This window comes from Nocardia arthritidis NBRC 100137 (genome assembly GCF_001612765.1).
GTDB lineage: Bacteria > Actinomycetota > Actinomycetes > Mycobacteriales > Mycobacteriaceae > Nocardia > Nocardia arthritidis.
Genome location: NZ_BDBB01000008.1, coordinates 57,672 through 173,014, shown reverse-complemented (window position 1 = coordinate 173,014; position 115,343 = coordinate 57,672). Strand labels below are relative to the sequence as shown.

Here is a 115,343-nt window from a genome sequence, read left to right as displayed (position 1 = left end):
GGATACTAGGAGAAAGTCACCCATGTCAGTGGAAGTCCCGCCCGCGGGCGCGGAGGCTGCCGCGCAACAGCCGTCGGTGAAGTGCCCGACCGCGTTCCGGTACTGGGAAGCGCGCCGGTCCCCCAAAGTTCAGCTCCTCGAGCGTCTGTTCGTGCGAGTCACCGGGAAGGAGCTGTTTCCCACCGACGCGCAAGCAGTCGCGTTGTGCGAGGACTTGTTCACCGGCGATCCGGTCGCGGAACGGTTCGTCGCGGAGGTGATGCATGGTGCGGCCGGCCCCCGGGCCGGACGACGGATGCTGGAAACCGCCCTCGCCGCCGGCATCGACGCCCTACCGGACGCGCCGGAATCGATGCGCGCGCTGTTCGAGGAATTCGAGACGGTGCCCGAGTGGGTGGTGCCCGAACTGGTCGAGCAAGGCGCGGCGATCTGGCGACGGTGGGGCACGATGCTGTTCAGCTTCGCCGGCGCGGAAACACTGGAGATGTACACCGAGGCCGCTGTCGCGACCCCGTTGTCGCTGGCCGGCGGCTACGCCGGGGACAGCGCACTGCGCCGCTTCCTGGAGACCACCCGCTTCTGGATCGATGTCTCCGAGCCCCGCGCACTGCTGACTCCGGGCTCGGCGGGACGTGCCACGGCACTGAAGGTGCGCATCATGCACGTCTCGATCCGCGCGAAGGTCGCGGGTCATCCGGAATGGGACATGGACAGGTGGGGCCTGCCGATCAGCCAGACCTACCAGATGCTGACGCTCCTGGGCGGCAGCGTCACCCCCGGCCTCGGATTGTGGGCACTCGGCTATCAGACCACACCTTCGGAAATCCGCGCGCTGCTGCATTTCCAGAAGTACATGGGATACCTGCTCGGTGTGCGGCTGCGCTGGTACCCCGAAACGGTCCTCGACTCGCTGCGTGTTCTCGCCATGACCATCGCGTCCCGCTCCTACGACGCCGGTAAGCACGGCGCGGAGTTGATCGAGTCCTACCCGGTGGCGTTCGCGCCGCGCGACGGCCACCGCGGGCTCACGCGACTGCGTGAGGCGTACAACTTTCGCATCAACTCCGTGTACTCCGCGATGTACATGGCTCCTTGGACCCGGCGCCGGTACACCATGCCCCCGGCGTTCCCGTACATCGCCATCCCACTTCTGCGTTTCCCCCTCATCACGGTGATGGAGATCCTGCGCAGAACATTCCCGCCCTTCGCACGGGCGCACGAGAAGCTCATGCTCTGGCACCGCGAGAACTGGTATCGCGCCCAGATGCAGGGCCGCGAAGCGGCTTTCGACGCCAGCGGGGCGCTACGCCGATGACCCTCGCGCTGCGCGCCGCCGCGGCCGCGCCGATCCCGGACCCGATGCGCCACCGTCGTGTCCACCGACACCGAAAGCAGTCATGAGCACCGCAGAAATCGTCGAAGTGTGGAATGGGCCCGGCCGCCGCGACGGGGTGCTGACTTCCGTTGAGCCCCAGCACAACGGGCTTCACCCGTCGCCGAGCAGACTGGCGTTCGAGCACTGGTACTTCGACGCTCACCTCGACACCGGGCACGTGGTAATCGGATTCCTGACCAAACGGCGACCGGAGGATCTGCCCAACGCCAGACCATGGGTGGAGATGATGGTGTACGCCCCGGACGGCACCCGCCGCCAGGTGTCGCGGCGGTACCCGCGGGCGGCCGCGACGTTCTCCGCCGACACCTGCGACGTGCGCATCGGCGCCAATCACGCGCACACCGAGTACCCGGCGGACGGGCTGCCGATTCACCACCTGCACATGGCCGAGGACGGCTTGGTCTTCGACCTGCGATTCCACAACGAGACTCCCAGTTGGATGCCGGGCAAGGGCGAGACCCGATTCGGGACGCGGGATTCGTTCGGGTGGGTGGTCGCGGCGCCGCGCGCCCGGGTGAGCGGCGCCATCGAACTCGACGGCATCCGCCACGAAGTCACCGGGCGTGGATATCACGACCACAACTGGGGCGTCGGTGATATGAAGAAGATCATCGACCGCTGGCATTGGGGGCGGCTCTACGTCGAGGACTATTCGCTGCTCTATGCCTCGGTGCTGACCCAGCGACGGCAGGGCGGGCACGAGATCGGTCCGCTGATGCTCGCCCATCACGGCGACATCGTGTTGTCCACCGGCGAGACGGTGCTCACCGAAGGTCCGGCGCGATTCCACCCGGTCGCCGGTCGCACCTATCCGGAATGGATCGAACTGCGCGTGCCGGGAAGCGTGGATCTGCGCCTGGTCGTCGAGAAGGTCATCCATGCCCACGATTTGCTCGATGACGTCCCCGTCGCTCGATCACGACTGATCAAACCGCTGGTGCATCGGCTGGTCGGCCATCCCGGCTACTTCCGGTTCGAGTCGTCGTTCGAACTGATCGTCCACACCGGGACCGGCATCGAGACGCGCACCGGCTCCACATTGCACGAACTGGTCGCCCTGGCCTGATCCGGCCGGGTTCGATGTGGCAGACCTCGGCCGTCGCGCGCTCCACCGTCGGTGACGCCTGGGGGTCACCTCCGATCGAATCTGCCCATCCGCGCGGTGACCGAGGGTTGCGATTGACCGGCCCAGCTATCCGTTTCGTGTGCGATCACCTCGTTGACTCGGTAGGAGAAGTCCCGCAGCAGTCCCATCCGGCGGTCTATCTCACCATTGGAATTGGCGGCAGCCCGGGAGACAGATGCCCATTCCAGTTGGAAGTCGCACAGCATCGCGTTGATCGACTGCGCGCTGCGGAGGTCGCGCATCCACGCGGTGGAGACGCCGAAGAAGCGGTCGAATCCGGCGCCTCCGGCGGCGCAAGCGAGCAGGACGTATCCCCAGCTCGGGTCGATGGCGTGAACTCCGGCGGTCGTCAGTAACGGCACCAATATTCCGAGTAGGCCCAGAACGAGCGTGGTCGCGGTGAGGGCCAGGCTGGTTCGCCGCTTCGTTAGGCTGTCCCTCGAGTACCAATCGCGCGCGTCTATGGCATACGCCTCGACACGTTGGAACAGCCGGGCAAGGGTCTCATCGGAACTCGACCAGTCGGCGGATCGGAGGTCCAGCGAAGGCGGCACTCCGAGGTCCTGCGAGCGATCCCCGCCGATGGGCGATCGGTGCTCTGTCACGGCCGTACTGTATCTCCCCTACCTCTTCGGAATCATCTTTCGGCTGTTCGTCCGGCCGATCGATCGGCGTTGCGGCCTCCGGCGAGTCGCCGACCTTCTCGACCGCAGGTGGGCCGCTGCGCCGCAACGGGTTTCAGTTCTTCCTCGACTCCGGACGGTCCAGGTCCACTGCGCGGTCGGACATGAAACGTTATCGACACTCCAAAAAGAGTGCCTCGCCGGTGCTTTCGATTCGCAACGCGCGTGTGAGTGCGCAGATATGCACGGGCGCGGAGCTTTTGGGATGGAGTCGATGAAACGAGCCCCGTAGGGTCGGTCCGTCGCGCACCGGCCGGAATTGTCGATATGTCTCTGTCCGCCCGGCGGGTCCGCCACGGCCGTGTCTCGACGACGGGCGCGGCATGCCGGTGCCGGACATCGGATCGCGCTGATCGCAATCATTCACCGAAGGTACTGCGCCTCCTACTGTTCGGATACCCCGTCTGCCGAATCGTACGTCCGGACGACAGCGGTCGGGGACTGCCATATCCGCCTCGGTTCTCGATACCGATCCATCTTGATTTCGGAGCGAAGTGCAGCCAACCCCGTGGTCAGCGAGAGACACTCGGCTCGAACGAGTACCGAGCACTGTGCCGGGACGACTCGCCGGTTTCCGCGCGGACCTGTCGGCGTTTCACGGCCACTGGGGCTATCTGAGCGCCGTGGGAGGCAGCGCCGTCACGCTGATCCTGCTGTTCCAGCCGTGGCTCAGGGCCGCCGGCGCCGACGGCAAGGCCAGCGCCAATGCCTTCGGCCGGATCACCGCGACCACCTCGTACCTGAACACCTGGTCGTCCGCGCAACCGCCCACGGCGCGTATCAGTGGCACCCTGGCGATACTTTCCGCCGGCGCGATCGTCCTCACGGTCTGCTTGGTGGCGGCGAATCTGCGGCTTCGCACCGACACCCTGTCGCACGCGGCGACGGTCTCCACGGTGACCACCGCCGCCCTCGTCCTGCTCACGGTGCTCTACATCAACAGCAAGGCTCCCGAGTTGCGCGCCATGCTCGCCCGCAGCACCGACCTCGGTGGGCAGATCGGAATGGTGACGAGCTGGGCGTTCGGCACCGGCAGTCTTATCGCACCGGGAATCCGGCAGGTCTCCTACGACACCGCCGGACTCACCCATTGGCCGTTGCTCGCGGGCATCACCTCGCTCGGCTCGGCCGTCACCGCCGTCGCTCAATGGGTATACAACCGCCCGGTCACATCTCCGCAATTGCCGTGGGGTGGCGCCGGGAACGGACCGGCCCGGCGCGTGGTCATGTGCGCGAGGGTGTCCAGCAGTGCGCGCCGCCTCGCCGAGGAGATCCGATCGGTAACCGGCAGCCGGTCGGTGGTGACCTATGTCGACGGCGCGATCGATGATCCGAAGCGGCGCTGTACGGACATCACGCTGGCCCGGCGGGCACTGGGCTGGGCGCCATCGGTCGGTAGAGCGGAGGGACTGCGCCGCACGATCGACTGGTTCGCCGGGCGCGCGAACGAGTCAGCCGAGAAGTCGCTGCAACGATAGCCGACGCGCATGAATCGGTTTAGTGGTGACTTCAGCGGGTAGCGCCACCCGTATGTCGGCGGGCAGACCGACAGGTCCCGCGTCTCCAATAGAAAGGCGGCCCGTGCGCATTCTCGGAATCAACACGGTATTCCACGACCCCGCTGCCGCCCTGATCGTGGACGGAGAAATCGTCGCGGCGGCCGAGGAAGAGCGGTTCACCCAGCGCAGACACGGCAAGCGACCGGTGCCGTTCTCCGCGTGGGAGCTGCCCGAACAAGCAGCCGCATGGTGCCTGGAGCGAGCGAGATTACGTCCCGATCAGCTCGACGCGGTGGGGTATTCCTATGACCCGAATCTGGTCGATCATTCGCTCGGCGGTCTCGATCTGAACAGCGAACTGACTCGGACGGATTACGCGTTCCGCGCGCCCGCATTCCTCGCCGCCGCGTTGCCCGGCCTGGATCCCTCGATCGTGCGCTTCGTGCGTCATCATCTGGCCCATGCCGCGTCCGCGGCTCTCGCGGCCCCTTTCGGCGACTCCGCGGTCCTCGTGGCCGACGGCCGCGGCGAAAGCCATTCCTATCTCGCCGGAGAATATCGGGACGGCAAATTCGTCGAGTTGGCGTCACAGCGGCTGCCGCACTCACTCGGGCTGATGTACGAGGACCTCACCCAACATCTCGGGTTCACCCGGTCGAGCAACGAATACAAGGTGATGGCTCTCGCCTCCTACGGCACGCCCCGGTTCCTCGACCGATTCCGCGAACTGCTGTATTCCGTCCGGGACGGCGGTTTCCACACCGAACCGGTGGACTGGGAGGAATTCGCTCCCGCCGTGACCGGCGGCGGGCTCGGCCGGGACCATGCCGACCTCGCCGCGAGTGTCCAGCGGCGACTCGAGGACGTGTTGCTGGAGCTGAGCGCCTGGCTGCATCGCCAGACCGGACAGCAGAACCTCACGCTGGCCGGTGACATCGCACTGAACTGCGTGGCCAACAGCCGGCTGCACGCCGAGGGCCCCTACCAACGGATCTGGGTGCAGCCGGCAGCCGGTGACGCGGGCACCGCGCTGGGCGCCGCGCTGCAATTGGCGACCGAGTTCGGTGAGCGCGCCACCCCGATGCAGGGGGCCGCCCTCGGCCGTGAGTGGACCGACCCGGAACTGGAGGCCATTCTCCGCGCGGCGAAGGTCAAATACACCAGATCCGAGGACGTCGCGGCCGAAGTGGCGCAAGCGCTCGCGGACGACCACGTGGTGGCCTGGTTCCAGGGCCGGGCCGAATTCGGCCCGCGCGCCCTCGGGCACCGTTCGCTGCTGGCGCATCCCGGCCGGTCGGCGAATCTCGAACGCCTCAACGAGGTGAAGGGCCGCGAACAGTTCCGGCCGCTCGCACCGATGGTGCTCGCCGACCGAGCGGCCGAGATCTTTGGGCGCGGGCCGTTGCCGAGCCCTTACATGCTTTTCGTCCACGACGTCGATCCCGCGTGGCGGGAGCGGATCCCCGCCGTGACACATGTGGACGGCACCGCCCGGGCGCAAACCGTCGATCCCGCGGACAACCCGGTCTTGGCGAAGATGTTGTCGGAGTTCGACAAGCGCACGGGTTTGCCCGTGGTGATCAACACGAGCTTGAACACCGCGGGCAGGCCGATGGTCGACTCGCCACGCGACGCTCTCGAGTGCTTCGGTTCCGCCCCGATCGATCTGCTCGCCCTCGGCTCGTTCGTGGTCCGCCGCTCATGAACGGCCACACCGTGGACTACAGCATCGTGATCCCGACTACCGGCCGGGAAAGCCTTCGACTGCTGCCGAGTCGCTGGCCGCCGCGTCGGGTCCGAAGCCGCGAGAGATCATCGTGGTGGACGATCGGCCACGGGGCGGGGAGCTGACCGGATGACGGTGACCAGCGCGCTCATCCCACCGGCCGCCTGCTGGCACCGACTGCGCGGCGAGCTGCGCCGCCGGAACGCCCGGCGGCCACCCCCGGCCTCGACGGCGTTCGGGTGGTGGACGACCCGTATCTGGTGGCCAAGGACGCCGGTGCGCTCGTAATCCTCACCGAGTGGCCGGCAGTCGAAGTCAATCCAGCCAATGCCCGGGCGTATTTCTTGCTGGGCGAATCGGCTATCGCGGCAAGCGAATACAACGACGCCATCCGGTACATGACAGAGGCGACGCGCCTCGATCCATCATTCGCCCCGGCCTGGCGGGAACTCGGTGTCGCGCAAAGCCGAAACGGGGCGCTCGACATCGCAGTCGATTCCGTCCGTCAGGCTGTCACCTTGGACCGCGAAGACGCGGAAGCTCATTCGATTCTCGGGGGCATCTACCGCCGGAAGGCGCGCGAACTCGCACGAGGGCTTCCGTAGGTTCGAGGAACCACACCGGACATCGGCCGGCACGGCAGCGGCGGCACCACTGCAGGACATTCTGAACTCCACTCCATTGCCTGCTGACATCAACTCGGCCGTCCGCGCGCTGATTGCGTCATATCGCACGGCCTCGATGTGACACAGAGGAACATGGGACGCCCGCGGTCGCCGCGTCACCCGGGCAGCCTGATCGGAGTGCGGCGTAGCTCAGGCCGTCGCCGTTCGCTCCCGCCCGGTCCGAAATCGTCCGATCCGGCGAGTTCCTCCGCCGCGCCAGATATCGGTCCGGTAACCCTTGTGGGTCCGAGCACTGCCGGACAAGCAGCAGGCCGCTCCGCGAGGGACATAGCTTCTCCGCGCTCACGCCCCCATTCCGACGCCAGGTCACGTTTTGATCACGCGCGGCCACTCCTGGTCGTAGAAGAAAACCGGCCTTTCCTCCTTCTGGGATTACCGCCACACTATCGGTAACTGATAGTTAGCCTCATGAACGTCGTGGAGCGGCGGTAGTGCCGCCTCCTCCGACGCCTCGCTAGCCGGGCAACGGCGACCGAGGTTCGCGTCCTATTGCACATTCAATCGCTACCTCGGTCGATCGGAGCGTCGGCCCGGAGAACGTTATGGCTATCCCAGCGTCCATGCCCAGCTCGTTCGATAAGGCCGGTACCGGTGTTCCCCCTGCCGCCCGTTCGAGCCGGAGTGCCACTGCGGACCCGGCGCGGTCCCCGCGCGGCTTCGACGAGCAACTCGCGCCGCTGAGAATCCCTGCGCTGGTGGTGGGCACGCTGATGATCTGCCTGGGCCTCGTGGCGTTGCTGCCGTTACGCGCATGGCTGCACGACTACGGCCCGTGGCTGGTGATCGCCGCCTACCTGCAATACCTGGGCATTGCGGCGGCCTTGGCGATCTGGGGTCTGCGCATGACCGCGAGAGGCGGCCGCGCCAGATGACACGCGGCGAGGCGAGCGCGGCCCGAGGCCGTTCGAGCGGCGGGCTTCACACTACGGCCGGGTCCGCATCGGCGACGACGATTCCACCGCGCCAGGACTTGCCTTGACGCCGGCGGCAAGGTTTACCGTTGCGACGCTGGTGTGGTGCGGTAAGAGGAAGCGACCGCACGTGACCGCGCTGCCCTCTGTCCGAAGGTCTTTACGGGTTAGACGTCGTGAGGGCCGGCCGCCTGACCGATCGATTCGGGCACGTGACGACCCCGGCTCGGCCGAGCGAGCTACCGGTGCAAATTGCGGTCGAACAGGGCCAGCAGTTCGCGGTAATGCCGTTCGGCCGCCTCGGCGTCGTAGGCGGAAGTATCGGCCTGAGTGTAGCCGTGCTGGGCCCCCGCGTAGACCTCGGTGCGGTGGCGGACGCCGGCGGCATCGAGCGCCTTGTCGAACTGGGCGATGTGTTCCGGCGTCATGTGCTGATCCTCGCCTGCGTGGGCGAAATACAGCTCCGCCGTGATGTTTCCGACGGTCAGGTGCGGGCTGTCCGGGCCGTCGGTGACGAGCGGTCCGCCGTGGAATCCGGCCACCGCCGCGACCCGATCGGGGAACATAGCGGCGGCCAGCACCGCCAGCCGCGCACCCATGCAGTAACCGGTGAGGCCGACCTTCCCCTCCGCGACCCGCGGCGACATCGCCAGCCACTCGAGGTAGGCGCCGGTATCGGAGCGCAGGAGCTCCGGCGTCAGCTCGCGGATCATCGGGAAGACTTGCTGGAAGATCTCCGGACGCTCCGCCGGGTCGATGAAGTCCGGCAGCTCGATCACCGGCGCACGCCCGTGCCGGTAGTAGGCGTTCGGCATCAGAACGGTGTAGCCGTGGGCGGCGATACGATCGGCCAGCGATCGCAGACTGGGCCGCAGTCCGAACCCGTCCTGAATCACCAGTACTCCCGGATGGGCGGCGCCATCGTCGGGGCAGGCGACATACGCGTCAGCGACACCATCGGGCGTCCGAACGTCGACCGAACTTCCCCGCACCGCAGCCATTAATTCTCCTGTCGTGTCGACCGTTTCGAACATACCCGAAACTGTGTCGCCGACGCGTCGCACGCCCGCGGCACAGCGCTTCGTGACCGGATCCGCCGCGCGTCACCAGCGCTCAGCCCACTTTCACCCGGCGACAGCGAGTTCGCCCCGCGCCGACCGCGACGGTGGTGCGTCCGCCATCGACGTCGACGACGATTCCGTGCACGAAGGCCGCGTCGTCGGAGGCCAGGTAAACGGCCGCGGCGGCGATGGCGTCAGGATGGCCCGCACGTCCGGCCGGCGTACCGCGCATGAGCATCTCAGCCGGGAAGTCGAGAGCGGCCTCCCGGTCCAGCACGGCGGCAAAGGCGCCACAGTGGACGCGGCCGCCGTACGGCCGAAGAATCGGTTGCATGAGCAACACAGTCGACGACGAGGACTTCGCAGACATCCTCGCCCAGGTCAAACGGTTCGTCCGCACCGTGGTCGTGCCCCGGGAAACCGAGATCATGGCGGCCGACCGGATGCCCGACGACATCCGCGACGCGGCCGCGCGGATGGGCTTGTACGGATACGCGATCCCCGCCGAATGGGGCGGCCTCGGCCTGAACCTGAGCCAGGACGTCGAGCTGGCGATGGAGTTCGGCTACACCACGCTGGCCTTGCGGTCGATGTTCGGCACCAACAACGGCATCGCCGGTCAGGTGCTGGTCAACTACGGCACGGACGCGCAGAAGAAGGAGTGGCTCGAGCGGATCGCCTCCGGCGAGGTGGTGGCCTCGTTCGCCCTCACCGAGCCCGGCGCGGGCTCCAACCCGGCGGGCCTGCGCACTCACGCGCGCCGGGACGGCCACGACTGGGTGATCGACGGCCAGAAGCGGTTCATCACCAATGCCCCGCTCGCGAACCTGTTCGTCACCTTCGCCCGTACCCGTGAGGCGACCAAGGGTCACCCCGGCATCGCCGTGTTCCTCGTGCCCGCCGACACGCAGGGGGTCACCGTCGGCCCCAAGGACGCGAAAATGGGCCAGGAGGGCGCGTGGACCGCCGACGTCCACTTCGACGGTGTGCGGGTGCCGAATTCGGCGCTCGTCGGCGGCGCCGAGGAGGTCGGCTACAAGGCGGCGATGGTGTCGCTCGTGCGCGGCCGCGTGCACATCGCGGCGCTTGCCGTAGGCCAGGCGCAGCGCGCACTCGACGAATCGGTCGCCTACGCTGCCGCCAACACCCAGGGCGGCGTCCCGATCGGAGACCATCAGCTGGTGCAGGCGATGCTCGCCGAGCAGTACACGGGCGTGTCGGCGGGCCGCGCGCTGGTCAGGGACGCCGCCGCCAAGTACGTCTCCGGTGCGGACCGCCGTCTGGCCCCGTCGGCCGCGAAATTGTTCTGCACCGAGATGGCGGGCAAGGTCGCCGATCTCGCGGTGCAGGTCCACGGCGGCACCGGGTACATGCGGGAAGTCCCCGTCGAACGCATCTACCGCGACGTCCGGCTGCTGCGCCTCTACGAAGGCACCAGCGAGATCCAGAAGCTCATCATCGGTGGCAACCTGCTGCGTGACGCGCGCGCATGAACACGGACCCCCACCCGTCGGCCGGGTTCAGAGAGAGGTTCCGCCCACACTCGTGATGTCGTCATCTGCGAACCCATCGAAGGGGACGTCGAGGCCGTGCGGTGATGCTCGCCATGCGAATTCGTAGACGTTGGTGGGGCTCAGTGGCGGCTCGCGGCGTGGCGGCTCGGTGATCGAAACATCAGGTCCGGGGAGGCGGTTGTGAGTGCTGGGGCGGGGTGACGGCCGGGCCGGTGGAGGAGGCGACTCGACCGAGATCAGCCGGTGACCCGCCGCATACCCGATCGGTGCCGCAGGCCGGGCCACGAAGCGGACATTCCGGCTACCATCTGGCAAATGCACGTTCAGCGATGGTTTCCAGCCGGTGATCCGCATCCCTCGACCTGGTCGGCAGCGGCCCGGAGCCGGCAGGCCGCCCCCGTCACTCGCACAAGTCGTCAGGACCGGTTTTCCCAGACCTGACAAGTTCGGCTCTCCGGAGCCGCTGTGGCGCGACCTACGATGATCTTCCCGATCCGGGCACGGTGGGCCGCAAACGCGGAGGGAACGAATGCTCTCGACGACGAACGAATCGGAATTCTTCGGTCATCGAACCCGGAGAGGTAGGAGGGATGCGGGTGGGCTCGGCAGCGCGATCTGGGAAGCAGCGGGTTGTTCGTGGTCGGCTGAGAAAAACCGGCGCTGTCATGGCGACAGCCGTGCTCATGTCGTCGATCGGGGCGACCGTGGCAACGGCCGCGCCGATCCATGCACCGATAGCGCGCGCACCGGTAGGCGGATACACGGAGCTATCCGTGCCATCCAGCATGGGGCCGATCAAAGTCCAGGTCCAATGGGCGGCCCGCGGCGGGAGCGCGGCGCTCTATGTCCTCGACGGCTTACGTGCCCCGGCCGACCACAGTCAGTGGACGACCGATACCGACGCCCTGCGCCAGTTCGCGGACGACAACGTCACAGTGGTGTTCCCGGTCGGTGGCCACTCGAGCTTCTACACCGACTGGTACCGATCCAGTAGCACCAACGGTCAAGCGACGACGTACAAATGGGAAACCTTCCTCACCAAGGAATTGCCCGCCTATCTGGCGGGGTACGGAGTATCGCGCACCAACAACGCCATCGTCGGGGCGTCCATGGGCGGCAACGCCGCCCTGACGCTGGCCGCCTTCCACCGCAATCAGTTCAAGTTCGCCGGATCCTTCTCCGGATTCCTGCACCCGACGTTCCCGCTCTGGAACGAAGCGATGCGCGCCGCCATGTGGGACGAGGGCAACTTCAACGTCGACGACATGTGGGGCCCGGCCGGGGATCCCGCCTGGAGCCGCAACGATGCCACCGAGCAGGCGGAATTGCTGCGCGGACTGCCGATCTACGTCTCGAGCGGCAATGGCCTGCCCGGCCCGCTCGATGTGCCGTTCGGACTCGGGAACACCGTCAACGCGATGGGGCTCGAGACGATGACGATCACTTCCGCCCAGATGTTCCGTGATCGGATCGCCGAACTCGGCATCGACGCCCGCATCGACATCATCGACGGAACACATACGTGGCCCTATTGGCAGCAGGCGCTCGCGACTGCGCGTCCGATGATCCTCGATACGCTCGGCGCGCACTGAAGGCGGCGATCATCCAGTCGCGCAGCGGGACAACGGTCCGGAAGTAGCACCACCACGGTGGCGGCCGCGCGGTTTGCCGTCACCGTGGCGCACGGGCCTGGCGCGATGTCCCGCCCGCCCTCACCTGAGGGCGCTGTGAGTCAGCGGCGCGTTGGTGGACACTGCGGGGTTCTACACGAGCCGGGGCTCGAGGACCGCCTCTGCGGTGTGCAGCGGGGTGCGAGAACGCGATCAGGGTGCCACCGCTGCCGCAGCATCGTGCGCTGCCCCGCTCCACCGACGCCCCGAGACCGTTTCGATGCCGGAAGACGGGGTAGATGCCGGGAGTGGGAAACATGCCGCCTAACGGTGTCGATGAGGCAGCGGTCGCCGCCGCGCGACAGGTGATCGAGCAGGCGAAGGGTGCGGTGATGCTGGTCTACAGCGTCGACGCCGACCACGCTTTCGCGATCCTGCGAGCCGCCTCCCAGGACACCAACGTCAAACTCCGCGACATCGCGGCCGCGGTGGTCGAGGAACTCCCCGAGATCGGCGCACCCCAAGACATGGAAGCGCTACGAGAATCCTTGGATCGCGTGCTGTTCAAAGCCACCACCCACCCGCCGCACCACTGACGACCATCCCGTCCACGTGCCGTCGGCGTTCGGTAGCCGCCGAATTCGAGCCGGCCCGGCTCAACGAGCAGCATGTGAGGACTCGCACCAGCCGACGCTGCCGCCGGGCAGGGGGAAAGTGCTTGGTCCGGCGGCAGCGCGCGTATCCGACAGCGGGCACCGGCCACCCCCAGTGGTGACCAAAACATCTGTACCCGTCTGTTATTCGGCACCGCAGCGCCCAGCGTTACAAGACGGCGCCATCTCCTGGGTGTGACGCTCGTCGCACGTTGCCGCCGCGCCTCCGCCGGCCGCTGTCACTCCGATCGAGATCCGATCTCGAAGGCCGCGCCGAACCGATCCGATGACGGGCACCGCGAAGGTGTCCCAGGGCCTCATCTGGTCGAGGCACGACCAGCGCCGACGAATCAGGCGCCCGCGTGCCTCTCGCCGTGTCCGGACCGGAGGCGCTCGGCGCTGGTCAGGCGACACTGACCGTCGACGCAGGAACGTTGCAGCCGGCCCCGCGAGACGGTTTGCATCAGACCGATCGCCCAGCAGGCCGGGCACCCGCGCAGTGCGAGCAGACCGACCGGTGCGAGCAGCAAGCCGAACATCCCGAATACGGGCAGCAACGCGATCGCGCCGATCAACGCGCCGAATCCCGCGACGCCGCGGACCAGGTGCCGGGGCACCGAGGCGCTGGCGAAGTTCTGCTCATCAGTCATTCTGTCCGCTCATTTCCGGAGTTGGGTGCGGTGTATTCCGCAGCTGGTGCTGCACCGTTGCCCGGGCGCGGTGCAGCCGAGACTTCATCGCCGCGACACTCAGGCCGAGCATGCCCGCGACCATCCGGCCGCTGTACCCCTGAACGTCTCGCATGATCAGCACTCGCCGCTGATCGGCAGGCAGCGCAGCGATCACCGCCGCCACCCGGGCGGCCTCGAGCCGCTGCACGGCCTCGTCCTCGGCCGACGCCACGGCGGAATCGGGCATCGGCTCGAATTGCCTTGTCACCGCACGCCACTGCCGCACACACTCGTTGCGGACGATGCGGAACATCCACGACGCCAGCGCACCGGAGGCCCGCAAAGTTCCGATCTTGCGGTAGAGGATGATCAGCGCTTCTTGTGCGGCGTCCTCCGCATCTTCGGCGGAGGCGCACAGTGTGTGGGCGAACCGGCGCACATGCGGGTACGAGCCGGATACCAGCGCGGTGATCGCCGCGGCGTCGCCTTCACGCGCCGCAGCGATCAAACGCTCGTCAGGCCAGGTGTGGTCAGCCACGCGAGCGGCTCCAGCGGCGAAGCACGGCAACGCTACACCAGCCCACCAGCACGGTCACCACGGCGATGGCGCCAACGATCACGACAACCTCCTCGATTCCTGCCGACCTGGTTGCCGGCACACCTATGAGAGGACCGGACATCACCAAAGGATTCACCCCGAATGTCAGCACAGCCGACAACGGCGACCACCCTGGACCCGAACTCGACCTTCTGGGCCGAGCGCTACTACCGGTCTCGGGCAGCAGGATTCCGGTGGCGCCGGGTGAGGTTTCGTCCGCCGGACGGCTCCGCTGCACCGTGCTGCCTGTCCGCGAAGCGACAGCCGTGGACGGGTCGAGCGCCCCGCCGATAAGGTGACGGCGACGGAATCCGAGGTGCCCGACCCGCGTCGTAGTTCGGTAAATGCTCCCACTTCGGAGCAACCTTCATCTGGATCGATGACGAGATCAGGGAGCAGGATTCGACCTGGGTCTGCGGCAACCACCACGGCCGCGCGCTCCTGCATCGTGTCGACGGCGTTCTGGGTCTGCTCTATACGGACTTCACAACGCTCACCGAGTGGTTACGGACGTCATCGCGGATACTCTGACCCGGTGCCTATTTCGTTCGACACCGGCCAGATGCAGCAGGTCGACAACGCGACCTGGCGGGACCCCCGGACCGGTGACATGGTGAACGTGACGTACTTCGGCCTCGTCCCGGACCTGCCCGCGCCGCTCGAGGATCTGACGACTCTGCGTCGTCGCCTGGCCGAGCGAAGCGCCGAGAACGGCTGCCTGATCGAAGCTTTCGTGGTGTGGCTGGACGCTCAGCCCGCGCTGTTGCGAATGGAGAAGCTGCCGTTGCCGAACCAGCCGCAAGGCTTGGTGTTCGCCGCGTCCGTGATCGTCCCGAAGGCCGACAGCAGCGCGGTGTTACAGATCCTTTGCCCCGAGACCGGCACCACCGGTCTGCGCGAGGCCGCGCTCGCGACGGAGATAGGTTTCGACAACATGTATCCGCCGCATCCCTACGCGCCCGAGGTGCAGGGGCGGCTGCCGTTCAACGTGGCCGACGACATCCGATGGGACGCGAGATTTCCCGGCCATCCGCTCAGCCGTGCCCGCCGCTGGATCGCGCACACCGTCCCCACCGCCCGGCTGGCCCCGCAATTCGCGGCCCTGCCCCCGTTCGCCGGCTGAGCGCCCGGTGACACCGGCACCTGCGTGAAGGGCCTGCGCAACTTGCTACCGTGACGGCGACAGCGGGCATCCCGCCGTTCGCAGCCTTGTGCTTCGTTCCGCTGTACCCGATGTTCCCGCGCACAGTTGAGGCGACCACCCCCGCGGCGACGCTCGAAAGTATCCTCGCTGAGGAATCGGGAGCGCCTGATCGCCAGTGGATCTGGTGTCGAGCCCGGCTGTATCAGGCACCTTCGCAAGGACTCTGCTCGAAAGCGGTGCTCCCCGGAACCGGTCCGGTCGAGACCGAAATGCCTCCGGGACACGAATTCGTCGTTCCATCCGAAGATCGTCGAGTAGCGCCAGTGGGTGATGCGTCGACGAATTCGAGGACCGTATGCGGCGCGATCCCATTTCGACATCCAACAGGCGGAGTTATAGCAGTAGAACCGCTCGCAGCACAAAGTTCCGGGATTTCCCAATGGTTGGAGTTCGCTTCCTCCTCTCGCAGCGAAACCGTATCTTCCAGCCCACGTCGACATTTCGGACCCGCGTGATGTCACCTTCGCCAGATATCACCGAGTGACGAGAACCCGCCAGATCATCCGCCGGGGTTCGCACGGGCACGGATGCGGTAGCTCTTTTGCTAGCCCGATTGGTATGCGCTGTTCAAGCCGGGTCCGGTTGGATAGCTGAGTGACACGGGCGGGCCCGAAGCGACGGATCTCGCCCTGGTGCCCCGGCGATGAACAACTCTTGCGGTGGTAGTACGGCCAGGTCGTATACTCGAAATATGGCGGATGAATCGTCCTCCACCGAATTTCCCGATGCGCCGGTTCTCGTGGTGCAGACCAGGGAACGCGTCTATCGGTTACGCGCCGGGGGCGCATATAATGTCGGCCGGGATCCAGAGGCCGACGTTGTCGTGACCGATCCGCGCGTATCTACCTTGCATGCCGTTCTGGAACGGGATGCGGAAGGTTGGAAAATCGAGGACGCGGGCAGTCTGAACGGAACGTTTTTCGACGGTCACCGCGTCGAGGAGATGGTGATCGACCACGACGAGACGTTCCAGCTGGGTCACGCCGTCAACGGCGAGCAGTTGGCCTGTTCCCTGGAAGGACAAGACGGGCGACCTGCCCCCGAGGCCGGTGGTGACGCCGGTGGAGACACGGTGCTCGTCTCCGATCCCGGGTACGACCTCGACGACGAAGCCACGGTTACGAAGTTCCTTCCCGGTCTCCCCCGGCGAGTTTCGCCTCCGACTGTTCACCCCACCGCAGTCGTCCGGATCACCGAGCCCACGCTCCGGATCGGGCGGGCCGCCGACAACGACATCGTCACCCCCGATCTCATGGTCTCCCGCCATCACGCCGAGCTGCGCACGATCGGCGTGGGTAAGTACCAGATCGTCGACCTCGGCAGCCACAACGGCACCTATGTCAATGGCTCCCGAGTCGAGACCGCGGATCTCGCCGACTTCGATTCGATCGGTTTGGGGCATACCACCTTCCGACTGGTCGGCGACGAGCTGCGCGAGTCCGTCGACACCGGTGAGGTGTCGGTTTCGGTGCAGAACCTCACGGTAAGGACACCGGAGGGCAAAGTGCTCCTGGACGGGGTGGGGTTCCCCATCCCGCAGCGCTCGCTCGTCGGGGTCATCGGGCCGAGCGGGGCGGGCAAGTCGACGCTGCTCGGCGCGGTCACCGGATTGCGGCCCGCGACGGAAGGGACGGTCCGCTACGACGGACGCGACCTGTACACCGATTACGACGAGCTTCGGCACCGGATCGGACTGGTCCCGCAGGAGGACATCCTGCACAACCAGCTTCCGACGCGGCGCGCGCTGCTCTACGCGGCCGAGCTGCGCTTCCCCGGTGACACGGGACGCGAGGAGCGCGAGCAGCGGGTCGACGAGGTCCTCGAAGAACTGGGCCTGGCACGGCACGCGGACACCCGCATCGACAAGCTCTCGGGCGGGCAGCGCAAACGGGTGAGCGTCGCGCTCGAGTTGCTGACCAAACCATCGCTGTTGTTCCTCGATGAACCGACCTCCGGTCTGGACCCCGGGCTGGACAAGACGGTCATGGAAATGCTGTCCGAACTGGCACACGACGGGCGGACGGTCATCGTCGTCACGCACAGCGTGGCGAACCTCGATTCCTGCGACCGTCTGCTGGTCTTGGTGCCCGGCGGCAAACTGGCCTATTACGGACCGCCGGCCGAGGGTTTGCAGCAGTTCAGGAAGCGCACCTGGGCCGAGGTCTTCCAAGCATTCGACCGCGATGAGGACCACGACTGGGCCGGTGAATTCCAGGCTTCGCCGCGCTTCGAGCAGTACGCGGCGGTCGCACCGACCGACGATGTCGGCCCCGCGCAAGTGCACGCCCCGGCGCCGCCGCCCGCGCCACAGTCCAAGTTCAGCCAGCTCAGCACGTTGTGCAGGCGATATCTGGCGGTGATCGCCTCGGATCGCAGCTATTTGGCGCTCCTCGGTGTGATGCCCGTACTGCTGGGCGGCTTGATCGCCGCGGTGCCGTCGGGCGAGGGGTTCAGCGGGGCGCCGGGCACCAACGTCGATGCTCCGACCAAGCTCATGGTCTTGGCCTTCGCCGCATGCTTCGTCGGCACCGGCAACTCGATTCGCGAGATCGTCAAGGAGCAGACGATCTACCGCAGAGAACGCGCCGCGGGTTTGTCGGCGGGGGTCTATCTGATGTCGAAACTGCTGGTCCTGGGGGTGATCACCACCCTGCAGGCGGCGGTGCTGGTGTTGGTCGGCACCATCGGGGTGAGCATGCCACCGAAAGGGCTGTTCACCTCCGTCGAGCTGGAGCTGATCCTCGCGATGGCGATGCTGGGCATCGCGTCGCTGGCTCTGGGCTTGCTGGTGTCGGTGGCGGTTGACACCTCGGAGAAGACGCTGCCACTGCTGATCGTGCTCTCGATGGCGCAACTGGTGCTCACGGGCGGGCTGGTGCGACTCCCCGGCACGCCCGTTCTGGAGCAACTGGCCTACATCTCGCCGTCCCGCTGGGGGTTCGGCGCGGGAGCCGCCACCCTCGACCTCGACACCCTCTCACCGCACACGGGCGCACCCGACCCGCTGTGGAAGAACACCCTCGGCACCTGGCTCGTCGATATGGGAGTCGTGGCCGGCCTGGGGGCCGCCTTCCTCGCTCTGGCTTGGTATCGCCTGTACCAGTTGCGCCCGCGTCGCCGCGGCGCCCGCCGCCCGAGGCTTTGACATCGCGGGCAGGTACGCCTGTCCTAGCCGCATTATCCCGTCAGTCAATGAGCCATCATGTAGGTCATTAGACGTGCGGAGAACGCTGGATCGAAGGGGCCTACAGCTGGACATCGCCTCAGCCTTGCCTGCGCAACGGCAGTCTGCAGGCGCTTATGTGGCCGAATAACTTGTCTCGTCATCGAAGGTTCCGCATCGAAGTCTTCACGCTTACACTGAGCCGTTATATAACGGCACGTTATCCAGGTGCGCGTGAACGGCCCGTTCGCCGCCCTCGACGAATGGATATCGACATGGTGGCGGTTTCGGCGAAATCTTCCGACTGGTCTTTCGAGCGCAAAGGCACCGAGTGGGTCACCGATGAAGAGCGACGAGGCAAACCCCGGACCCTCTTCTGGCCGTGGGCCGGCACCAGCTGCAACGTGCTCTTGGTGTCGTTCGGTCCGTACGTGACGGCGCTCGGTCTCGACTGGCATCTGGCCGCTCTGGCCGCGGCGATCGGCGCGGCCCTTTCCTTCCTGCTGCTAGCTCTGGTGTCATTGGCCGGACAGCAGGGCGGGGCGGCGACCATGGTGGCCGGACGGGCGGCGTTCGGATTCCATGGCAACAAGGTCCCGACCGCGATCAGCTATCTGGCATTGGTCGGATGGGAGACCTTCTCGGCCGTCCTGGCGACGCTCGCCGCTCGCACCGTGATGCGTCGACTCGCCCCAGCCGCGGATACCAGGCCGCTGATGGTCTTCACTCTCCTCACCGTCATCGCGGTGAGCACGGCCCTCGGAATCTACGGCTGTCATGTGATTCTGCGGATCCAGAAGTGGTTCGCCCTGACGTTCACCGCCCTCACCATCGTCTACATCGCGCTGACCCTGCCCAGGATCTCGTTCGCCACCCATGGCCATGGCGGCCTGGGCACATTCGCGGGCGGAGTCCTGCTGATCGCCAGCTTGCTCGGTCTCAGCTGGGTCAACTGCGCGGCCGACTACACCAGGTATCTGCCTCGCGAGACCAGCAAACGCGCACTGGTGGGATGGGTCACCTTCGGCGGCACCGCCCCCGCGGTAGTGCTGATGGGATTCGGGACGCTGCTGGCGGCGGGCGACCCGGAAGTCGCGGTCCTCGCCGAGACCGACCCGATCAGCGCGTTGTCGGCACATCTGCCCACGTGGTTCCTGGTGCCGTACCTGATCCTGGCATTGGTCGGCTTCGTGTCCGGCTCGACCATCGGCCTGTACTCCTCAGGGCTCGCGCTGCAGACCTTGGGCGTGCGGATGCCTCGGCACTACACCGTGCTGATCGACGCGGTTCTGATCGGCTGCGCCGGCGGATATGTCGTTTTCGCCGCTCCGGGCTTCTTCGCTCCGTTCCAAGCATTTCTGACCACTACGGCGGTCGTCATGGCCGCCTGGTCCGGGATCTTCGTGGTCGACCTCTGGCAGCGCCGCCGCGTCGGATACGACCGGACTGCGCTGTTCAGTCCGGTCGGCGGCTACGGCGGGGTGAACCGCGCAGGAATCGGCTGTCTCTGCGTGGCTGTGATAGTCGGGTTCGGGCTGATCACTTCCCCCGATCCGCACATCGGCCCGCTTCTGGGATATCTGTTCACCCCCGCCGCCCGAGCGAGCGGCCTGGGCAGCAGCAACCTCGGCATCTTCGTCGCCCTTGTCCTTGCCGCGCTGGGATACGCGGCGCTGCATCGAGTGCGCCCGGTCGCCGAGCCGCCCCTCGGCGAGAGCCGGGAAACCGAGCCGGTCCGTGTGGGTGCGTAGACGCGACCGTCGTCGAGCCCTCATCACTCCGAATCCAGGCCTGACCGTCGTGTGACAGCAGCGTCCCGGCGCTGCGCGACCGGTCGATCGAGTTGCTGCTAGCATGCTAACTTGCTAGCATTGATCCATGGGCGAGGAAGTGAAGCAGTTCAACGTCTATCTGCCGGTCGAGCTGATCAAGCAGGTCAAGTACCGGGCGATCGAGTCGGAGATGTCGTTGTCGGCCCTGGTCACCGACGCGCTGCGCGCCTACCTCGCCGATGAGCACCCGCAGTCACCGTCTGGAGAGGATCGACAATGACGACCGAGGGCATCGAGGCCGTATTCCTGGAGACCCACAACTGGGGCAGAATGGCGAAGTTCCTGCAGGGATTGGGTTTCGCCGTGGAGTTCGAGACCGATCACCACTCCGGCCAGTTCCGCAACGGCGACGGGCCGTACGTCTTCGTCGCCGAGGTCCCGCCGACGCAGCAATCGCGCACCCGACTGATGCTGAAGGTTCCGAGTTCGCAGGAACCTCCTGGCGACGGCGTGGAGATCGTCACCGGCTTCGAACCGACCCACTACGGCACCCAGGAGATGACCGTCCGCGACCCGGACGGGCGACTGTGGAGCCTGCAGGCGCCGGGCGAGGAGTGAGGCAGTGGCACACGAGACGATCACGCCGGACAGCACCGCCGTCCGGGTAGCGCTGTGGCGTGCCGTGCACGTCCTGGACGACCCGCCCCCGCACGTATTCGACGATCTCACCGGCCTGCGCCTGGCCGCGCCCGAGGAAGGCTGGCGGCGCCGGCCGGACATGGATCCGCAGACCACCGCACCGATGCGCGCAGGCATCGTGTCCCGTGCCCGCTTTCTCGAGGATCTCCTCGCCGAGCAAGCCGAGCGCGGCGTGGATCAGTACGTCGTACTCGGCGCGGGGCTGGACACCTTCGTTCAGCGCAGGCCCGCCCTCGCCGCACGGTTCACCGTCTTCGAGGTCGATCAGCCCGGTCCCCAGGCGTGGAAACGGCAGCGTCTCACCGAACTCGGTCTCGACATCCCGCCGTGGCTGCGGCTGGTGCCGGTCGATTTCGAGGTGGACGCGTGGTGGCTGCGGCTGATCGAGGCCGGCTTCGACCCCACTCGCCCGGCGCTGGTCGCCTCCGCCGGGGTCTCGATGTACCTCACCCGCGAGGCGAACATCGCGACGCTGCGACAACTTTCGAAGCTCGCGGCGGGCTCCACCCTGGCCGCGACATTCCTGCTGCCAGTCGAACTCGTCGACGCCGACGAGCAACGACTACGCCGGTTCGCCGAAGAGGGCGCCCGCCGGTCAGGCACCCCGTTCCTCAGCTTCTTCCGGCCCGAGGAATTGGTGAAACTGGCCGAAGACGCCGGCTTCGCCGCCGCCCGGCACATCTCGTCCGCCGAGCTGACCACCCGCTACTTCGCCGACCGGACCGACGGCCTGCGGCCGGCCGAATCGGAGCAGATCGTCATCGCGACGACTTGATCGGCACCAGCACGCCCAGGGCCGTCCCACCCGACGAGCCGCGGAACAGCCCTGGGCTCGGCTCGGCGCGGCACATCGGCCATCCCGACGTACTCGGCCGACTTCGCTGCAATCTCCTGCGCCGCAACACAAACGACCCCATGGACAGCGTCGGATCGAGTTCGATCGCGCTGCGGCCCATGGTCGCGGCGCTGCTGGTCGCGTCCCCGCCATCGCCACGGCACGGCGGACGACTCTCGGTGCGGGCAGGCGCGATGGCGGGCAAGATCTCCTCCGCCGCATTGGTATTCGCTCACGACGAACTGTGGCAGGTCTGCGTCATCGGCCTTCTCCTCGACGCCGGCTACGGACTGGCCTTCGCGGCCTTCGGCCGAGCAAACGCCGGATGCTGCGATCTGTTCGAAACAGACTCGGAGAGGCATGTCCGGGAAGTATGGGGGCTCGGACACCGCCGCTTCCTTCTGGCGACCCGCTTCGGACTCGACCGCTTGACCTGCCTACTGCCAGATGAGAGCACTGCTCTCTAAAGAGCACGTCAGTCACTGGAGGTAGCTGTGTTCGGCACGGTCAAAGCGCTCAATGCCGTCCTGATGTTCTTCCTGGAACTGAGCGTGCTGGCGAGTGCCGGATACTGGGGTTTCACCGAGAATGCGCAATGGCCGATCAAGGTGGCGGCGGGCATCGGCGCCCCGGTGCTACTGGGGGTGCTGTGGGGGCTGTTCGCCGCCGGCGGCGGGACCAATGCCAGCTTCCCGCTGCACGGCCCAGCTCGGATGCTCTTCGAACTGGCGTGGTTCGGCGCCGGTGCGGTGGCGCTCTACGGCGCCACCTCCCTGCCGCCGGCCGCAGTCCTGTTCACCTGCTATCTCGTCAACGGCGCACTGCGCCTCGCGTGGAATCAGGTGTAGTCCCGAAGGCGGTGCCACGGCCGGAATATCTGGCTTCTTGCGGTTCGGTCCGCAGGACCGTGGCAAATTGGGAGGTTTCGTAGGCGCTTCGGCTGATGTTGACAGCCGGTGGGGGTCGCCCTATGTTTCATCGCGCCGGCGCGATGTGCCGGTGATACAACTGCTCCGCTGTCGTGACGAGAGGTCGTCGATGTCGGCACAATCGTTGACGAGCCACAGTCGGTTCGGCAGACATCGTGACGGTGTTCTGCGTTTCCTGAAATCCGGCATGGTGACCACCGCGCTGGTCGTCGCGATCGCGGCGCCGAGTGCGACGGCGCAGCCGAACGGGCCGGAACGTACCGAGACAGCGGTCGCTTCCTCATCGCCGATCACAACCGTGACGGAATCGGTTGTCACCCTTCGAATTCCCTTACCGGATTCGGTCGGGCCGCATCCATCCACCTGTGACCGGCTGTCGTATCTGCGCTATCGGGATGCCGCGGGTCCGGCCCGCTCGGCGGACGCCGACGCCGTTCTGGTGGCGCAACCGGGGATCTTCGAAGGCGCGGGCGCGTTCGACAGCGTCGCGCGCAATACCGTTGCCGCGGCGGCGAAGCAGGGCAGGCATCTGGAGTTCTGGGCGTTGGATCGCCGCTCCAACTGCCTGGAGGACCATCTCGGCATGCAGGCCGGTCTCGCATCGCGCGACGTGCACCTCGCGATCGACTATTACTATCGCGGCGCCGATGTCGACGGCCGCCGCTTCGGCGGCGTGGTGCCGAACGAGCAGCTCGGGTGGCTCGGTCGGGTCGGTGTGGCGCAAACGGTGCAGGACCAATACGATCTGCTCACCGCCGAACTGCCGGATCCGGAATCGCGCAAGCGAAAGACGCTGTGCGGCGGCCATTCCCTGGGCGGAGTCCTCACCGCGTTCTTCGCCGAATGGGATTTCGGCGGTGTCGCGGGCGCCGACCAGTGCGCCGGTTACTTCGCCCTCGACTCCTCGATAGACACCTCGCTGTCCGCCCTCAACGGCATCCCGGACATCCTCGACCTCTCCGTCGGCGGCATCGGCTCCGCCGCGGCCGATGCCGCGCTCGACGGCGGTGTGATCCCCCGCGTACTGGCCCTGCCCGCGGTCATCAATCCGGAGACGATGAACCTGCTCGGCATCGCGGGGCTTGCCGCGTATCTCGCGCCCGACACCGAATCCGATCTGGCGGCTTACGTTCCCAGCAGCCTCAACCAGGAAGCCACCTACCGCGTCCTGGTATCGCGGAATGTGGCGGCCGCCGTCACCGGCTCGCCGTCGGTGCGCGATTTCCGGATCACCAATGCCGCCGCACTCGGAGCGTTCCTCGACGCCAACTCTCAGCCGCTGGCGCTGCTGCAAGCCGGATTCGGCTTCTTCGACGGCGGCACCATAGTGGACAAGGACTTCCCGCTTCCCGGTGACGTCTCCGCGGTACCGGCGCTGCGCGGGCTCACCGGCATGTTGTTCGGCCCGGATCGCAAAGCCATCCCGGATCAGCCGAACGGCCCGCTCTACACCTGGCGCGACTACGACGACCCGGCCGTGGCCGCAGGCGCGGCGGACCGCCACGGCGTACCGTTCACCGACGCCACCCATGAGGTCACCGACATCGCGGACCTCTCGCGCAGCCTGGCGGCGCAACCGCTGGACTTCACCGAGTGGTATTTCCCGATGAGACTCGCGTTCGACGTCTTCCAGTCGCAGGCACCCGAACTCACGCGGCACCGCATGCACCTCGGCGGCGTCTTCGCCAATCCCACCATCAACCTGATCGGCGGCGCAGGGGTGGTCGTCGCGGCCGGGGCGCGTGGTCACGGCGAGACGATGACCGCCCCCGGCTACCACCACATCGACGTGCTCACCGCCGCCGCGAGACAATCCGGCGGGCAACCGGAGATCATCTCCACCAATCTGGCCCGCTTCGCCCTCGAACGCGTCGATCGGCCCTGAGTGCCCGCGCCCTATGCGCAGCCCGCAACCGCCGAAGGCGTGCCCTCAGGCGACCAGCATCTCGCTCGATACCCGCCACAGCCGGGCGGCGGCGTCGGGATCGAGCGCGTACGCGGCGACTCCGTTGCGGGCGCTGAGCACGCCGACCTCGGCTTCGCCGCAGTCCTCGAAGTAGCGTCCCCCGACGCCCTCGAGCAAGGGCGAGGTCGCGACCAGAACGGACGTGGCCGCGCCCTGCTGCGGCGTCTTCCACATCATGCGCGCCCCGCCAGCGGCCGCCCGGAGCTGCGCGAGTTCCTCGTCGGACACGTGGCGCTGCAGATTGGTGCGGATTCCGCCGGGCATCAGCGCGTTGACCGTGATGCCGTCTTCGGCCCATCGCCGGGTCGCTTCCACGGCGAACAGCACGTTGGCCGTCTTGGACTGCCCGTAGGCAGACCACGGATCATAGGGGCGGCGCTCGAAGTGGATGTCGTCGAAAACGACCGGTGACCGGTGATGCGCACTGGAACTCACCGACACGACGCGCGCACCGCCCGCCGCGGCCAGGGCCCCGTGCAGGCCGGTGGCCAGCGCGAAGTGGCCGAGGTGGTTGGTGGCGAACTGCATCTCCCAGCCCTGCGGTGTGCGCGTCAGCGGCGCGGCCATCACACCGGCGTTGTTGATCAGCATGTGCAGCGGTCCATCCCATCCGGCCACGAACGCCGCGACGGACGCCTGATCGGACAGATCGAGCGAAGCGACCAGCACCCGCTCGTTTCCGGTGGTGCCGGCGATGTCGGCCGCGGTGCGTCGCCCCGCCTCGAGGTTGCGGACGGCGAGGGTCACCTCGGCACCGGCCCCGGCCAGTGCGCGCGCCGTCTCGATGCCGATCCCGGACGAGCCGCCGGTGACGATGGCCCGCCGCCCGGTGAGGTCGATCCCCGCGATCACCTCCGCGGCGGTCGATTCGGCGGTGAACGGGGTGATGATCCGGTCGGTCATGACAGGTCCCATCTCGTAGACTTGAACCGGAGGACACTCCGGTACTCCTGTAACCGGAGGATCCTCCGCTTTGTTCCCGGGAGGACTCGATGACATCCGCACGCCCGCTGCGCGCCGACGCGCGACGCAATCGAGACCGGTTGCTCGAGGTCGCCGTGCGCGCGTTCTCCCACGAGGGACCGGAGGTCACGCTCGAAGCCATCGCCAGAGAAGCGGGCGTCGGCATCGGCACGCTGTACCGCCACTTCCCCACCCGGGAGGCCCTCATCGACGCCGCCTACCGCAACGAACTCGCCCGGCTGTGCGATTCGGTCGACGATCTTCTGGCCGCCCTCCCGCCGGACCAGGCGTTGCGCACGTGGATGGACCGTTTCGTCGACTACATGACCGCCAAACGCGGGATGGGCGACGCCCTGCGCGCACTCATCGCCTCCGGTGGCAACCCGTTCTCCGAAAGTCGCGACCGCCTGACCGCCGCGGTCACCACCCTGCTCCGAGCCGGCGCGTCGGCCGGAACGCTGCGGTCGGACGTCGCGCCCGACGACGTGCTCGTCGGCCTCAGCGGCGTCTCGCTCGCCACCGAGAACGCGGAACGCCGGGAACAGGCGGGCCGCCTGCTCGACCTGCTCGTCGACGGCTTACGTCCCCGCCCCTGAGCCCTGACCACACGCGGGCAGCACCGGGCGCTCACTCCCCCGGGACTCCGACGCGCTCCCGAGACCTGCTCGACGCCTCTACCGCTTCCGCGTCGACTGGAGCAAGCAACGCCACCGCATCGGCGGCTCCCTCACCCGCCTCGAATCCACAGGCTGGGGTCACCCGCCACGCCCTCGATCTCACGCCCCCCGGGAGCCCGGACACCGCACCGAGTCCCCGGCATAGATTTCGCGGAGCTCGCCTATTTCGATCTGGCTGACCGTAATGCTGGCCGGGCGAGGGTGAGCGTGGTTTTCTCTGAGCCGATCGTCGGATTCGCGAAAGGCTCTGTGATGAAGGACCGTGTTATCCCGCGATTTGCCTTCCGCGCGCCGTCGGGAGTCGAACGCGCGGCATCGATTACTCTTTGACGGCTCGCGCCCCCGGACGACCGATCGCAGACAGGCACGGCCTGATCTTCGGCTGACGATGGGAATGCCGTGAATTTTTGGAACTACATCCGAGGGCGGGGCGAAGTTCTTGCGTTCCTCACGTATCAGCATGCCTCCCTGGCGTTCCAGACGGTCTTGGTCGGAACGGTCGTCGCCGTCCTCGTCGCGGTGGCCGTATATCGGCTCCCGCTGTTGTCCGCGCTTTCGCTGACCTCCAGCCGGGTGGCGCTGACGATCCCGTCGCTGGCACTGCTGGCGATCCTGCTGGTCCCGTTCGGACTGGGCGTGGTCCCGTCCTTCGTGATGCTCGCGTTCTTCGCGGCGCTGCCGGTGATCGGCAACGCGATCGTGGGTTTGCGGTCGGTGCCCGCCTCGGTCGTCGAATCCGCGCGCGGGATCGGCTTTTCGCGATGGCGCATTCTGCTGACCGTCGAATTGCCGATCGCCTGGCCGGTGATCCTCACCGGCATCAGGGTGTCCACCCAGATGATCGTGGGTGTCGCCGCCATCGTCGCCTATGTCCTCGGACCCGGCCTCGGATCGCTGATCTTCAACGGCCTTTCCCGCCTCGGTGGCGCGAACGCCTTGGAGATGGCACTGACCGGCACCATCCTCATCGTCATCATCGCGCTGGTGTTCGACGCGCTCCTCGTCCTGCTCGGACGCCTCACGATCGCAAAGGGACTGTCATGACCGACGATGTGACCAGTCGGCCCGTACCGCCTGCACCGGAGCGCAACGTCACCGGTGCGTCCATCCAGCTGGACTCGGTCGTCAAGCGCTACAAGGGCCAGCAGAAGCCGGCGGTGCAACGCCTCGACCTGGAGATCGAGGCGGGCGACATCGTCGCGTTCGTCGGCCCGTCCGGGTGCGGCAAGACGACCACCCTCAAGATGATCAACCGGCTGATCGAGCCGACCGAGGGCCGGATCTTCATCGGCGGCCGCGACGTCACCAGGGAGGACCCCGACAAGCTGCGGCAGTCGATCGGGTATGTGATCCAGTCCGGCGGCCTGTTCCCCCATTGGACGGTCGCCAGGAACGTCGGCGCCATCCCGCGGGTGCTCGGGTGGGACAAGAAGCGGATCGCCGAACGCACCGAGTACCTGCTCGATCTGGTCGGTCTCGACCCGGGCATCTTCGCCGACCGGCTGCCGAAGGACATGTCCGGCGGGCAACAGCAGCGGGTCGGCGTCGCGCGCGCGCTCGCGGCGGACCCGCCGGTGCTGCTCATGGACGAGCCGTTCGGCGCGGTCGACCCGATCACCCGGGTTCGCCTGCAGGACAGCCTGATCGCGATCCAGCACGAACTCGGTAAGACCATCGTGCTGGTCACCCACGACTTCGAGGAGGCAACCAAGCTCGGCGACAAGGTGCTCATCCTGTCCGAGGGGGGTCACGTCGAGCAGTACGCGAGCCCCGAGGAGATCCTCACCGATCCGGCCACGCCGTTCGTGGAGGAGTTCGTGGGCTCCGGCGCGAAGCTGGCATATCTGACCGTGTCGCGGGTGCGCGACGTCGCCTACGACGAGGTGATCACCGCGCGCGTCGGCGAGCCGGCGCACAGCGTGATCGAGCGCGCGAAGACCGCCGGACAGACCTGGGTCGTGGTCGTCGACTCGGCCGGACGGCCGCGGTCGTGGCCCTCGCTCGACGAATTGGCGACCAAACCGGAGGTCTCCGACTACCTCGATCGGCGATTGCCCGTCGTCGCACGATCCTCGACCCTCAACGACGCGCTCGACGCCATGCTCGCCACCAGCCAGGGCGCCGCGCTCGTCACCGACGGTCGCGGCGCGGTCCTCGGCTCGCTTGGCATCGGCACGGTCACGGAGGTGATCCGGAACAAACTCGCCGAAGGGCGCGCCGACGAGGAGGACCTCTCCTACACGACCTACGTCGACGGAACCGACCCGGCGCCGACCCCGGTGGTCGCCGCCGACGACGAACCCGGATCGGCCGGGCAGTCATGAGCCGCCTGCGCCGCGTCCCGCTCGACGTATGGTTCGAACCGATCATCATTCTGGTCATCGGCGTCGGATACGCCATCTGGTATCGCTCGACGACGTTCACGCCGACGGAGAAGGCGTCCCTCGGTTGGGTCAACCTACAGACCACGATCCTTCAGCACGTGAAGCTGACCGTGGTGGCCACGGTGATCGTGGTGGTCGTCGCGATCCCGCTGGGCATCGCGCTGACCCGGCCCGCGTTTCAACGGCTCGAGCCCATCGCCGTCAATATCGCCAATGTCGGCCAGGCCGCACCTGCCGTCGGCCTGCTCGTCTTGTTCACCTTCTGGCTGGGCACCGGATTCCGCACGGCGATCGTCGGTCTCGTCGTGTACGCGGTGCTGCCGATCCTGCAGAACACGATCGTCGGGCTTCGGCAGGTCGATCAGCGCACGATCGAGGCGTCGCGGGGCATCGGTTATTCGGCTTCGCGGACCCTGTTCCAGGTCGAGCTACCCCTCGCGGTGCCGGTGATCCTCAACGGGGTGCGCACCGCGCTGGTGATCCTGGTCGGCACCGCGACGCTGAGCACGTTCATCGGCGCGACCAGCCTCGGCACGCTGATCACGACCGGCGTCACCCTCTTCCTGCCGAAACTGCTCGTCTCCGGCGCGGTTCTGGTCGGGCTCCTGGCCTTGCTCATCGACTGGCTCGGCAGATTGGTGGAACTGGCCGCGACCCCACGAGGTATCTCATGAGATCGCCACGAGCACGGGTGGTCACGGCGCTGTCCGCGCTCGTCGTAGCGGCGATGCTCGCCGGGTGCGGCCTGGTGAGCTCGTCGGGAACCTTCCACGACGCGCGTCTGCCGGACGGTGAGCGGCCGCTGGACGGGGCAAAGCTGGTCGTCACCTCGAAGAGCTTCACCGAGGGCGTGCTACTGGGCAAGATCACCGCGACCTACCTGGCCGCGGCGGGCGCGGAGGTCACCGACCTGACCGGGGCGCCGGGTTCCGCCTCGTCTCGGCAGGCCCAGCTCAACGGTGACGCCGACGTGCTCTGGGAGTACACCGGCACCGGCTGGGTCAACTACCACAACCAGACCGAGACGATCTCGGACCCGAACGAACTCTGGCAGCGCGTCCACGACATCGAGAAGCGCGACCACGACCTGGAGTGGCTGCCGCCGGCCGAGTTCAACGACACCTATGCGTTCGGCGCGTCGGCGCCGACCGCCGAACGCCTGAAGGTCCGGTCGCTGTCGGACGTGGCGGCGCTCCCGGTCCCTGATCGGACGTTCTGCGTCGACGACGAATTCTTCAGCCGCTCGGACGGTTTCATTCCGATGCTGCGGAAGTACGGGATCCCCTACAACGATCCGAACGGTGTGCCGTCCGGCAACGTCACACGGATGGACGCCGGTGTCGTCTACACGGCCACGGCCAAGAGCGCCCCGTGCAATTTCGGCATGATCTACACCACCGACGGCCGGGTGAAGAACCTGGATCTGGTCGTGCTCGACGACGACGAGAAGTTCTTCCTGCCCTACAGCGGCACGGCGGTCGTGCGCGGCGCGATCATCGACCGCTATCCGCAGTTACGCACTCTGCTCGGAACGATTTCCGACCACCTCACCGACGAACTGATGCAGGACCTCAATGGCCGCGTCGACATCGATGGTGAGGATCCGGCCGACGTCGCTTACGACTGGCTGAAGAGCGAGAAGCTGATCCGGTAGAAGGCGGTCAACCTCTTTCCACTCCCAATCTATAGCGCACCGGGGGGCTTGCGGCAAGACCCGGGTCATGCCGCAGAATCGCTGGCCGTGGCCAGAACCTGCGGAAATGGGAGTAGCGAAATTCGGGACGAAAGCAGTGTCCGCGTGAACTACGCAGGATCGTCGAGCCGGAAAGAGGTGGGATCTGTGTCGGCTCAGGGGTACGAAGACGAATTGCGGTCCGAGCGCACCTACGTGGCCGGGCTCTACACGCGGCTCGATGCCGAGCGCGCGCGAGTGAAGGGTCGCTACGCCGCGGCGTTGCGGGGAACCGGCGGGACGCCGATGGAACGTGATGTCGAGGTGCGCGCGCTGGCCAAGGAGGCGAAGCGGCTGGACGTCGCGGACAACGGGCTGTGTTTCGGCCGCTTGGACACCCTCTCGGGCGAACACTCCTACATCGGCCGGATCGGCCTTTTCGACGAGGAGAACGAGTACGAACCGCTGTTGCTCGATTGGCGGGCGCCTGCCGCGCGCGCGTTCTACGTCGCCACCGCCGCCAGCCCGGAGAACATGCGCAGACGCCGCCAGTTCCATACTCGCGGGCGCGGAGTGGTCGATTTCACCGACGAGGTGCTCGGCCGCCCCGGTGGCGGCGAGCGAGGCGACGCGGCGCTGCTCGCGGCGGTCAACGCGCCGCGCGGTACCGGCATGCGCGACATCGTGGCGACGATCCAGGCCGAGCAGGACGAGATCATCCGGCTCGACCACCCCGGTGTGCTGGTGATCGAGGGCGGCCCCGGCACCGGGAAGACGGTGGTGGCGCTGCACCGAGTCGCGTACCTGCTCTACACCCAGCGGGAGCGGATGGAACGCAACGGTGTTCTCGTGGTCGGCCCCAACCCGGCGTTCCTCGATCACATCAGCCGCGTTCTACCATCGCTGGGTGAGACGAACGTCGTGTTCATGACCACCGGCGACCTGGTGCCCGGTCTGCGCGTCACCGCCGAGGACACCCCGGAGGCCGCCCGGCTCAAAGGCGCGCTGCAGATCCTGGACGTGCTGGCGGCAGCGGTGGCCGATCGGCAGCGGCTGCCGGAGCAGCCGCTGCCGATCGAACTGACCGACGTCACCGTGCGCATCGACGCCGAGACCGCGGAGTGGGCCAGGCAAGAGGCGCGCGCGAGCGGGCAGCCGCACAACGAAGCCCGTGCGGTGTTCCGCGAGATCGTCACCTGGGTGCTCACCGAACGGGCGATAGCCCGGATCGGCCGCGGCTGGCTGACTCGGCAGGAGCGCGACGCATGGGAGAACCTGCGCGCCGACCTCATCGCCGAACTCGCGGACAACGACCAGTTCACCGCCGCACTCGACGAACTCTGGCCGATCCTGACGCCGGAAACTCTGTTGGCGCGGCTGTACGAGTCCCCGGAGCGCTTGGCGGCGGCAGGCGCCGACGCGGCGCTGTGGCGCGCCGACGGCGACGCCTGGACGGTCTCGGATGTGCCGCTGCTCGACGAGTTGGTCGATCTGCTCGGCCGCGACAAGTCGGACGACCGCGCGGCAGAGCGGGAACAGCACGCCGAGGCCGCGTACGCGGCCGGCGTGCTGGACCTCCTCGTCAGCCGTGAGGACCTGATGGACGACGAGGACCACCTGCTCGCCCAGGACATGCTCTACGGGCACGATCTGGCCGATCGCTTCCTCGAGCGCGACACTCGCGAGCTCGCCGAACGCGCCGCCGCGGACCGGGACTGGACCTACCGGCACGTCGTGGTCGACGAGGCCCAGGAGCTGTCCGAAATGGACTGGCGAGTGCTGATGCGGCGCTGCCCCGGCCGCTCCTTCACGGTGGTCGGCGACCTCGCCCAACGCCGGTCGGTCGCCGGAGCGACCTCGTGGCACACGATGCTCGAGCCGTACGTGCCCGGCCGGTGGGTCTACCGGTCACTGTCGGTGAACTACCGCACCCCGGCCGAGATCATGTCCGTCGCCGCCGCGCTGCTCGCCGAGTTCGCGCCCGGGGTGCAACCACCGGAGTCGGTTCGCGCGTGCGGCGTCCAGCCGTGGTCCAGGCGGGTCACCGAGCACGAATCAGCCACGGCCATCGCGGATTTCGTACGCGAGGAAGCCGGTCGCGAAGGTACCAGCGTCGTGATCGGTCCGCCGGATGTGCCGGGCGCGGTGGCGGCGTCGGAGACCAAAGGCCTGGAATACGACGCCGTCCTGGTCGTGGAACCGGAACGGATCCTCGCCGAAGGACCGCGCGGCGCGGCCGAGCTCTATGTCGCCCTCACCCGCGCCACCCAGCGTCTGGGCGTCCTGCACCAGGGGCCATTGCCGCAGGTTCTGACCGGACTCGCCGAATACGGCGCGGCGGGCGGCCGCAACCGCCCGAGCGGAGACCTTTCGCACTCCTACCCTTCCGGGTAGAAGACGAACAATGTGCAGCCGGTCGTGGTCGCGGGCACATGCCACGACCCGGCCGGGGCGTGCAGAAAGGTCCCGGCCGGGTAGTCGCGTGCGCCGTCGTTGAACGTGCCAGCGACCACGTAGACCTCCTCCGGGCCGGGCTCGTGGACATCGCGGCGCGGCCACGAGGTACCCGGGTCCATCTCCAGCACGTTGGCCTGTGCTCCGGAGGGGCCTTTCCAGAGGTGACGTAGCCGGATGCCGGGGAAGAGTTCGCGGACCGGTGATTCGGTGACAGAGACGGAGGTGTAGCCCTCCTGGGCGAGGATCTCGGGGTGCATGCCTCCCACGGTGCCGCGCGCGGCGATGCCGGGTAAGTGTCCGGTCAGTCATCACAGGGTATTTTTCTGCCATGCATCGTGTGGTGGCCCTGGTGCGGCCGCTGCAGTCGACGTTCGAACTCGGCTGCGCCGCCGAAGTATTCGGGACCGAACGGGCCGGCGTGCCGCAGTACTACGAGTTCGAGGTGTGCGCGGAGAGGCCGGGCCCGGTCGCTACGACGTCCGGCTACGCACTGTCGGTGTCGCGGGGACTGTCGGCGCTGGCCTCCGCGGACACCGTGCTCATCCCCGGTTGGGCGCCGGTGGACGCACCGCTGCCCGACCGCGTGCGCCGCGCGCTGCTGCGGGCGCACGCTCGCGGGGCACGGCTCGTCACGATCTGCTCCGGGGTGTTCGCGCTGGCGCGCACGGGACTGCTGGACGGGCGTTCGGCGACAACACATTGGGCACGCGCCGCCCAGCTGGCACGGGAGTTTCCCGAGGTTCGCGTGGAGCCGGATGTGCTCTACGTGGACCACGGCGATGTCGCTACGAGCGCCGGTGCGGGCGCGGGTATCGACCTGTGCCTGCACTTGGTCCGGCAGGACCACGGCGCCGCCCACGCCGCGCTCATCGCGCGGCACATGGTGATGCCCCCGCACCGCGAAGGCGGCCAGCTACAGTACGCGCCGCCCCCACCGCCCGCCGACGCGCTGGACGGCCTTCTCGAATGGGCCGGAGCGCGCCTCGGAACACCGCTGTCGGTGAGCGATCTGGCCGCGCAGCTCAGCGTCTCACCCCGCACGCTGGCCCGGCGCTTCGCCGATCAGCTCGGCACGAGCCCTGGCGCCTGGCTGCTGTCACGCCGGGTGGCCGAGGCGCGCCTTCTGCTGGAGGAAACCGAGCTGCCGGTGGAGGCGATCGCGGCACGCGTCGGCCTCACCTCGGCGGTGAATCTGCGCCGCCGCTTCCGCGCCCAGGTGGGTACCACCCCGGGAGCCTACCGGCGCGCGTTCCGGAGCCCGTAGGGCACGGAGATCCCCTTCGACACCGTCACCGCCCGGCCGGCCGGCACAGACTGACGGAAGACGAGGTCGGCGCACAGCGGGCTCGGCCCGGAAAGAGCTGCGTTGGAGCGGGTCCCGGCACCGCGGACGGCGCGGGAATGCAGGTTCACCCCACCGGGCGCTCGCTTGCGGGCAGCCGGCAGCCCACGGTCGCGGTGATCGTCATCGACCGGGTGTCGGCGAAGACCGACAGCTCGGTATTGCTGTCCCACTCCGCACCATCGGCCCCCTCGAACGTGACATGCCGGTCCGGCGAGGAACCACCACCGGGCAGCACGTCCGTCGCGCCCACCGACGCGGCCGGCGCGCGGGCCGTCTCCTGAAACCCCGGCCACGCTCCCTCGGGCAGCGAGCCGTCGGCTCGGTAGCGCGGCAGGACGACACGCCTGCCTCCGGTGTGCTCATAGAGGCCGTAACAAGGGCCCAGGGCTCGCTCCTCGCTGCGGGTCCACCGCAGCGCCGGTTCGATCGCCGAGGCAGCGGCCGCGATCTGCTCGACCACTGCCGCCACCTGATGTTCCGCTGTCTCCGAAGACGGCAAACCGGCCAATTCGGCTGTCGCAGCGGCGATCTCCTCGGGGGACGGGGGCGGGGCGGGCTCACCGAGCAGGGTGGCGCATCCGCCCGTCGAAACCGCCACCGCGAGCGCGGCGGACCAGCGCAGTGCGGCGGCCGGCCTGCGCAGTCCGGTCATCGTCGCCTCCCACAGTCCCTGCGGCCGCACACATCGTGAGCGCGCTTTCGCCGCAATCGTATTCGGGGCCGGCGACGCGAGAGCCATGTCGCGGCACGCCCGCGACTTTTCCCTCCCACGGTAGGCCGACGGACGCGGCCGGGCGGTTCGGCGGCGGAGAAGATCTCGCGAGCCATTGACTCAATGAAACAATCTTTGTACTTTTGCATCATGAGCGAGGGCAGCGACGGCGTCGACGAGCGAATCATGGACGCCGCGCTGGAACGCATTCTGCAGGTCGGGATCCGCCGGGCCAGCCTCGAGGACATCGCCCGCATGGCCGAACTCAGCCGGATCACCATCCATCGCAGGTTCGCGGGCAAGGACAACCTGATCGAGGCGGTACTCGCCCGCGAGACCCGCCGCATGCTCGCCGAGGTCACCGCGATCGCGGCCACCACCGCCGACGTGGACGCCCAGATCGAGAACACGATGCTGTACGTCCTGCTGCAGACCCGCATCCACCGGCTGGTCACCCAGCTGCTGCGGGTCGCGCCCGACGAGGCGTTGCGCTTTTCCACCGTGCAGGGCGAACGCCTGGTGTCCATCGGAATCGAGTACATCGTCGGCATGCTCACCCATGCCCAGGCCGCGGGCCTCGTCGACGACTACGACCCGCGCCCGGTCGCCGAACTCGTCGCCCGCCTCGCCCACTCGCTGATGCTCACCCCCGGCGGCGGCAGCGTCGACTTCACCGACGACGCCCGCGCCCGCGCCTTTGTCCGCACCACCATCGTGCCGTTGATGAAACACGGCATCGCCCGCCCCGACGAGGAGCCCACCCATGACCACGTCCGCGACCATCCCGGCTCGGCACCCCGACCGGCCCCGTAAAGCACCCGGTCTCGGCCCGTTCGCCGCGCTGCTGCGCATCGGGAAACCGTCCCCGCAACGCTGGCGGCTGCTCGGAGAATCACTGCTCGTCGGCGACGAGCCGATGGACCGCCTCGTCGAGTGGATGTACGCCGAAGGCATGGCTGCCACGCGGCCGTTGTTCGAGCGGGCACTCCGGTCGGGCATCGACAGCATCCCCGGCGCTCCCTCGCCGCTGCGGGACTTCTTCACCGTCGTCGAGGACACCCCGGCGTGGGTCGACCCGGACCTGTTGCGCGAGGGCGAGCGGGTGTTCCGATCCGGCGGCAACGACGGGCTGTATTTCGCGCGCGACGTGTCTTTCATCGGCGGCTACCTGGCCTCCGGGTTCAACAAGACCCTCCTGCGCACCGGCGCCCTGGAGAAAGGCCCTGCCCGCCGGTTCGCCGAAACCTTGCAATGGGCGATGGACGTCTCCACCGAGAACGGCATGGACCGTTACGGTGTCGGCTACCGCTCCACCCTGCATGTGCGGCTGATCCATTCCCTGGTCCGCAGGCACGTCGCCGCCATGCCCGACTGGCGCACCGACGAATGGGGGCTGCCGATCAACCAGACCGACATGGCCGCCACCCTGGTCGGCGCCCTGCTCGCACCCGTCGTCGGCGGCATGGCGCTCGGTGCGATCCTCTCCCCTCGCGAGCTGGCCGCCGCAGCCCACCTCACCCGCTACGTCGGCTGGCTCATCGGCGTCGAAGAACACTGGCTGCCCAACGGCTTCCGCGACGGCATCGCCATCCTCGACCACTGCCTGACCGCCATCACCAATCCCGACGAGACCAGCCGCCAACTCGCCCGTCCCATGGCCGACGATCCACTGCACTGGTCCTACCCCGGCCTGCCCGGTCTCCGAGGCCGCCTCGCCCGCGCCCAGCACCTATCGGTCAGCAGCGCCTTCCTCGGCCCCAAGGCGATGCGCGTCCTCGGTCTGCCCGCGTACGTCCCGCCCTGGTACCCCGCGTTGCGCATCCCCGTCAACCTCGTACGCACTGCCTACATACACCTGACCCCCGGCGGACTCGACCGCGCCGCCATCCACGGCCGCAAGCAGCAGGAAGCCTTCCTGCAACGCCTGATCGGCGAAACCAGCGCCACGATCGGCCACTCCGCGCCGCGACTGGACCGAACCGCCTGACCACCCACCCGGGGCGGCCAGTCAGAGAATTTCGCGCTCTTCGGCTGACCGCTCGGCTGCCCGGCCGAGAAGGCAGCGACTGGTTTCCGATCGTCCTCACGCACGAGCTGTTCCACCCTCCGCCCTAGGAGGACACCGCCGCACAGTCCCGCTTTGTCAATGCGTCCTGATGCCCGGCGCCGCGCGCGGAGGCCGGAATCCGCGCCGCGGAACCGGTTCGACGCATCGCCGACTGCGGCGTGGACCTGGACGAACAACCCGCCGGCGGGCCGCGGCCTCCGATCCGCACGGTGACGACGGACGGCAACCGACCCCCCGCATTCACCACACACGTCGCGCGCGAGTATGAGCCGTTGCCGACAACGTCACCGGTGGCCTCTCTACACTGACAACGCTGACTGCAACCGGGTCGATGCCTTGTCCGAAAACCACACCGCGACGGAGAAGCCTATGTCCGGCCGACGAAATCCTAAGCGCTCCAGCAGCATCCGTCGATCCGAGATCGTGCCGGCGATCCGATATCCGGCCCGGTCCATCATCGACACTCTGCTACCGGCCATGATCTCGCGCCGCAGCAGTGCGCCCGGTACCGACCTCGGCCTCGTACACATCTGGGGTTTCACCGGCACCGGGGACGACGACACTTCGAGCGCGGCGGGTTTCGCGGAATTCTCACCCGACGACAGCCCCACGGTCGCGGGCTCTCCGATCCTGGACATCGCCGGGCGGATGATGGCGGGGATGCACGGCCGCCTGTGGGGATTCGGGCTGGCCCACCGTGCCGCCGCGGACGCCGTCGTGCACGGGATCGACAACCAGCCCGACACGATTGCCGGCACACCGCCGGACGAACAGTCCACCACCGAGGAAGTTTGGGCGGCAAGCATTTTCGACGCCCGCGGCAGGGAAACCACCCAGCTGCGTTACGTGCACATGCCCGAACTCGAAGCGATCACCTTCGACGACGACACCCTCGACCGGCGCAGCACCATCCACGACTGGATCGACCGTGTCCAGACCGGAGTCATCTCGGCGCACGTCTGGGCCGCAGCCCTGGCCCTGGATGCCCAGCGCAACCGATCCGTCCTCGCTCAACTCGAACAGCGGCTACTGAGCTGACCGAGCGCCGAACCAACGGCCCAGCGATTCCTCGAGGCCGTCCAGGTCGCCGCCGTCGGCAGCCCAGGCAACGCAGCCGTCGGGACGGACCAACAGAGCCGAGAGCTTCTGCGGCTGCGTAGGTTTCGCCGTGACGACGCGCACCCGCCCGGACCATCCCGCAACTCGGGATCGCAGATCAGCGGAATCGGTGAGGTCGAGCAGGACGGCCTCGGCGCCGGTGAAATGCGTACCGAGGCGGGTGCCGTCGGCCAATTCGATATCGGGAGTGGCCGCTCCGATCAGTGGATGTCCCCCGCCGAGGTCGTAGCGGTGCTGCACACCGGAGATCTTCTCGAACACGCCGGTCGCACCGTCGCGAGAGGCCAGCAGTTCGGCGATGACGGCGCGCAGGGCGCGGCTGCGGGCATCGGTGCGCATCAGCGCGACCTGCGCCCGCGTCCACTCCAGCACCCATGCGCCGACGGGATGGCGTTCGGCGGTGTAGGTGTCGAGCAGCCCTTCGGGCGCCCAGCCGCGCACTACACCGGACAGCTTCCAGCCGAGGTTGACCGCATCACCGACCCCGAGGTTCAGGCCCTGTCCGCCGAAAGGCGAGTGCACGTGCGCGGCGTCACCGGCCAGCAGCACCCGGCCCTTGCGGTAGTCGGGAACCTGACGGGTGTTGTCGGTGAAGCGGGTGGCCGAATGCACGGCCGTGACCACCACCGGGACTCCGGACACGGTGCGGATGCTCTGTTGGAGTTCGGCCGCCGTCACGGGTGTTTCGCGGTCGGCGGGCGGCCCGTCCAGTTCGACCGTGAGTACACGGCCGGGCATGGGTCCGTAGGTGTAGATGCCGGAAGGGGTCGTGTTCCAGCCCATTCGAAGGTCCTCGGCGCCGGTCATGTCCACGATCGCCTGATGGCCGGTGATCTCCGGACCCACGCCCGGGAACTCGAAGCCGGCGAGTTTGCGCACGATGCTGCGCCCGCCGTCACAGCCGACCAGCCAGCCGGTGCGCACCGTGTGGTCTCCGCAATCGACGGTGACGCCCTCGCCGTCGTCGGAGAACCCGACCACCTGCGTCCCGCGCCGGATCTCCACGCCGAGGTCGGCGGCGCGGCGAGCGAGTATCGCCTCGATGGACTGCTGTGCCACCAGGAAGACCTCGGCGGCGGGACCGAGTTCGGCGAATCGCGGGGCGTCGAAGTCGATGGCGTCCACGTCCAGCATGATGCCCGCGAAATGCCCTGCCGCCGGCCGCCGCCCATCGGTGAACAGCGGCATTCCGCCGTCGCGGCGGAACTGCGCGAACCGCGCGAGTGCGGTCTCCTGCTCGGCGCGCAGTTCGGGGAGCAGTCCGCGGCGATACATGGCCTGGGCGGTCGGCACATTGATCGCCCCCGCCTTGATGGTGCGATCCGGCTCCGCGAGACGCTCCACCACCAGCACGTCCACCCCGCCCAACCGCAGCTCGCAGGCCAGCATGAGCCCGACCGGCCCGGCACCGACCACCACTACTTCACGTGTCTCGTTCATGAGAACCACTGTGCGGCGGCTTCATTGCGCCGCACTTGCACGCCACTTGCGCCTCGCGGCGACGGCGTCCACCGCGAGGACGACCGAGTCTCCGCGCACCGGGCGACTCCGCGCGCCTAGCCCGGCGGGGTGCGGATCAGCCGATCTCCGATCGCGCGGCGAGGTCGCGAGACGCCGCGCCGAGGACCCGGTCAGGACCTTGCGGGACGCTCTCGGACCCCCCGGAGCGGTCAGGCGGGATCCGTGCCGTAGATCGAGCGGTACTCCTCGGCGAAGGCACGCCGGCCGAGCAGCCACCACGCGAGCCTGGCCGGAAACGGCATGGCGGCGAGAAACTTTCGCCGCTCCACCGCAGGCACGCCTTGCAGGATGAACCCGAGGAAGATCAACTGCCGGTCTTTCGGCACGGCCGCGCGGCCGCGCTCACCGAGCGCCTCCCATTCCGGAACGGTCATGACCCGTTCGACGAGAGGTAGGATGTGCGCCTCCTCCTCGGCCATGTGCTCGTCGAGTGCGGCGGCCAGCGACCGCAGCGTGGCCGCGAGCTGGGCACGCGTCTGCGGATGCGCCGACGCGGCGAACCGCGCGGCCTGCCCGTCGGCGCGCTCGATCAGTTCCGCGATCCGCTCGTGCTGCTCCTCCATCCGCAGGATCAGCGTGCTGTCGGTCTCCGCCCGCTCGAGCAGCAACGGCCACATCAGCTCGTCCTCGGCGCTGTGATGATGGCGCAGCCCGGTGTCGAGTTCGGTGAGGAAGCCGGCGATGCGGGCCGCACGGGCGATGTCGCCGTCGGCGACGCCGCCGACGAGGCCGGGCAGGCCGGCGAAGTGGCGCCGGAAGGCGTTGTGGACGAGCACCATCTCGGTGGTATCGGGGCGTTCGGCGGTCTGGGTGGCGGTGTTCATGAACCCACTGTCCGTCGAGCCACTTGTAGCGGGCTTGCAATACGCTTGGCACGTCATGGTACGAATCCAGGTGCTCGGCTCGCTTACGGCGGCGAACGAGCGCGGCAGCATCGAACTCGGCGGCCCACGGCAGCGGGGGGTGCTTGCCCTTCTGCTGGTGGCGCGCGGTGCGGTCGTACCGGTCGACCGCCTGATCGACGACCTGTGGCGCGGCGAGCCGCCGCCCCGCGCGCTGGGCGCGTTACAGGCCTATATATCGCATCTGCGCAAGCTGCTCGAGCCGGACCGCCCACCGCGTTCGCCGGCCACGGTGCTGGTGAGCCAGGCTCCTGGCTACGCGTTGCGGCTCGACGCCGAGGCCGTGGACGCATGGCAGTTCGAAGCGGAAGTACGGACCGTGCCGCGCGATCCCGAAGAACGCCGGCAGCGACTCGAACGCGCACTCGGCCGATGGCACGGTCCGGCGTTCGCGGAGTTCGGTGACGAGTCGTGGGCGCGGCCGGAGGCGAACCGGCTCGACGAATTGCGCCTGGCCGCGCGCGAGCGCTTGGCCGCGACGCTGGTCGAACTCGGCGACCTGGCTGCCGCCGCTGCGGAAGCGGACGCGGTGACCAGCACGCACCCCCTCCGTGAGGAGGCGTGGCGGATCTCGGCGCTTGCGCGGTTTCACGCGGGAAGGCAAGCGGACGCGCTGGCGGCGTTGCGAGCCGCGCGACAGGTCCTCGCGGACGAACTCGGGATCGACCCGGGTCCGGCCCTGGTGCAGCTCGAAGCGGATCTTTTGGCGCAGCGTATTCCCGTGGCGCTGCCCGCCGCGGCCGCGTTTCCCGCACCGAGGGCGATTCCCGCACCACCTCATAGCGAATTCGTGGGGCGCACAGAAGAACTCGATCAACTGCGCAATGCGGCACAGGTGGGTGCCGGGCCCCGCGTGGCGACCGTGATCGGGGAAACCGGAAGCGGAAAATCAACTCTGCTGCGACGGTTACGAACCGAGCTGCGAGCCGACGGCTGGTGCGTGGTCACCGGCCGCTGTCCCGAGGAGGACGGTGCGCCACCCGCGTGGGCCTGGGTGGAAGCACTGCGCGAACTGGTGCGCGAGGTCGATCCCGGCGAATTCGCCGAGCCGCTGGAGCCGTTGCTCGCCGACCGGCGCGACGAAACCGGCACGGATGTCTCCTTCGGGCGCTTCCTGCTGCATCGCGCCGTCGGCGGGTACCTGGACGAGGCAGCGCGGCGGCAGCCGCTCGCGGTGTTCTTCGACGACCTGCACCGCGGCGACTCCGAGACCGCCGCTCTGCTCGCCAGCGTGGCGAAATCCGCGGCAGTCCTGATCGTGATCGCCTACCGCCCAGAAGAGATGGGCGTCCACCTGGAGGACGCGCTCGCCTCGCTGGCCCCCACGACGGCGGTGCGCGTCCACCTGCGCGGCCTGGCATTCGACGACGCCGCCGCCCTCGTCCGTTCGGCATCCGGGCGCGATCCCGATCGAGCCACGCTCGAGGCATTGGCCGAGCGCACGGGCGGCAATCCGTTCTACCTCATCGAAAGCGCGCGACTACTCGGCAGCGAGGGTGCGCTCGTGGCGACGTCGGAAGTGCCGGAAGGTGTTCGCGATGTGCTGCGCCGTCGGTTCGCCCGGCTGCCGGAAATCACCGTGTCCCTCCTCCGCCTCGCGGCCGTGATCGGCCGCGAATTCGACATCGATGTGCTGATCGGCGCGGCGGAGGTGGATGAGGACACCGTGCTCGACGCGGTCGAAGCGGGAGTGCTCGCCGGACTGCTCGACGAACCCGGCCCGGGCACAGCGCGCTTCACACACGTGCTCGTCCGCGATGCCCTGCTCGGCGACTTGTCCCGCGTACGGCGCCACCGCTGGCATCTGCGCGTCGCCGAGTCGATCGAGCGAACGAGACCAGGAGACCTCTCGGCGCTGGCGCACCATTTCGGCGAGGCACTCACGCCGGCGACTGCCCGGCGGACCGCCGACTACGCCCTCGCCGCCGCCGAACAGGCCGAACGCCGATTCGCGCACGAGGTCGCCGCCCAGTCCTACGGCCGCGCCGTCGCCGCACTCGAACGGGTCCCCGGCGCGGACACGACGGCGGAGCGGGTAACCGCGCTGTCCCGCATGAGCAGAAGCCACCTCGCCGCCGGCGCGGGCATGCCGGCTCGCGACGCGCGCGACCGAGCGGTGTCGGCGGCCGACACACCGGAACTGCTCGTCGAGGCGCTCACGGCCTGGGATACGGCGACTCCCTGGCTCAACCGCGCGTACGGCACGGTAGACCAGCGGGCGGTCGCGTCGATCGACCGAGCGCTACGGACGCCAGGACTCACCTCCGAGGCGCGGTGCCGATTGCTCGTCGCGCTCGTCCGCGAGATCGGCGGCGAGCTGAACGAGCGCGCACGCGAGGCGGCCGGGGAAGCCGAGGCACTCGCCCGCGGCCTCGCGGATCCTGGGCTGCTCGGACTGGCGTTGGAGGCCAGGACGTCGGTCTATGACACCACTGTTCCGCTCGGCGATCGGCAACGCCTCGCCGCCGAGTTGATCGGCGTCGGCGAGAACAACGATCTCCCGTCCTTCGCACTGCTCGGCAGGAACGCGGCGCTGCAGGTAGCCGCGGCGAGCGGCGACATCGAGCGCGCTCGGGAAGAACTCGCCGCCGCGACGTCGCTGGCCGACCGTTACCTGTGGCGCCAGGCTCAGGCCGCGAACACCATGGGCCTCGGGATGCTCGCCCACGTCACCGGCGACATCGAAGCGGCCGAACGGCACTACCACCGAGCCCACGAGTTGTTCACGCGGTACCACGTCCTCGACGCCGACGGCGTCGTGCTGATCGCCCTGTTCACCGTCCGTCTGACCCAGAATCGCGTCGGCGAACTCGCTTCGGTGTTCGTCGAACTCGCACGTTCGGATACCGAACTCGTCGTCGATCCGCTCGTGTTGGCCCTGCTGGCGACGGGCGATCGGCAAGAGGCACGAGAAGCCGCGCGCGCTCGCCGCCCATTGCGCGCGGACTTCTTCCGTTCGCTGTTCCTCACCGTGCGCGGCATGGCTGTCGTCGGCCTCGGGCAACGCGCCGAAGCGTTGCCGGTGTACGAGCAGTTGCGCACCTATTCCGGGCAGATCGCAGGCGCGGACACCGGCGCGTTCGCGGCGGGGCCGGTCGACACCGTGCTCGGCGATCTAGCGGCACTGCTCGGGGAGCCCGGCCGAGCGGCTGGGCACTATGCCGCGGCGGAACGACTCGCGCGCCGTTGCGGATGCCAGGAGTGGATCACCGCGGCGCGCGGCAGAAGCGATTCACAAGCCGATTACTAGCGGCGTTCGGCAGGCTGGAGGCCGATTTCACTCGCCGACGGAGAAGAAAGCGGAACCCATGCCCAGCGATTTCCAGCTCAAGACCTGCAACGCCGTCCACCGCCGCATCATCGAACTCAGCGGCGGGATCTTCGGCACAACCTTCAAAGGCATGCCGACGATCGCGCTCACCACCATCGGCCGCAAGTCCGGCCGTCCGCACACCGTCATCCTCACCGCGCCGATCATCGAGGGGGACACGATCGTGGTCGTCGCTTCGCGCGGCGGCGACCCGACGGACCCCGCGTGGCTGCACAATCTGCGCGCGAATCCCGCGGTCGAAGTGTCGGTCAAGCACGGTCAGCCCCGGTCGATGACCGCACGTGTCCTGCCGCCCGCGGAACGGAACGAGCTCTGGCCCGATGTCGTCGCAGCCCACACCGGCTACGCCGACTACCAGAAGAAGACCACCCGAACGATCCCCCTTGTCGTGCTGACACCGGTCACTCGGTAACCCGGTATGCCGTGGGATCCATATCCGGTGCGGGCCGGAAGGCGGCTCCCAACGCGCCGGGCTTCGACGGCGTGGTCGTCCGCGCGGTTCGCGGTAGCGCTCGGTGGGGTGGGTGCAGCCGGAGCGCGGTGAGGGCGCTGACCACGGTCGAGTGGACCGGCAACCGTGCGATCACCGGATCGGCGGAAGCGATCCTGGCGATGGTCCGGCTCGGGCTGACCAGGCTCACCACGGTGGCGTGACCACGGCTGCGGACGGCTTCGCGGGCCAGTGCCAGCAACGCGCGACAGGACAGGAAATCCAACTTGGTCGTGTCGACGACCAAGCCGCAGGAGGAAGCTTCCGCGCATTCGATCGCCCGGCGGATGTCCTGGCACCACACGGTCAGGGTGAACGCGTCGGCCGTGCCCCGGGTCGACATCACCACCGCCGGGCCCTGCCTTCGCAGACTGCTGGACAACCGCGTCCGCGGATCGACGTTCTTGTTCGATGCGGGCGCCCGCTCGCGGTCGTACGGGCGGGGTTCGACTGGAGACTCCATGACGCTCCCGATTCGGTCCGAGCGCACCCGCGCGGCGCGCTCCGAAGCCGGATCGTCCTGCACTTCTGAAGACAAATCCGAACCACCGTCCTACCACGCACAGCCGGGACCGGCGCGCGAAGCGGACAAGTTTCCCGGCCTGAGATGGAAACGAGATCCATTCGCTCCAGTTCCGTTCTCCGCACCTGGGCAAGCGGGTCGATTCGAGATCACACCGGGACGGATGGCAAACGTCAGCACCCCCGGAAAGCCCATGGCCGGGGCACTGCGCAGCCGTCAACGCACTGTCGGCGCGGACAGCGCCGCCACACCTGGCCGACGCAGGATCCCGCGTCGCCGCCGCTACCTGCTCAGCCCGATCCTTTTCCCGTTGGCCTCCGCTGAGGAAGATCGGGCGCGAGCTCGATCGGCCGAGAAGACGAATTCGTCCATCGACTGTCGCCGTTCGCGACCGTCTCGAAGAACACCCAGCGCACCGCTACCACGCGAGCCCTTGTCGGTTTCGAGGAGCAGCGCGGATACGACTTCCACCACACAGGCGCCGAAAGAGCCTGCCCGATTGTCACATCCACCGACACCTCCAAATTCCTTACTGCGCAGGTCACACAGCCCGGCAAATTAACCGCGCCGCAACGTGATCCACCCGGCCGGGTTGTCGCCCGGAGTTGGCCGGCACCGCGACGAGACCACCGGCGAGGTAACTCTGGGTGAACGGCTCGTGCGGCCGGACTGTCCCCCGTATCCTGAATCCGTAGGGAAAGCGGGGTGATGACCAGACGAGGTGTGCCGCCCCCGCCTACCCCAGACATCCCCCATCATCAGCGGCGGACGCGTATCGGCCGCGAAACAGTCTTCCCCGCAACGGTTTTCATGCCGCCATCGGCACCCGATCAGTTTGGCGCCACCGGTCGGTCCGAGTGACGGCGAATCGGCAGAGAGGCCCGTGCGGGGATTTTGGCATCCCTGTAGCAATCCAAATGCCGATCTGCTGGAGGTTGTCAAATGCGTTGCATATCTTGCAGTTTCGCTATCAATTGCTACACTCAGATCGTGCACCGTTAGCCTAGCTAACCAGCGGCAATATACGTCCTGGCTCACCCAAGACCGTGGGGGTCGCCCGGAGTTCTCCGCCACTGAAGTGCGTGCACGTTCCGTTGTCGGCAGTTCCAGGGAGTTCGCTATGGACAATCCGCACGTTCTGGTCATCGGAGGCGGCCCAGCCGGGTCCACCACCGCAGCCCTGCTCGCAAAATCGGGGGTACGGGTGACCCTCCTGGAACGAGATAAGTTCCCGCGCTATCACATCGGCGAGAGCCTGTTGGCGTCGGTGCTGTCGACCCTGCGTCTCTCCGGCGCCTACGACGCGGTGGCCGCGCATGGCTTCCAGGTCAAACGAGGAGGCCACTTCCAGTGGCAGAACGACAACTGGCTGCTGGACTGGTCCAAGCTGGTGGACGCGGAAGCCTGGTCGTGGCAGGTCGAGCGCGACGTCTTCGACGAACTGCTGCTGCGCAACGCCGCGGAGCAGGGCGCGGAGGTGATCGAGCGGGCGACGGTCACCAACGTCCTGTTCGAGGGCGAGCGGCCGACGGCCGTCGAGTGGACCGTCGAGGGTGACGACCGAATCCACACCACCGGGGTCGACTTCCTCGTCGACGCCTCCGGGCGGGCCGGCGTACTGGCCAAACACCAAGTCGTGGAGCGCCAGCAGCACCCGGCCTTCCGCAATGTGGCCGTTTGGTCGTATTGGGAAGGCGCGCAACTACATCCGGACAGCCCGGAGGGTGCGATCAATGTGGTGTCCACGCCCGAGGGCGGCTGGTTCTGGAACATTCCACTCTCGGACGGCCGCCACAGCGTCGGCTACGTCGTTTCCGCGCGCAAAGCCGCGCCGAAACTTCGGGAACAAGGCCGAGAGGCGTACTACCTGGAGACCATCGGCGACAGCGCGGCGATGGGCAAGCTGCTCGCGGGCGCGAAGCAGGTCGCGGGAGTCAAGGCGGAGCAGGACTACTCCTACACCTCCGACCGGTTCAGCGGCCCGGGCTGGGTCGTCGTCGGCGACGCGGCTTGCTTCCTCGATCCGCTGCTGTCCAGCGGCGTGCATCTGGCGACGTACTCGGGACTGGTCGCCGCCGCGGCGATCGCGACGGTCTCGCGCGGCGAACTGAGCGAGGCCGCCGCTCTGGCCTTCTACGAGCACGCCTATCGCCGGGCCTACACGCGATTCCTCGTCCTGGTCTCGCGCATGTACGAGCAGTACGTCGGCTCGGAGGAATACTTCGCGCATGCGGGCACGCTCACCACCGGGCACAGCGGCGACACGAAGCAGGCCCAGTTCACCGAGATCATGGCGGGCCTGACCGACATGGACGAGTCCTCGGGAGCGCAACAGCGCACCGCGACCGAAACCATCATCTCCGCGGCCGAACATCTCCACGCGGAGTCGGCGAATCTCGAATACATGGGTCACCTCGACATGTCCGTGGTGTGGGATCACTGGCGCGACCCCTTGGCCGACACCACCACCGGCGAACTGCGAATCACGACCGAACCGGTGCTCGGCCTGACCGATCGACCCAGGACGGACGAGGAAATCGAAGCCGTGGCCCGGCCCGTACTCCCACCGACCACAGCCGGCGCGCCCATCCTCTAGTGCCGGTCTCGTACGGATCTCTCGTGATAGTCAGTGCACGGAGCCGGTCGTGACGATCACGCACACCGGCCCCGAACCACCGGGTGACTGCCCGCCCGGTGGTTCGGGTTTCCGAAACCACAGCGAAATAAGGCGATTCGGCCACCCCCTGACCAGGATGCTGCTGGCGAGCGACGGATTCACCACGCCCGCCCTGTCGGCGATATTGGGCACCGACCTCCAGGTGCGGGTGTTGCGACAGGACGCTGTCGCGGCCGGGCTGCTGCCGAACACCGTCACCGATGCCCTGCGCGTGTCCGGTACCGATCGCGTCCTCGTGCGCCACTCCTGCCTGGTCAACGCCGACTTGGTCACCGCGTCCGTCAACTACGTCGTCGCCGGGCGCTCGAGCGCGGCCGCTTCGGGGTTGGACGACGTGGGCATGCCGATCGGATCCGGCCTGATCTCCCGTGGGCTATCCCAGCGGCGGCGCCTCTTGCGGACCGGCGTGACGACGTGGCCGGACGGTCGGGTGTGCGCGGCGCGCGCCTACGTCATGCTGCTCGGAGACCAGCCGCTCTGTTATATCCGGGAGTCGTTCAATCCCGACGTCATTCCCCCTGACTTCGCCGCCACAACCGGCGACGATCAGCCTTGGGCCGATGAACCGGTGCTCGCGCGGGCGGCATCGTCCGGAATTCCGAGACAACTATTCCCCATGCACGATCTCCGGGGCAGCGAGCGGTACGCCGAGGAATCCGCAACCCCGCCGAACGGTGCGCGGCGTTCGCGGCCGATGCCCACACTGAATCACCCGGACGAATGTGACGCGCTCACAACCAGTTTGGCGATGGCGGCACGCGGAGAGGGTTTCGTGCTGCACCTCGGCGGGCGGAACGGCACATCGTCAGGAGGCGAAACTCGGGCGGTCGCAGACCGCCGGGCGCTGACGCATGCCGCAGCGGCGATCATGGCGCATGTGCTGGGCGAAACGTCCGTCACCATAGAACGAGCGCCCAGGCGGCATCCCGGAAACCTCCGCGCCGCCCAGGGACTCGGCGAGTGGCCCGATGACCGCCTGCCGCTCACGCTGTGCGTGAGCGTGCTGCACCAGGCCGCGGATCGGTGCCCCGACCCGGTGCGACGCGATCTGCTCCGCACGGTCGGCGGACTGCTGCCCATCGCCGCGATCGCCCCGCCGGGCGCTCACGAACTGCACAATTCGATTGCGCCCCCGTGTATCTCGCGCGAGCCGACGCTGCCGAACCCTGCCGCATCGACGCGGCCGGGGCCGGACGGGCGATGGTGGGATCGTTCGGCACACCTGGTGTGGATCGGCTATCCCGCGCGGGAACGTGTGCGGTTCGCCGCGGGTGTCGGCAACCCCGTCGCGGTAGCGCTCGGTCCCACGACCACCCCGCACGACGTCGAGCGCCTGTGCCGAGCGCTGAATCCGCGGAGGCTGCCGGGCAGACTCACGCTCGCGCCTCGACTCGGCCCCGCCCGCACCCTCGACACGCTTCCTACGTTGTTCGCCGCGGCCGCCGCGTGCGAAACCCCGGTCTGCTGGGTGTGCGATCCGATGCCGACCAGGCGAACGAAGCACGGCACCGCGACCCTTCGCGTCGACGGTGCCCTCGACGGAATCCACGCGTTCTTCCGAGCCTGCCGGGCGACCGGCACCGTTCCCGGCGGCCTGTATCTCGAGTGCGAGCCCGTTGCCGTCATCGACGCGCGAAGTGACCGGGAAACAGGCAAGCTTCCCGCGGACCGCCGAAGTCGTCGCGTTCCGGGGCTGGATCCCGTGGATATCCTGCACTGCGTCATCGCCGCCCTCGAGCTGCGGACCAGCTGATTCCCGCGACGCGCCGATCGCTCCCGGGCACTGATGCCCGAGAATTCGCTGTCCGCGCCGACAGAACGCCGAGTTCCGAGGAACCGATCAGAGGAGGATCGTCACCAGTGGCGGGAACTCGAATTCCTTACGGGGCTATATCATCGCCAAGTTGCGGTCGGCACGGGTATGTCGTTTTCCGAGCCGACATCGGTCGGCTCGAATGACCTGGCGACTCGGCCGCTATGCGGAGCGTGTACAGGGCGCGCTGGCGAAATTATGACCAGAACCGACGGTAAGTTGATAATAGGGACCCGCTCTGAATCGAATGGTCGCGGTCCGACAGTAGCGCGCGCCAGCCCGCTTGTGACCGGCGATTGCCGCTCACAGGCGGCACGAGTCGCCCTACCGCATGCAGAGCGAAATTCAGGAATAATTGCCGTTCACTTGTCGAGTGTCACAAAACCATCCGATTCGCGATCTGACCGCTACACTTTCGTTATTCTTCGGTCGGGTACAGGTGAGGTGCCGCCCGGGCCGGGCGGGGCCATGTCAGAGGTAGGCATTCCAAGCCGTGAGTAAGTGGTCTGAGCTACGCGAATCCGCTGTGGGAGTGGTTCGGTCGAGCCGGCGTGATGTCCGTGGTCGAGTAGGTGTCCGGGTACGACTGCTGGCGATCGTCCTCATCTCGAGCGTCACGCTTCTCACGATCGGTGTGGGTGCGGCGGGCTACCTGGTGCACTCCGCCCGAGCAGCGAAGGAATGGGCGGAGCTGGCCAGCAGTACGACGACGCCGGCCATTCTCATGGTGCAGTCGTTCCAGGAGGAGCGGCGCTTGTCGCTGTTGTATCTGGCCGGTGACACCGAAATCGTCGGCGGACTCACCGCCGCCCGCCAACGCTCGGACGCGGCGCTGGCAGCGGTGATCGCCAAAGGCGATGCCGCCCGCAAACTGAATCCCGGCGGGTCCGCCTCCGACATCGAAGGCTACAACAAGCTTTTCGCGCTGGTTCCGACGCTGCGCGGCGGGGTCGACAGCCGGCAGGCCCCGCCGAAGGAGGTGTTCGAAGTCTTCAGCGGGGTCATCGGCACGATCATCGCCGCGTCGACGCTCGCCGCGCGGGTGGCGCCGGAAGCCGACATCGCCATGGAGCTGAGCTACGGCGTCGAGCCCCTGCGCGCGGCCGAAGCGTTGTCCATGGCGGACACCCTGGGCGCGGTGGCGGTGACCGTCCGCGAACACACTCCGGAGCAGTTGACCGAATTCAGCCGATTGCTCGGGGAATTCCGTGGTCAGGTGGCATACGCCGGCCGCGTCCTGAAGGGCAAGCGCCTGGCTCAACTCCAGGAGATCACTGGTGGACCGGCCTATCAGAAAGTGATCGCGATGCAGGACGCCGTGCTGCTGCGGGGGCCGGTGGAGGCGGGCACCGACTTCGACGAGTCCACTCGCGAGGGCACCGGCAGAACCCAGAGCGGCCGCTCGACCTCGCGAACCGAGTCGTTGCCCATGAATGTCGCGGCCTGGCAGGAGGCTTCCGGCCAGGTCGGGACGAAGCTGTTGAAACTGTGGGACGACCAGAGTCGCGACGCGCACGCCATCGCACGCGAGCGCGGCGACCGGACCGCGCAACAGTCCATGCTGGGTGGCGCGGCGGTGCTGCTGGTCGCGACGCTCGCCTTCCTCGCGGCGCTGGTCCTGGCCAACCGCTTCATCGCACGAATGCGGCGACTGCGGCGCGACACCCTGGAACTGGCCGACCAGCAGCTGCCCGAAGTCATGCAAAGACTCGGTCGAGGCGAGAGCCTCGACTCCGAGACCGAACTGGCGCGACTCGATTTCGGTACCGACGAATTGGGCCAGGTGGCCGACGCCTTCAACCGCGCCCATGTCGCGGCCGTGTCGGCCGCGGTCGCGGAAGCGAAGACCCGGGCGGGGGTCAACGCGGTGTTCCTCAACATCGCCCATCGCAGCCAGGTCGTGGTGCACCGCCAGCTCGCCCTGCTCGACCAGGCCGAACGCCAAGAGGAGAACGCCGACCAGCTCGAGCTGCTGTTCCAGCTCGATCACCTCGCGACGCGGGCCCGGCGCAACGCGGAGAACCTGATCATCCTCGGTGGCGAGAAACCGGGCCGGCGCTGGCGCAAGCCGGTGCCGCTGCTCGACCTGGTCCGCGCGGCCGTCGCGGAAAGCCTCGACTACGCCAGGATTCAGACCGGCCGGCTGCCGGAATCCCAGGTGTCGAGCAACGCCGTAGCCGACTTGATCCACTTGATGGCCGAGCTGATGGACAACGCGACAGCCTTCTCACCCCCGCAGGCGCGAGTCGAGGTGTCCGGCGTCGTGGTCGGGCGCGGTGTGGCGGTCGAGATCATCGACCAAGGCCTCGGCATGTCGGAGGCCGACTTCGCCGCGCGTAACGAGTTGCTGTCCAAACCGCCCGATTTCAGTGTGGTATCCCTGTCCAGCGATACCCGGCTGGGGTTGTTCGTGGTCGCGAAACTGGCTCACCGTCACGGTGTCTCGGTGCGTCTGGGTGAATCGGTCTACGGCGGCGTGCGGGCGGTGGTGCTGATTCCGAACGCGCTTCTGCAGTCGGGTACGCAGTCGTCCGAACACAACGACGGTGACAGTATCGAGCCCGAAAGGACACCGGTGCCGGGGCACGCGCCTCCTGCGCCCGCACCGGTCCCGGGGCGGTCGGCATGGTTCACCTCGTCCTCCGAGCAGTCCTGGGCGCCGGGCCCGCACACCGACGACAGTCGCGGATTCGACTCCGGGGCCGCACCGTACGCCGAGGCCGCTCCGGATGGCAGGCCTCCGTTGCCGCGCCGCCGCCGCCAGTCTCCCGACGAGCAGTCGGCGCCGCCCGCCGCGGCCCCGGCACGGCAACGGACCGCCGATGAAGCACGCAATCTGATGAGTGCCATCGAGAGCGGGACCCGGCAGGGACGCCGGAAGCGTCCCGGCCTCGACTAGTCCGCGATTCCATACACATCCAGAAGGCGACGATGACTACTTCCCAGGGAACCGGCCTCGGTTGGCTGCTCGACGAGCTGGTCACCGGACTCGTCGGAGCCCAGTCCGCGGTCCTGCTGTCCTCGGACGGGCTGCTGATCGGCCATTCGGCTCAGCTGGACAAGGCCGACGCCGAGCGATTCTGCGCGATGGCATCGGCATTGCACAGTCTGTCCCGTAGCGTGGGTCACCATTTCGACGCCGGTGGCGTCTGCCAGACCGTGGTGGAACTCGACCGCGCGGTGCTGTTCGTCACCACGGCAGGGGCCAACGCGTGCCTGGCGCTCATGGCGTCCGAGACCGCCGATATGGGTATGGTGGCCTACGAGATGAACCAGACGGTGCAGCGAGTCGGAACCCACCTGTCGGTCGATACACGCCCGCACCCGCCCGCTTCGACACGGCCATGAGTTATCAGCACGATCCCTGGTACGAGGAAGACGCCGGTCCGCTGGTCCGGCTCTTCGCCATCACCCGCGGCCGGGGTCGTGCCGTGCGCCGGGAACTGAACTTGGTCACCCTGGTGGTCGACGCCGCGCCCGGCGCCGCGCTTAGGCGCACCGAACCGGAGTACGCGGCGATCGTGCAGTTGTGCCGCACCCCGCAGTCGGTGGCCGAGGTCTCCGCGCGACTGCGCCTGCCGCTGACGATGACGAAGGTCCTCATCGGCGACCTGCTCGACGACGGCAGGTTGGTTTGCCGGTCGGCCCCGCCCGCGACGGGGCCGGAGTCGGATCTCGGCCTCCTGCGCGCGGTGCTCGACGGCATCCGCGCGCTCTGACCGGCCCGGCCGGTTACTCAGACCAGCTGCGCGGCAAGCCGTTTCGCGTTCATGTAGGCGATCGCCTCGATCGAGACCATGGGGTTGACGCCCGACGCCGTGGGGAAGCAGGACGCGTCGGCGACGACGATGTTCGCCGCCTCCCAGGTGGCGCCGTCCGGGTTGGTGGCCGAGGTTTCCGGTGAACCACCCATCCGCGCCGAGCCCATGATGTGCAGCGCGCCCAGGGAACACTGTCCCGGACCGTACCCGGCGGCCCGGCATGCGGCCGCGAAATCGGCATGCGACCCGCGCCTGCCGGGCTCATAGGAGATGCCCGCTTGGTGCCCGGAGAAGATGCGCTGCGCGCCCGCTGCCTCCAGGATGCTCGCCGCCCCCTCGAACCCGGTGTGCAGATGGGCGGCATCGTAGTCCGACAACCGGTAGTTGACGATCGGCTCACCGCCCCGGTCGACGGACACGGTGCCCGAGTCACGGTCGCGAGTGATGATGCCGATCGCGTTCGAACGCGCGAAGTCGAGCATGGTGGCCCGATGGTTCGCGGCGCCGCGCCAGCTCATGAACCCGGTGGCCAGACCGGGATGGATGGGCCCGGTTTCGTAGATCACGCCGTAGCCGTTACCGTCCAGGTCGCTGTGCCGACGGCAGATCCTGGTCTGCAAGCCGCCTTCCCACGGCCGGATCTCCTCCTCGAACACGCCGAACACCGCGGCCGCCGGATGCAGGCGCAAGTGGCGGCCGATGTTGTCGTTGCGCAACCCGGAGCGCCGCAGCAACGCCGGAGTCTGGATCGCTCCGGCCGCCACCACCACCGCCCGAGCGCGCACCTCGATCGCCACACCGTCGGAGGTGACCGCGGAAACGCCCTGCGCCCGGCCGCCTCGCACGGAAATCCGTCGCACATCGGCGTCCACGACGAGCCGCGCGCTCCGATCGGCCGCATCGGCGAGCCAGGTCTTGGTCACCGACTGCTTGGCGCCCAACCGGCAGCCGTATCCGCAGCGACCGCACTCCACGCCGGCATCGCAGGCGTCGGTGACATTGCGCGGCAAGGTATCCACTTCCCAGCCCAGCGCCTGGGCGCCGCGTTCGAGAACACCGTCGCGAGCCGACAACACCGACCGCTGCTCGGTGACACCGAGCCGGCGGCGCACCACCTCGAGCGCTTCGTCGAACTCGGCCTCGGCGAACTGGGCGGCGCCCAGCGCGGCCCACTCCGCCCGGACGTCCTGCGGCGTCGGCAAGGACGTGCTCCAGTTGACGACCGTTCCACCGCCCAGGCAGGTGCCCGCGACGAGGGTGATCTGGCCTTCGGTGGAACCGGGCGGGCCCGGCGCGTACAGGTGCTTCAGCCCGCCGAGTTCGCCGAGGCCGAAATCGCGGTCGTCGTAATAGTTTCCGCGTTCCAGCACGACGACGTCGAGACCCGCTTCGGCCAGCACCGCGGCCGCGACACCGCCTCCGGCGCCGGACCCGACGACCACGACATCACAGTGCAGCTCGGTGGTTTCGCTGTAGCGCAGCGGAGACAACGCGGGCGCGGGCGCTGTCTGGAGCGGACCGGCCGGGGCCGGATAACCGATCTCCTTCCACAGCGGATTGACGCCCGCGGGGCCGGGGGTGATGTTGTAGGACAGCAGCGACGCTTGTTTGAGCGCTTGGAAGATCACCCGCACCGACTCGATGCGGGAATCGGCGAGGCGCAGCAACGCCCGTTCCCGTTGCTCCTGCGTCAGGCTGGAGAATCGCCGGGGACCGCTGCCGGTGAGCAGGCCCGCCAGCCGCGAATCCCACAGGTTCAGCAGCGTGGCCAGTTGCTTCTTCTCGGCCTCGCGGGGATTGCGGCCCAGCAACTCGAAGACGGTGTCGACGGCGCCGAGCGCGCTCGCCGACGGCAGCGTCAGCCCGTCGCCCGGGTTGAAGGTGTCGCAGATGATGTTCATCGCCGCGCGTTGCTTGGCTGTTGGTTCCATGTCGAGCAGTCCCCTTCGGTTCGCCAGTGAGTTCTATCACACGATATGAACAACCACTAACTAAAGTCGCATTTCACCAGTTGACAGCGTCTTACTGCGAAGAATTGGTGGCCACATAGCAGTACGGGCACTACACCGGCCATTCTGGCCGCACCCTGCGGGCAGATCGTTCACCCGGCCGCTCATTCCGGGATGACGACTGCCGCCGCGTGGCCGACCGCCAGAAACGCGTGGACAACGGAGACGAGCGCACTTCCGAGTTCCGCCGCCGGGTCCCCGCCGGTGCGCGGCCGCGCCAGCGACCACCGGGTGAATGTCCGTTCGGCGTGCACCGCGAGACGCAGCAGCTCGGCGCGATACGACCCGAGCAGCGGTTGCTCGCAGGCCCCCAGCGCCGCGGCGGTGAGCTGGGCGCAGCGACCTATCGTCACCACGACCTCGAGCACCTCGTCCGGCACCGTCGTGATGACGTAGGCGTCCGCGAGGGCGGCCGCCGCGTGTGTGCGCTCCAGGACGCGGCCGAGTGCCTCGCCGAGTTCGCAGAATCGCGTGCGGTCGGCGGCCACCGGTCCGGACGCCAGGGCAGCGCTCGAGTTGGCCATGACCACGGCGAGTGCCTGCTCGACTCGGCGCAACCGATGGAGAATGCCGGACACGTCGACCGGGGAGCACCCGAAATCCGCCAGCACCGTCGCCGCCTCGACCAAGGTTGCGGCCGCCGCACGGAAGTAGATCTCGATCGTCGCGCTCGCCGGTACCGTGCCCACACACACTCCTCGGGTAGTAACCCTTGATCGGCCGTCACCGCGTCTCGGCGGCGACCGGACAGCTTCGACCGGATAGCCTCGACAGCCTGCGCCGTGCAGGAAGCAATCACACCACACCACCCGGATAGCCAATAATATCCCATAACATATGGTAGGTCTGCGCTGGTAGGTAGATGACGGCCAACAGAACAGTCATTTACTTATTGGCTGGCCGACTGCCGGATGGATCTGCCGGCTACAACCAGGCACCGAACCCACTCGGCACAGCCTCGCAGAGACGATCGCGGCGCGATCGTCCACCAGGGCCGCCGCGCCCGAGCCTTCGGCGGTCTTCGAGTGACCGCGGGAGCCGACCACCCGCCGGTACAAGCGCGATGATGGAGCGAACCCGATCATCTTCGAGAGGATCCACGGATGGACCGTCTGAGGCGCTGCTTGGTCGCGGTGGTCGTCCTGCTGGGAACCGCCGCCGGGTGCGCGGACACCGAGCGCGAACCGCCGCCTGCCCGCGGTGCGATCGTATCGACCACTCCCCTCATGAGTCTGCCGCCCGAGCAGACCGCGGCGCTGCTGGCCGACGGCGATATCCGAACGCCCGTCCGCAACGGCGTCGACGCCTTTCGCCTCGAATACCGGACGATCACCCCGCAGGGCGCGCCGACCACTGCCAGCGGGCTCGTGGTATTGCCGCGCACCGACTCTCGGCGGCTGCGGGTGGTCAGCTACGAGCACGGGACCATGACGCTCAAGAGCGACGCGCCATCGGTCGACACCCGCAATCTCTCCGAGCGGCTGCGCACGGTGGCGTTCGCCGCCGCCGGATACGCGGCGGCGGCACCGGACTACCTGGGCCTCGGGAACGGTCCTGGAACGCATACCTACACCCATGCGCCCTCCGAGACCAGCGCCTCGGCCGATCTGCTCCGCGCGGCCGATTCCCTCGCGGCCCAACAGCGCCGGGAGCTGGACCCGGATGTGCTGGTGACCGGCTTCTCCCAGGGCGGCCACGCCGCGATGGCTCTCGGCAAAGCGCTACACGCCGGAACGATCCCCGGTTTCGGGATCGCTGCCCTGGCCCCGATCAGCGGCCCCCACGACCTCCAGCATGTCCAGGCGCCCGCCGCCCTCGACGGGCGGGTCGTACCGGGTGCGGCGGTACTGTTCCTCTCGTATTGGCTCACTTCGATGAACCGGATCCACCAGCTCTACGACGATCCGACCGAAGCCTTTCAGCAGCCCTATGCCGACAAAGTCGAAGAACTCTTCGACGGCTTCCACAGCGAGATCACCATCGTGACGTCGCTGGCCGCCACCCCCGCGCAAGTGCTGACCCCGCGGTTCCTCCGGTTGGCCACCGAGCCGACCGGCGCAGCCGCCGCGGCCATCGCCGAGAGCGACGGCACCTGCGACTGGCGGCCACGGGTGCCGGTCCGCCTCTACGCTTCCCACGGCGACCGTGCCGTCCCCTATCCCAACGCCGAGCACTGCTTGCAAGCTCTCGACAGCGGCAACGCGACGCTGCGCGACCTGGGCGAGGTGGACCACGCCGGATCTGCCCGGACTGCCCTTCCTGAGATCCTCGACTGGTTCCAGCAGAAGTTCCCGCCGAACTGACCGCTGCAGGCCGCCGTTCATCCGTCCGGATGAGCGGTCAGTGGGATGGGGCCGACTGCGTGTGCGCTTCGAAGGGCGAATCGATCCCCTCCGTCACAAGTCGGATATCCAGGCTCGCGATCCGGCCGGAAGCGTCGAACTCGACTTCACCCGCCAGACCACCGCCGCCGAATTCCAGCCACCGGTAATCGTCGAGGAACTCGGTGACCAGACCCCGCCGGTTCAGGTAGCTGTACACGGCACGCCGGTGATCGGTCAGCGGCAGTGCGCCGAAACCATGGGCCAGGACGCGAGCGAGACCCGAGGGAGTGGGCGCGGGCAGTTCGAACGCCGGATGGTCGATGAGAAACGCGACGCAGGCGCCATCGATGACACCGCAGTAGGAGTTCCAGCGCCCGCAGACGATCTTCGCGGCGTCCGCCATCAGCCCCGCCACCTGATAGGGCTCCGGGGCCGCGCCACCGAGCACCACCGGCAGTTCGGCCGAACACAATTCGGCGACACCGTATCGAAGGCCGAACTCGCGCACCGTCTCCGCGGCACGCAGCAGCGACCGCGGGTAGTCCCAGGGATTGACCCACCCCCACAGCCAGGTATCGGCGTCGGCCGTACCGAGCAGATGGACCTCGGTGCAGACGAACGAACCCTTGTCACCGGCGAATTCGAGTCGGCGTTCTTCCAGGTCGACCTCCCACACGTGTGCGCCGAGCACGTCTTCGAGGTGGAGCCGATGCTCGAGTGACAGCAAGCCCGCGTCATCGAGAAGTCTCGTCAGTGGCACGGATTGGGGCACCGCGTCAGCGTAGTCAACGCGGAGTCACCGCGCCGACGCCGCGCCTACGACGGCTTCCTTGCCGGGCAACGGGCGGGAAAGGAAGCCATCGGCGATACAGTTGCATGGAGCCGCGCCGATCGCACCGGTAAGCATGCTGCCGGACGACCTGCTGGCCCAGCTCGCTGGGGTGGTCGGTCATGAAGCCGGCATGCCCGGTGATGAAACCGAGGATGCCGAGGTAGGTGCGCTGCCGTTCACACCAAGGGCAGGTCAGGTCCACGGACTCTCGCCTGCGGCATGAGTGTGTTCGTCGACCGGCCCCCGGGCCTCGGGATCGCACGGGTCGCGGCATGTGCGGACGGGCTGCTGTTACACATCGGCAGGTCATCGCTATTGTGAACCACAAGATCACCATTGAGTCGGGACTGGACCGACGTGGCCGAGTCGACTCGTGGATCGGAAAGAACGGCGTCGGATCATGGCAGAGGACCTGACCGTGACTGGGATGCTGGTGATACCCGCGTCCGAGCTACGGGAGCGATTCTCGCGGTCGTCCGGGCCGGGAGGGCAGCACGTCAACACCACCGACAGCCGAGTAGAGCTGTCGTTCGACCTCGCCAAGTCGCCCTCGGTGCCGGAGTGGTTGCGCACCAGGATGCTCCACCGCCTGGCCACCCGCCTGGTCGACGGGGTTCTCACGGTCGTCGCATCGGAGCGACGCGAACAGCTGCGGAACCGGGCGGTCGCCCGCGAACGCCTGGCCTCGTTACTACGTGACGCCGCTTCCACACCGTCACCTGTTCGCCGCGCCACCAAGCCCTCCCGCGGAGCAAAGGAACGTCGTATCTCCGCGAAGAAGCGGCGCGGCGTCACCAAACGCAACCGCCGCGCCTCCCCCGACGACTAGCTGTATTGACCACGGACGTCGGTGACGCCACGCGGATGTCTGTGATGCTGGTGTCTCGGGCGGAGTGAATGACTGCTCGAAGACTAGAATTGGATTCATGAAAGACCGACCTGTCCTCGTCGTGGCCCTGATCGGGGGCTTCGTCGGCGCAGTGCTGTCGAGTCCGTTCGCCGTGTACTTCGGCTTCGGCACTCCTGCGCTCGCTACCGCCATTGTCGGCGCGGGAATCTTGCTGGCTGGAGGCATAATGTTCGGCGGCCTCTGCGCTGCACTGACGTGGGCCGTCAGGGCTGATCGGCGTAACGGTGGTTACCGCTGTCGCGGTGAGAGCCGGGCATAACTTTTCGAAGCTACGGTCTGGCGGCGGTACGGCCAGCAGCCGTAGAGGACGCGGTAATCGGCAGAAGCGAATGTTCTGAGCGACGACGGCTCCAGTCTGCCGACCACCGTGCCGCGGACCCTACACTCAGCGCGATACGCCGCTACTTCATGCTGGTGCCAGGGCCTACTCGCATCCCGTGCCGGGGCCTCGACACCAGGACGCCATTTTCACGAAGTACTCCCGATACTGGGGCTACAGCGATGGACTGGCGCGCCACGTACTCGACATCACCGACCAACTCGACGACTGGCGCACCGCGATCGCCTTCGCCAGGACCTGCCCGGCGCCGACCCGAACCGGATCGTCGCACGGGGCACCTCATTCTCCGGCGGCCACGTCATCACCCGCGCGGCGAGCTGCGAAAAGCTGGCCGCGATCATCGCTCGAGTTCCGCATGTGTAGCCCGGCCAGCTGTCCCGCGCTGATCCAGATCGCCCGCGCCGACCTCGTCACACCCGCCCGCAGGGCCGCGACGAAAATGCCGCACGCCACCGTCCGCGAATACGACCTCGGCCACTTCGATCTCTACCTCGAACCGGACTTTCCGACCGTCGTCGCCGACCAACTCAGCTTCCTGAACACCGCAGTCCCCGCCTGACAGGTACTCAGTCGCCGAACGTGGCACCCGACTAGTTGTTGGCGCGTTGGATAGAGCGGCGGACCAGGCCGCGGATGCCGGGGAGCTGGATGGCGCGGAGCATCAGTTCACCGGCCCACACATGTGTGCGTGATGGCGGGGCGAATCGGCTGATTCCTTTCCGGGCCAGTGCCTGTCGTTTGTGTACTTCCGGGCGCAACGCCCTCTCCCAGGTGTCGAGAGCGGTGGGAATGTCATCGCCGCGTGCCACCAGCGCGGTGCCGAGCTGGTCGGCGCCGTCGAGGGCCAGGGCGGCGCCGTAGCCGGCGAATACCGTTACGCACCATGCCGCGTCCCCGATCAGGACGACTCGGTCGTGACTCCAGCGGTCCATCACGATTTGGCCGACCGAGTCGAAGTAGGCGCTGGCGGGGTCGGCCTCGAGTTGGTGGAGGGCGTCGGCGACACCGCCCCCGAGATCCCCGAACGCTCGGGTGAGGGCAGGCGCGGCGCCGAGAGCCAATTCGGTGCCGGTGTCGGGGCAGCGGTAGGTGAAGAACGCCGAGGACCGTTCCGGTCCCAGGTTCATCACCGCGGCCGTACGTCCGGGGCCGATAAAGGTGGTGCCGACGCCTCCCGGCATGTGCTCGGGAACTGTTTCCAGCGGAAATGCGCCGACCATGTGGCCCAGGTCCACGAAATATTCGGGCTCGGCGCCGAATACGAGCTCGCGGACTCGGGAGTGCACGCCATCTGCGCCGACGAGGAGTTCGGCTCGCAAATGGGTGTCGTCACTGAGGGTGACCACGACTTCCCCGGGGGTCTGGTTGACGGCCTGCACGGTGGTGCCGAAACGGATGTCGGCGAGGTCGGCCACCGCGTCGTATAGCGCCGACTCCAAGTCGCCGCGGAACAAGCTCAGGGCCCGGTTTCCGACAGCGGCCTCGGTGACAGTGGCCGGAATCCTGAATTTCTCCCGGCCGTCCGCGTGGACGAGGACCGAGGTGAAGAATCCGATATCGCGCGGGGTCAGCGCCGGCACCAGCCCGAGCCGCTCCGCAGCGGCATATCCGGGTCCGTGCAGGTTCATCAGGTAACCGCTACTGCGACGACTCGGCGCGCGTTCGACCACGACGACGTCCCAACCTTGCTGATGCAGCCGCAACGCGGCGGCCAGACCAGCGATACCGGCGCCGACGACCGTCGCCCGCCTGCCCGATGTCTTGGCGTGCTGGTGCGCGGCGTTCTCGAGAGCTTCCATCTGCGACTCCTGATTGGATTTGTTGTCGGCGAAAGTCATCCACTCGCCATGCCGTCAACTAGTAGTTGACGAGGCCGTAATCGTCAACCTATGGTTGACGCATGGATCGACGGCTGCCACTGCGCGACGTGATCGTCGCGATCGAGCGGGCCACCCCGATAGGTGCCTGGATCGGTTGGCAGCAGCAGTGATTCACGCTGCGCATTGGTTGCGGCCGGCCGATCAGCTGCTCGACTATTTCGTGGACCAAGCCCGGCACGCAGGCATGCCCTGGGCGGAAATCGGCGCCATCTCGGCGTCTCCGGGCAGGCCGCGCAGAAACGATCGCGACCCGAGTCGCAGAGCGCCGTGCGGCGACCACGCGGCTGTGACGAGCCGAATCGTAGTGGCGCGGCGGACAGGAGGAATAACGATGCCAGAAGCACCGATTGCCATTGGCGCCCCGGCCAGCCGTGGTGTTGTCGCCGGTCCGGTCCGGCTGGTGCACAGTGTGGACGACTTCGACGCGGTTCGGCCGGGCGACGTCATCGTCTGTCGCACGACCGATCCGTCGTGGACAGCGCTTTTCAGCCTTGCCGCCGCGGTGGTGACCGAAACCGGGGGAATGCTGTCCCATGCGGCAATCGTCGCCCGCGAGTGTGGGATTCCAGCCGTGGTGGCAGCCAAAGGAGCGATGGAGGCCCTGGCGAATCATCGGCTTATCTCGGTCGATGGGACCAAGGGGCACGTTTATGCCGTTCGCTCAACCCAACGTTGATGTCGCTTCATCAGGCATGGCTGATCGATACGAAAGAGAGGTCCGGGATGACGCACGTTTCACGCAGTTCGTTGCTCGCGTTGCACGCAATCCGCCTTGGCGGGTTTGTTGATACGCAGGCGGTGGCCGACAGATACGGAATGCCCGTCGGCCTCGCCGAGTCGCACGTGCGGGACTTCCGAGGGCGTGGTTGGATCAGCCGCTTCCGCTTCGGGGAGGACGCAGGCTGGTCGCTCACCGAGAGCGGGCGTGCGGAGAACGAGCGGCTACTCGCCGACGAGCTTTCCGGGTGTGGGGAAAAAGCGTTCGTGGAAGACGTCTATCGCGAGTTTCTCCCGCTCAACGCAAGGTTGGTACAGGCCTGCACCGCTTGGCAGTTGACCATCCTTCCCGATGGCAGCATGCAGGACAACGACCACCGGGACGCACAGCGGGACCAGACGATCCTGGCCGAACTGCAACGCCTCGCAAAGGAATTGGCTCCGCTGACGACTCAGCTCACCGAGCGACTCGCCCGGTTCTCCGGTTACGACACTCGGTTCGCCGCGGCCGTCTCCCTGGCCGCCGACGAACCCGAGATGGTTACCGGCACCAGATACGATTCCGCCCACCGAGTTTGGTTCGAACTGCACGAAGATCTGATTGCCACGCTGGGTATCGACAGGGCGCTCACCTCCGGCCCCTAGGTAGGTTCTCCCAAGCCCGGCGGTTCGGGCTGTCCAGGACAGTGCGCGGGCCGCGCTCTGGAACGGCACCGTGGGCATAACTCCTCTCGGGCACGAAGTGCCCCGGCTGCCCGCCAGGCGGAATGCCGAGATTCCGCCACGAGTTCCGAGACCCAACTCGAGTGAGTCCGGTGCCTTGAGCCTCGAAGCAGGCGGAATAGCGCAAGCCAACCTCCTGCGGTTAGCCGCTGGCCATGCCGTGGTATCACCCCGCGCCTTAGCCATACGGCGATCTACGGCTACCGATCTCATACGGGTGGCCCGCGACGGCCGCGCGTACACTGCCACTGTTGACACCGCCTTCCCGGACGCTAAGAGATCAGCTGGTTTTACGCCGCTAGAAGACCCGCTCGTCGGTGACATGTGGCAGTCGTCGGGTAGGCCTTGATCCGGCCGTCTGCTCGAATATCCGGATGTCGGATGCAGCACCGGCTTCGGCCCGATGGCGAGTTTTGAACGCGGAGATCGCGGCACCGCTCGACTGGAAGGGATCACACCGGCTCGGGCAGGGGGACGGTCTGCAGGTGCCGCTACCCGTTCAGCTGCGTGCCGATCCTCTGATCCACGTTCTCTCACTCAGAACGGCCATCGCCGTCGCAGGATCGGTGATGCGCGCGGCGAGGGTGGCGCGAGCGAGATGCGGAGGAAGTGCCGCGGTGAACTTCAAACCCTGCAGCGCGCTGGGATCGATCTCGGGCAACGGCCTGCTCCGAGCGGTGCGAAGCTCTGCAAGTCCGGCACCGATGTCGGCCACGTTCAGATCGGAGTGCAGCCGTAGCGATTCCGCGCCGACTCGCTGACGCGCCGGCACCAGGCCCGGTGCCCAGGCGGCGAGTGTTCGATTGGCTCTGATTCCCGCCCAGGTCCACCAACGCCACTCGTTCCGGTCGTCACGGGCGATGACGAACGCACCGTCGGTGATTTGATCGGCTCGCACCCCGCGCATGACCTCGAGGGTCGCCGCGGCGCGCTTCGTGAGAGTCACGCCGGAAGGGAGAGCGCCGAGCAGCACTTCCCTGATCGCGCGGGTGACGGCGAAGGAAGCACCCTCGGGCACCGAACTCCACTTGGCTCGACCGGGAATATCGGTGGTTTCGACGTAGACCTGCCGCCGCTTCCAATCGATGTGGGTGACCTTCCAAGATCTACCGCCCAGCAGCAGGATGCGTGCGCCTTCGACGGGGTCGGTGAGCACACTCGATTCCACGGAGCCGATCTCTTGCCGTCCCGCGAGCACCAGGAATTCGGGCGCGGCGGTGAATACGGCGAGCAGATCCATGAAATGCCTTCGGCCGAAATGCTTCTCGGCCTCTGGGCCGATGAAGGCACTGCCGGAGTCGTGTTCGAGGAACCCTTCGGCGAGCAGGTGCTCGAAGATCTCCTGTCCGTCGGCGTCGAACAACGGCAGCGCACCCCACGCTTTTTGCCAACCGCTCAGTGGCACCCGTCGCGTCTGTAACGCCGCGGCCAGCAGTTGCTGGGCGGCGATGTGCCGCGGTTGCGGGGGCGCGACGACCGGTTCGACCCACCCGGACGACCAGCACTGCAACATCCCCAGCGTGTCCAGGACCGCCTGGTCGGTGATACCGAGGAACAGGCAGTTGCGGGTGGTGCCGGGGCGGCGGCCGGTGCGGCCGAGACGTTGCAGGAAGGACGACACGGTTCTGGGGGCGTTGATCTGGATCACCCGGTCCAGGTCGCCGACGTCGATGCCCAGTTCGAGCGTGGAGGTGGCGACGATGACGCAGTCGCGGGCCTCGGCGAACGCCTGTTCCGATTCGCGGCGCTCGGCTGCGGAGAGCGAGGAATGCGAGAGGAAGGTGGTGATCGAGCGTCTGCGCAGTTCGGTGCCGAGTTCTTCGGCCAGCCGTCGCGAATCCACGAACACCAAGCGCTTCTCGCCCGCGTGCAAGGCGGCGATCACCTTGGCGGCGTTCTCGACGCTCCCGACGGAATCGACGGTGATCTCCGGCACGACGGCGTTGCCGGGGACAGCCGGGGCGAGGACTCGACCGGGTCCGCCGGAGCCGCCTTGCAGCCAGCCGAGCAGTTCGTCCGGGTTGCCGACGGTGGCGGACATGCCGACTCGTTGCAGCCGGCGTCCGAGAAGCGTTTCCAGGCGGGCGAGGACGGCGAGCAGATGCCAGCCACGGTCGTCGCCCGCGAAAGCGTGCACTTCGTCGACCACGACGGCACGAACCTCGCCGAGCAGTTCACCGGCGTCGACACTCTCCGACACCAGCATCGATTCCAGCGACTCGGGAGTGGTGAGCAGGATGTCGGGCCGGTCGCGCTTGATGCGGCCGCGCGCCGATGCGCCCACGTCGCCATGCCAGGTCGTGGCGGTGCGACCGAGCCATGCGGCGTATTCGGCCAGCCGCGGCTGCAAATTGTTCAGCAGCGCTTTGAGCGGGCAGATGTAGAGCACCGAGATCCCGGTCCAGCGCTCGGCCTGCATGCGGGTCAGCAACGGGAACGTCGCCGCCTCGGTCTTCCCGCCGGCCGTGGGGGCGAGCAGGATCGCGTCGGCGCCCTCGGTAATGGTCGCCACGGCCTCGTCTTGGAGCGGTCGAAGGCCGGGCCACCCGAGCGTGTTGACGATGTGGTGTTGCAAAGCGGGATCGAGCCGGTCGAATCCCGTCATCTACAGCTCCACATCGTCGGCGGTGGCCGCGACACGCTCGGTGTCGGTGAGTTCGGTCGCGGTGACGGTGAGTGCGTAGTGCCGTCGCGGATCGAAATCGGGGAACTGGTCCACCCGGTCGAGAACGTCGAGAACCAGCTTCTTCAAGAACAGGCGCGGCGAGATTCCCACCTGCCCGCCGAGCTTGCCCGCCACGGCCGAGGCGAGGTCGCGCAGGTACGCGTCGTCCACGAGCGCGCGTATCCGGTCGGGGGCGGCCGCACCCTCGGCATAGACGCCGCGCACGCGCATTCCCACTTCGACCAGCCGGTCGAGGTCGAAGCCGGCGAGCCTTATCTGCGGCGCGCGCGGGTTGTCGAACCGGGCGTCGGTGGTGAAATCGGTGTGCAGACGCTGGGCGAGCGGCGGAAGCGACTGGACGCCGAGCCGGCCGTCGAAGAAGGCCGGGGTGCCGGTGATGAGCAGATACAGCCCCGGATAGCGGCCCGAATCGAGTTCGTCGATCCACTGCCGCAAAGCATTGAGAGCTTTGGCTCGACTGTCCGATCGCATCCGCTGCAAAGTCTCGACTTCATCGATCACCAGCAGCAGTCCAGGATGCCGAGCGCCGCGCAACACCGCGAGCAGGCCCTGGAGGAATCCCATCGCCAGGAAGTGATCGACCTCCTGGCGCACCCCGGCCGCGCGTTTGGCGGCCGCGCCCACGTGGGGTTGCCCGCCGAGCCAGGCGACCAGCGCGTCGGCGGTGGCCGCGTCGCCGTCGGCGAGGGCGGCGCGGTAGGCCCGCAGCACCATCGGATACACCGGTGTCGCCGACGCGACGGTGGCCAGGCGCTGTTCGAGCAAGGCGTCGACCTGCTCGGTCGTGGCCTCGTCCACACCGGCGGCGGCCGCGGCGTCCTCTTCGACTCCGAACAGCCACGCGTCCAGCACATTGCGGAACGCCGACGGCGGAAACGCCGCGGTGCGCAAGGATTCCGTGGTGCGGCGATAGACGGTCTCGAGTTTGTGCAACGGCGTCTCGAGCTCGCTGATCTGCACCTCGGCGACGGCCAGTCCGCGACGCATCGCCCGCTGCTGCATCCAGCGGGCGAAGAAGGTCTTGCCGGAGCCGTATTCGCCGCGTACCGCTTTGAACAGGGAGCCGCCCGCCGCTACGGCCTCGAGGTCCTCGTCCACGGTGGGCGCGAATCTGTCGATGCCGACAGCGAGCACGTCGAGACTGCCTGCCGGAACGGTGCCCTGGCGCAGCGCCTGGAGGATCTCGCGCCGCCGCACCGGCGAGAGCGCCGTCACGGGGCCACGCCGTACTGCTCGAACATCAATGTGGTCTCGAGTTCGACTTCGACCCCGTTGTCGGACAGGACCACGACCCCGTCGGTGTTGAGCACCTGCGCCAGCACCGCGATCGCGGCGCGGGCGCGGGCGGGCTTGACCTCGAGGATCTGGGCGGCGCGGCTCGACGGCAACCTGCCGTTGCCGTCGATCAATTCCCGCAACAGGCGTCCGATCACCGTCTTGCTGAACTTCGGCCGGAACAGTCCGTACTGCTGCTTGAACAGATCACTGCCCAGCAGCTCCGCGACACGGTCCCTGTCCCGGGCTACGGGTTTCGCGGCGGCGGTTGTCCCTACCTCGAACAGGGCGTCGACGGGCGCGGCGGGCTTCGGCGCGGCGGTCGGCTTCGGTCGCTTCACGGGTGTGCCGGTGATCGGCGCGGCGACGGGCTCGATGATCTCGCGCGCGGTGGTCCACCATGAGGGCAGCGGCGGCGGCACGACGTCGAGCCCGAGATGCTGCGGCACCGCGCCGTTGACGAGAATCGTCACCGGGATCACCACCTCGGCCGGCGTTCCGCCGCCGTGGTAGCCCGCTTTGAGGCCGGTGTAGCGCAGTTGCTCGTCCACGGCGAGGATCGCGCGCCGCTGGCCGGACAGTACCCGTTCTCCGGTGACCAGCACCTCGTCGTCCCGAACGTCGGCGTCCGCCTCCGAGGCGGGCCGGTAGCGAGCCGAGATCTGCTGGCCGCGTTGCACGCTGGGTTGTTCTCGCCGTTCCACCACGTGCCCGTGGTCGCTGACCAGGACGACGGTCCGTCCGACGGCGGCCGCCGCCGTGAGCAGCGGGTCGAGATGTTTGAAACTCGCTGTGCTCCAGAGTGTTCCGATCGGATCGGAACGGTCGAGCGCGTCGTCGATGTCGTTGAGCACGCAGGCGACGACCGGGCGGCGCAAGGTGTCGTCGACCGCGTCGCGCACGTCTTCGGCGAGGGCGTGATTGCGGGAGACGAGGTCCAACGCGCCCTTGTGGAACAGCACCGGTCCGGTCTCGCGCCCAAGGCCATTGCGCCGCAGCCAGTCCGAGAAACCCGACAGTTCCTTGTCCTGGCCGCCCTCGGCGAGAGCGCCGGTCAGCAGCGAGCATCGCGAGAACCGGGTGAGGGTCGGCAACACGGCCAGCGCGGCATGGGGGCCTTCGGCGCCCGCGAAGCGGCACTCCTGCCACTGCGGCCGGTGGCGGCGCAACGCGTCGGCGACCACTTCGTTGGACACCGCCGCGCTCATCCCGTCGGCGATCACGAGCAGCACCGGCGACCGTTTCGGACCTCCGGACGCCACACCACCGCCCAGCCCGCCTGTCGCACCGAAGGCGGGGGCCGTGAGAGGTTTGACGACGCGGTCGAGAATGTCCTCGACGTAGAGCAGTTCGCTCGACGAACGGTGGCCGCCTTCGGCACGCAGTTGCCGCGCGAACGCGCGGTCGGCGTGCGCGCGCCGCTCGCGGACCGCGGTGACGATCCGATCCGCGACCTCGGCGAGGTCGCGGTTGTCAGCGCCCACGAAGGCGTCGTTGACGGCGTCGTCCACCCAGGACAGGTCCTGCCGGTAGTAGGTCAGCCAGTCGGCGAGTCCGCCGGGCGTCGGCCAATCCAGGCCACGACGGCGCAGCAGCCGCAGCGCGGCCGCGGCGACCCGCACATCGCGCGGCGCGTCCATGGTGCCCGCATGCGCGGCGCGATGGACGATCACGTCGGCCCAGGCGTTCTCGGCGGCAGCGAGATTCCCGGAGTCGGCGGCGGCGCGCAGCGCGGCCGCGAAGTGCGCGATGCGCGGCGCCAACGCCATGGGCAGCACATCCGACCGCGCCACCAGCGGCTGCGCGTGCAACCGGCGCACGGCGTCTTCGGCGCGCCGCAGCACGTCGTCGGGAGCGTCGGTGCCGGACAACGCGAGCGTGGCCGCGTTGCCCCACGCGGTGAGCTGCTGTTCGGTGAGCGGATGACCGCGCAACTCGACTTCGAGGAGAGTGCGTACCTTGACGAGGATGTCTCGTGGGACGGCGAAGGAGGTGCTGGTGTCCCCCAGCAGTGCCGCGACCAATCCCAGTGGCACCAGTTCGGCGGGGCCGCGCGTGCGCCACACGGCGACGAAGGCGGGCCCGAGTGCGCCGAGCCGGTTGCCGATCCAGGCGTAGAACTGTTCGAGCAAGGCTGGATCGGTGCTCTGCGCCCACACGTCGAACCGTGCGGTGGCCGCGGCTTTCATCGACCACAGGGCGATGTGGTGCGGGGTGTATTCCGCGCTGTTGAGCGCGAATTTCTGCTCCGCCAGTGTCGCGAAGAGGTGATCGTTGGTGAGCACCCCGCGGGGTGCGGGCGAGGGCGTCCCGCTCAGGTCGCGCAGCGCCGCCCGCGCCGCGTCGTTGTTCAGCGACAGGAGGTGGAACTCCTGTCGGGAAGCCCGGAACAGTTCGCGCAGCGCCGGCCACGGGTCCAGGTTCGACAATCGCCCGGCGGTGAGGTGTTCCAGGATTCCGGCGGGCAGTTCCGCGGATTCGCGGTCGGTGAGGATCACGACCCAATCGTTGGCGTGCCGCTCGGTGAGCGCGTCGCGGATCGCGAGCACGCTGGGCGCGACACGCACCCGCACCGTCTGACCGTCCAGGTCGAAGGCCTCCGGCCCCGACCACACCGGGGCGGCCGCGATCGCCAGCACACCGCGCTTGTAGTTCTTGGTCCGCAGCCCCACGACTTGGCTGCGGATCGCGGCGAGATCCGCTTCGGGCAGCGTGGACGCAGCGGTCACGGCTCGACCCTGTCGATGGTGACGGTGAACGTCGCCTCGGGATGCGCCAGGAGCAGCTCGAGCAGCTGAGCCTCGACGGCGGAAAGCCCTTCTCTTCCTCGCAGAGTCAGGGTGAGGCTGAGACGGTCCGACGACCCTGTGGGCAGCTGCGCACGCCGGTCGGCGGGAACCGGCACGGGTTCGGGCACGGGAGTCTGCTGGGTCGGGTGTACCCGCGCGGCGATGCCCGCCTCGAGCCACGCGTCGCGCGCCTGGTCGGCGACGCGCAGCGCTTCCCCGAGCGGACGCGCGAGTTCGTGCTCGGTGAACGCCTTCGCGAGGCCCGCGACGATCGCCGCCGCCTGCCGTCCCCGGTCGTCGTCGGCCTCGGCGGCGTCGCGCAGCAGGTCGAAGCGCGGCAGGTTGTATCGGCTCACGGCGTCGGCGACCGCGCCCGCGCTGGTCAGGCTCTTGCCCGCCTCGTGGTCGCTGCCGCCGATCTCGGTCTTGGCGATCGCCTCCACCACGGCGAGGTTGTCGAGGTGGTTCAGGCGGGCGTCGAGCATCTCGTTGAGGTCGCGGGCGAGGGTGAGCCGCTCCCCCGATTCCAGCCCGAAGTACTGGTAGGAGCGGGTGAGCGCGTCGAGCAACCGCGACCGGTCGGCTCTGCCCGTGGCCGCGTGCTCGCGCACGTGCTCCACGAAGGCCGCGACGTTGGTGGCGGTGAGGTAGTCGTTGAGGACATTGCCGGTGAGCGTCTTCCATCGCGCGCACGCCCGCGTCCACACCTGCCGGTCGGGCAGCGGTTCCAGCCGCAGGGTGGTACCGCGCCGGAATTCGCCGATGGCGGGTTCGTCGATGGGCGAGGAGTACAGGAACCAGGACCGTTTGCCTTGCGCCGCCCACGCGCCCGCGACGAGGTCGACCATGTCGTCGGTCAGTCCGCGCTTGGGTCCGCTGGCGACGATCGCGCTGCGCAGTTCCTCGAGGGGGACTTCACCGGCCTCGTCCAGTCCGGCGCGGGACAGTTCTTGGGTGATGCGGTTGCGCCAGGTCGCGAAGTGCTCCGGCCCGGCCAGCAGATGCGTGTCGTTGGTGCGCGCGATGCCGAGCGATTCGACGATCCGCCGCACGATATCGCGTTCGCCGCGCTCCAACGGAATCCGCCCGTCCACCACCGCCTGCGCCTCCCGCAGCCGGGCGAGGGCGGTGTTGAGCTGACGGCGCGTGATGAGCTGCTCGGCCGGGGTGAATTCCGGATGGTCCGGGTACAGCGCCGCGAAGGCGTCGTCGATCAACCGGTTCGCGGCTTCGCCGAGATTGTGGCCGATGGGCGGCTGCACGGTGAACCCGGCGTGCAGCGAACGCAGCGGCGGTTGATCGTCGGGGAACCTCACTCCGGTGGCGACCCCGTAGACGACCTGGATGGCGTTTCCGAGCTGGCTGCGCACCTGCGTCTGCTGCTGTTGCAGAATCGAGCGGGCGGCGGCGCGGTCGGCGTCGGACAGCTCGTTCGCGTACGAGGCCCACCGATCACCGGCGAGCACATAGTTGAGGATGACCAGCCGCCCGAGCTGCCGGTTCATCTTCTCGTTGAAGAAGGCGGGCAGCCAGACGACGGTGAACCGGTTGTGGCCGGTGCGCAGCAGCTCGTCCACGCGGTCGTGGTCTTCGCCGGTGGTGTGGCCGGAGTCGTCGAACGGCAGGTCGACCACCAGCCGCAATGCGCCGTCCACCGAGGGCCGGAACGCCTCGTCGGGCAGGTAGCCGTGGTCGCGGACGTTGCCGAACACCACTTCCACCTGCCGCTGGGTGCCGCGCCAAACGCGCTGGCGCAGCAGGGCATTGTCGACGGTGTGCTCGGCCCCGATCACGCCGAGCTGTTCGGACAGCAGTTCGCGGATGAGTTCGCGACGGCGTCCGTCGGTGTCCTCGGCCTGGGCGCGGCGCACGATCCGCTCGTAGTCCACCGATTCCAGCGTCACCGAGATGATCGGGTTGGCGTCGGCGGTGACGGCCAGTTCCGGGATCTCGGCCGCCCACTGCTTGACCTTGCCGGTGATCTGACCGATCTGGTCGTTCGGCACGAGGCTGATGACGCTGCCGTGGTTGAGCGAGGCCAGCCGGGAGGCGTCGATCTGCTTGAGCGCGGGCACATTCGGCGCGACCGCCGACATCAGCAGCGTCTTGGCGATGCGGATGTCGGCGCGCAGCCCCGGCGGCACGTCCTTGTCGGGCGTGGACTCAGGCACATTCGCGTTGCGGAACAGCAGCGGCCGCAGTTTGTCGGTCCACAGCGAACGCGCCGTTTTGAAGGTGTGCACGGCGGCGTCGTTGATGGGGGTCGCGTTGGCGCTGTCGATGATGTAGTCGAATGCCTCGCCGACGGGGATCACGTTGTCGATGGTGAGGCGGTCGGCGTTGTCCTCGAGCATCTGCTGCATCACCTTGAGCGCGGTGCGCTCGCGCTGCATCTGCCCCGACAGCTCGCGCAGGGTCGCGATGAGCGCCGGGGAGAACGGGTAGGTGAGCTTGAACGCGTCGGCGTCCGAACCGCGATGCCGGTCGTCGGTGTTGATGCCGTCGAGCAGCACGTCCCACACCTGCGGGGTGCGGTCCAAGCGGGCGAAGGCGGCGTCGAGGGCGGCCTCGGCCTCGGCGTCGCGGGGACGCAGCAGTCGTTTGTGGGCGATGTAGGGCAGGTTCTCGTCACCGAGGGTGACCAGCCCGAAACGGCCTTCCTGGTGGGCGAAGGCGCGTTCGACGGCCTGCTGGATGGCGCCGGCGTCGGGGCCGCTGGCGACCCATTGGGCGAGGTTGTGCTGGCGCGCGACGAACGAGACCACCGGTACCGCGAGGCGGCCGCGGCTGGTCTCGACCAGTTTGGTGATCTTCTGGACCTCGGCGTTGAACCGTTCCCGTTCGGTGATCAGGAACGTCAACCACAGCACCAGCTCGTCGAGCATGAGCACCACGCCGTCGTAGCCGAGCGACGCGGCGTGATCGGCGATGACCGCCAGACCGTCCTCGAGCGAGAGCCAGTCGGTGTTGCGCGAGTAGCTGGTGAAGTAGGTGGCCACCAGCGCCTGTTGCAGGCGGGCGCGTTCGGCGGGGGCGGCGTCGGGCGCGCTCGCGGCGGCATAGGTGGCGGGTGTCCACGCGGCGGCGGCTTGGCCGAGCGCCGACCAGTCGACGGTGGTGCTCGCGCGCGGGGTGCCCGAGGCGTTGAGCGCGGCGAAGAACTTCTCGTCGCCCACTTCGCGCCGCCGGTTGTCGGCGTCGTCGAACAATCCGCCCGCGGAATGCAGCACGGGCGGCAGCGTGCCGGGGTGCAGGGTGGTGATCTGGCGCAGGTACTGGTCGAACAGCGCGGACTCGACGGTGGTGGCGTCGAGGAAGTGGAAGGTCAGGCGCAGCAGGTTCGCTTTGTTCACCACCGGGTGCTCGGCGACGATCGGTTGCAGTTCCGGCACCGCCAGCGCTTTCGGCGCGTGCCCGAGGATGCCGTGCAGCACGGCCATGAAGTGCGACTTACCGGAACCGAACGAGCCGTGCAGGAACGCGGCCTTGTTCTCGCCGGTCCGCAGCGCTTCCTCCACGACCTGGAGCGCGGAGTCGAAAGCCTCGGCCAGGGCGGGGGTGACGACGTAGGAGTCGACGGTCGCGGCCAGGTGCTCCTCACCGACCGAATCCGACAGCCGCAGCACATAGTCGTTGGTGCCGTGCGATTCGGGAATGTCGAACGTCTGCCGCAGCGTGCGCGCGGAGCCGGAGGCGCCGGGGAACACTATTGGCCTGCCTTTCGGGTTGCTGCCTTACGAGCGCGGGTCTTCTTCTCCGGCCGCCACTGCGCGAGATCCTGCACCGGCACACCGACAGCCGCGGATTTCTCGGCCAATTGGTTGCTCAGATACTCGGCCAGATCGACGCCGAGATTGGGGTCCACGCCGGAATGCCACTGCTTCACCCACGGCAGCACCTCGGCGATGCCCGCGACCACCGGCACCAGCGACGCCAGCGGCCTGCCCTCGGATTCCCGCCACGCGTAGATCGTGGCCAGAGCCAGACCTTGCTGCGCGTGATTCCAGCCCGCCCAGCCGAGCAGCGGCGTCGGGTCGGTGTCGCGGCCCGCGTCCGGGTAGGCGATGAACCGCTCCTTGGGGACATCGAGCTTGCCGCGATGCGACCAGTACGAGGACTTGAGGAAGTCGGCGCTGGCGTACTTCGGCGGCACCGGGATATCGGTGGCCTCGATCAGACCGGCGTCCTCGTCGCGCTGCATATCCCACACCCGCTCCCACTCGGCGCGCTTGCGCAGACCGGAGTCCTTGTAGCGGAGCGCGGCGAGATAGGGGACGGCCTCGTCGGCCAGCAGCTTGACCAGCGTGGCGGTGACCGGCGCGTCCTTCTGTCCTGCCCACAGGTCGAGGGCTTCGATGAACTCGGGGCTCTTCTCCATATGCCCGGCGAGTTCGCCGACGGACCGGGGCAGAGGTGTGCCCTGGGGAGTGAACCACAAACTCGGGTCCTCGAGCTTATCGAGCAACCAGTCCTTCAGTGCGCGATGCAGTTTGGTGTCCCAGGAGTCGCCCGCCCAGCGTCGCTTGTACTCGGGGCGTTCGAGGAGGCGGATAAACGCGTTCGATTCGATGATGGCCAAGCGCTTTTCAACAATTTCGCGGTACTCGGCAGGCCAATGTGCGGGGAGCTCGGTGATCGGTATAGAGCCATGGCGGGAAAACCACTCGGTTTCGGAATCACCGATAGCAATCTTTCGCGCGAGGGTGATCTCAAATGCGCGTTCGCCGAAAGCGATACCTGGTGCTAGACCGACGGGCAGACTGAGATCCTCGTCGATCAAGCCGTAGTGGCCGTAGACCTCCCAGTCGAGCTCCTCCTGTTCGGCGATAGCGAGAGCTTGGATTCGCGCGTGCTCTGCGCGGGCATCGATGCAGGTCATACGCGTGGCACCATGAGCTTCGACCGCGGAGGCAGGCGTATGAGCGGCGACCTGTTGCATCATGTCGTCAAGGTGACGGGTTCGCTGCAACGAGTAGCGTTCAGGCAGTGGAAACGCTTGGAGCGTAGTTCCATTGAACTGATAACGAGGCTCCCAGGCTTCGTCACCGATTCCTCCGCCGATACCACCGTTTCCTTTGTTAAAGCAATTTTGCTTGAGCCAGAAGCATGCGGTCGAGCTGTTCAGGACGCCCAGCAAGCGCAGATGATCGTCCTCGGTAGCGCCTTTCGGCAGCTTGATCACCGGGGCGGTCTGCTTGAACACCTTGCCGCCACGGTCGAGCACAAAGTGGTTGTGAGTCGCCACTTCTGCGAAGGTGATGGAAAGTGGTGTGCGGTACGCGCTAGCCGTATGCTGCATGTAGCTCCACCAGCTCAGTCCCGCATCTGCCATGTTGCCTTGGAAAGTGCGGCGTTCCTGGAGAAGGCGACGGAGGGGCCACAGATCGCGCGGCGGATCAGTCACCTTCAGCATCGATGTCCCGTAAATGTAGGGGTAGTAGATCCCGTTGTTTTGCTTGCTACTCCAATCACGAATCTCTTCGCCGAGCACAAGCGGCCGGAAAATCGCATCGCTTCTGTAGCGCGGAAGATTGATCGGACGCATGAAACCTTCGTCTGCGCCAGCACGTATCGAACGCCCCACCGGTAGTTCGATTACCCGCGAAAGTGAGTAAGTGCTTGCTGCGGATATTTCGGCAAGAAGTGAGTTCGCTCCGCCACCGCTTAGACTCCAAGGGTGTTTGTGCAAGCTCTCCCTGGGAAGGTCGGTGACTGAGATCCACTGGTCTTGGTAATCAGCGTGACTCACATGCTGAGTAATCGAGCTCCAAACCATCCCCTCGGACGGATCCTCTGGTGCTCCGGGCTCACCCTGAATGCCGAGCACAGCCCGGACTGTGTCAATGACTCGCGCATGATTTCGGCCAACCAGAATAACCGTTGGAGTGCCGTGTCCGGGGATATGCGCGCCGGATGTGTCGACGACAAGACGTAGGTCTTTCCGTGCGAGAAAATCTTCGATCAACGGCACGCCGAACTCGCGCTTCATGAACGAGTTCGAGGTGATCTGCCCGACCCACCCTGCCCGGTCGCCGGGCTTCGCAAGGTCGAAGAACTTCTCCATAAATGGAACTGTGAGAGCGTAGGTCCCCTTGCAGTAGTGAAAGTTCTCCCGATAACGCGCATTCAGCGCCTTGTCGCTGACGGTGACGTACGGCGGATTACCCACCACCGCGTCGTACTGCCCCGGCGCGAGGAAGCGCCGCAGGACTCGTGCGTCCTCGGTGCTGTAGGTGAAACCCGAGGCCACAGCGTCCTTATCGAAGGCCACGTCTCCGAAATCGAACGCTTCCTTGCCACCCTGCTCCGGCCCATGCAGCAGCGAATCCCCGGCGACAAGGTTGAGCGTGAACTTCGGCGCGTGGACCAGAGTCGTCTCCTCACACGCCTTCATGGCCGCGACGATAAGGCGGAACTTGGCGATCGCCACCGCGAAGGGGTTCAAGTCCACGCCGTAGATCGAGGACAGCGCGTTGTCGACCCGCGTTCGAAGTTCGATCCCCGGTGCGTGCTTATGCCACCGCTCCACCAACCGCGCGAACGCCCCGAGCAGAAAGTGCCCCGATCCGCAGGTTGGGTCGATGAGCTTGAACCCTTCGAGCTGCCGGTCCTTCAACGCCGGTTCGAGAGTCTGGTCGAGGATGAATTCTTCTACGAACTCCGGCGTTTGCAGCAGCGCGTACTTCTTCTTCGCGAAGTCCGACAGGTCCTGATAAAGGTCGCCGAGGAAGCGGGTGGACAGCGATTCGTCGCGGAACGACCACACCAGTTCGCCAGAGTCGTCGGTCTGCCGCCAGAATCCGAGCAGCTGCTGCACCGCGTCCGAGGACGGCGCGATGATGTTCAGCGCCGCGTGCTCGTCCACCAGTGCCTGCGTCGCCGGGTTGCGGCGCAGGGCGTCGAAGGACTGTTCGAGCCATTCGCGGTAGGAGCAGTCCTGGTGTTCGCGGTAGAAGGCGTTCTCCGCGTCGACGGCGCGCTGCCGCAGCAGCGGGGTGGGTCCGGCGATCCAGACGGCGGTGTCGCCGAGTAGCAGGTTGTCTTCGCAGAAGCGCACGAATACCGAGGTGAGCAGCCAGCCGACGGCGGCCTGGGTGAGTTGATCCTCCGACCAGTCGGTCCACGAAGTGGCGGTGCGCTTTTCGCGTACGGCCTCCCGGTGCGTCTTGCGCCAGTTCTCCAGTTCGGGGGCGTCGGCGTGCAGGCGCTCGCGCATGTCATCGACCAGCTGGGTCAATCGCGGCTTGAGGGCCGCCGTCAACCGGCTTCCCGTGAGCGTCGCCGATGCCATCAGGCATGCTCCTTCGTTGTCGAATCATCGCGGTGCGCGACAGCGCCGAGCAGCGCCGTCACCTCTGTATCGTCGATCTGCGCGAACTGTTCCGGGCTGTTGATCGGCAGCCGCGTGCCGTCCACTTTCGAACCGGGACGCCCGCCCGCCTCCTCGCGTTGCGGCACCAGCGCCCACACCGCGTGCGGCGGGGGTGTGGTCAGGTCGGTCCAGCGGCCGAGCACGTCGAGTTGACCATAGGCGGCCAGTGTCGACAAGTCGGTGAGCACGACCGGGCCGGGGCCGGTGGTGACGGCGTCGACAAGATCGGGGATCGCCTGGGCCACAAATCGTTTCAGGCCTTCGCGGTCGGCGGCCGCGCCCGCATCGGCGGCGAGGATCATGTTCCAGTCGATACCGGCCGCGGCGGCGGCGGCCCGCAGCTTCGTCAACAGCAGCTCGGTCACGTCGATGCGGGTGGCGTCGAACTTCTCGGCCAGCGCGCGAGCGACCTCGTCCGACCTGCCGAGCGGAATCCCGAGCGCCCGGAACGTGCGCTCCTGTCGACTCGACCGGAGCAGGTACTCCACATCCGAGAGCCCGTGCTCGCGGCGCACCGGAGCCGCCGCGCTGGTGTGCCTGGTCGGCACATACGACGCGGCGGAGTGCTCCCCCGCGAACTCGTACCTGGTGAGCTCGGTGTTCCAGTGCATGTCCGGCACCACCGCCTGCACCACCGCGTCGAGCTCCGGTCGCCTCGGCAGCGTATGCGCCAGCGCCGGGAAACGCGCCGCCAGTCGCGATTCCAGCTCGGGCCGCCCGAACACGTCGGCGGAGGAGAGACCACGCAACACCACCCGCAATGCTTCCACGATCGGCATCGACCGGGCGTGCAGTTCGTCGCGCGAGGTCAACGCGACCTGCGTTGACGCTGCCGCCGCGATGCGCAGCAGGGCGTGTGCGGGAATCTCCACATCGTCGGCGGCCACACCCAGCAGACCCGCCGCGACTTCACGCAAGGCCGGTTCGGCGGCAGTGGGCGAAACCAATTGCGCGCCTTGGGCTTGCGCGCTCGCCACCAGACCTTCGGCGCGGAGGACGAGCTGGGCGGGCAGTTTGCGCGGAATCGCGGGCGTCGAGATCATCGCTACGGTTCCCGCGCCTTGCCTGCGCACCATATACACCTGAGTGGCATCGGCCTCGGCGGCGTCGGCGTGCGGGGGCGAAGCGAGCAGCAAACGCAGCACGCCCAAAGCGAGACGCTGCGGATCGCCGACTCCGTCGGTGTGCAGCGCGGAGGCGAGTTCACCGGCCAGCAGTTCCGGGGTCGACGCGCCGCCGGAGGATTCGAGCAGGTCGAGCATCCGCCCGTACAGGTCGGTGACGGCGGCCTCGAGCTGCGGATTCTTCGACCACAGCGCGGGAAATTCGCCGAAGATCTGCGCGATGCGGGCCGGGGTGACCCCAGCCCGCGCCGCCAACGTCTGATAGGTGACGAACGGATCGCCGGGGCTGTCGGTCTGTGAGCCGAGGACCAGTTCGACGATCTGGCGGCGCATCGCCGACGGCTTGGTGGCGGCGGCGCGCGCGAACATGTCGGCGAGCGCCGCGAGTGAGGTGCGCGCGGCGGACGGCTCGGGAACGGCCGCCGGAACCGGCGTGGGCTTCTTCACCGGCCGCGCCGGTTCGGCCGACTGGGCGGTGAACGCGGCGATCCACGCGTCCCGCATCGCGGCGGCGGTGTCGAAGCGGTGTTTGACGTTGCGCGCCAATGCTTTTCGGAAGAACTCCGCCAGCACTTCGGCGCGCGCGGACCCCATGCCCGCCGCCGTGAAGTCTTCGGCCGTGACGGCGACGTCGTCATCGAGAACCCGCGGATCGCTCAATCCGTCGCCGTAGACGGGGGTGCCCGCGGTCGCCATCTCGTACAGCACCACCGCGGCCGAGTACCGTTCCGCCGCCGAGTCGTAGGACGTGCGCGTCCCGGTGCCCAGGAACGGATCGCGATACGGCGGTGTGCCCGCCTCGATCTGGTCGACCGGCGCGCGCGAGAGCGAGAAGTCGAACAGCGCCAGCCGCGCCTTCGCCTTGGCCTTGCCCTCCGGCTTGGCCAGGCCGAGGTTGGAGGGCTTGAGGTCGCGATGGGTGATGCCCGCCGCGTCCAGCGCGACCACCACATCCAGCAGTTCCTTGCCCCAGGTGCGCAGCTGCGTCTCACCGAGCGGGGTGTAGCGCACCACGTCCGCGAGCGTCTGCTCACCGCAGTTGCTCAGCAGCAGCGCGCTGCGCTTGCCCAGGTCGAGCGGGCCCTCGATCAGCTCGACGACACCGGGCACCGGCGGCGACTGCCGGGCGAGTTCGGTGAGCACCTGCGCCTCGTCGTGCAGACGGGTCACGGCCGAATCGTCCAAACCGACCTTGAGCACGCGCAGGCGGTCGTCGTGCTCGCGATCGGTGACCAGCACACCGCGCGCGGTCGAGCCCGCGCCCAGTACCCGCACCACCTCGAAGCGGCCGCCGAGCAGCGCCCCCGGCGCGGGATTGAGCGGGTCGGCCTCCGACGCCGCCAGCCGATCGTGCCGGTAATCCATCAGCGCCGCGACGAACTGCTGGGCGCCGAACTGCGGGCGGCCTGTCTTGCGGTCGATCCGCATCCGCTGCGACACCGACGGCGCGGTCGCCTGCAAGACCAACGCGCGCAGCGTCTCCTCGACGAACCCGGAGCCCGCCGCGGCCAGGTCGAGACCGTGCTCGAGCCGTAGCCGCTCGAGCAGCGCGGCGCGATCCCTGGCGGGCGCTTGGCCGCCGGAGAGCAGGTAGTAGGCGAGCGCGCCGAGTGAGAACACGTCGAGCGCGAGCCGGTCGGCGTCCGGCGCCCACCGATCCTCGGGCGCCTGATACACCTCGTCGGCCGGCGCCATACCGGGACCGGCCGGTGTGCCGACGGACGTGGCCGACCGGGTGTCGGCGCTGTGCACCCGGCCGGCCCACGACCAGTCCGCCAGGCGGACGCAGACCCGGCCGCTGTCGAGCGCGTCGGCGTGGACGAGCACGGTACTCGGCCCCAGCCCCCGGTGCGCCACATGGTTGCGGTGGGCGTAGGTGACGGCCTCGGCGACCTGGGTGAGGATCTGCACCTGCTGATCGGCGGTCAGCTCGCGGGTGGCCAGCGCCAGGTCCAGCGGTTCGTAGCCGGGCGTGTCCGGGTAGACGATCACGGTGTTGCCGTCGTCATCCTGCACCAGGTCGAGGGGGGCGAGGATCGACTCGTGGCGCAGCGACGACAGCAACGAGAACTCCCGCTGCATCCGGCGATGCGCGGCCGCCCGCGCCTGCACCGGAGTGCCGCGGTGAAAGGAGACGACGCGGGCGCGCGCCCTGGCCTCGGTGCCCTTGTGGGTTGCGACCCACTCCTGCCAGTCGTCGCCGCTGGCCAGCGGGTCGCCGGTGATGGTCCACGAGCCCGCGTCGCGCTCGGTGCGTCGGGCGATGCCCAGGTTCCGCAGCGCGAGCGCGATGATCATCGACAGGTCCTCGTCCACCCGTCGCGTCTCGGTGGGCGGCTCGAGCAGGCGCGTGGAAATCGCGGGCAGACCCGTCGTGCCCTCGGCGCCTTCCGGCCCGAACAGGCTCGACTTCGCCAGATCCGACATCTCCACCTGGAACGGCGAACCGTGCAGGAACACCGCTTCCTGCACGAACGGCAGCGCCCGGCGCACCTTCTGCACATCCAGTCCGATGTCCAGCGCGACCTTGCGCGCCTCTTCATCGAGGCGGGTCGCCAGCCGCTGCGCCTTGCGGCGCGTGATAAGCAGCGGAGAGCGCTGGGTGCGTGTCTTGCCGCCGAGGGTGGTGCGCACCCAGCTCGTCTCGCTGCCCCGCAGCACGCCGGTGTAATGCTTGAGCTCGAGAAGATGCAATCGGCGGCGGCCCAGCACCAAGGCGTCGATCTCATGCCACTGGCCGTGGTTGTCCATGAACTCGAAGTTCGTCCACGCGCGGTAGGGCGGCGCATCGGGAACGATCCGCCTGAGCATCGCCAAACCGTCCGCTTCGTGCGGAAACGCTGATGTAGATACCTCGGTCCACCGGTCGTCGATACCTGCCACGTCACCACCTACCGCTCGGCCCCCCGCGGCCGGGGCGGGTCGCGTGCTTTCGGGGGTCGAGGTTACCAATCACCGCAGGACTCCGGGCGGCGGTCCGACCATCTGGTGGGTCGCCCGATGCGCGGCCGCGCGATTCGCGGTAGTCGCCACGGTGAGAGTTAGCCCCGAAGGCGCGGCGGTAGGGTTCCGACCAGCCGTGGGCTTCCCACGCGTCCGGTGGCAGGTCGGCTCGAATTACAGCGTCGACGCCTGGCAGCCCCATCGAAGGGGTGTCGAGACGGCATCGTTCGCCGATCCCGTCGTGTCACATGCTGGTTCCCCTGTGCGCGGCGCGAACTCAGTGCGCGGCGGATGTCCGGCAGCCGGATCGCCCTTATCGAGGCGGGAAACCGAATAGCCTGGCGACTTCTCGACATCCGCTCCGGCACGGTGTCGCGCGAACAGGTCATCATCAAGGGACCGTGCTCGGTCGGCGATGGCGGCGCGGCCGAGTCACCCGAGCCGATCGCCGAGTCTTGATGACCCATGCTGCTGAACCGACGACCCGCCCAGTAGGCACGGCTCGCGCCGACTGGGTTGTCGGACTTCCCCTACCAGGTTTGGAGCGATCGGCTCAGGGCAGGTCGAACTTCCCGCCCCGCACCGCCGACACGAACGCGTCCCACTCCGAGGGCGTGAACACCAGCACCCCGCCGTGCGGATTCTTCGAATCACGAACCCCCACACGCCCGCCGTCCAGATGCGCTATCTCGACGCAATCGTTACCAGCGGCACTACGGGTGCTCTTGAACCAGCGCGCTCCGGATAGATCAACGAACCCAGTTGAGGATCTCTGTCGGCAAGTCGATCACTGATTCACGGTGACTCGATCGGATGATGCGGTCCACCATTGAATCTGTCGGCACGGCTCGACGGCCACGATTCTCGTACTGCGCCGATGTTACGAGCCACGGCCGGCCAACTGTCGATCACCGAGAAGCCTGGGCAGCAACTCGGTCAGCTCTTCCGACGATGTGTCGTCCAGTTTGCCGTTCCCGTCGGCACTTCGCCCATGATCGCTTTCTACAGAAGCTCGATCTGATCAGGCTCGGGCAGTGCGTGTGGGCGTTCGTTCGTATACCAGGCGTACTCGATTCCACTGAGCCAGCCGTTCTCGACCCATAGCATGACCTCGCCGATCGGCGCTCCGTTGCGGTCGGTGACCGCTCCGCTGGCGAAGATCTCGTCCGGCGAACCGGATGCTTGCATCGCACCGGGCCGCACCGCCAGATCGACGCTGGGTGAGCCGACACCCCAGGTGGCGACGACCTGCGCATACAGCATCTGCGCCAGATACTTGGAGGCGGCGGGGGCGCCCGACGACAGCAGCTTGGTGACGACGCGGGTTTCGAGGTCGGTCAACGCTCGCGGCGGAATCGGTGTACTACTCATCAATCTCCTCGGTTCTCGCGCTACATCATGGAATGTATGCGGTGCCGATTTTGAAGACACCGGCGATCATTGCGCCGCGAATATGGACGGTTTGGCCATTGGAGGAATCCGATGAAACCCGAGACCCGGGCGGCGATCTGTTCCAGCTCGTCGAGGTCGACGCGAAAAGGCTGAGCATTGTCGACCATCACAACTCTGGAAGGTCCAGCGACCCGGTGAGCGTGATGGTGTGTACCCGCCCGCGCTCGGTCTTGATCGTCGAGGGTCGTGCTCGTGACACCGAGCAGTTCGGCCATGTCGGCCAGGGCGTCGAGAATGGTGTCCGCGCCCTGCTTGGTTTCGGTCCACCCGGCGCTGAACGAGTCGGCGGAAGTGCCCGCGCCAATTGGAGAGCAGCGCTGCGATGTCCGTGTCGAGCGAAGTCAAACCGTTGACCAGGGACTCGGCGACCTGCTGAACATACCGGCCGACATCGGTGACTCCCTAAGTTTGTAGGTGTCTGGGGTTGGTGCCGTGGATGCCCAGGGCGGTGGGGTGTAGCTGATGTGGTGCTTGCTTCTGTTGTGGCTCCGAAGGAATGGCTGCCCCACCGTGCTGGACGCTCCGGCCTCTGATTGAGATCTGATGCGAGTCGTCGCTGGTTAGGGACCTGATGGCGGGGCTGTCCACGGGCTTCGGTTGCGTGAACGGAAGTGTGAGAGTGGCTTTGCGCCAACGGATCTGGGTCGGCATCGATGTCGGCAAGGCCGCCCATCATGTGTGCGTGGTCGACGAGAACGGCAAGGTGTGCTGGTCGGGCAAGCTTGCCAACGATCAGCGAGCCGTCGAGGCGGTGATCGATCGGGCCCGCAAGACCGGGGTCGAGGTGCGATGGGCGATCGATCTGGTCAGCCCCCTGGCGGCGCTGTTGATCACGGTGTTGCTGGGTGCCGGCGAGTCGGTGGTCTACGTGCCCGGCCGCATGGTGGCCACCATGACCGGTATCTTCCGCGGTGAAGGCAAGACCGACGCCAAGGACGCCCGCGTCATCGCCGACACCGCCCGCATGCGCGCTGACCTGCAACCGGTGACCGCCCCCGACGACCTCGTCGCCGAACTGACCCAGCTGTCGAGCTACCGCGCCGATCTCATGAACGATTGGGTGCGCGGAGTCAACCAGCTGCGCGCCATGCTCGCCTCGATCTTCCCCGCGCTCGAGGCCGCGTTCGACTACTCGGCGCGCTCGCCGCTGATCCTGGTCGCGCGGCTGTGCACCCCGGCCGAGATTCGCGATGCCGGAATCGACGGTGTCGCAGCATATCTCACCGAGAACGGTGCCTGGCGCAAAGGCGTCGACGCGATGGCCGCGCAGGCGGTGGCCGCGGCCGGAACCCAGGACATCGCCGTGCCCGGCGAGGCCACCACCGCCATGCTGATCAAGCGGTTGGCGGCCAAGCTGCTCGATCTGGATCGTGAGATCAAGGACCTCGACAAGCAGATCACCGCGCGTTTCCGCGAGCACCCCCAGGCGGCGATCATCGAGTCGCTGCCCGGCATGGGCCCGCACCTGGGCACCGAGTTCCTGGTGAGCACCGGCGGCAACGCCCTGACCGAGTTCACCACCCCGGGCAGGCTGGCCTCCTACGCCGGGCTGGTGCCGATACCCCGCGATTCCGGCCGCATCAGCGGCAATCTGCACCGGCCCAAACGCTACAACCGCAGGCTGCGGCGCGTGTTCTTCATGGCCGCTCTGTCCTCCATCAAGAACGAGGGACCATCGCGAACGTTTTACCAGCGCAAACGTACTGAGCGGCTCATTCATACCCAAGCCCTCCTAGCGCCGGCCCGGCGCCTGGTCGATGTGCTGTGGGCACTGCTGCGCGACAACCGGTCCTTCGAGGTCGAACCCCCGAGCGTCAACGGAGTCCCGGCCGTGGCTTGACATCGTCATTGAGATTCCATCGGGCACCAGTGCGTGGACGACTCCCCGACTTTTCGGTCCGTAGGTCGATACCGATCTGGAACTCTGACGTGGCGAGATCGAGGACGGACGTGCGCGATCAAGAGACCGCGTGCCACACCACGGCTCTGTCACCCGCTCGTAGGGATCGGACGCGATGTCGCAATTCTTCAGCCGCCGCAGGCTTGCTCGGTGCGAGCCGGATGTAGGCGCCGAGGGAGTGCAGTTCGGTGATGTCGCGCAGCAAGGTCCATCCGGGCCAGTCGAGAAGGTCATAGCCGTAGGCCGCTGCGAAGCATGCTCGCTCGTGTTGTGGTTGATGAAAGTGGTCGGGCAATCCGTTCACCAGGTCGAGTTCGCGTGGGCCGATGCTGCATTGGTCCCAGTCGATCAGCACCCACTGCCCGTGATCGCAGACGGCGTTCTCGCTGTGGACGTCGACATGCACCAGGCCTTCCCCGAGCGGGAATTCGGTCTGGGTGAACTGGCTGACCAGTGCCTCGGCGCGGTCGCGCAGCCACGCCCGGTCAGAGTCAGTGAGTGCAGGTGTCGTCCGCTCGTCCTCGAGGGCTAGGGCTTCGAACAGCCGCCGCAGCGGCTGGTATCGAGGCACGGGGAGCGGCGGATGCGTTACCGAGTGCAGCCGCCGTACGAGTGTGCCGAGGTCGGCCGGGCCCGGCGGATCTGGCGAGGGTCGGTAGGGCCAGAACGTAGCGATCGCGCCGTTGGCGATAACTGGCTGGGTTCCGGACGCCGGAGTGAGCGCGACGGGTGGGGCTTCGGCTGTCAGCCACTGTGTGACGGCGACGGCGGTGTGAGCGCGCTCGCGCCGGTATGAGGTGTCGGGTGCCAGGCGCACGACGAGATCAGCGTGCGGCAGCGACCACACTGCGTTCGACCGATGATGCAGCAGTTGCGCGTCGCGGTCGTCGACGCCGAACTCCTGACACGCGGCGCGCACGGCTGCGCGACCGGGAAGCTGACTCTCGGTGGTCATGAGGCCGCAGCGGCGAGGACTGTCCTCAGATCGCTGCGCAATTCAGCGACGATCGGGTCGCCGTCGTGCCGGGTGGCAATACCGTCCAGGTCGCGGAGGCGGACGTAGCAGCGAGGTGAAGACACCTCGGTGATCGCCGTGATCGCCTCACGCCCGTATCGGTTGGCCGATTCGAAATCACCCGCTTGCAGACAAGCGCCGGCAAGGGTGGGCAAGGCGACGGCGCGGCTGCGCGCATGTTCGCTGGCGTGTCCAGCGATCGCGGTGGACAGACGCTCGACCGCCGATGGCGCGAACTTGGGATCGGAAAGCGACAGCAAATACATCGCATGGCCGTGTTGAGCGGCGATTTCCGCGGGCGTCACGAACCACGCCCAGGAGGGAGTTGTATCGGGTTCGGCAGCGGCGTAGCGGTCTTCGGATAGCCCGAGGGCGCGCTGGGTGGCTTCGGAGTCGTTCACGGAGGCCCAGCACCAGCCCATCACCGTGGCGATGTACCCGGCGGTGATGGTGCTGACCGGATGGCGCCTGTTGGCGGCGGTCGATGAAGCGAGCTGTACAAATTTCAGTGCTTCATCAGGTCGTTTCAAGTGCAGGGACTGGTGGGCCATGTCGAGCAGAATGCTGACCGTCAGGTCGGTGCTGCGCGGATGGTCTTGGCCGCGGTGCGCGGTTTGCAGGGCGTATGTCCACAGTTTGCGGGCCGAGTCGTGTTCTTCGATGTCGTAGGCCAGCCAGCCGGCCATGCTCGCCAGGTCGGCGGTGGCGATCCACAGACGTGTTCGAACGTCCGTGGTGCATGCGGCGCCTTCCAGGGCGCGGACTTGGTGCAGTTGGGTGAGTGCCGCGGTCCGGCAGAGTCCGCCGCCGTGCGCAAGGTCCCATCGCCGGAATCCTTCGGTGATGGCTTCGATCGCGTCGATGTCGGCGGAGCCGATGTGTGGTCGGGTGACTGGCTCGAGCCGGTCAGGGAGGATGCTGCCCAGCCGGTCGAGTTGCGGGTGAAGATGGGAACCGAGTGCGGCTGCGGTTGCCAGGGTGATGAAGTCTCTACGTTCCACCCACGTCACCTCCTCGCGGGCCAGATTACTCCCAGTCCCGGAGCCGAACCCGAGCAGCGAAGCGGGGATCGCGAAGGTATCGGCGATTCTGGCGACCAGCTTGGCGCTGATCAGGCGGCGTTCCCCGCGTTCGACGGCTGACACTCTGGACTGTGTGAGGTCGAGCAACGCGGCCAGCTGAAGTTGCGAGAGGCCGGTTGCTTCGCGAATCAAGTTGAACACGACGCTGAAGTCGTGGTCTGCCAGCGCCGCGCGGATCACGGGATCATCGAAGAAGTCGGCGGTGAGCGCATGCTTGAACCCGGCAGCGCAGGCGCAGTCGGCGCAGAGGTTTCCAGCGTGTTGTGTGGGCAGCGCCGTGCGGCATGTGCGGCAGATACGTCCCCCAGTATTCATATCTCACCTCAGTCGGTTGACCGCGATTTGTCTCACAGTATGCGGTGGATAGCTTCTACGTGCACAAATGACCCTTTCGCCTATCCCAGCCAGTTGTCGACGATGCGCAAGCCCCAGTGGGGCTAGTCCCGTCGGGCGTTGGGATGGCAAGCCGCGACCGCGAATCTGGGACCAGCACCCGATGCCGGGGTATGCGGTCGACTCTCTTCCACCCTTCGCGAGTGATCAGCAGTCGGGCGGAGCCGGATTCGGGCTGCGACCGGGCCCGGCATCGGCGTGCCCACCCACCCACCGACTGTCAGGGAGCTGTCGTGAGAATTTCGCAGAACACACGGGATCTGTGGCCGTGCAGTATCGCGACTGCGCGGCCGAGCCCACCGATTTGGATCTGGACCGCGCCCGCTTCATTCTCCACGCTCATGCCGCCCACGGCGGCGGATGTCTGCCCTACCTCGCGGCGATGGCCTACTCGTTCGGAACCGAGGTGTAGCCCGAGCATGCCCACCGAACACCACATACCCATGCTCACTCGTTCAACTTCAGCGACAACGACTGTGCTACAGGATGTCTCGCTCTCCGGGCCGGATTGCCGGCTGCCTCGGATTCCGGACTGGCACCAACTCGGCGCGGCATTCCGCGGCATGACGGGCCACAACCCGGGCGACCATCTGATCACGCGGTGGGCGCAGGCGCTGGCGCATCTGCACCGCACCCGCCGCGTCATCCCTGAACGCGCGACCGGAGTCGACCGACGCCGAGGCGATGTGGTCACGCTGATCGACAACTGGGTCGGCACCCACATTCAGCCACGACGCGGCACCGAACGCATAGGGCCAGCCGTGGATGCCCTGGCCGCCGCGTACGTCGATGCCGAACTGACGCTGGCGGCCGCCGAGCACGCCTCCGAACCCGCCGTGCATGAGGCATGGATCCACGTCAGCGCCCTGGCTGCCGACTGGGCTGACCTGATCACCGAAGTCGTCGACGGCCAACCGCCCGCGCCGCGGCCTGCCGGGCCCACCACTCCGATACATCCCTGATCGAAAGGACAGAACGAATGTTCGCTCTCGCAACGGATCCCCAGTTCATCGCCACCTGTCAGGCCGAAGACCTCGCCCCTCACACCGCCGCCCGCCGGGTCGAAAGCGGCACCCTTGTATTCCTGCGGTCGCACGCGAGTCGGCACATGACGGCCTTCAAACCGCTGCTCGTCGGTGAGGACACCCGCCGCAAAGTCGCCGCTCTCGTCGGGCTGGGGCCGCGTGACCGCGACAGGCAAGCCATCGTGGAAAGCATGGCAGTGATCCTCGCCGCCGGTCCCGACGCTGTCATGGACCTGACCACCAACCCCGAAGGGGTGGCGCTGCGCGCGGATCTGAAGGAGGTCATGGGCGTGCCGCTCGGCGCATGCCTGACATACGATCTGTTCGCTAACCCGCGGAAGAAGCTGAGCCGCAACGAATTCCTGGACCGATTCGAGCTCGGGCTGGCCGCTGGCGTCGACTTCGTCCTCATCCACGCAGGCATCAACCCCGCCCTCGCGCAGATGAGCGAAAAATCCGACCGAATCATGCCCACGACCTCACGAGGCGGCGGGTTGCTGGCCCGCTACATGCGCCTCCACCACTGCGACAACCCCTTGATCGAGTACTTCGACGGAATCCTCGACATCTGCCGCCGCCACGAAGTGGTCCTCGACCTCGGCGACATCTTCCGCCCCGGTGCCACCGCCGATGCGGGCGACGACCTGAAATGGCACGAGATCCACCTGCTGGCCGAACTCCGCAAAGACGCGTTGAACGCCGGAGTACAGGTGTTGTGCGAAAGCGGCGGGCACATGCCGCTGCACCGGATTCCCGAACTGATCCCCGCCTACAAAGAAGCGCTCGGCGGTGCGCCGCTGTGGCTGGCCGGACCGATGGTCATCGACAACGGCGTCACCCTCGACGACACCGTCAACGCCCTCGGTGTCGCGGCGGCCGGCCAGTGCGGCGGCGACATGTTCGCCTCCATCACCCACAACGAGCACTACGCCATGCCCACCGCGCCCGACACCGCCACCTCCATCCGCATGGTCTGTGTCGCCATCACAGCGCTCGACCTCGTACGCGGCTGGGAACCCGAAATCGCACGACAGCGCGCGATCAGTGTCGCCCGCCGCGCCAACGACTGGGACATCCAGCAAGGCCACGCCCTCTACCCCGGCCTGGCAGGCAACGCGTTCATCACCCACGGCCTGCGCAAAGGCGCGCCCTGCACCATCTGCGGCCTACTGTGCCCACACCTCACCGCGAAAAAGGCCCAGGAGGAAACACCCGTCCCCGCCCACCAGCCCGGACCCGTTCTGCTGCCCATGCCCACGCCTTCCAGCGAACCGGAGGCATGAAGTGGACACCACCACCTTGGCCGAACGCATCACCTCCCGACTCCCCCACGCCACCGCCGTCGCCCGCGAAGCCCTCGATATCGCCGAAGACCTCCGCACGCTCGGGAACTGCGTACCCGCCGACGACTGGCTGATCGTCGGCGGCTCCCTCGCCCGCGGCGAACCCACCTTCATCCGCCACGACGGCAAGCCGCTGCTGATCAGCGACGTCGACCTCCTCTACGTCCACTACGGAGACCATCCCTCAGCTCAGATCCACGAACTCGTGTCCCTTGCCGAGAAACACTTCACCACAGTGGATTTGATGACCTTGCCGCTCAGCGACTACCGCGCCATCCAAACCTCCCTCGGGCACGACTTCAAAAATCTCGGCCTGCCCGTCACCGACCGCGGCCTACCTCAACACCACCCCGTCACAATCGATGTCCGCGACGCCTACGAAATACTGCTCTACTACACGCAGGCCTACTTCTGGCTCGGCCTCCACGACCAATGGTCCGCCGGAACGGCCTCCACACACTTCCACCTGCTCATCAACCGACTGTGCGTAAAGATCCTGCGAGCCACCGCCATGCTCGACGGCGCCTACGCCCACCACGACTTCGGTCACATGGCGCCGCACCTCGCCGAACAGATGCGCACCGAGCTGCGCTGGCGCGCCGACCCCACCCAGCCGCCCATGGATCCCGGACGATTCTGGACCTACCTCCACCACGCCTTCACCCGGTTCGACACCGAGTTCGGACAACCACTCCCCGACGCGGTCAACTACACCCGCTACACCGTCACCAGCAGCGGCCGAATCGTCGCCCGCCACCACCAAACCGTCAACGCCCTCGCACGCGCCATGGCCGACGCATGGCACACCACACCCGACCCGACCGCATTGACTACGGTGAAGCAGCGCGCCTGGGAACGCATCACCGGCTGGACCGGAAGCACACACCGCCAAAGCCCCGAACACCACTTCCGCGCGCACAAACAAACCATCCACGACCACCTACTCGCCATGAAAGTGCAGGTCAGATGAAAATACTGGTCACCGGGGGTGCAGGATTCGTTGGAGCCACCGTCACACGACTGCTCCTCGACGCCGGACATCAGGTCACCGTCATCGACGATCTCTCCCGCAACGACGACCGCCAAATCCCCCACGACGCCGAATTCATCAAACTCCGCGTCCACGACATCGCCCAAATCCTCACCCCCACCGCTGGCTACGACGCCGTCCTGCACTTCGCCGGCCTCATCGCCGCAGGCGAATCCATGCACCACCCCGAATGGCACTGGGACAACAACACCCGCGCCTCCCTCGCCCTGCTCGACGCCATGCACACCGCCCACGTCAGCCGACTCGTCTTCTCCTCCACCGCCGCCGTCTACGGCGAACCCACCCAACTGCCCCTGCTCGAAACCTCACCCACCAACCCGGTCAACACCTACGGAGACACCAAACTCGCCATCGACAAAGCCATCACCACCTACACCCGCGCCTCCACGCTCGGCGCGATCTCCCTGCGCTACTTCAACGTGGCAGGCGCACACGACTGCGTCGACGGCACCATGATCGGCGAACGCCACAACCCCGAAACCCACCTCATCCCCCTCGCCCTCGACACCGCCCTCGGCCACCACGACAAACTCACCCTCTACGGCGACGACTACCCCACCCCCGACGGCACCTGCATCCGCGACTACATCCACATCACCGACCTCGCCCACGCCCACCTCCTCGCCCTCAACCACATCCACCCCGGCGAACACAAGATCTACAACCTCGGCAACGGCATCGGCTACTCCAACCACCAAGTCATCCGAACGATCCGAGACATCACCGGAATACCCTTCGAAGTCGAGACCGCACCACGACGACCAGGAGATCCAGCAACCCTCTACGCCTCCTCCGAACTCGCACAAAAAGAACTCGGCTGGACACCACGAAAGCCGGACATAAAAGACATCGTGCATGATGCGTGGGAGTTCCATAGTCGGCATTCGATGCATTAGCTCGAACGCGGTGGCGCGCTGGGGAACCCAGCCGTACCGGTGCCGCACGCCGCGCCACGCGCGGCGATATGGAGGAAGCAGCTCTCAACCCGACGGTTCAGTGAGCACTTTCAGCGCGAGTGTCGTCTGCATCGCCGACGCCGGCTCAGCCTTGCGGGGTGCTGCGCAGAAGCTGACGCGACAGCGCACCCTCCTCGAGCGCGGCGTCGATCGTCGCGTCGACGAACCGATTCGCATCCCCGTCCACCGCAGGACGGAAAATACAACTGATCTCCAGCACCTTCCGGCCCTCCGGAAGATCTTCGGTAGTCAACTCTTCTGGAAGCGGCGACATGAGCGAAGCTCTCAGGCGGAGGTTCCGAAAATATTTCCGTGCCAATACTTTTGAGGGTCCCGGAACCAGGAGCCGATTCGGCTGTTGTCGAGCTGGCGAAGTTGGGCCAAGTCGATGCGGTACCGGCAGAATAGGGCTAGGAGTTCTCGCAGAGAGTCGTCGTCTACTGGGGTCTCGACGACGATCTCCAATGTGCTGAGTCGCCCGCCGTACGAACGGACCGAGGGGATCCTGTCGAGCCATTCGAAGAATGCCGCCTCGTCACCACGCGAGTAGTACCAGACGTCGGTCGCTTCCAGTACCTCCGTCGGCCCGTCACCCATCAGCTTCCTCCTCGGATCAGAGCGGCAGTAAGTTGAGCCACAATTAGCTCGACGTGCCGAAGACGGATTCGTACCAGTAGCCCTCGGGCTTTCGGAACCACTCGCCGATCCGCTCCGTATCGAACACACGCAACTGTGACATATCGACTCGGTACCGATCGAATAGGGATACGAGTTCGTATACGGATTCATCATCGGCCGTGGCGTCGACTTTGATGTAGAGGGTTCGCAACTCACCTTCGTACGACCGCACGGCAGGAATCTTGTCGAGCCACTCGAAAAAGGCCGCTTCGTCGTACGGTGACCCGTATTCGACACCGCTTGCCTTCAGCACGATCTCGGTCTCACTCATCGCCGTTTGCCTCCTGGATAAACGTTCTCGTATTTCTTGCCGTCCTTACCCCGCACGTCCCAGTGCGGTCCACCATGGGCGACACCACTCTGCCCGGCCGGCACCCCACACCTTTCCGTCGGCATCTTCCCAGCCGATGGGGTACCTCGCACCCGGTCGCCGCGTAGCGAGCGACTCCGGCGCAGGGCACCTCAGGTTGCGACAGATAGTATGAAAACCTCGGTCATATCGGGAGCGATTGCTCTCGCGAGAGATGCGTCGAGGGGTGACGTGCTGTCCATGGCCGAGTCGAACCTGAGCGGAGGGAACATGGTGGGGTCGATGGTTCGTACCGGATCGGGCCTGCTGGCCGTCGTCGCCGGTGTCGCAATGCTGACGGGTTGCAGTTGGGGGAACTCGGTGGATTCGGCGGCGGAGCCGAGCGGGGCGACGACTTCGACGACGACCTCGACGACAGCCAAACCAGCAAGCTGCCCCGCCCTGTCTGCCGATCCCATGGTGACCAAGGAATTGAAGACCGCCCTGGCAGCGACGCACCTGCCGGGGGGAGCGTGTCTCAATTCTGTGGACGTGGTGGGATATCCCGACCGACTGGATGAAATAAGATTCCTCATCACCCTCGATGTACCCACGGCGGCAACGCCGGATGATCTCCGCCCGATCGCCACCGACATCGCACATGTGTGGAAGGAAAGCGAACTCGGACAGAGGACGGCCGAGCTGGATATCACCAATTGGGGGTATGCCGGAGCGAAGTACATGGAGTACCTCAGGGACACTGGTTTTCGGAACCATCCATGGAACGGAACGCCGTCTCGCGAAGCCGAGCTGGCGATATGGACCGTCACAGCCGAGGGGTGAACGTTACTCCCGAGGGTTTGGTCCGAAAGAAGCCGAGCAGCTCGGCAGACGGCTGCCCGAAGGCCGTTCGCCCTGGAGCTTCGGACAGCCTGGTTGCTGGACTCGGCGGGACCCGAGGCCATAAGTCGAGAAGTGGGTAACGCCGACATCCCCTGCGCCGGGTGCTACCCGCCCCGCCGCTGAACACACCGCCGGGGGGCGTGCCCTAGGTCGTGTCTCCCAATGATTTGAGCCATTCGACGATGAGGGCCAGGACGAATCCGGCTCGGTAGGTGATCGCGAGCTTGTCGTAGCGAGTGGCCACCGCCCGCCAGTGCTTGGCCCTGTTGAAGGCACGTTCGATGACATTGCGGCGTTTGTAGATCTCGGCATCGAAGCTCGGTGCCCGCCCACCTGCGCGGCCCTTGCGTTTGCGGTTGGCGACCTGGTCCCGACGTTCGGGAATCACGGTCCGGATACGTCTGCGGCGCAACAAGGATCGGTTCGACGCCGCCGAGTAGGCGCGGTCGGCGATCACCACCTCCGGATTGCGCCGCGGCGCCCCACCGGCCAGTCTCGGCACCACCACCGCGTCCAGCAGCGGCCCCAGCAGCGGCGAGTCGTTGGTTTGACCGGGCGTGAGCAGCACGGCCAAGCCGCGACCGGCGCCGTCGGCGGCGAGATGGATCTTGGTGGTCAACCCACCACGGGAGCGCCCGATGGCATGGTCGGCCGGTTCATAGCCCGGTCACCGAGTCGGCGGCCGCGCCGGCGGCGTGCTGATGTGCCCGCACGATCGTCGAGTCGACCGAGACAACCCAGTCCAGGTCACCGGTGGTGTCGGCCAGGGCGACCAGAGCGGTCAGCACCCGGTCCCAGGTGCCGTCGGCGGCATAGCGGCGGTGGCGTTTCCACACCGTCTGCCACGGCCCGAAATGTTCCGGCAGATCCCGCCACGGCAGACTGGTGCGCAGCCGATACAGCATCCCCTCCACCACCAGGCGATTGTTGGCGAAGTTACGGCCCACGTGGCCCTCGGACTTCGGTAGCAGCAACTCCAGCAGTTCCCACTGCTTGTCGGTCAGAACCTGGTATCGATCACCGATCGCGGTCGCCACGCACGACATGATGCACGATCGACCCCGACCACGGGGCCGATCGATTCACCTCATTGGGAGACAGAACCTAGCGGCGAGCGACGGGCCGACCTGTGCCGGTCATCGGGGCGGGTTGCATCCGGACGGCGGGCAGGACGCGCCATCGGCGCTTGCCGGTGGTCTGTCCCGGGATGACGTACTGCACCTGGACCGAATCGGGTGAGTGGTAGAGCTCCTTGGTGGTGACGGACAATTCGACGTGGCCGGGGCCCGAGGGGATGGTGGCGGAATTGTACCAGGAACCGACGAGTTTGATCGTGGTGTTCCCGCGCGCCCCGGTGTCGATGTTGTGCCAGGAGACATAGGCGGTCGTCGCACAGACGCCGATGCCTTCGAAGGCGCTGGTGAGATGGAGGGCCGAGGAGGAGTCCTGGTCCACGTTCCCCCGGATCGTCCCATAGCACACGCCCGCTTCGGTCGCCGTGGTGTTGAGCACCGTGAGGTTGGCGGCCTCGGCCGACGCGGTGCCCGCGAAGACGAATGCCGGAGCGCAGGCTACTACGGCGGCTGCGGCGGTCGTTGCCAATTTTGCGACTGGACGCATGATTTCCCCTCTGTATTCCTCGGCGAGCAACCGGACCTTGTTGCGCACAGGAGGATCGGCGTTTGTCATCCCCGAACGGGCCGATCAGATTGCCAACCGTAAGCGACGCGGCCGCGTCGGGCGGCCACCGAGCTTCGATCCGGTTGCTTACCGGGGCCGCAACGTCGTGGAACGCGCATTCAACAAGGTCAAGCATCGGCGTGGTGTGGCCACCCGCTACGACAAACTCGCCTCGACCTACGGCGCCTGGTTCGTCATGGCACTGGCAGTTGCATGGCTGAAGCTATTGGGAGACACGACCTAGCGGAGTTCGTTGGCAAGCCGTCGGGCCCGATCGCAGTTTTCCCCATCGGTCAGGTTGCCGAGAGTGGGGACATCGACGTATACCACCTTGTCGCCGAAACGCACCAGCACGCCGTGAGCGGGGTCGTCGGCGTCCTTGGTGACAGTGCAGAACGCTTCGTCGCCGAGCCGGGTGTCGCTCAGGAAGAAGGTTCTCAGCGTTTGCGCGTCCTGGGGGTCGCGGTTGAGGGCATTTTCCCGCTCCCGTCGGAATACAGCTGTCGCATCGCTTCCGGTCTGTGTCCTCGCGTACACCATGCTGTTGCCCCGGCGGTCGCCGTCCTTCCATCCGCTGACATACCGAGCGCAGATGTCCCCTCCCGCCAGCACGTTCCTGTCCGTGCCCGGGTCCGGAGCGAGGGAAGGCTGGGGCCTGTAATTGAATCCGTCAACCTTCGCTCCTGCGCCCAACACACGGATGACGTCCCTATTCGACAGCTTCTTGCACCCATCGCTGAATTCGGAGATCAAGGGGACAGCGTAGGCAATAGCTGCTATCGACCCTGCCAGCGCGACCGCCGCTGCTAGCACGAGCGCCACTGTCGCTGTCGCTGTCCGCAGCGTCAGTACGCGTTCGCGGCCGACCGGGGTCTGGATACGCGCCGGCAGCCACTGATGGAACTGCTGGGAGGTCCGTCGCTTCGGCGTGTCCGGGTCGAAGCGATTGGGCTCAACGAACTTGCGGTCGGTACGTTTTGAATCCATCGGTACCCCTAACAGCGCCTTCGTGTTCGTCAAGCACACTAATGCAGGCCGTCAATTCCGTGGCCGCTCGAGCGGACTCGATTGGGAGACATGACCTAGTGACCCGGCCGCGAGAACCCCGGGTCGCAGCACCGGTCGCCGCCGTCTAGATCGGCGAGAGCATAAAGTCGACGATGAACAGCTTCGCGTGGGCCGTTGGACTCCTGGTCACCGGCGCGATCGTCGGAGCCATTTTCAGTTTCGGCGGCAGTATCGCCGTCGCCGGAGGCGGCGTCACCGCCGCCGACATGATCAGCGCCATCCGGGGCCTTTATACGCCTCCGGAAACCTTGACTGAAAAGATGACGGTTCGCCGCAGATTGCCGCTCGAGGACTCCCCGCCAGTTCGGAGCTCCTCGAAGCATTCTGGTACGGCTGGCGCCGATACCGCAAGGTTGATGGCGGGCCGACGGCCACCCGGTCGTGAGTCGACGCGGGTCGGCTTCCCCGTGCTCGCTGCCGCGTTCCTGCTCGACATGCTGCTGCACATCGCTGTGGGCGCGGTGGTCTGGTACGTGATGGGGCGATACCCGGACGCTGCCGTCTCGCCGATCGTGACCGGCGTGGCAGCCGGTATCGCCGCCTCGTTCGTCCACCGCACGCTGCTGCAGCGGCTGTTCCGAACTACCGCGGGCAAGGCGGTGTTCGGGCTGCGACTGAGGCAGGCCGACGGTACCTACCCGAGCCTGTGGCAACTGATCGAGCAGTGGTTTCACGGTGTCCTGGCCACGATCGGAGCAGCCTTGCAGCTTCTCGGTTGACCTGCCCGCACACTCTCGACGGTGTCTTCGATCCCAAAGCAACTGGACCGCAGTGTGTTTGCTCGGCTCAACGAAACCCTGTCCCCACTGACCCAGACCGCTGTCAACGTGCGACAGGGCGGCGATCGTCAGCTCCGATGTCGCGCGAATCGCCGCTGGCGCCGAAACACAGGTCCACCGCTGTTATGGCGGCGTGTGTGATTCGACTGTCGGCCGTGACCGCGCGCCGGCTGCGTCCGCGTCTCAAGGTAGCCGGTCGAGGAACCTGCGAACCCGCGCGGCTTCGCCGCTCCCGGTGGTCGGCAGGCGCAGCAGCTCGAAGCCATAGCGCCGGCAGATCTCGTCCTTCAACGCGTCGCGGACGAGCTGCTCCGGGTTCGCTTCATGGGTGCTGAAACCGTCCACTTCGATGGCGCCGACGTTCTCGTTGGTGATCCGGTTGTAGATGACGAAGTCGAATGACGCTCGGTGCCGGACGAACTCGCGCTGCCGCTCGTCGAGCCGGTCCAGACTGCGTGGGAACACGTTTTGCAGGTAGACCTGCGGGTGTGTCGCGAGGTGGCCGTAGCGGGGTTCGGCGAGCACCTCCTCCAGCATCGTGAGGGCGATGTCCTTCGAAGGCACGTCGGTACTCCCCCACCGGATATGCGGGTGCGCGCGTCGCCGCTGCGTGTAGTCGGTGTACAGCAGGTCGAAGATCGACACCACATCGCTGTCGACGACCGCGTTGTCCGGGTCCCGATACCGGATGTAGCCGATCAGATCGCGCAGGTGCCGACTCTCCGGCAGTTCGGAAGGATGGGTGACCAGGACGAACAAGCGCATCGCCCGGGATACGGCCACATTGATCAATTGGGGATCGTCGGCGAACCGCAGAGCTGCCCGGCTGCTGGGGGTGTCGTCCAGCACCGTGGTCATGACGACCGCGTCCTTCTCCCTCCCTTGGAATCGGTGCACGGTGTCGGACTCGATGGCCTCGATCAGGGCATCGGCCGCCTTGTCGGCCTGACGGCGATACGGAGTGGTGACTCCGACCTCGTGCGGCGGGATATCGGCGGATATCCACGGCAGGACCTCGTGCAGGATCACATCGATCTCGCGCTGATTGCTCCGTCCCTTCGACTTCGGGTCGTCGTCGCCGTAGATCCGGCGCATGTGGTTGCCGGGGGCAGTTCGCACCACTGTCATCGGGGCAACGCCCGGTGTGCCGCGCGTATACGGAATCAGCCGGCCGCCGTAGAACTTTCGGTTGCAGAACTCGATGATGTCCGGATCGCACCGATAGTGTTCCCGCAGCATCACCCGAGGCAACTGATCGCTGTACCGTTCGATGATCGAGGACAGGATGCTGCGCCGGTAGTCGAAGACCGGATCGGGTGCTGGAGGAGGATCGGCGAGCTTTTGCGTGACCGGCGGCAGCTGTGCCAGGTCACCGACCACGATGAGGTTCCGTGCGCATGCCAGTGCGGGGCTCACTGTCACCAGGTCCACCTGTGAGGCTTCGTCGATGATCAGGTAGTCCAGCAGGGCCGAGCGTCCGATGCTGTTCTGGAGCGAATGGCAGGTGCTCAGGATCAGCGGGTAGTCGTGGGTGAACTGCCCGAATTGCTGCCGATACCGTGGGGTGTAGATCATCCGGGACAGCGAGCCGTACCGCGTGCGCAGCGCGTCGCGGAGCAGCTGCTGGGACAGCCGCGCCTGCTCGGCCGATAGCGTGCCGAAATTCTTGCGCTCCAGTGATTTGGTCAGCTGCTCGGCCCGCCGTTCGAGTTCGGCGATCTTCTTCTCGTAATACAGACGCTGAATTCGCAGCACGACGTCGATGTCACCCGCGTCGACGTGGCGCAGCGCCCGGTACTTGAAGTAGCGGTTCAAAGTGTCCACCATTCGTCCCCAGCCGCTGTCGCGGATCCAGCGCGGATCGGTGTCGGCGATGAAATCGAGCAGTTTGCCCGCGCTGTAGCGGCGCAGCAGCGGCAGGTCCTCGGCGTCCGGTACCTCGCGGCGGTCGAAGAACGATTGGAAATGCTGTTGTTCCAGCCGGTACGCGTGCAGTTCGTGGCGCAGCTGAGCGCGCAGAAGATCCTGTTCCAGCAGCGCGGCCAGCCGCCGGTTCACCTTGTCGAGCTCGTCGGCGGCGTTTGCGGCGGGTGTCGCGCCGGTGCGCAGCATCGCATCGACCGCCGCGTTGCGTGGCCCTTGGCTGTCGAAGAACTCCTGCCGCTTCTCGGCGCGCCCCAAGTTGGCTGCCACCATACCGAAGCCTTCCTTGGTCAGCTTCTCGAAGACGTTGTCGACGGCGGAGTTGCTGAACGACACCACCCCCACGGTCGCGCCGGGCCGGCAGATGACCGAGGCGATGATGTTGAGGATCGTCTGCGTCTTCCCGGTGCCGGGCGGGCCGTCGATCACCGAGATCGGATATCGCAACGCGTTCCGCACCGCGTCACTCTGGCTGATGTTGGTGCGGAACGGGTACACCGCCAGCGGCATCTCGTCGTCCGCTCGGGGCTCGTTCGGCGCCTGCTCGAGAATCCGGGTCAACGCGCTTTCGGGGTGAATGAAGCTCAGGCTCTGGTGATTTCGGAGCAAAACGCCGGAATCTCCTTTCATTCTCTCCGCCACCCTCCGCCAGTACGTCAGCACATCCCGCGAGCGCGGGGTGAAGGCGGCATTCGGCAGCACCTCCACACGATTCGTGCTGTAAGTGCTCCATTCGTCCTTACTGCGCACATGCCACCACGATCCGGCTTCCGGCGGTCCGGTGAACAGGTAAGCCTCGGTCACGTCCTCTGGGAATCCGTCGATGAACAACTGCGCGTGCCGCCCCAGCGACACCGGCGCGGGCCGGTCGAGAATCGTGACTCGCTCCCACCGGAACGGGTAGTCCTTAGACCTGCCGAACCGCACGCGGACCCGATCCGATCCCGGTTCCAGTTCGGTGATCTCCAGGGTTTTGTCCTCCGGGACCCAGTCCTCATTGCGACGGATGACGACCGCGACAACCCGCGGATCGAGCATCGACCCCCCTAGTGTCCGCACCGCAGGGTGCGGTGCTCGATTTCCACGCCGTTCCGGCCACCACCGGCAGCTCGACGTCCACGCAGCGCACAGGTTACTTGCTTCGATTGAAATATGTTGCCCACAAGCACTATTCGTGGATCAGAACAGATCTCCAGCGGTGGCTCGGGCGGTCGACGCACGATAGACCCGGCGCATTCGTCAGCGAAGCTCACCACTCCACGCGGCAGCCTGCACAGCTCACACAGTCCGAGGCAGCCGAGTGGGGTGCCCCGATTGGGGCGTGCGAAGTCGTGCCCGGATACGACCGCGGGGATGAGTCCACAGCCGCACAGACAGGCCAGGCGATCGGACAATCCGCTGTGAACCGATGCCGCCGGCACGGGCGGGGCTGACTGCCCAAGAACTGTTCGGCGAGAGGCATGGCCGGGAATGTGCCCCGTGTCACAGTCCCAATCGGCCGTGACATATTGACCACCGCCGGCCCGTCCAGCATGGTGTCGAGAGGTTAACAAGCGCTCAGTAACTCGCCCGGAAGGTTCGCACTCATGCCCGAAGCCGTCATCGCCTCTGTCGCCCGGTCACCGATCGGTCGCGAGAGCAAGGCTTCGTCGCGGGATCTCCGGCCCGGCGACTCGGGGGCGCGGATCGTCCGGGCCGCGCTGGCGAAGCAGATCCACGACAAGCAGATCGGTTCGGAGACGATGCGCGTCGGCGGCGGTCAGGGCATGGCGAAGGCGCTCGAGGGCTTGTCGTAACCGCCGATCCGCAAAGGACTCATTGATGAACAGATTCGAAGGCAAGACAGCGATAGTCACCGGTGCGAGCCGGGGCATCGGGCTCGGCATCGCGCAGCGCTTGGTGGACGAAGGGGCGAGAGTCGTGATCACCGCCCGCAAACAGGACGCCCTCGATGAAGCGGTGGAAGCACTGGGCGGCCCCGGCCGCGCGCTGGCCGTCGCGGGCCGCGCCGATGACGTCGAGCACCAGGCGGAGACCGTCGCGCGCGCGATCGACACATTCGGAAGCGCCGATCTCCTCGTCAACAACACCGGCATCAACCCGGCGTTCGGGCCGATGGTCGATCTGCCGTTGGAGGTGGCCCGCAAGATCGTCGAAGTCAACTGTCTGGCCGCGCTGTCGTGGGTGCAGCAGACGTACCGGGCCTGGATGAAGGACTTCGGGGGCGCGATCGTGAACGTGTCGTCGGTCGCCGGTGTCAAGCCCGCGCCGGGCATCGGCTTCTACGGTTCGAGCAAGGCGATGCTCACGCACATCACCCAGGAACTGGCGGTCGAACTCGGCCCGAAACTGCGCGTCAACGCCGTCGCCCCGGCGGTGGTGAAGACGAAATTCGCCACCGCTCTCTACGACGGCCGGGAGGACGAGGTCGCCGCGGCCTACCCGCTGAAGCGGCTCGGCGTGCCCGAGGACATCGGCAGTGTGGTGGCGTTTCTGCTCTCCGAGGACGCGAGCTGGCTGACGGGGCAGTTGCTGGTCGTGGACGGCGGCGTCACGCTGACGGGTGGGGTCTGAGATGGTGCGGATGAAGGCATGGCGCGTCCACGAGCTGGGCGAACCGAGCGCGGTGCTGCGGCTCGATGACGTGGAAGTTCCGGAGCCCGGGCCGAGCCAGGTTGTCGTGCGGGTCTCCGGTGCCGCGGCGAACTTTCCCGATGTGCTGATGTGCCGCGGGCGCTATCAGGTCCGGCCGCCGTTGCCGTTCACGCCCGGCGTCGAATTGTGTGGCGAAGTGGTGGCGCTCGGCGCCGACGTGGCCGGAATCGCTGTGGGCGAACGGGTGCTCGGGGGCGCGGCGCTGCCCCACGGTGGTTTCGCGGAATTCGCCGTGCTGGAGGCCGCCCAGACGTTCCCCGCGCCGCCGTCGCTGGATGACGCGGAGGCGGCCGCGCTGTTCATCGGCTACCAGACCGGCTGGTTCGGGTTACATCGGCGCGCCGGATTGTCGGAGGGCGAGACCCTCCTGGTGCATGCCGCGGCTGGTGGCGTGGGCAGCGCCGCGATCCAGCTCGGCAAGGCCGCGGGCGCCCGCGTGATCGGGGTCGTCGGCGGTTCCGAAAAGGCGGCCTACGCCAGGGATTTGGGTGCCGACGTGGTCATCGATCGTCACCAGCGGGACTTCGTCGACATCGTCAAGGACGTCACCGGCGGTCGTGGTGCCGACGTGATCTACGACCCGGTCGGCGGCGAAGTGTACCAGCGGTCCACGAAATGCGTCGCCTTCGAGGGCCGCATCGTGATCGTCGGGTTCGCCGGCGGCGAGATACAAACAGCCGCATTGAATCACGCACTGATCAAGAACTATTCGATTCTCGGTTTGCACTGGGGTTTGTACAACACCCAGGATCCGGCCGCCGTCGCCGAATGCCACCGCGCGCTGACCGCACTCGCCGCCGATGGTGCGATCCGCCCCCTGGTCAGTGCCCGGCTGCGCCTGGAGGACGTCGCCGACGCCGTGCAGCGACTCGCGGACGGCGAGACCGTCGGCCGTGTGGTCTACACGCCCTGAGCCCAGCAGTTTCCACCGCAATCACAATCGAGGAGTATTCATGACCGATCCGACACAGCGGATCGCGGTCGTCACCGGCGCCGCTCGCGGAATCGGCGCCGCCGTGGCCCGGCGGCTGGCCGCTGACGGTATGGCGGTAGCCGTGCTCGACCTGGACGAGGCCGCCTGCAAGACGGTCGTCGACGAGATCGAGTCCGCCGATGGCCGCGCGCTCGCGGTCGGTGTCGACGTTTCCGACGAGGCCGCGGTCACCCGGGCGGTCGATCGCGTGGCCGCCGAACTCGGCGCACCGGCGGTGCTGGTCAACAACGCCGGGATCCTGCGCGACAATCTGCTGTTCAAGATGAGTGTCGACGACTGGGATGCCGTCCTGAATGTGCACCTGCGCGGGTCGTTCCTGCTGGCCCGGGCGGTGCAGGCGCACATGATCGAGCAGAGGTGGGGTCGCATCGTGAACCTGTCGAGCACGTCGGCACTCGGCAACCGTGGCCAGGCCAACTACGCGGCCGCCAAGGCCGGCTTGCAGGGATTCACCAAGACGCTCGCACTCGAACTCGGCAAGTTCGGCGTCACCGCGAACGCGGTCGCCCCGGGTTTCATCGAGACGGAGATGACCGCGTCCACCGCCGCCCGGATGAACATTCCCTTCGAGGAGTTCAAGACGGCGATGGCCGCCCAGATTCCGGTCGCCCGTACCGGCACTCCCGCCGACGTCGCGCACACCGTGTCGTTCCTGGTGAGCGAGGGCGCCGGATTCGTGTCCGGCCAGGTGATCTACGTGGCCGGCGGCCCGCGGAACTGATCGGAGGGAGACCTGTGCGGGTATTTCAGGGCTTGTCCGAGCTGGCGTCCGCAGTCGGAACCCACCTCGGCTACAGCGATTGGCACGCGGTGACCCAGGAACGAATCGATCGCTTCGCCGAAGCTACCGGGGATCATCAATGGATCCATGTGGATCCCGCGAAGGCCGCCGCCGGACCGTTCGGCACCACGGTCGCACACGGGTTTCTCACCCTCTCGATGGTGCCGATGCTGGCCGGACAGGTGTACGCGGTGCGGGGCCTATCGATGGGCGTCAACTACGGCACCGACAAGGTGCGATTCCCGACTCCGGTCCCGGCCGGATCCCGGGTGCGAGCCGGTGTCGAGCTGGTCTCGCTCGTGCCGGGCACGATCGGATCGCAGGCGGTGATCCGAGTGACCGTGGAACTCGAGGGCTCGGACAAGCCCGCGTGTGTAGCCGAGACGGTCGCGGTGCTGGTGCCGTGACGACCGATCAGGAGGAGGAGAAGAACACGTGACGACAACCCAGCAGGTGCGGCTCGCGAAACGGCCGTCGGGGCTGCCCGACGCGGGCACCTGGAACCTGACGACCGAGGAACTGCCCGCACTGTCCCCGGGCCAGATCCTGGTCGAGGTGAATTTCATCTCCCTCGATCCGGCCATGCGCGGCTGGCTCAACGACGTGCGATCATATGTCCCGCCGGTCGGCGTCGGAGAGGTCATGCGCTCGCTGGATATCGCGACCGTTGTGGAGTCGACGCATCCGGACTTCGCCGTCGGCGACGCCGTCAGCGGAACTTTCGGCGTGACCGAATACGCGATCCACGACGGCCGCGGAGTGCAGAAGGTCGATTTGACTGCGGCGGGCGGTCCGACCTGGTTGGGCACGCTCGGAATGCCGGGAATGACAGCCTATTTCGGCTTGCTCGAGGTCGGCGAACTGCGAGCCGGCGACACGGTGGTGGTCTCCGCGGCCGCAGGTGCCGTCGGCAGCATCGCCGGTCAAATCGCGAAGATCAAAGGCGCGAAGGTGATCGGGATCGCGGGCGGCGCGAAGAAGTGCCGGATGCTGACCGACGAACTCGGCTTCGATGCGGCCATCGACTATCGGAGTGAGAACGTCCTGCTGCGGCTGCGGGAGATCGCTCCGGAGGGGATCGACGTCTATTTCGACAATGTCGGCGGTGACATCCTCGATGCCGCGCTTGCCAATCTCCGGCGTGGCGCCCGCATCGTCATCTGTGGTGCGATCTCGGCGTACAACGCGGAGAAGCTCCCTCCTGGACCTTCGCGGTATATGTCACTGCTCGTCAACCGGGCGTCCATGACGGGCTTCGTCGTTTTCGACTACGCGGATCGTTACGGTGAGGCGGTCGCGGAGATCTCCGGGTGGCTGGCCGAGGGCAGGATCAAGAGCAGGGAGCACGTCGTGGACGGCGGGGTAGCGCGCTTCGGCGAAACCTTGAACATGCTGTTCACAGGTGCCAACACCGGCAAACTTGTGCTCGCTGTGTAGAGCCATACTGTCCAGGTGACCGATACAGAGGACCGCTCGCGCGCGGACCAGACCCGAGCGCGGCTGCTCGACGCGGCGGTGGTCGCCTTCGCCGAACGCGGCTTCCACGGCTCGACGACCCGCGACATCACATCGATCGCCGGAGTGAGCACGGGGGCGATCTACGTCTACCACCGCTCCAAGGAAGAGTTGCTCTACCAGATCTCGCGCGCCGGTCACCTGGACACCCTCGAGCGCGTCCGCACCGCCATCGCTTCGGCACAAGACCCCGCCGAACAACTGATCGCCGTGATGAGGGAGTTCACGATCCATCACGCACGCGCGCATACCGTCGCCCGGATCATCAACTATGAACTCGCCGCTCTCAGCCCAGAACATCAACAGGAGATCAAGGAGACCCGGCGTGCGATCGAAGGAGAGGTCCGGAGCCTGATCGAGCGAGGGGCGGCCGCCGGGGTATTCGAGAACTCGAATACCCATATGGCCGCGACCGCTCTGCTCTCGTTGGGAATAGATATCGCGCGCTGGTATCACGAGGGCGGTTCCTGGTCGCCGGAGGACATCGGCGACTATTACGCGGACCTCGCGCTACGAATCGTCGGCGGTCGGCGGCCGAGTCACCCCGAGTCCGCTCGATCGTGAAGATCCGGTGCGTTCGGGGAGCTACGCCGGTCGGATCGAGGTCAAGAACTCGCTTGCCGGGCTTGCTCTACGAACCAGGCCGCGATCTGAGTGCGTGAGGTGAAGCCGAGTTTGGTCAGGATGTGTTCGACGTGGCCCTGGACGGTACGTTGCGAGACCACCAACTTGTTGGCGATCTGCTTGTTGCTGAGCCCCTGGGCGACGAGGTCGGCGACCTGCCGCTCCCGCTTGGTCAGTCGCGCGGACGGGCCCGACGCGAGCGCCGCGTCAGTGGGCTGCTCCCCGAGCGCGTAGGCGAGGGCAGCGTCGGCTCCCATCGCCTGGCCTTGCCGAAAGGCGGCGTCGAATCTGCGAGCACCGAGAGCGCCTCGCGTCGTTCGCTCGCACTCCTTGTGAAAGCGCGACATGCTCAGCAAGACGGCGCGCACGCTGCCGCCCGCCAGCCAGTTTCCCTGGGCGGCTCCCAGCAGCACAGCGGCGCGTTCGGCGTGGCCCCGGTCGGCGACAGTCCAGGCCAGCGCCTCGATACCGAACGCGGTGAGCACCGGACTATTCGCCCGCCGATTGATTCGCAACGCCTCCTCCAGCAGCCGTTGGGCACGGTCTCGCTCGCCCTGCTGGCGTGCGGCGACACCCAAGCCGCGCAACGCAGTCGAACGATAGAGCAATTCGCCTTGGGTTTCGGTGATGGAAAGCACTCGGCGGTAATGCTCGGCCGCCAGGGTCATGTCGCCGCGCAGTTCGTATGACCATGCGAGGATGGCCAGCGCACTGACGTAAAGTTCTCCCGTTCGGTGAGTGCTGAGCAGCTCCACCGCCCGTTCGAGGGACGAGGATGCCTCGGCCGCTTCGCCCCTGGCGAGTGCGACGATGCCGGTAGCGTAGGCAAGCTGTCCCTCGATGGCGGGGGCGGGGGCCTGTAGCGCGAGTGCTCGTCCCTCCGCCAGGAAAGCGGCGGCAGCCTGGAAATCCCCCTGTGGCGCGGCGACCTCGCAGGCCGCGCGCAGGGCACCGATGCGGTCGGGTATCGATTGCGCGCCGGGGTGGGCGAGGACGCGGTCGATCCAGAATCGGCCTTCCCCGTACAGGCCGCGGAAGCTCCAGAACTCGTGCAGCGCCGAGGCGATGCGCAACCCTGCTTCAGCCGCTGCCCGGCTGTTGTCGGTCAGGCAGGATTCGAGCGCTTCGCGCAGGTTGGGTTGTTCACGTTCGAGCCGGGCGATCCAATCGGGCTGCCGGGGGCTGATCCACTCGGCTTCGGCGTTCAGCACCATCCGTTGGTACCAGTCGCGGTGCCTACGGCGAAGCTCGGTCTCTTCGCCGGATTCCTGCAGTTTTTCCCGGCCGTAGTCGCGCAAGGTCTCGAGCATACGGATGCGCACGACGGAATGCGATTGCTCCCGGATCAGGATCGATTTGTCCACGAGGGCCGACAGCACATCCAGCGGACTTTGCGCAGCGGCGTCCAGTGCCATCATGTCGGTACCGCAGACTTCTTCGGCGGCGTCGAGTTCGAAACTGCCGGCGAACACCGACAGCCGCGCCCACAGCTGCTGTTCGGCGCGGGTGCACAACTCGTAGCTCCAGGCGATACACCACCGCAGCGTTTGCTGCCGCACGGGGGCGGTGCGGCTGCCGCGGGTGAGCAGCGCGTACCGGTCGGTGAGCCGGGCCAGGATCTGCTCCGGCGACATGGTGCGCATCCGGGCCGCGGCCAGCTCGATCGCCAGCGGCAACCCGTCCACCTGGGCGCAGATTCCGGCGACGGCGGCCTTGTTGTCCTCGTCGAGCTCGAAGTCCGGCACCGCGGCCGCGGCGCGGTCGGCGAACAACGTCACCGCGTCGAAGCGCGGTAACCCTGCCAGGGTCGGCTCCCGTCCCGGGTCCGGCACCAGCAGCGGCGCCACCCGCACCACCGTCTCTCCGGCGATGTTCAGCGGTTCCCGGCTGGTGGCCAGGACCCGCAGATCCGGACAAGTCCGCAGCAACGTCTCCGTCAGCCCGGCTACGGCCTCCACCATGTGCTCGCAGTTGTCCACCACGACCAGCGTTTCGCGCGAGCTCAGGAAGTCGATCAGAACCTCGAGCAGCGGCCTAGCCGACTGGTTCCGTACGCCGAGGGCGGCTGCGACCACATCGACCAGCAGGGCTGGATCCGACACCTCGGCCAGCTCGACCAGGCGCACCCCGTCGGCGAAATCGCGGCGCAACTGCGTCGCCGCGCGCAGCGCCAGTCGTGTTTTGCCGACACCTCCGGTGCCGGTCAGCGTGACCAGCCGGGAGGCCGACAGCAATTTCTTCAGTTGCGAAACTTCGGCACGCCGGCCGACGAAACTGGTCAACTCGAGCGGCAGCTCGCCGCTATGGTCCCGCGCGGCCGCCGTCGGCGTACGCCACGCCCGCGACGGTGGCTTCTCGCCCCGACGCCCGAGCATCCCGTCGGGATGCTCGGGCTCCGATTCGCCCAGCAACGCCATCTCACCAGCCGAGAACCCGTGGCCATGCTGCACCTGCCGGATGGCCTCACCCAGCGCCGCGGCCGAGGGCCGCTCGCGGCGGTCTCGGCTCATCGCGGCTTCCACCAGCGCCGACACGTCCTCGGGGATACCTTTCTCCCGTAGGTCCGGCACCGGCTGGGTGGACATCCGGACAAACTGTGCCACCACGTTCTCCCCGCTGTGCCGCTCGAACGCGGCATGCCCGGTCAGCGCGCAGAACAGCGTGGCGCCGAGTCCGTAGACATCCGCGGCCGGGGTCGGATCGACGCCTTCCAGCACTTCCGGCGCGGTGAACGCCGGCGACCCGGTCACAATGCCCGCAGCCGTCTGGAATCCGCCGGCGATATGCGCGATACCGAAATCGGTCAACGCCGGCTCTCCGTACTCGGTGAGCAGGATGTTTCCCGGTTTCACGTCCCGATGCACGATATCGAGGCGATGCGCGGTGGCCAGTGCACCGGCGATCTTCACTCCGATCGACAACACCCTCTCCAAAGGAAGCGGGCCGTGCTGTCGTATCCACGCATCCAGCGAGTTCAGCGGGTGATACGGCATCACCAGATAGGGCTGCCCGCTACCGATCGCACCGGTCTCCAGCACGGTGACGATGTTCGGATGCGCCGTCAACCTGCCCATCGCGCGCTGCTCCCGCGCGAACCGGGCCTGGTTGTCGGCGTCCAATTCCGCGGACAGCACCTTGACAGCCACCGTCCGGTCCAGAGCAACCTGTCGGCAGCGATACACCACACCGAAGCCCCCGCGACCGATCTCCACCGCGTTCTCGAAACCAGCCGCAGCCAGCTCCGCCGTGAGAGGCATTGTCACCTCACGGCGTGTCCGCAGCGGATCGTCATCGGTCATCGCTCGGGCGTGACCCCACCAGCATGTCTGCGACAGCAGGCAACATGCGCGCACCTTTCACCACTGCCCAGCGTATCGCCGAAACATCAACGACGGCCGACACCGTCCAAACGGTTACCTACCGTCCATCGCCGACACGTCCCGCGCGCCGCACTCGAGGGCACGATCGCTGGCGCGCCACCGCGTAGGCGCCCGGAGATCGGGTCCGGAGCGCGAAGTGGTCAGGGTGACCACCGTGGCGGTAGCGATGGCCGTGGCGGCGAGTGCGGCGGTGGCGGGCCAGCCGAACCAGCCGACGGCGGCGGCGCCGAACGCGGCGCCGGAGCTGCCGCCGATGAAGTAGACGATCATGTAGGCGCTGTTGAAGCGAGCGGGGGCGGCCGGGTCGATGGCGAGCACCGTGCTCTGGTTGGCTACTTGGGCCGCGAACAGTCCGGCGTCGAAGAGGCCGAGGCAAACGAGGGTGACGACCGTATTCGACAGGAATGCGCCCAGAGCGGCCGAGGCGGCGATGGCGAGCACGAGCCCGATCGCGATCACTCGCCGCGCGCCGATGCGATCGGTCCACGCCCCCGAGATGCGCGTGGCGGCGACACCGAGAAGGCCGGCGAAGGCGTACATGCCGATCCGTTCGGGCGAGTACGAGAACGGCGGCTGGGACAGCGCGACCGGGAGCCCGGCCCAGATCGTGCAGAAGGCGAAGAACCAAAGGGCGCCGCGACCGGCCGCCAGGCGGAGGGCCGGATATCGGCCGAGCAGTCCGGGAAGTCCGCGCACCGTTGCCAGATAACCCACCGTGGCATTCCCCGCTACGGCGGGAAGCGCGAACCGGGCGGTGACCGCGATAGCCGCGCACGCCGCTGCGAACGCGAGAAGCGTTGCACGCCAACCGATCGAATCCGTCAGCCAACCTCCGACGATCCGCCCCGCGAGGATCCCCGCCGAAATGCCCGCCGTCACGACTCCCAGGACAGTGGCCCGCCGTCGTGGTTGCGCGAGACGTCCGGCGACCGAACTCAATTGCGCACCGACCGATGATCCCGCCCCGATCAGGCCGACAACCAAGCCGAGCAGCCAGGCCGAACCGACCACCGCGCCCGCCGCCAGAGCGATGGCCAGGGTACCGAACTGGGCCGACAGCACCATCCGCGGCGAGAACCGGTCGACCAGCGGTACCAGTAGCGCCAGCCCCACCAGATAGCCGAGCGACCCACACGCCAGAGCCGTGCCGACCGCCGCGAGTGAGGCGTGTAGCGAGCCTGCGACTTCCGCGATGGCCGGTTGCAGCGGATAGATAGTCGCGGTGCCGAGTCCGGCTGCCAGCGCCATGAACCAAACGACGGGGGTCCGCAGCGCGGTGCCCCGTGCGTCCGGAGTCGAATCCGTTTTCATGGCACAGACGCTAGGAGCACCGAGACCAGGAATCCGGCGGGAAAAGGACGCGATAGTGGCCAGCGTCGGACGCGTCTCGACACCTGGGCAGCTCGCCGGCTCGGCCCGGCGTCGAGCGCCCTCGTCCAGCGGCCTGACCGGCCGCCTTCGAACGCAGGTCCGACGAGTTCGGTGACTACGTGAGCGGTCCGCCCGAGCGGGGCGCAGCGGCGCTCATCGGTTTGCCGCTGATTCATCCGCCGGATGTCGCTGGTCGCGGCGGCGCACCGTGCGCAACCCGCAGGCTTGGCCTACGCTCGCGCCTTCGAGCAGGTACTGCAGCCCGATCACCACGAACCCGAACAACCATCGTGCGACCGTCTGCCATAAACGCGGACGTCGGCCGTCCTTCCATCGCACTACCCGCATTCCGAACGCCAATTTCGCGAAACTGCCGCGCAACAGCAGTGTGCCGAGTACATGGTTGGCGAACGACACCGCGAGCACGCACGGAACGAGCGCGCCCAGGAATCCCGCGACACCGTCGGAGGCAGGAAAAACACGCTGCGACAACGTCAATCCGACGATCAGCGCTACTAGGGCGTCGGTCGTCGCGGCCAGGGCGAGGCGGTTCTCCCCCGCTTCGTCCGGAACAGCGGCCCGCGGCGCAGGCGACTGGCCACGTGGTCGGCTTCGGTTGGGACCGGGGCGTGTTGCGTTCACGCGACGTATTGTGGCCCAGCTCGGTGACTGTCCCCAGCGGCGCGGTGCCCGCCTCCCCCGGAGATGGCGGTGCGGGCTCCGTCCCAGCTGGTTGAAATTTCACGATGTACTGAAATACGTTTCAGCGCCGGCCGAATCAGCACCGACGTCGGACGGCACGACCATCGATGTCACCCCGGGCTGGCTCCGCGCCGGCGACGACACGCAAGGACTTCCGCCCGATGCTGCTGTTCAGTCACGCCCCGGTCGGCATCGGGGGCGTCAACACGGTGCAGTCCAGCTCACGCCTGCTCCTTCCGATCCCGAACGGCGAATGAACGCGAACGCACAACCATCGAAAGCACGGAGCGGGGTTCTTACGCCGCCCCCGGAAAGCGCCGAGGGACATGCACATTACGGCCGATGTCCGCACCGATCGCGACGGCGCCGCTTGCCCGTAGTCTATCCCGGGATGACGTACTGCACCTGGACCGAATCGGGAGAGTGGAAGAATTCCTTGGTGGTGACGGACAATTCGATGTGGCCGGGGCCTGAGGGGATGGTGGCCGAGTTGTACCACGAGCCGACCAGTTTGATGGTGGTGTTGCCGCGGGCGCCGGTGTCGATGTTGCGCCAGGAGATGTAGGCGGTGGTCGCGCAGGTGCCGATGCCCTCGAAGGCGCTGGTGAGATGGAGTCCCGAGGAGGAGTCCTGGTCCACGTTCCCGCGGATCGTCCCGTAGCACAACCCCGCTTCGGTCGCGGTGGTGTAGAGGACCGGGAGATCGACGGCCTCCGCCGAGGCGGTCCCCGCGAAGACGAATGCCGGCGCGCAGGCCACTACGGCGGCTGCGGCGGTTGTGGCCAATTTGGCGACTGAGCGCATGAGTTTCCCCTCTGAATTCCACTGATCGACATGCCCGGTTGTACTGCGGTTGCCCTTTGTCACCGGAACTTCCAGAACACCAGCCCGGCTGCACGTCTTATCCGTCGCCACGCCGGAGCCGTTACGTCGCACAGCGATTCTCAGGACAAGCCCAGGTCTCCGGCCACGATCATCTTCATGACCTCGCTGGTGCCCGCGTAAATAGAGTTCTCGTTACAGGAAAGGATAGTCTCGTCAGGAGGTCGGACACGGTGACCCACGAACCCGATGACACCCCGTTCTCCCGTACAGTGCATTCATGTTCTCTTCGCATGACCGAGGACCGAGGCGCGCGTGACCAACCCGAGCGAGGAACCGGCCTGGAAGCAGCGCGCCGTCGAGCGCTCCCTCCGCACCGCCAAGCTGCGCGCCGAGGAGCGCGTGCAACGGTTCCTCGACGCCGCCCAGGCGATCATCACCGAGAAGGGCAGCACGGACTTCACGGTGCAGGAGGTCGTCGACCGCTCCCGGCAATCCCTGCGCAGCTTCTACCTGCAGTTCGACGGCAAACATGAGCTGCTGCTCGCGCTGTTCGAGGACGCCCTGAGCCGCACGTCCGAGCAGCTGCGCGCCGCGGCGCACGGCCGGACCGACCCGCTGGACAAGCTCCAAGCGGCCGTCGAGCTGTTGTTCGAGCTGTGCAGACCGCACCCCTCGGCGCAGCGGCCCTTGTTCACCGATTTCGCACCGCAGCTGCTGATTTCACATCCCGATCACGTGAAGGTCGCACACGCGCCGATGCTGGCCCTGTTCACCGAACTGATGGATCTGGCCGAGGACGCCGGGCAGCTGCGGCCGGAGGTCGACTCCCGCCGGACCGCGGCCATGGTGATGCAGACCGTCATGTTCACCGCGCAGTCCGCGGGAGCCTCCGACGACGAGACGCAGCATCCGATCACCGCGTCCGAAGTATGGAACTTCTGCGCGCACGGTTTCGCTCGCGGCTGAGAACGCTATTATCCTGAAGAAGAATTGTACTTGCACTCGGGCTCACGCCCCGAGCTGGGGAGTGATCTCGCCTCCCGCCTCGACTTGTCCGCGGCACCGCCCGCGACATGTCGCCGGTGGGCATCCGGGTGGTGACCATCGCGCCGGGCACCGTGAACACGCCCGCCTACGGCAAGGCCGCCGACCAGTTGGAGGCGTCGTCGATGCGACACGTGACGGCCCGCTGCGCCAGGGAACGATCTCGCTGGTTCTACACTGACCCGCGTCGGTGAATGACGTTCTAAGCTGGAAGCGGACGGCCAATGCCCTGGCAGTAGGGAGCGGATGAACATCGCCAAAGCGCCTCAGCCGGAATACCGGCAGGCCCGCTTCGCCGATATCGAAGACATCGCGGCCATCGAGGCCGAGGTGTTCGCCGAGCCGTACCTGTACCTGATGCTGCGCCAGCTGTTCGACCTGCACGGATCGGAATGGCTGGTCGCCGAGGTGGAGGGCGCCGTGATCGGTTATGCGCTGACGCTGGAGAAGTCCGGCCGGGCACTGCTGTTCACCTTCGCGGTGGCCAAGAGATACCAGGGCGAAGGATATGGCCGCGCCCTGCTGACCCGCGCCTTGCAGACCTGCCGGGAGATCGGCGCCGAGGTGGTGTACCTGACCGTGCGGCCGGACAACCGGCTGGCCGGCGACCTGTTCAAGCGCGCGGGATTCGAATTCGTCGAGCACGACGACCGGTACTTCGGGCCGGGCGAGCCGCGAGACGTTTTCGAGTACCGGCTGAAGGACCGCCCGCTAGACTCGTGACATGGGGGAGATTTCGCCCTTCGTCGCATCCGTCTCGACCCGGATCACAAGGCGCGCGGACGAATACACCGCCGAGATCGATCGGGCCGACCGCCCCGAACAAGCCGAGCTGGAGCAGTTCACCGCGCATGCCGAGGCGATCCTCGCCGACTACGACCCGCCCAGTGCGCGGCGGCATTCCGACTCGCTGGTATTCCGGCACCTGTACGCGGCGGCGCGGCAACCGGCGCCCGACGAGGCGGACTGGCGGGTGCCGAGCGCGATCCCGGCGGCGCTGCTGGCCGCCGAGGTCGAATTCCGTGGTCCGTTGCGGCTGAGCAGCCGGCAGAACACCATGCTGGCCGAGGAGTACGAACGGCTGGGCGCACAACTCTCGGCGGCCGGATTGCCCGCTCATGCGGCGCTGGCCTACCGGAGAGGGGCCGCGCTGTACCGGATGAACGAGGACGACGAGGCTCAGGACCGCTGCGGTCTGCGATTGGCCCGGGCCCGCACCCTCGCGCTGCCGCCGGGCCCACGGCGCTGGCCGGGGCAACTGTCCTATGTCCTGTGCGGCTACGGTTACCGGCCGTTCTGGCTGCTCGGCTGGGTAGCCGGGCAGCTGGTGCTGTTCACCGTCGCCGCTTTGCTGCTGAGCGGCAATTCCTCACCGGCTGCCACCATCTACACGTGCGTGACCGGATTCATCAATCCACTCGGCCCCGGTGACACGGAGAATCTGCGCCCGGCCGCCCGGCCGCTGTTCGCCGTCGAAGCGTGGGCGGGCACGGTGTCGATGTCGGTGTTCTTCGCGCTGCTGGTGCGCAAATGGTTCCGGATGTAGCCGCAGCGGACGCTACCATTCGGTGTCGAGTTCCTTGTGCCGCAATGCGTTCAATGTCGCGACGGCGATCCGGTTCTGCAGCTGGGCGACGAGCGCGTTCCACTGTCGGGACAATCCGGGATCGACCTGCAGCTCGCGCCATAGCGCGCGCATCGACGCCGGGGTGTGGGCTCCCGGCATCCACAGCCCGGCGAGATCCTCGAGCACCGGGGCCAGGATGTCGGTTCGTTCCCGGCTGCGCGAGGGGAAGCGCTGGGCCTCCGCCAGCGCGGCGGTGACGGCGGTCAGCAGCCAGTCGTGCGCGGCCAGATCCTCACAGAACCGTTGCGCAGCATCCAAGTCCGCCTCGTCGCGCACGATCAACCGGACCGTGCGGAGGGTGGCGTCGTCCAGGTGCAGGGCGGCGGCGGGGCCCGCGCTGCCCCCGATCCGGGCAGTCCAGCGCAGCCGGGTGGTTCCCGCCCGCACCGGCGGCGTCTGGTCCAGCCTGGGGTCGGCGCGCAGCCGAGTCAGCAGGCGTTCGCTGATCGAGGCCAGATCCAGTGTGTCGACGTCGGCCCGACCGGTGAGAAAGCCCTCGGCCAGAGCTTCACCGGCGGTGGCTCTTTCGGGGATGCGGCTGATGACCTCGGTCATCCCCTTCTGACTGAGGTAGTGCGACCAGGTCTGTCTGCGCCGGCTCGCCGCGCGCACCACACGGGTGCACGCGGTGGATTGCAGCACACGTCCGCCGGACAGGACCGCGCTGGTGGCCACGGTTCCGACGATGTGCGCGGTCTGCTCGCCCAAGGCCAGATCACAGTCGACGCCCACCGCGGTGGTCGGCGAGACCGCCAGCGTGCCCGGCCGCTCCCGCCAGCGCACCGTGCAGCCCGGCATGAGCGCCAGCAGATCGCAGGCCTCCGCGCCGCTCAACGCGGTCGACGACGGCAGCAGGCAGGTGCGCACTTCACCGAGGACGACCAGAGGCGTGGTCGCGGCCATGTCAAGCTCCGTCGAGCAGCAGGTGGGAGAGCCGATCGCTGACCTTGCGCGGCACCGGCACCGACGGCACCTCGCCTGCGCCGCGGGTGATGGTCTGCTCGACCACGTCGTCGTCCAGATCGAGGTGGTCGAGCACCAGCCGCACGGCGTGCTCGATGCCGATGTACCGCTTGGGTAGCATCGACAGCGTCTTGTAGGCGGCGAACGGCGCGGCGGACGGGTTGAGCTGCACCACCGGCGGCAGGTCGGACCAGCGGCGCGGCGCGAGATCCTCGCGGTGCCACGGTTGCGGATCCGCCACGGCTGCACCGTGATAGCGCAGCATGCCGAGCCGCAGCAGATGC

General features: G+C 67.3%; 99 protein-coding genes and 4 pseudogenes (2 of these 103 cut by a window edge). 63 read left to right on the top strand and 40 right to left on the bottom strand.

Features of this window, described 5'->3' with window-relative positions; genetic code table 11:
- From NA8_RS08490 to NA8_RS08480, 3 genes are all read left to right on the top strand, one after another.
- Positions 1–80 carry the 3' end of a hypothetical protein gene (locus NA8_RS08490; protein WP_157106589.1) on the top strand. It extends 475 nt beyond the left edge of the window, so 80 of the gene's 555 nt are visible here — the last part of the coding sequence; the start codon falls outside the window, past its left edge; it ends in the stop codon at positions 78–80.
- The gene (locus NA8_RS08485; protein ID WP_063049818.1) at positions 23–1,315 is read left to right on the top strand and encodes an oxygenase MpaB family protein; all 1,293 of its coding nucleotides are present in this window, start codon (positions 23–25) and stop codon (positions 1,313–1,315) included. Before NA8_RS08490 ends, NA8_RS08485 begins: the two co-directional genes overlap by 58 nt.
- Positions 1,316–1,397: 82 nt before the next feature.
- The gene (locus NA8_RS08480; protein ID WP_063049817.1) at positions 1,398–2,462 is read left to right on the top strand and encodes a lipocalin-like domain-containing protein; all 1,065 of its coding nucleotides are present in this window, start codon (positions 1,398–1,400) and stop codon (positions 2,460–2,462) included.
- Positions 2,463–2,527: 65 nt separating this feature from the next.
- Here the strand turns inward: NA8_RS08480 and NA8_RS08475 are convergent, their stop codons facing one another.
- A complete protein-coding gene (locus NA8_RS08475) occupies positions 2,528–3,127 on the bottom strand; it encodes an SLATT domain-containing protein (protein WP_063049816.1) in 600 nt (199 codons plus the stop codon).
- Positions 3,128–3,756: 629 nt separating this feature from the next.
- Here NA8_RS08475 and NA8_RS08470 point away from each other — a divergent pair.
- From NA8_RS08470 to NA8_RS08455, 4 genes are all read left to right on the top strand, one after another.
- On the top strand, positions 3,757–4,683 hold the full coding sequence (locus tag NA8_RS08470) for a hypothetical protein (RefSeq protein WP_063049815.1): 927 nt from the start codon (positions 3,757–3,759) through the stop codon (positions 4,681–4,683).
- Between the two features lie 103 nt (positions 4,684–4,786).
- Positions 4,787–6,409 (top strand): carbamoyltransferase family protein, encoded by a 1,623-nt coding sequence (locus NA8_RS08465; RefSeq protein WP_063049814.1) that lies wholly within the window; start codon positions 4,787–4,789, stop codon positions 6,407–6,409.
- Between the two features lie 260 nt (positions 6,410–6,669).
- The gene (locus NA8_RS08460) at positions 6,670–7,035 is read left to right on the top strand and encodes a tetratricopeptide repeat protein (RefSeq protein WP_063049813.1); all 366 of its coding nucleotides are present in this window, start codon (positions 6,670–6,672) and stop codon (positions 7,033–7,035) included.
- Positions 7,036–7,658: 623 nt separating this feature from the next.
- Positions 7,659–7,988, top strand: coding sequence for a hypothetical protein (locus tag NA8_RS08455; protein WP_063049812.1), 330 nt, complete (start codon positions 7,659–7,661; stop codon positions 7,986–7,988).
- 278 nt (positions 7,989–8,266) lie between these two features.
- On the opposite strand, the gene NA8_RS08450 is transcribed toward NA8_RS08455, so the two are convergent.
- Both NA8_RS08450 and NA8_RS33580 read right to left on the bottom strand, forming a co-directional pair.
- Positions 8,267–9,061: a dienelactone hydrolase family protein gene (locus NA8_RS08450; protein ID WP_245663721.1), complete on the bottom strand. Its 795-nt coding sequence runs from the start codon at positions 9,059–9,061 to the stop codon at positions 8,267–8,269.
- A gap of 79 nt (positions 9,062–9,140) precedes the next feature.
- The gene (locus NA8_RS33580) at positions 9,141–9,422 is read right to left on the bottom strand and encodes an SDR family oxidoreductase (protein ID WP_063049810.1); all 282 of its coding nucleotides are present in this window, start codon (positions 9,420–9,422) and stop codon (positions 9,141–9,143) included.
- Here NA8_RS33580 and NA8_RS08440 point away from each other — a divergent pair.
- The 3 genes from NA8_RS08440 (at position 9,421) to NA8_RS08430 (ending at position 12,808) form a co-directional block, all read left to right on the top strand.
- Positions 9,421–10,581, top strand: a complete 1,161-nt coding sequence (locus NA8_RS08440; RefSeq protein WP_063049809.1) for an acyl-CoA dehydrogenase family protein — start codon at positions 9,421–9,423, stop codon at positions 10,579–10,581. The genes NA8_RS33580 and NA8_RS08440 overlap by 2 nt on opposite strands.
- A gap of 611 nt (positions 10,582–11,192) precedes the next feature.
- The gene (locus tag NA8_RS08435; RefSeq protein WP_084466620.1) at positions 11,193–12,194 is read left to right on the top strand and encodes an alpha/beta hydrolase; all 1,002 of its coding nucleotides are present in this window, start codon (positions 11,193–11,195) and stop codon (positions 12,192–12,194) included.
- A gap of 335 nt (positions 12,195–12,529) precedes the next feature.
- Complete coding sequence (locus NA8_RS08430; RefSeq protein ID WP_245663719.1) at positions 12,530–12,808, top strand: ANTAR domain-containing protein; 279 nt, start codon at positions 12,530–12,532, stop codon at positions 12,806–12,808.
- A 407-nt stretch (positions 12,809–13,215) separates the two neighbouring features.
- Here NA8_RS08430 and NA8_RS08425 read toward each other — a convergent pair whose 3' ends face one another.
- Together NA8_RS08425 and NA8_RS08420 are read right to left on the bottom strand one after the other, a co-directional pair.
- Positions 13,216–13,515, bottom strand: a complete 300-nt coding sequence (locus tag NA8_RS08425) for a hypothetical protein (RefSeq protein ID WP_063049806.1) — start codon at positions 13,513–13,515, stop codon at positions 13,216–13,218.
- Entirely contained in the window at positions 13,508–14,074 is a 567-nt protein-coding gene (locus tag NA8_RS08420) for an RNA polymerase sigma factor (RefSeq protein ID WP_063049805.1), read from the bottom strand. Before NA8_RS08420 ends, NA8_RS08425 begins: the two co-directional genes overlap by 8 nt.
- A gap of 595 nt (positions 14,075–14,669) precedes the next feature.
- Between NA8_RS08420 and NA8_RS08415 the strand changes: the two genes are divergently transcribed.
- The 8 genes from NA8_RS08415 to NA8_RS08380 all read left to right on the top strand — a co-directional run bounded on the left by NA8_RS08415 (position 14,670) and on the right by NA8_RS08380 (position 22,655).
- On the top strand, positions 14,670–15,257 hold the full coding sequence (locus NA8_RS08415; protein ID WP_084466619.1) for a hypothetical protein: 588 nt from the start codon (positions 14,670–14,672) through the stop codon (positions 15,255–15,257).
- Positions 15,258–16,029: 772 nt separating this feature from the next.
- A complete protein-coding gene (locus NA8_RS08410) occupies positions 16,030–18,483 on the top strand; it encodes an FHA domain-containing protein (protein ID WP_063049803.1) in 2,454 nt (817 codons plus the stop codon).
- Between the two features lie 293 nt (positions 18,484–18,776).
- On the top strand, positions 18,777–20,252 hold the full coding sequence (locus NA8_RS08405; RefSeq protein ID WP_169810472.1) for a purine-cytosine permease family protein: 1,476 nt from the start codon (positions 18,777–18,779) through the stop codon (positions 20,250–20,252).
- 127 nt (positions 20,253–20,379) lie between these two features.
- Entirely contained in the window at positions 20,380–20,553 is a 174-nt protein-coding gene (locus NA8_RS08400; RefSeq protein WP_062970169.1) for a ribbon-helix-helix domain-containing protein, read from the top strand.
- The gene (locus tag NA8_RS08395; RefSeq protein ID WP_063049801.1) at positions 20,550–20,891 is read left to right on the top strand and encodes a hypothetical protein; all 342 of its coding nucleotides are present in this window, start codon (positions 20,550–20,552) and stop codon (positions 20,889–20,891) included. Before NA8_RS08400 ends, NA8_RS08395 begins: the two co-directional genes overlap by 4 nt.
- Before the next feature lie 19 nt (positions 20,892–20,910).
- Positions 20,911–21,747, top strand: a complete 837-nt coding sequence (locus NA8_RS08390) for a class I SAM-dependent methyltransferase (protein WP_245663724.1) — start codon at positions 20,911–20,913, stop codon at positions 21,745–21,747.
- A gap of 140 nt (positions 21,748–21,887) precedes the next feature.
- Positions 21,888–22,274 carry a hypothetical protein gene (locus NA8_RS08385; RefSeq protein ID WP_157106588.1) on the top strand — a complete coding sequence of 129 codons (387 nt, stop codon included), beginning with the start codon at positions 21,888–21,890 and terminating at the stop codon, positions 22,272–22,274.
- A 27-nt stretch (positions 22,275–22,301) separates the two neighbouring features.
- Positions 22,302–22,655, top strand: a complete 354-nt coding sequence (locus NA8_RS08380) for a YrdB family protein (protein WP_245663718.1) — start codon at positions 22,302–22,304, stop codon at positions 22,653–22,655.
- Between the two features lie 120 nt (positions 22,656–22,775).
- On the opposite strand, the gene NA8_RS34915 is transcribed toward NA8_RS08380, so the two are convergent.
- Positions 22,776–23,054 (bottom strand): hypothetical protein, encoded by a 279-nt coding sequence (locus tag NA8_RS34915; RefSeq protein ID WP_169810467.1) that lies wholly within the window; start codon positions 23,052–23,054, stop codon positions 22,776–22,778.
- Between NA8_RS34915 and NA8_RS08375 the strand changes: the two genes are divergently transcribed.
- Positions 23,035–24,621 (top strand): hypothetical protein, encoded by a 1,587-nt coding sequence (locus tag NA8_RS08375; protein ID WP_245663717.1) that lies wholly within the window; start codon positions 23,035–23,037, stop codon positions 24,619–24,621. The genes NA8_RS34915 and NA8_RS08375 overlap by 20 nt on opposite strands.
- A 45-nt stretch (positions 24,622–24,666) precedes the next feature.
- Here the strand turns inward: NA8_RS08375 and NA8_RS08370 are convergent, their stop codons facing one another.
- Complete coding sequence (locus tag NA8_RS08370) at positions 24,667–25,605, bottom strand: SDR family NAD(P)-dependent oxidoreductase (RefSeq protein ID WP_063049798.1); 939 nt, start codon at positions 25,603–25,605, stop codon at positions 24,667–24,669.
- An 89-nt stretch (positions 25,606–25,694) separates the two neighbouring features.
- Between NA8_RS08370 and NA8_RS08365 the strand changes: the two genes are divergently transcribed.
- The 6 genes from NA8_RS08365 (at position 25,695) to helR (ending at position 32,792) form a co-directional block, all read left to right on the top strand.
- Complete coding sequence (locus NA8_RS08365) at positions 25,695–26,261, top strand: TetR/AcrR family transcriptional regulator (RefSeq protein ID WP_063049797.1); 567 nt, start codon at positions 25,695–25,697, stop codon at positions 26,259–26,261.
- A 480-nt stretch (positions 26,262–26,741) separates the two neighbouring features.
- On the top strand, positions 26,742–27,386 hold the full coding sequence (locus NA8_RS08360; protein WP_063049796.1) for an ABC transporter permease: 645 nt from the start codon (positions 26,742–26,744) through the stop codon (positions 27,384–27,386).
- A complete protein-coding gene (locus NA8_RS08355; protein WP_063049795.1) occupies positions 27,383–28,666 on the top strand; it encodes an ATP-binding cassette domain-containing protein in 1,284 nt (427 codons plus the stop codon). The genes NA8_RS08360 and NA8_RS08355 overlap by 4 nt, the downstream gene beginning before the upstream one ends.
- On the top strand, positions 28,663–29,400 hold the full coding sequence (locus NA8_RS08350) for an ABC transporter permease (protein ID WP_157106587.1): 738 nt from the start codon (positions 28,663–28,665) through the stop codon (positions 29,398–29,400). Before NA8_RS08355 ends, NA8_RS08350 begins: the two co-directional genes overlap by 4 nt.
- Positions 29,397–30,380, top strand: a complete 984-nt coding sequence (locus NA8_RS08345; RefSeq protein ID WP_063049794.1) for a glycine betaine ABC transporter substrate-binding protein — start codon at positions 29,397–29,399, stop codon at positions 30,378–30,380. Before NA8_RS08350 ends, NA8_RS08345 begins: the two co-directional genes overlap by 4 nt.
- Before the next feature lie 186 nt (positions 30,381–30,566).
- Positions 30,567–32,792, top strand: a complete 2,226-nt coding sequence (helR, locus tag NA8_RS08340) for an RNA polymerase recycling motor ATPase HelR (protein WP_174550059.1) — start codon at positions 30,567–30,569, stop codon at positions 32,790–32,792.
- Here helR and NA8_RS08335 read toward each other — a convergent pair.
- Positions 32,777–33,112 carry a cupin domain-containing protein gene (locus tag NA8_RS08335; protein WP_040872161.1) on the bottom strand — a complete coding sequence of 112 codons (336 nt, stop codon included), beginning with the start codon at positions 33,110–33,112 and terminating at the stop codon, positions 32,777–32,779. The two genes, helR and NA8_RS08335, sit on opposite strands and share 16 nt — an antisense overlap.
- A 71-nt stretch (positions 33,113–33,183) precedes the next feature.
- Here NA8_RS08335 and NA8_RS08330 point away from each other — a divergent pair, with 71 nt between their 5' ends.
- Positions 33,184–34,119: a GlxA family transcriptional regulator gene (locus tag NA8_RS08330; RefSeq protein WP_063049793.1), complete on the top strand. Its 936-nt coding sequence runs from the start codon at positions 33,184–33,186 to the stop codon at positions 34,117–34,119.
- A 145-nt stretch (positions 34,120–34,264) separates the two neighbouring features.
- Here the strand turns inward: NA8_RS08330 and NA8_RS08325 are convergent, their stop codons facing one another.
- A complete protein-coding gene (locus NA8_RS08325; protein WP_169810471.1) occupies positions 34,265–34,852 on the bottom strand; it encodes an LppA family lipoprotein in 588 nt (195 codons plus the stop codon).
- A gap of 210 nt (positions 34,853–35,062) precedes the next feature.
- Between NA8_RS08325 and NA8_RS08320 the strand changes: the two genes are divergently transcribed.
- The 3 genes from NA8_RS08320 (at position 35,063) to NA8_RS08310 (ending at position 38,018) form a co-directional block, all read left to right on the top strand.
- A complete protein-coding gene (locus NA8_RS08320; protein ID WP_063049791.1) occupies positions 35,063–35,725 on the top strand; it encodes a TetR/AcrR family transcriptional regulator in 663 nt (220 codons plus the stop codon).
- Positions 35,676–36,899 (top strand): oxygenase MpaB family protein, encoded by a 1,224-nt coding sequence (locus NA8_RS08315; RefSeq protein ID WP_063049790.1) that lies wholly within the window; start codon positions 35,676–35,678, stop codon positions 36,897–36,899. Before NA8_RS08320 ends, NA8_RS08315 begins: the two co-directional genes overlap by 50 nt.
- Before the next feature lie 558 nt (positions 36,900–37,457).
- Positions 37,458–38,018: a hypothetical protein gene (locus tag NA8_RS08310; RefSeq protein ID WP_157106586.1), complete on the top strand. Its 561-nt coding sequence runs from the start codon at positions 37,458–37,460 to the stop codon at positions 38,016–38,018.
- Here NA8_RS08310 and NA8_RS08305 read toward each other — a convergent pair.
- Together NA8_RS08305 and NA8_RS08300 are read right to left on the bottom strand one after the other, a co-directional pair.
- On the bottom strand, positions 38,007–39,539 hold the full coding sequence (locus tag NA8_RS08305) for an FAD-dependent oxidoreductase (RefSeq protein ID WP_063049788.1): 1,533 nt from the start codon (positions 39,537–39,539) through the stop codon (positions 38,007–38,009). The two genes, NA8_RS08310 and NA8_RS08305, sit on opposite strands and share 12 nt — an antisense overlap.
- 230 nt (positions 39,540–39,769) lie before the next feature.
- Entirely contained in the window at positions 39,770–40,444 is a 675-nt protein-coding gene (locus NA8_RS08300; RefSeq protein ID WP_063049787.1) for a hemerythrin domain-containing protein, read from the bottom strand.
- A gap of 55 nt (positions 40,445–40,499) precedes the next feature.
- On the opposite strand from NA8_RS08300, the gene NA8_RS08295 reads away from it, so the two are divergent.
- Together NA8_RS08295 and NA8_RS08290 are read left to right on the top strand one after the other, a co-directional pair.
- Positions 40,500–43,772 carry an ATP-binding protein gene (locus tag NA8_RS08295; RefSeq protein ID WP_063049874.1) on the top strand — a complete coding sequence of 1,091 codons (3,273 nt, stop codon included), beginning with the start codon at positions 40,500–40,502 and terminating at the stop codon, positions 43,770–43,772.
- A 58-nt stretch (positions 43,773–43,830) separates the two neighbouring features.
- The gene (locus tag NA8_RS08290; protein ID WP_063049786.1) at positions 43,831–44,265 is read left to right on the top strand and encodes a nitroreductase family deazaflavin-dependent oxidoreductase; all 435 of its coding nucleotides are present in this window, start codon (positions 43,831–43,833) and stop codon (positions 44,263–44,265) included.
- Here NA8_RS08290 and NA8_RS08285 read toward each other — a convergent pair.
- Positions 44,255–44,806, bottom strand: coding sequence for an STAS domain-containing protein (locus NA8_RS08285; RefSeq protein ID WP_157106585.1), 552 nt, complete (start codon positions 44,804–44,806; stop codon positions 44,255–44,257). The genes NA8_RS08290 and NA8_RS08285 overlap by 11 nt on opposite strands.
- A gap of 1,180 nt (positions 44,807–45,986) precedes the next feature.
- Here NA8_RS08285 and NA8_RS08280 point away from each other — a divergent pair.
- From NA8_RS08280 to NA8_RS08260, 5 genes are all read left to right on the top strand, one after another.
- On the top strand, positions 45,987–47,462 hold the full coding sequence (locus tag NA8_RS08280; protein WP_063049784.1) for an NAD(P)/FAD-dependent oxidoreductase: 1,476 nt from the start codon (positions 45,987–45,989) through the stop codon (positions 47,460–47,462).
- A 49-nt stretch (positions 47,463–47,511) separates the two neighbouring features.
- On the top strand, positions 47,512–49,296 hold the full coding sequence (locus NA8_RS08275; RefSeq protein WP_157106584.1) for a 3-deoxy-7-phosphoheptulonate synthase: 1,785 nt from the start codon (positions 47,512–47,514) through the stop codon (positions 49,294–49,296).
- 592 nt (positions 49,297–49,888) lie between these two features.
- Positions 49,889–52,255 (top strand): sensor histidine kinase, encoded by a 2,367-nt coding sequence (locus tag NA8_RS08270; RefSeq protein ID WP_063049782.1) that lies wholly within the window; start codon positions 49,889–49,891, stop codon positions 52,253–52,255.
- Positions 52,256–52,287: 32 nt separating this feature from the next.
- Positions 52,288–52,704, top strand: a complete 417-nt coding sequence (locus tag NA8_RS08265) for a roadblock/LC7 domain-containing protein (RefSeq protein ID WP_063049781.1) — start codon at positions 52,288–52,290, stop codon at positions 52,702–52,704.
- Positions 52,701–53,075, top strand: coding sequence for a DUF742 domain-containing protein (locus tag NA8_RS08260; protein WP_063049780.1), 375 nt, complete (start codon positions 52,701–52,703; stop codon positions 53,073–53,075). Before NA8_RS08265 ends, NA8_RS08260 begins: the two co-directional genes overlap by 4 nt.
- A gap of 17 nt (positions 53,076–53,092) precedes the next feature.
- Here NA8_RS08260 and NA8_RS08255 read toward each other — a convergent pair whose 3' ends face one another.
- Together NA8_RS08255 and NA8_RS08250 are read right to left on the bottom strand one after the other, a co-directional pair.
- Complete coding sequence (locus NA8_RS08255) at positions 53,093–55,048, bottom strand: GMC family oxidoreductase N-terminal domain-containing protein (RefSeq protein WP_063049779.1); 1,956 nt, start codon at positions 55,046–55,048, stop codon at positions 53,093–53,095.
- A 182-nt stretch (positions 55,049–55,230) separates the two neighbouring features.
- Entirely contained in the window at positions 55,231–55,815 is a 585-nt protein-coding gene (locus tag NA8_RS08250) for a hypothetical protein (RefSeq protein WP_063049778.1), read from the bottom strand.
- 414 nt (positions 55,816–56,229) lie between these two features.
- Between NA8_RS08250 and NA8_RS08245 the strand changes: the two genes are divergently transcribed.
- A complete protein-coding gene (locus NA8_RS08245; RefSeq protein WP_063049777.1) occupies positions 56,230–57,429 on the top strand; it encodes an alpha/beta hydrolase family protein in 1,200 nt (399 codons plus the stop codon).
- A 37-nt stretch (positions 57,430–57,466) separates the two neighbouring features.
- On the opposite strand, the gene NA8_RS08240 is transcribed toward NA8_RS08245, so the two are convergent.
- Positions 57,467–58,222 carry a DUF6882 domain-containing protein gene (locus tag NA8_RS08240; protein WP_157106583.1) on the bottom strand — a complete coding sequence of 252 codons (756 nt, stop codon included), beginning with the start codon at positions 58,220–58,222 and terminating at the stop codon, positions 57,467–57,469.
- A gap of 460 nt (positions 58,223–58,682) precedes the next feature.
- Here NA8_RS08240 and arfB point away from each other — a divergent pair, with 460 nt between their 5' ends.
- Together arfB and NA8_RS33575 are read left to right on the top strand one after the other, a co-directional pair.
- Entirely contained in the window at positions 58,683–59,111 is a 429-nt protein-coding gene (gene arfB, locus NA8_RS08235) for an alternative ribosome rescue aminoacyl-tRNA hydrolase ArfB (protein ID WP_063049775.1), read from the top strand.
- Positions 59,112–59,887: 776 nt separating this feature from the next.
- Complete coding sequence (locus tag NA8_RS33575) at positions 59,888–60,091, top strand: hypothetical protein (protein ID WP_157106582.1); 204 nt, start codon at positions 59,888–59,890, stop codon at positions 60,089–60,091.
- A 31-nt stretch (positions 60,092–60,122) separates the two neighbouring features.
- On the opposite strand, the gene NA8_RS08225 is transcribed toward NA8_RS33575, so the two are convergent.
- Positions 60,123–61,370 carry an FAD-dependent oxidoreductase gene (locus NA8_RS08225; protein WP_245663716.1) on the bottom strand — a complete coding sequence of 416 codons (1,248 nt, stop codon included), beginning with the start codon at positions 61,368–61,370 and terminating at the stop codon, positions 60,123–60,125.
- Positions 61,371–61,743: 373 nt separating this feature from the next.
- Between NA8_RS08225 and NA8_RS32540 the strand changes: the two genes are divergently transcribed.
- Both NA8_RS32540 and NA8_RS08215 read left to right on the top strand, forming a co-directional pair.
- Entirely contained in the window at positions 61,744–62,088 is a 345-nt protein-coding gene (locus NA8_RS32540) for a PEP-utilizing enzyme (protein WP_245663715.1), read from the top strand.
- Positions 62,088–62,774: a hypothetical protein gene (locus tag NA8_RS08215; protein ID WP_218019424.1), complete on the top strand. Its 687-nt coding sequence runs from the start codon at positions 62,088–62,090 to the stop codon at positions 62,772–62,774. The genes NA8_RS32540 and NA8_RS08215 overlap by 1 nt, the downstream gene beginning before the upstream one ends.
- Before the next feature lie 577 nt (positions 62,775–63,351).
- Here NA8_RS08215 and NA8_RS08210 read toward each other — a convergent pair.
- The 6 genes from NA8_RS08210 to NA8_RS08185 are packed head-to-tail and all read right to left on the bottom strand — an operon-like array spanning position 63,352 to position 80,981.
- A complete protein-coding gene (locus NA8_RS08210; RefSeq protein WP_063049772.1) occupies positions 63,352–65,457 on the bottom strand; it encodes a DEAD/DEAH box helicase in 2,106 nt (701 codons plus the stop codon).
- The gene (brxD, locus tag NA8_RS08205; protein ID WP_063049771.1) at positions 65,458–66,753 is read right to left on the bottom strand and encodes a BREX system ATP-binding protein BrxD; all 1,296 of its coding nucleotides are present in this window, start codon (positions 66,751–66,753) and stop codon (positions 65,458–65,460) included.
- Positions 66,750–69,542: a BREX-2 system phosphatase PglZ gene (pglZ, locus tag NA8_RS08200; protein WP_063049770.1), complete on the bottom strand. Its 2,793-nt coding sequence runs from the start codon at positions 69,540–69,542 to the stop codon at positions 66,750–66,752. Before pglZ ends, brxD begins: the two co-directional genes overlap by 4 nt.
- Positions 69,539–73,309, bottom strand: coding sequence for a DUF6079 family protein (locus tag NA8_RS08195; protein WP_063049769.1), 3,771 nt, complete (start codon positions 73,307–73,309; stop codon positions 69,539–69,541). Before NA8_RS08195 ends, pglZ begins: the two co-directional genes overlap by 4 nt.
- Complete coding sequence (gene pglX / locus NA8_RS08190) at positions 73,309–76,893, bottom strand: BREX-2 system adenine-specific DNA-methyltransferase PglX (RefSeq protein ID WP_063049768.1); 3,585 nt, start codon at positions 76,891–76,893, stop codon at positions 73,309–73,311. The genes NA8_RS08195 and pglX overlap by 1 nt, the downstream gene beginning before the upstream one ends.
- Positions 76,893–80,981, bottom strand: coding sequence for a protein kinase domain-containing protein (locus tag NA8_RS08185; RefSeq protein ID WP_063049767.1), 4,089 nt, complete (start codon positions 80,979–80,981; stop codon positions 76,893–76,895). The genes pglX and NA8_RS08185 overlap by 1 nt, the downstream gene beginning before the upstream one ends.
- A 351-nt stretch (positions 80,982–81,332) precedes the next feature.
- Here NA8_RS08185 and NA8_RS33570 point away from each other — a divergent pair, with 351 nt between their 5' ends.
- Entirely contained in the window at positions 81,333–81,500 is a 168-nt protein-coding gene (locus NA8_RS33570; RefSeq protein WP_157106581.1) for a hypothetical protein, read from the top strand.
- Positions 81,501–81,594: 94 nt separating this feature from the next.
- Here the strand turns inward: NA8_RS33570 and NA8_RS32535 are convergent.
- Positions 81,595–81,792: pseudogene (locus tag NA8_RS32535) on the bottom strand (DUF397 domain-containing protein); the annotation flags it as partial.
- A gap of 251 nt (positions 81,793–82,043) precedes the next feature.
- The gene (locus tag NA8_RS08180) at positions 82,044–82,412 is read right to left on the bottom strand and encodes a hypothetical protein (RefSeq protein ID WP_063049766.1); all 369 of its coding nucleotides are present in this window, start codon (positions 82,410–82,412) and stop codon (positions 82,044–82,046) included.
- A gap of 41 nt (positions 82,413–82,453) precedes the next feature.
- Here NA8_RS08180 and NA8_RS33565 point away from each other — a divergent pair, with 41 nt between their 5' ends.
- The gene (locus NA8_RS33565; RefSeq protein WP_157106580.1) at positions 82,454–82,846 is read left to right on the top strand and encodes a hypothetical protein; all 393 of its coding nucleotides are present in this window, start codon (positions 82,454–82,456) and stop codon (positions 82,844–82,846) included.
- Positions 82,847–83,112: 266 nt separating this feature from the next.
- Complete coding sequence (locus tag NA8_RS08170; protein ID WP_063049764.1) at positions 83,113–84,333, top strand: IS110 family RNA-guided transposase; 1,221 nt, start codon at positions 83,113–83,115, stop codon at positions 84,331–84,333.
- 118 nt (positions 84,334–84,451) lie between these two features.
- On the opposite strand, the gene NA8_RS08165 is transcribed toward NA8_RS08170, so the two are convergent.
- Positions 84,452–85,348, bottom strand: a complete 897-nt coding sequence (locus NA8_RS08165) for a phosphotransferase (RefSeq protein WP_063049763.1) — start codon at positions 85,346–85,348, stop codon at positions 84,452–84,454.
- Positions 85,345–86,805: an NsdA family TPR-like regulatory protein gene (locus NA8_RS08160; RefSeq protein ID WP_084466613.1), complete on the bottom strand. Its 1,461-nt coding sequence runs from the start codon at positions 86,803–86,805 to the stop codon at positions 85,345–85,347. The genes NA8_RS08165 and NA8_RS08160 overlap by 4 nt, the downstream gene beginning before the upstream one ends.
- Positions 86,806–87,145: 340 nt before the next feature.
- Here NA8_RS08160 and NA8_RS33560 point away from each other — a divergent pair, with 340 nt between their 5' ends.
- From NA8_RS33560 to galE, 5 genes are all read left to right on the top strand, one after another.
- Positions 87,146–87,295: a hypothetical protein gene (locus NA8_RS33560; protein WP_157106579.1), complete on the top strand. Its 150-nt coding sequence runs from the start codon at positions 87,146–87,148 to the stop codon at positions 87,293–87,295.
- Between the two features lie 151 nt (positions 87,296–87,446).
- Complete coding sequence (locus NA8_RS08155; protein WP_063049762.1) at positions 87,447–87,845, top strand: hypothetical protein; 399 nt, start codon at positions 87,447–87,449, stop codon at positions 87,843–87,845.
- Positions 87,846–87,862: 17 nt separating this feature from the next.
- Entirely contained in the window at positions 87,863–89,191 is a 1,329-nt protein-coding gene (locus NA8_RS08150; RefSeq protein ID WP_063049761.1) for a phosphomethylpyrimidine synthase ThiC, read from the top strand.
- Position 89,192: 1 nt separating this feature from the next.
- Positions 89,193–90,221 (top strand): nucleotidyltransferase family protein, encoded by a 1,029-nt coding sequence (locus NA8_RS08145; RefSeq protein ID WP_063049760.1) that lies wholly within the window; start codon positions 89,193–89,195, stop codon positions 90,219–90,221.
- Positions 90,218–91,198, top strand: a complete 981-nt coding sequence (gene galE / locus NA8_RS08140; protein WP_063049759.1) for a UDP-glucose 4-epimerase GalE — start codon at positions 90,218–90,220, stop codon at positions 91,196–91,198. Before NA8_RS08145 ends, galE begins: the two co-directional genes overlap by 4 nt.
- A 145-nt stretch (positions 91,199–91,343) precedes the next feature.
- Here galE and NA8_RS35490 read toward each other — a convergent pair whose 3' ends face one another.
- The 4 genes and pseudogenes from NA8_RS35490 to NA8_RS34910 form a co-directional block, all read right to left on the bottom strand.
- Positions 91,344–91,478: a hypothetical protein gene (locus tag NA8_RS35490; protein WP_281198978.1), complete on the bottom strand. Its 135-nt coding sequence runs from the start codon at positions 91,476–91,478 to the stop codon at positions 91,344–91,346.
- 65 nt (positions 91,479–91,543) lie between these two features.
- Positions 91,544–91,855 carry a hypothetical protein gene (locus NA8_RS08130; protein ID WP_063049757.1) on the bottom strand — a complete coding sequence of 104 codons (312 nt, stop codon included), beginning with the start codon at positions 91,853–91,855 and terminating at the stop codon, positions 91,544–91,546.
- Positions 91,856–91,898: 43 nt separating this feature from the next.
- Positions 91,899–92,207, bottom strand: coding sequence for a hypothetical protein (locus NA8_RS08125; RefSeq protein WP_063049756.1), 309 nt, complete (start codon positions 92,205–92,207; stop codon positions 91,899–91,901).
- Positions 92,204–92,342 (bottom strand): annotated as a pseudogene (locus tag NA8_RS34910) (polymorphic toxin type 37 domain-containing protein); the annotation flags it as partial. The gene NA8_RS08125 and the pseudogene NA8_RS34910, both read right to left, overlap by 4 nt.
- 144 nt (positions 92,343–92,486) lie before the next feature.
- On the opposite strand from NA8_RS34910, the gene NA8_RS34905 reads away from it, so the two are divergent.
- On the top strand, positions 92,487–93,068 hold the full coding sequence (locus NA8_RS34905) for a hypothetical protein (RefSeq protein ID WP_245663713.1): 582 nt from the start codon (positions 92,487–92,489) through the stop codon (positions 93,066–93,068).
- Positions 93,069–93,273: 205 nt separating this feature from the next.
- Here NA8_RS34905 and NA8_RS33550 read toward each other — a convergent pair.
- Together NA8_RS33550 and NA8_RS08100 are read right to left on the bottom strand one after the other, a co-directional pair.
- A pseudogene (locus NA8_RS33550) lies at positions 93,274–94,174 on the bottom strand (IS5 family transposase).
- A 58-nt stretch (positions 94,175–94,232) separates the two neighbouring features.
- Positions 94,233–94,730 (bottom strand): hypothetical protein, encoded by a 498-nt coding sequence (locus tag NA8_RS08100; protein ID WP_157106578.1) that lies wholly within the window; start codon positions 94,728–94,730, stop codon positions 94,233–94,235.
- A 16-nt stretch (positions 94,731–94,746) separates the two neighbouring features.
- On the opposite strand from NA8_RS08100, the gene NA8_RS08095 reads away from it, so the two are divergent.
- Positions 94,747–95,052, top strand: a complete 306-nt coding sequence (locus tag NA8_RS08095; RefSeq protein ID WP_084466609.1) for a transposase — start codon at positions 94,747–94,749, stop codon at positions 95,050–95,052.
- Here the strand turns inward: NA8_RS08095 and NA8_RS08090 are convergent.
- A complete protein-coding gene (locus NA8_RS08090; protein WP_157106577.1) occupies positions 95,049–95,828 on the bottom strand; it encodes a hypothetical protein in 780 nt (259 codons plus the stop codon). The two genes, NA8_RS08095 and NA8_RS08090, sit on opposite strands and share 4 nt — an antisense overlap.
- Positions 95,829–95,968: 140 nt before the next feature.
- On the opposite strand from NA8_RS08090, the gene NA8_RS32525 reads away from it, so the two are divergent.
- Positions 95,969–96,595, top strand: a complete 627-nt coding sequence (locus NA8_RS32525) for an RDD family protein (RefSeq protein WP_084466608.1) — start codon at positions 95,969–95,971, stop codon at positions 96,593–96,595.
- Between the two features lie 243 nt (positions 96,596–96,838).
- On the opposite strand, the gene NA8_RS08080 is transcribed toward NA8_RS32525, so the two are convergent.
- Complete coding sequence (locus NA8_RS08080; protein ID WP_063049747.1) at positions 96,839–99,616, bottom strand: AAA domain-containing protein; 2,778 nt, start codon at positions 99,614–99,616, stop codon at positions 96,839–96,841.
- A gap of 548 nt (positions 99,617–100,164) precedes the next feature.
- Between NA8_RS08080 and NA8_RS35885 the strand changes: the two genes are divergently transcribed.
- The 7 genes from NA8_RS35885 to NA8_RS08045 are packed head-to-tail and all read left to right on the top strand — an operon-like array spanning position 100,165 to position 105,087.
- On the top strand, positions 100,165–100,374 hold the full coding sequence (locus tag NA8_RS35885) for an acetyl-CoA C-acetyltransferase (protein WP_063049746.1): 210 nt from the start codon (positions 100,165–100,167) through the stop codon (positions 100,372–100,374).
- 22 nt (positions 100,375–100,396) lie between these two features.
- Positions 100,397–101,152, top strand: a complete 756-nt coding sequence (locus NA8_RS08070; RefSeq protein ID WP_157106576.1) for an SDR family oxidoreductase — start codon at positions 100,397–100,399, stop codon at positions 101,150–101,152.
- 10 nt (positions 101,153–101,162) lie between these two features.
- The gene (locus NA8_RS08065) at positions 101,163–102,146 is read left to right on the top strand and encodes an NADPH:quinone oxidoreductase family protein (protein ID WP_063049870.1); all 984 of its coding nucleotides are present in this window, start codon (positions 101,163–101,165) and stop codon (positions 102,144–102,146) included.
- Positions 102,147–102,186: 40 nt separating this feature from the next.
- A complete protein-coding gene (gene fabG / locus NA8_RS08060; protein ID WP_063049744.1) occupies positions 102,187–102,948 on the top strand; it encodes a 3-oxoacyl-ACP reductase FabG in 762 nt (253 codons plus the stop codon).
- A 14-nt stretch (positions 102,949–102,962) separates the two neighbouring features.
- Positions 102,963–103,415 (top strand): MaoC family dehydratase, encoded by a 453-nt coding sequence (locus NA8_RS08055; RefSeq protein ID WP_063049743.1) that lies wholly within the window; start codon positions 102,963–102,965, stop codon positions 103,413–103,415.
- Between the two features lie 28 nt (positions 103,416–103,443).
- Positions 103,444–104,445, top strand: coding sequence for an NADP-dependent oxidoreductase (locus tag NA8_RS08050; protein ID WP_063049742.1), 1,002 nt, complete (start codon positions 103,444–103,446; stop codon positions 104,443–104,445).
- 15 nt (positions 104,446–104,460) lie between these two features.
- Complete coding sequence (locus NA8_RS08045) at positions 104,461–105,087, top strand: TetR/AcrR family transcriptional regulator (RefSeq protein ID WP_063049741.1); 627 nt, start codon at positions 104,461–104,463, stop codon at positions 105,085–105,087.
- Between the two features lie 41 nt (positions 105,088–105,128).
- Here NA8_RS08045 and NA8_RS08040 read toward each other — a convergent pair whose 3' ends face one another.
- The 4 genes from NA8_RS08040 to NA8_RS08025 all read right to left on the bottom strand — a co-directional run bounded on the left by NA8_RS08040 (position 105,129) and on the right by NA8_RS08025 (position 111,404).
- Complete coding sequence (locus NA8_RS08040) at positions 105,129–108,446, bottom strand: protein kinase domain-containing protein (protein WP_063049740.1); 3,318 nt, start codon at positions 108,444–108,446, stop codon at positions 105,129–105,131.
- A gap of 114 nt (positions 108,447–108,560) precedes the next feature.
- Complete coding sequence (locus NA8_RS08035) at positions 108,561–109,838, bottom strand: MFS transporter (RefSeq protein ID WP_084466607.1); 1,278 nt, start codon at positions 109,836–109,838, stop codon at positions 108,561–108,563.
- 213 nt (positions 109,839–110,051) lie between these two features.
- Positions 110,052–110,540, bottom strand: coding sequence for an RDD family protein (locus NA8_RS32520; RefSeq protein ID WP_169810470.1), 489 nt, complete (start codon positions 110,538–110,540; stop codon positions 110,052–110,054).
- Positions 110,541–110,981: 441 nt separating this feature from the next.
- Positions 110,982–111,404, bottom strand: a complete 423-nt coding sequence (locus NA8_RS08025) for a hypothetical protein (RefSeq protein WP_063049738.1) — start codon at positions 111,402–111,404, stop codon at positions 110,982–110,984.
- Positions 111,405–111,737: 333 nt separating this feature from the next.
- Between NA8_RS08025 and NA8_RS08020 the strand changes: the two genes are divergently transcribed.
- The 4 genes and pseudogenes from NA8_RS08020 (at position 111,738) to NA8_RS08010 (ending at position 114,015) form a co-directional block, all read left to right on the top strand.
- Positions 111,738–112,391 carry a TetR/AcrR family transcriptional regulator gene (locus NA8_RS08020; RefSeq protein WP_063049737.1) on the top strand — a complete coding sequence of 218 codons (654 nt, stop codon included), beginning with the start codon at positions 111,738–111,740 and terminating at the stop codon, positions 112,389–112,391.
- Positions 112,392–112,489: 98 nt separating this feature from the next.
- Positions 112,490–112,585, top strand: a pseudogene (locus tag NA8_RS33540) (3-hydroxyacyl-CoA dehydrogenase); the annotation flags it as partial.
- Positions 112,586–112,715: 130 nt separating this feature from the next.
- Positions 112,716–113,192, top strand: coding sequence for a GNAT family N-acetyltransferase (locus NA8_RS08015; RefSeq protein ID WP_063049736.1), 477 nt, complete (start codon positions 112,716–112,718; stop codon positions 113,190–113,192).
- A gap of 1 nt (position 113,193) precedes the next feature.
- On the top strand, positions 113,194–114,015 hold the full coding sequence (locus NA8_RS08010; protein ID WP_063049735.1) for a hypothetical protein: 822 nt from the start codon (positions 113,194–113,196) through the stop codon (positions 114,013–114,015).
- 12 nt (positions 114,016–114,027) lie between these two features.
- On the opposite strand, the gene NA8_RS08005 is transcribed toward NA8_RS08010, so the two are convergent.
- Together NA8_RS08005 and NA8_RS08000 are read right to left on the bottom strand one after the other, a co-directional pair.
- Complete coding sequence (locus NA8_RS08005) at positions 114,028–114,999, bottom strand: SCO2521 family protein (protein WP_063049734.1); 972 nt, start codon at positions 114,997–114,999, stop codon at positions 114,028–114,030.
- 1 nt (position 115,000) lies between these two features.
- Positions 115,001–115,343, bottom strand: the end of a protein-coding gene (locus NA8_RS08000) for an SCO2522 family protein (RefSeq protein WP_063049733.1). 668 nt of this gene lie beyond the right edge of the window; the window shows 343 of its 1,011 coding nt (coding positions 669–1,011); its start codon lies beyond the right edge, outside the window; the stop codon is at positions 115,001–115,003.

Excerpts from the sequence above, each read along its gene's own strand:
- NA8_RS08485 (WP_063049818.1), top strand. The coding sequence starts at position 23 with ATGTCAGTGGAAGTCCCGCCCGCGGGCGCGGAGGCTGCCGCGCAACAG.
- NA8_RS08480 (WP_063049817.1), top strand. The coding sequence starts at position 1,398 with ATGAGCACCGCAGAAATCGTCGAAGTGTGGAATGGGCCCGGCCGCCGC.
- NA8_RS08455 (WP_063049812.1), top strand. The coding sequence starts at position 7,659 with ATGGCTATCCCAGCGTCCATGCCCAGCTCGTTCGATAAGGCCGGTACC.
- NA8_RS08450 (WP_245663721.1), bottom strand. The coding sequence starts at position 9,061 with ATGTTCGAAACGGTCGACACGACAGGAGAATTAATGGCTGCGGTGCGG.
- NA8_RS08440 (WP_063049809.1), top strand. The coding sequence starts at position 9,421 with ATGAGCAACACAGTCGACGACGAGGACTTCGCAGACATCCTCGCCCAG.
- NA8_RS33580 (WP_063049810.1), bottom strand. The coding sequence starts at position 9,422 with ATGCAACCGATTCTTCGGCCGTACGGCGGCCGCGTCCACTGTGGCGCC.
- NA8_RS08435 (WP_084466620.1), top strand. The coding sequence starts at position 11,193 with ATGCGGGTGGGCTCGGCAGCGCGATCTGGGAAGCAGCGGGTTGTTCGT.
- NA8_RS08430 (WP_245663719.1), top strand. The coding sequence starts at position 12,530 with ATGCCGCCTAACGGTGTCGATGAGGCAGCGGTCGCCGCCGCGCGACAG.
- NA8_RS08425 (WP_063049806.1), bottom strand. The coding sequence starts at position 13,515 with ATGACTGATGAGCAGAACTTCGCCAGCGCCTCGGTGCCCCGGCACCTG.
- NA8_RS08410 (WP_063049803.1), top strand. The coding sequence starts at position 16,030 with ATGGCGGATGAATCGTCCTCCACCGAATTTCCCGATGCGCCGGTTCTC.
- NA8_RS08405 (WP_169810472.1), top strand. The coding sequence starts at position 18,777 with ATGGTGGCGGTTTCGGCGAAATCTTCCGACTGGTCTTTCGAGCGCAAA.
- NA8_RS08400 (WP_062970169.1), top strand. The coding sequence starts at position 20,380 with ATGGGCGAGGAAGTGAAGCAGTTCAACGTCTATCTGCCGGTCGAGCTG.
- NA8_RS08395 (WP_063049801.1), top strand. The coding sequence starts at position 20,550 with ATGACGACCGAGGGCATCGAGGCCGTATTCCTGGAGACCCACAACTGG.
- NA8_RS08385 (WP_157106588.1), top strand. The coding sequence starts at position 21,888 with ATGGACAGCGTCGGATCGAGTTCGATCGCGCTGCGGCCCATGGTCGCG.
- NA8_RS08370 (WP_063049798.1), bottom strand. The coding sequence starts at position 25,605 with ATGACCGACCGGATCATCACCCCGTTCACCGCCGAATCGACCGCCGCG.
- NA8_RS08365 (WP_063049797.1), top strand. The coding sequence starts at position 25,695 with ATGACATCCGCACGCCCGCTGCGCGCCGACGCGCGACGCAATCGAGAC.
- NA8_RS08355 (WP_063049795.1), top strand. The coding sequence starts at position 27,383 with ATGACCGACGATGTGACCAGTCGGCCCGTACCGCCTGCACCGGAGCGC.
- NA8_RS08350 (WP_157106587.1), top strand. The coding sequence starts at position 28,663 with ATGAGCCGCCTGCGCCGCGTCCCGCTCGACGTATGGTTCGAACCGATC.
- NA8_RS08345 (WP_063049794.1), top strand. The coding sequence starts at position 29,397 with ATGAGATCGCCACGAGCACGGGTGGTCACGGCGCTGTCCGCGCTCGTC.
- NA8_RS08335 (WP_040872161.1), bottom strand. The coding sequence starts at position 33,112 with ATGCACCCCGAGATCCTCGCCCAGGAGGGCTACACCTCCGTCTCTGTC.
- NA8_RS08330 (WP_063049793.1), top strand. The coding sequence starts at position 33,184 with ATGCATCGTGTGGTGGCCCTGGTGCGGCCGCTGCAGTCGACGTTCGAA.
- NA8_RS08325 (WP_169810471.1), bottom strand. The coding sequence starts at position 34,852 with ATGACCGGACTGCGCAGGCCGGCCGCCGCACTGCGCTGGTCCGCCGCG.
- NA8_RS08320 (WP_063049791.1), top strand. The coding sequence starts at position 35,063 with ATGAGCGAGGGCAGCGACGGCGTCGACGAGCGAATCATGGACGCCGCG.
- NA8_RS08315 (WP_063049790.1), top strand. The coding sequence starts at position 35,676 with ATGACCACGTCCGCGACCATCCCGGCTCGGCACCCCGACCGGCCCCGT.
- NA8_RS08310 (WP_157106586.1), top strand. The coding sequence starts at position 37,458 with ATGATCTCGCGCCGCAGCAGTGCGCCCGGTACCGACCTCGGCCTCGTA.
- NA8_RS08305 (WP_063049788.1), bottom strand. The coding sequence starts at position 39,539 with ATGAACGAGACACGTGAAGTAGTGGTGGTCGGTGCCGGGCCGGTCGGG.
- NA8_RS08300 (WP_063049787.1), bottom strand. The coding sequence starts at position 40,444 with ATGAACACCGCCACCCAGACCGCCGAACGCCCCGATACCACCGAGATG.
- NA8_RS08295 (WP_063049874.1), top strand. The coding sequence starts at position 40,500 with ATGGTACGAATCCAGGTGCTCGGCTCGCTTACGGCGGCGAACGAGCGC.
- NA8_RS08290 (WP_063049786.1), top strand. The coding sequence starts at position 43,831 with ATGCCCAGCGATTTCCAGCTCAAGACCTGCAACGCCGTCCACCGCCGC.
- NA8_RS08285 (WP_157106585.1), bottom strand. The coding sequence starts at position 44,806 with ATGGAGTCTCCAGTCGAACCCCGCCCGTACGACCGCGAGCGGGCGCCC.
- NA8_RS08280 (WP_063049784.1), top strand. The coding sequence starts at position 45,987 with ATGGACAATCCGCACGTTCTGGTCATCGGAGGCGGCCCAGCCGGGTCC.
- NA8_RS08265 (WP_063049781.1), top strand. The coding sequence starts at position 52,288 with ATGACTACTTCCCAGGGAACCGGCCTCGGTTGGCTGCTCGACGAGCTG.
- NA8_RS08260 (WP_063049780.1), top strand. The coding sequence starts at position 52,701 with ATGAGTTATCAGCACGATCCCTGGTACGAGGAAGACGCCGGTCCGCTG.
- NA8_RS08255 (WP_063049779.1), bottom strand. The coding sequence starts at position 55,048 with ATGGAACCAACAGCCAAGCAACGCGCGGCGATGAACATCATCTGCGAC.
- NA8_RS08245 (WP_063049777.1), top strand. The coding sequence starts at position 56,230 with ATGGACCGTCTGAGGCGCTGCTTGGTCGCGGTGGTCGTCCTGCTGGGA.
- arfB (WP_063049775.1), top strand. The coding sequence starts at position 58,683 with ATGGCAGAGGACCTGACCGTGACTGGGATGCTGGTGATACCCGCGTCC.
- NA8_RS33575 (WP_157106582.1), top strand. The coding sequence starts at position 59,888 with ATGTGTAGCCCGGCCAGCTGTCCCGCGCTGATCCAGATCGCCCGCGCC.
- NA8_RS08225 (WP_245663716.1), bottom strand. The coding sequence starts at position 61,370 with ATGACTTTCGCCGACAACAAATCCAATCAGGAGTCGCAGATGGAAGCT.
- NA8_RS32540 (WP_245663715.1), top strand. The coding sequence starts at position 61,744 with ATGCCAGAAGCACCGATTGCCATTGGCGCCCCGGCCAGCCGTGGTGTT.
- NA8_RS08215 (WP_218019424.1), top strand. The coding sequence starts at position 62,088 with ATGTCGCTTCATCAGGCATGGCTGATCGATACGAAAGAGAGGTCCGGG.
- NA8_RS08210 (WP_063049772.1), bottom strand. The coding sequence starts at position 65,457 with ATGACGGGATTCGACCGGCTCGATCCCGCTTTGCAACACCACATCGTC.
- pglX (WP_063049768.1), bottom strand. The coding sequence starts at position 76,893 with ATGGCATCGGCGACGCTCACGGGAAGCCGGTTGACGGCGGCCCTCAAG.
- NA8_RS33570 (WP_157106581.1), top strand. The coding sequence starts at position 81,333 with ATGTCCGGCAGCCGGATCGCCCTTATCGAGGCGGGAAACCGAATAGCC.
- NA8_RS08180 (WP_063049766.1), bottom strand. The coding sequence starts at position 82,412 with ATGAGTAGTACACCGATTCCGCCGCGAGCGTTGACCGACCTCGAAACC.
- NA8_RS08165 (WP_063049763.1), bottom strand. The coding sequence starts at position 85,348 with ATGACCACCGAGAGTCAGCTTCCCGGTCGCGCAGCCGTGCGCGCCGCG.
- NA8_RS08160 (WP_084466613.1), bottom strand. The coding sequence starts at position 86,805 with ATGAATACTGGGGGACGTATCTGCCGCACATGCCGCACGGCGCTGCCC.
- NA8_RS08155 (WP_063049762.1), top strand. The coding sequence starts at position 87,447 with ATGACGGGCCACAACCCGGGCGACCATCTGATCACGCGGTGGGCGCAG.
- NA8_RS08150 (WP_063049761.1), top strand. The coding sequence starts at position 87,863 with ATGTTCGCTCTCGCAACGGATCCCCAGTTCATCGCCACCTGTCAGGCC.
- galE (WP_063049759.1), top strand. The coding sequence starts at position 90,218 with ATGAAAATACTGGTCACCGGGGGTGCAGGATTCGTTGGAGCCACCGTC.
- NA8_RS08130 (WP_063049757.1), bottom strand. The coding sequence starts at position 91,855 with ATGGGTGACGGGCCGACGGAGGTACTGGAAGCGACCGACGTCTGGTAC.
- NA8_RS08125 (WP_063049756.1), bottom strand. The coding sequence starts at position 92,207 with ATGAGTGAGACCGAGATCGTGCTGAAGGCAAGCGGTGTCGAATACGGG.
- NA8_RS34905 (WP_245663713.1), top strand. The coding sequence starts at position 92,487 with ATGGCCGAGTCGAACCTGAGCGGAGGGAACATGGTGGGGTCGATGGTT.
- NA8_RS08095 (WP_084466609.1), top strand. The coding sequence starts at position 94,747 with ATGATTTCCCCTCTGTATTCCTCGGCGAGCAACCGGACCTTGTTGCGC.
- NA8_RS32525 (WP_084466608.1), top strand. The coding sequence starts at position 95,969 with ATGAACAGCTTCGCGTGGGCCGTTGGACTCCTGGTCACCGGCGCGATC.
- NA8_RS08080 (WP_063049747.1), bottom strand. The coding sequence starts at position 99,616 with ATGCTCGATCCGCGGGTTGTCGCGGTCGTCATCCGTCGCAATGAGGAC.
- NA8_RS35885 (WP_063049746.1), top strand. The coding sequence starts at position 100,165 with ATGCCCGAAGCCGTCATCGCCTCTGTCGCCCGGTCACCGATCGGTCGC.
- NA8_RS08065 (WP_063049870.1), top strand. The coding sequence starts at position 101,163 with ATGAAGGCATGGCGCGTCCACGAGCTGGGCGAACCGAGCGCGGTGCTG.
- fabG (WP_063049744.1), top strand. The coding sequence starts at position 102,187 with ATGACCGATCCGACACAGCGGATCGCGGTCGTCACCGGCGCCGCTCGC.
- NA8_RS08040 (WP_063049740.1), bottom strand. The coding sequence starts at position 108,446 with ATGACCGATGACGATCCGCTGCGGACACGCCGTGAGGTGACAATGCCT.
- NA8_RS08035 (WP_084466607.1), bottom strand. The coding sequence starts at position 109,838 with ATGAAAACGGATTCGACTCCGGACGCACGGGGCACCGCGCTGCGGACC.
- NA8_RS08025 (WP_063049738.1), bottom strand. The coding sequence starts at position 111,404 with ATGCGCTCAGTCGCCAAATTGGCCACAACCGCCGCAGCCGCCGTAGTG.
- NA8_RS08015 (WP_063049736.1), top strand. The coding sequence starts at position 112,716 with ATGAACATCGCCAAAGCGCCTCAGCCGGAATACCGGCAGGCCCGCTTC.
- NA8_RS08010 (WP_063049735.1), top strand. The coding sequence starts at position 113,194 with ATGGGGGAGATTTCGCCCTTCGTCGCATCCGTCTCGACCCGGATCACA.
- NA8_RS08005 (WP_063049734.1), bottom strand. The coding sequence starts at position 114,999 with ATGGCCGCGACCACGCCTCTGGTCGTCCTCGGTGAAGTGCGCACCTGC.